This is a genomic window from Alphaproteobacteria bacterium (assembly GCA_037200005.1).
Classification (GTDB): Bacteria; Pseudomonadota; Alphaproteobacteria; order UBA9219; family RFNS01; genus JBBCGY01.
Map to the genome: position 1 here is coordinate 1,406,057 of JBBCGY010000001.1, position 114,139 is coordinate 1,520,195.

Genomic DNA, 114,139 nt, shown 5'->3' on the forward strand with positions numbered 1-114,139 from the left:
CACCAGGATCGGGATTTTGCTTTGCCGCGCCAGCGAAATGGCAGATGTGTCCATCACCTGCAAATCCTGCGCCAGCACGTCGAGATAGCTGAGGCGGTCATAACGCTTGGCATCGGGGAATTTCTTGGGATCGGCGCTGTAGACGCCGTCGACCTTGGTGCCCTTGAGCAGCGCGTCGCACTGCATTTCCGAGGCGCGCAGCGCGGCGGCGGAATCGGTGGTGAAGAACGGGTTGCCGGTTCCGGCGGCGAAAATCACCACGCGGCCTTTTTCCATGTGCCGCTGCGCGCGGCGGCGGATGTATGGCTCGCAGACGGTGGACATCGGAATGGCGGACTGCACCCGCGTCGGCACGTCCATCTTTTCGAGCGCGTTCTGCATCGCCAGCGCGTTCATCACCGTGGCCAGCATGCCCATATAGTCGGCGGTGGCGCGATCCATGCCGCTGGCCGCGCCCGATACGCCGCGAAAGATATTGCCGCCGCCGATGACGACGCAAACCTGCACGCCCATCGCGATGACATCCTTGATCTCGGTGGCGACGCGGTCGACGATCACCTGATCGAGGCCGTAATCGCGGCTGCCCATCAGGGCCTCACCCGACAGCTTGAGCAGCACGCGGCGGTACTTGATCTGGTCGTTATGCGCGGTCGGCTTGGTCATGGCGGGCGTCCGCTTCTCGGCAAGATTGTCGGTCATTTCAATATCCTGATATAAGGCCTTATGCAATCGCGTGCAATTTACGCCGGGAAATATGATTTTTCCAGTCTTAAAGTTAAAAAGGAAAAGCTGCTGTTAACCATCCGTGAAAGTAAATCGTTTCTGGAGGTATCAGTCACTTTTATCGTATCTTGGTGCCATCGAATATTGAGGAACAAAGCTTATGAAACCGGAAATTATCGAAATCGACGCGCGGAAATATACAAAGCTTGAACTTACCCAAGGCATAGAGACCGCCATTCGTGCCCTGCAAAAAGATATCGGCTCCACCGCGCCCCTGGAAACCTTTCAAATGCGTCCAATACATGAAAAGCGTCTCAGCCTATACGGCGCTGGGGCGGAAGATATAGAGATATGTATCCTGAATCCAGACGTTCCGGATCACGTTCCCTTTACATCCCTGCGCGGCATGCACGCCACGAGAACAGGAGCCATGGCCGATTGGCTGAATAGCGCTCTTAAGCCGATCTTTGACAATCCCTCTGAGCCCAACGAGGCAAGTCTTCTCGTTCGCAACGAGCAAGGCCGACCGGCCAGATTCGTCAAAGTACTGCACCGGAACGAGATATAATTCGGAAAGGAAAGATCATGACAGCGCAAAAAGTCATTAACGCCATTCAATACGTCAAAATCGAACTGGCCCAAGGCCCGACGGCCGCTCTCGCAGCCCTTCGGAACGACCTTGGCTCTAAGCAAAGGCTGAAAGTCAGCCGCGTCGAAAAAGGCCTCGGCCATGACGGACAGCTTGTGGCGAATATTCCGGACCTGAATGTCTGGAGGCCCGAGTCCATGCCGCTTTCAGGCACAATGGCCGTCAATGGCTATGGCAAAACCCGCGAAGGCGCGACGACCAGCCTCTTAAGGCAATTGCTGGACCCCGAAGTCGGTAGAAAGAGGAACGGCGTGGAAACGCCCCTGCAGCTATGCGTCGGAGACGAAGACGCGCCGCATAGCTTGGTTACGGTCGTGCCTTTCCGCCCATTCCAGCCGGCCAAGACTTCAACAGCGACGGCGGAATTGAACGCATAAAACCCGGAGCGCGAAGACGGCCTCTTTCCCGATCAGGACGCCATTTTCGCGACTTCGGCGGCGAAATCGCCCTGCTCGGCCTTGTCGACGCCCTCGCCAAGCTGGAAACGGACGAAGCCCTTGATCGCGATCGGCGCGCCTAACGTCTTGGCGGCGTTTTCAACCGCCTTGGCGATTTTGGTCTCGCCGTCGACGACGTACATCTGCTCCATAAGCACGACTTCCTCGTAATATTTCTTCACACGGCCCTCGACCATTTTGGCAATGATTTCATCGGGTTTGCCGGAAGCCTTGGCCTGTTCCGTCAAGATGGCCTTCTCGCGCTCAAGCGCGGCGGGATCGACTTCGGCGATGGTTAGGGCGTCCGGACGGGCGGCAGCGACATGCATCGCAAGCTGCTTGCCGAACTCGGCCAGCTTGGCCTTGTCCGCCGTGGACTCGAGCGCCACCAGAACGCCGATCTTGCCAAGATTAGGCGCCAGCGCGTTATGGACATAAGTGGCGACCACACCATCGCTCACTGCAAGTTTCTTGCTGCGGCGCAGATTCATATTCTCGCCGACGGTGGCGATCAGATTGGTCAGCTCGTCCTGCACATTGCGGCCCGTGTCGGGATAGGCGGCCTGCTTGAGGGCTTCGGCTTCGCCGTTGCCCGCCAGCGCCAATTGCGCCGCCTGCAGCGCGAAAGCCTGGAACTGCTCGTTGCGCGCCACGAAATCGGTCTCGGCATTGACCTCGACCGCGACCGCCGCGGTTCCGCTTGCCGCAACCGCGACCAGACCTTCCGCCGCCGCGCGTCCGGCCTTCTTCGCCGCCGCCGACAGGCCCTTTTTCCGCAGCCAGTCGATAGCCGCTTCCAAAGCGCCCTCGGTTTCGGAAAGCGCCTTTTTGCAGTCCATCATTCCGGCGCCGGTTTTCTCCCGCAGTTCTTTGACAAGTTGCGCGCTAATTTCCGCCATCTTACTATCTCCTGATTATATCCCTTGAATTAAGCCGAAACCGCAATCGCTTCCGGAGGTTCCGGTGGCACTGGCGTGAGGACCGGCGGCTTCTCGGCGGCGCCTGCATCCTTGGAATTGGCCCCCATTTCAGCCTCGATGCCATCCAGCACCGAAAGCGCGGCCAACTCGCAGTAAAGCTCGACGGCGCGCGCGGCGTCGTCATTGCCGGGAATCGGATAGGTGATGTGGCTGGGGTCGGAATTGCTGTCCAGAATGGCGACGACGGGAATGCCGAGCTTCGTCGCTTCTTCGACCGCGATCGATTCCTTGTTGGAGTCGATGACGAAAAGAATATCCGGCAAGCCGCCCATTTCCTTGATGCCGCCCAAAGCCCGCTCCAGCTTGTCGCGCTGGCGTGTGATTTGAAGCTGTTCCTTCTTCGAGAGTTTGAGAGCCTCGTTGACCAGCCGCTCATCGAGTTCGCGCAGCCGCTTGATCGACTGCGAAATGGTCTTCCAGTTGGTCAGCATGCCGCCGAGCCAGCGATGGTTGACGTAATACTGGCCGCAACGCTTCGCCGCTTCGGCGATGCGCTCCTGCGCCTGATGCTTGGTGCCGACGAACAGCACGCGTCCGCCGCGCGCCGTGGTATCGCGCAATGCCTGCAGCGCCCGCTGCAGCATCGGAACGGTCTGCTCCAAATCGATGATATGAACGCCGTTACGCACTCCGAAAAGATACGTTTGCATCTTCGGGTTCCAGCGGCGCGTATTATGGCCGAAATGGATTCCCGCCTCGAACAATTGGCGCATGGTGAAAGTGGGCATAGTCATGCCTTGTCTCCTCAGTCTCCGGTTATGTTCCCCTGGGCTTTTGCCCAAAAGGCCGCCGTAGGGGTAGCCGGGAAACCCGGCACCGGAGCCACATCCGTTCTGGAAATCCAGGTTGGAGAAAGGCTTAGCCTACGTGTGATGTCCGGGCGTCGCAACCGCTATGCCCAGCGGATCTATTGTTAGCGAATTAGGGCCGAGAATGCAACGGGAAAGCCTGAACCTGATTCCTTATATTTATATGGTTGGAATTACCATATTTTCTCCGCACCGCAACAAAGTATTGTTTTAAGCTATTTTTTGTTTGCATTGCTGTGGAAAAAGATGATTATTAGTTATTAAACAAGCCTGGAGGAACAATGACCACACATACACAACCCGCATCTCTCCCCCGCACGTCCTGCCTCTTCAACAAGGCCAAACGCATAACGCTGCACTTCGTGACGCCGGTCGTAGCCTTCATCAGCTTGGCGGAGAATGTTACGGATATAGGAGATCTGGCTTTGAAAGCTCTGCTCGGCCCGACACAGACTTCTCAAACTGCGGCCGGTTCCGACAATGTGGCGCGGCGCGATGCATCCCTCGCACCGGAACGCCAAGCTTCCGATATCTATGCCCTGCGCCTTGCTCCCGACGGCAATCTGTGGGCATGCCCGGGAAATCTCCCTCCCTCCAATAAAGGCTGCCCCGGAGGCATTAAGCTCAACGGCTTCAGTGTCGCCGTCCTGGATGACGGTGTTGCCGGCGCGCCTTTATTCACGCGCATAACCGCCACGGAAAACGGCCAGATCATTCCCTTGCGCCCGCTGCCCTTGGCGGCCAAGCCTTTCACGCTGGCGATTCATTAGGCCTTATGGATTATTGACTTCAGGAAATATTTTGCGCTCTTGATCGGTCAATCAATTCAGCGCGCCATCTATTTCCCATGGCCGCGCGCCTTTGGCGGGCGGATGACACAAGGAGGAAATATAAGGTGATGCTTCAGAACGGCACCAGCGCGTCATAGAGCTGCTGGCCATAACGCGGCTGATGAATATCCTGGATTTGGCCGCCATAGGCAGCGCCTAGCGGCCCCATTCTTATCGAATACCGGCCTGGATTGCAGCCGGAAAGCCGCAAAAAGCGAAGATTCCTATAACCATTTCCAGAAATTATCGCTACATTCCGGGAATTGCCTCATTTGATAAGGACATTTTTATGCAAAGACCGCTCGCCCATAAGGCCAGACAGACCTCGACCATAGCGGCATTCAGAGCCTATGCCCGCCGGGTGGCACAACGCTTGCCAGGCGCCCTTCCCGCCATCGGACAAGCCGCCGCCGAATTCGGCGCGGCGCTGGTTCCGGTCTTGGCCGCGGTCGCTCATATGGAAGGAGGGCTTTCGAAGCCGGTTCTGGTCATCGGAACGACTTTATTCGCCCTCGGCATGAAAGGGCTCATTCTCGATCCGGCTGCACCGCGCCAGGCCGTAAAAACGCGGCGCGATCCTCAGCCTTACTTGCATTAGGCTGCTGGCGTGACTGTATAGCGCATGACACTTTGCCTCGGCGATTGACCCAAGCGAATATTCGTTCCAGCTTGTCGTTGAAACGATCAAGGAAGACATGAATGCGCCTCACCGTGTGGCAAGCGGCCGCTTTACTTTATCTGTTGCTGCCGCTCGCGATTTTTCTGCTGTTTTTCTCGAATGGCTTGATGGCGGCGGCAGGGCTTATCTTTATCGGCTGGTCGGTCTGGCGGCTCATGCGCGATGGCGTCGAGCAATCGCTATCGATGCCGATGGCTTGCGGCCTGCTGCTCGTCTCATGCTTCATGATCGCCCTATCCGGCATCCTGCCGCCGCTGGGCCAAGATTTCGATTATCGCAAGCATTACGGAATCCTCAAACTTCTGATTGATCATCCCTGGCCGGTTGTCATCGACAACGGAGAGGCACCGGTCATGCTTCGCTATTATCTCGGCTGGTATCTGGTGCCGGCTGGCTTGTGCAAACTGTTCGGCCCGGCGCTGCTCGATAGCGTGCTTGCCGTCTGGTCCGCTTTGGGGCTTTGGCTGATTTTCGCGCTTCTGGCGGAGAGCTTAAAAATAAAAAATCGGTGGCTGGCGATATTAGCCGCGCCGATGTTCATGTTTTTCAGCGGCGCGGATCTGGCGGGAACGGCATTGACCAAGTTGTATTCGTCGGTTCCCCTGTATCACGATCATTACGAATACTGGGCGCTATTCTATCAATATCAGGCCGTCATGACGACTTTCATGGGATCGCTGCAACATGGTCTTCCGGCATGGATCGCCATCGGCCTGCTGCTCAGCGCTGGTCCCTCTTCACGCCTGCTTTCCCACGCCGGATTGTTTTTCTTCGCAATATTGTTCTGGTCGCCGCTTTGCGCCCTTGGAACGGCCCCCTTTATTCTTGTCTCTTCAGCAACCGGGACCAAGAGCCTGAAACAATTATTCAGCGCAAGCAATTTTCTGTCGGCCGCCGCGCTTGGATTGCCCATCATGGGTTATCTGTTTTCGGGCACGCAGGAAATCCCGCACGGCTGGATATTCGATACGCCCGGCTGGACCATGAATAATCTCATCATGTTCTGGATTTTGGAATTCGGCCTTTTCGCCGTGCTGGCTATGATGATCGGCACCGAACGCTCCGCCATGCTTTACACGGCGGCTTTAGTCTTGCTCCTTGCGCCTTTCGTCCGCACCGGCATTGCCAACGACTTCCCCATGCGCGTTTCGATTCCCGCCCTGGCGGTTCTGGCATGGATCGTGATTGAAATTATCCTGACCCGGCCTTTGTTAAAAACCCTTCCCCTCATCATGGTATTCATGCTCGGCGTCAATACCGCCTATATGGGGATAGCACGCGGATTCCGTCATGATTTCAGGGCCGATGCGCCGGATCGAATCATGCTGATGACTCCCGAGAACAAATACCGCGCCCAGTATATCGCTCCTTATCCCAGCCCGTTTGTGCGTTAGGCTTTTTTGCCGCCGCGAAACCAGGCCTTAGAATGGCATCAGCACGTCATAGAGCTGCTGGCCATAGCGCGGCTGCTGAATATCCTGGATCTGGCCGCGGCCGCCATAGGTGATGCGGGCTTCGGCAATCTGATCGTAAGACACGGTATTTTCCGAGCTGATATCCTCCGGGCGGATAACGCCGTTGATCTGAAGCTCGCGCATGTCGTAATTGACAACCATCTGCTGCTTGCCGGTGATGACCAGATTGCCGGTCGGCAAGACCTGCGTGATCGTCGCGGCGACTTTCATGCTGATCTGCTCCTGGCGATTGACCGAGCCTTTGCCTTCGCTCTTGCCCGTGGTGTCGATATCGACGAGATCCGTCGAGCCTGGAGGCATCCATTTGGCGATTTGCTGCTCATAGCCGAAGAAGCCGCCCACTTTACCGTTTTCGTTATTGGCGCGCTCGCGCTTGGTTTCGTTCTGCAATTGCGCCTTGTCATTGATGGAAATAACGACGGTCAGAATATCGCCGACGCGGCTGGCGCGCTGATCGCGGAAGAAGGCGCGCGATCCCGCCTGCCACAGAGAATTCGCCCGGATTTCGCCCGGCGTCGCCGCCGGCACCGGCATCCGCACCGGAATATAGCCGGGCTTGCCCGTCGGATCTTCGACGGGAGCCATGACCGGGGCCTGGCCGATTTCGCTGACCCGATCCAGGGCATTGCAGCCGGACAGGCACAGAACCAGCGCGGCGCTACCCAGCAATTGACGCATCGACGATTTCATTAGCGACTCCTTCGCATATCAATTAGTAGCAAGCTGCACCGGCATCTCGATCTTGACGACGCCGGGGGATACGATCTTGGCCTCGATCACGCGGTTGCTCTGCGTATTGGTGACACGAATGACCTCGCCCACCGCGCCGTCCTGAAGCGCCCGCCCCTGAGAGGTAAGCAGCATGGCAGGAGATTCTATTTTCATCGTCACCAGCGAGCCGCGCAGCACCACGCGCGGCGATGCTATGTCGCGAATGCGGATGGGAGACTGGGCGGGCATTTGCCGCTTAAGCTCCATGCCGACGACCGTCTCCGAACCGCGCATGTAATCGCCGGCGCGGTCGGCGGTCATCTTGATCCAGTCAAGATCGGCATCCTCGATCACATCGCCCTGCGCCATCGTCTTGTTCAGCACCGGCACGTCGACCGTGTTGACCGCGCGTCCCGTCACATGCATCTGCTGGAACGCGGGCGTGTCGGCGGCGGCCAGCAATTCGGCGCGGAATCGCTGATTGGTTTTATCGAACGCGAAATCCTGCAGGCTGAAATCCGGATTCACTTCGGTCGGCAGATTGATCTCCAGCGACCGGTTGTCGAAGGCGACGTCGATATCGCCCTGCACGCCCTGCGCCTTCAATTGATCGACGATCGCCGCCTTGATCATCGCCGTGTCGATTTTATGCGAGGCGCGCGTGATGACCGATTTATCGGTGAAGCTGTTCGCCCGCCAATCCAGATTGTAACGCTGCGCCAGTTTGCTGAGAACGCCGTAGTCGTACACCACGCCGCGTCCCGGCTCGGGAGCGGTGGCGATTTCCAGGTCCTGCGTCGGCGCGAGACCGGAAAACACGTCTGCCAGCCGGATCGCGGCGCGGTCGATCTTGACCTGAGCGTTGAGCGCGATCTCTCCGCCCAAAACCGGGTTCGGCATCAGCGCCATCAGCGCCGCCCACAAGCCATAATGCAGCAACCTGGACATCAGCTACCCCTTATCTAAGCTGGTTAAGCGCGGACAGCATATCGTCCGCGGATTTGATCACGCGCGAATTCATCTCATAGGCGCGCTGCGCGGTGATGAGATTGGTCAGTTCCTGAACGATATCCACGTTGGATTTTTCCAGCGATCCCTGCAGCAATTTGCCGAAGCCGGCGGCCAGCGGATTGCCGGTGGTGGCGGTTCCCGAAGCCGGGGTTTCGCGCAGCAGATTGTCGCCAATGGCTTCCAGCCCGGCGGGGTTGGCGAAATTGGCCAGCTGAATCTGTCCGAGGTTGCTCAAGCTCACCTGGCCGTCGATCTTGGCAAAGACCTGGCCCGAGGAATTGACCGTAATGTCAATCGTGTCGGCCGGCACGGTGATGTTGGGAACGATCTGATAGCCGTCGCTGGTAACGATCTGTCCCGTGGAATTCAATTGCAGCGAACCGGCGCGGGTATAGGCCGTGGTGCCGTCGGGAAGCTGGATTTGCAAAAATCCTTTGCCGCTGACGGCGAGATCAAGAGAATTGCCGGTCTGCTCGATGCTGCCCTGCAGGTTGATGCGGTAAACGGAACCCGTCGCGACGCCGTTGCCGATCTGGATGCCGGTCGGCACGACGGTGCCGGTGTCGGAAGACTGCGAGCCGGGGCGGCGGACGTTCTCGTAAAGCAAATCTTTGAATTCCGCCCGCTGGCGCTTAAAGCCCACGGTCGTGATATTGGCGATGTTGTTCGAGATGACTTCCACATTCATCTGCTGCGCCAGCATGCCCGTAGCGCCGATTGCCATTGCTCTCATTGTTCCGCTCCTATCCTACTAAGCCATAACCCTGCCCAAGACGCGGACCGCATTCCGTATCCGGTCATTTTCATTCTGCAGGAGTGTCTGCGTCTGCTGATAAGCCCGCACCACTTCCGTAACCTTCGTCATTTCCACCACGGCGTTTACGTTCGACTGCTCGATCATGCCCTGCGCCACTTTCGTGTCCGTCGCCGGCGTCGCCTTTTCGGAGGCCTGATACAGATTGTGGCCGGTTTCGACCATGTCCTGTTCATGAGCGAAATTGACGACCTGAAGCTGGCCGACCTCGCCTTTATCGGTGGTGATGCGCCCGGTCTGATCGACATGAAGGGCGCTGGCGTCGTTGGGAATATTCAGCGCCTGGCCGCCGGCGCTGAGCACCTGGTTGCCGTCCTGGGTCACGATGTTGCCGTCGTTATCGAGGACGAAGGAACCGGCGCGGGTGTATTGCACGCCCTGAGGCGTCCGGACCGCGAAATAGCCCTTGCCCTGCAAGGCCATATCCAGTTCGTTGCCGGTGTTGACCGTCGATCCCGGAGTCGTGTTGCGCAACGTGGCGCGATTGACGACAAAATTGATTTTATCGCCGAATTTGGGTTCGCTGACATAGGTCTCGAATGAAACCTGCTGGCTCTTATAGGCAGTCGTATTGGCGTTGGCGACGTTATTGGCCAGCACTTCCATCTGCCGCTCTAAAGCGGTTTGCCGTGACAATAAGATCAGACTGGCGCTTTCCATTTTTCTGCCCTGAACCTGATGCATGCCGCCATCGGCCATGCTTCCGCGAATACAGATGCATGGATCGTGCCAATTAAATATTGTTTATATTCAACAAGTTACAATGGATCGTGACCACCGGCGATGGCAGCAATGGCCTGGATTGGGACGTGAAAGCGGAAGATTTTGCCGAATACCGGAGGCGGCTTGATTAAGACGCCTAACCGACTCTCAATCACTTTTTAACCATACCGGCGCTTAATGATGCCAAGACGGAGAGCAACCCGGCCGGTATTGGGGGACGCGCTCTTTATGTCAAAGGAGTTGACAGTGGCGCAAGAAAAAGGCGCGGCCAAAAAGAATGATGGCCCTGAAGAGGATAAGGCTGCGTCCGAAGCGGACGAAGGCACGGACGCGACTGTCGGCGAAGACGGCGAGATCGAGCTTAAAACCGGCAGATTCGGCGGCAAGAAGAAAAAGCTTATCATCATTGGCGCGGTGGCCGGAGTCTTGCTGCTCGGCGGCGGCGCGGGATTGTATTTCTCGGGAGTTTTCTCGTCGAAAAAAGCCGAGCCCGCCGCGGAAACCGGACAGCGGCAAGTCAGGGAAAACAAGGACGGCAAGTTTTATTTCTACGATCTCGGCGATCTGATGGTCAATCTGTCGGGCGAAGGCAAGCGGCCCAGTTTCCTCAAGCTCAAAATCAGCATCGAGCTGGACGACGAAAAAGACAAGGCCATGATGGAACAGATCAAGCCGCGCATTCTGGATAATTTCCAGGTTTATTTGCGCGAGCTCAGGATGGAAGACCTGAAGGGTTCGGCGGGAATCTACCGGCTGCGCGAGGAACTGTTGCTTCGCGTGACCGAAGCGGCGCATCCGGCGCGCGTGCGCGACATTCTCATTACTGAAATGCTGGTGCAGTAATGGCGGACGAACCCAAAGAGATGACCGAAGAAGAACGCATGGCCGCCGAATGGGCGGCGATGGCGGAAGAGCCGGCTCCGGGAGAAGCTCCCGCAGCGGGAGCGGAGGGCGCGGATGGAGCGGCGGCCGGCGAGGATGCCGTACCCACCAGGGTTCTGAGCCAGGAAGAGATCGACAGCCTGCTCGGCTTCGGCGGCGGCGGCGGCGACAAGGACAATTCCGGCATCATGGCGCTCATCAACAGCGCGCTGGTCAATTACGAACGCCTGCCGATGCTGGAGGTGGTGTTCGACCGCCTGGTGCGCATGATGTCCACCAGCCTGCGGAATTTTACCTCGGACAATGTGGAAGTCAGTCTCGACCATATCTCCAGCGTGCGGTTCGGCGATTACCTGAACTCCATCCCCCTGCCCGCCATGCTGGCGGTGTTCAAGGCGGAAGAATGGGACAATTCCGCGCTGATGGTCATCGACAGCGCGATGATCTATTCCATCGTCGACGTGCTGCTGGGCGGAAGGCGCGGCACCTCGGCCATGCGGATCGAAGGGCGGCCCTATACCACCATCGAACGCAACCTCGTCGAACGGCTGGTGCGCGTCGTCCTCGCGGATATCAGCAGCGCGTTCGATCCCTTGTCGCCCGTGACGTTCCGCTTCGACCGGCTCGAAACCAATCCCCGCTTCGCCACGATCGCCCGTCCCGCCAATGCCGCCGTGCTGGCCAAATTGCGGATCGACATGGACGATCGCGGCGGACGCATCGAAGTCATTATTCCCTATGCCACGCTGGAGCCGATCCGCGAACTGCTGCTGCAGATGTTCATGGGCGAAAAGTTTGGGCGCGATTCCATATGGGAAACCCATCTTGGCACCGAGCTCCTGATGACCGACATGGCGATGCACGCCGTGCTGGGCGAGGTAAGCGTCCCGCTCGGCGACGTCATGAACTGGCAGGTCGGGTCGCAGGTCATGCTCAACGTCAAGGCGGACGACATGATCGAGCTGCGCGCCGGAGAGGTTCCTCTGTTCAGCGGCCGCATGGGACGGCGCAACAACCACATCGCGGTGCGCGTCGAGCACGCTAATTTCAATCTCGGCAAATCGGAGGGAGCATAATGGAAATCGCCAAATTCGCGCTTGATATCCTGGTGATCGGTTTGCTGGGCGCGGGCATTTACTTCGCCACGCGGCTCGAAAAGCAGCTGGGCGCGCTTCGGGAAAGCCGCGCCGATATGGAGCGCTTGACCAAAGATTTCGCCAACAACGTGGGACGCGCCGAGGCCGGGATCAAGAGCCTCAAACAAGTTGCGCGCGAGTCCGGAGACGATCTGGAAAAACTTCTCGAACGCGCCGTGACCATGCGCGACGAGCTTCGCTTCGTCGTCGAGCACGCCGATAAATCGGCGGAAAAAGTCAGCGCGCTCAGCTCCCAATTGGCGAGCCAGACGCGCGAGGCGAAAACCGCCGCGCCGCCTCAACTGCAGGCCGTCGCGACCGAGCATTCTTCCGGCGCGGGCGGACCACGGACGCGGGCGGAGAAAGAATTGTTGCATGCGCTGGAGAAAATGCGCGAACAGGGATAGGCCTAAAACATGTTTCGCCTTTTGCAGCCTCGTTATTTCGTCGTCACCGTGATTGTCGCGGCGCTCGCGTTGATGGGCGTCCGCATCGAGTCCCTGCACGACAGCTTGATTTCCGGCACGGCTTTTACGCCTATCGCCGCCGCGACCGCCGAAGATTCGCCTCCCAAAACCGCGGACAAAGCTCCTGCGGATGCCGAACAGAAGGCGGAAACGCCCGCTGCCGCTCCCGCCGTCGAGCCGCCCGCGGTCGCCATGCCGACCGCGATGCCGCCGACAGTCGCCGCGCCTCCCGAAGATTTGAGCGAAGGCGATGTCGAGGTGCTGAAACAGCTATCGGCCCGCCGCGCCCTGCTCGACGAGCGCGAGCAGGAAATGTCCCAGAAAGTCGCCATTCTTCAAGCGACCGAGATGCGCGTCGATCAAAAAGTGAAGCAAATGGAGACGCTGCACACGCAGCTTAAGGCGATGCTGGGCCAGCTGGACGAACAGCAGCAGGCGCAGATCGACAATCTCGTCAAAATATACGAGTCGATGAAGCCCAAGGAAGCGGCCAGGATATTTCAAACGCTCGACATGCCGGTCCTGCTTGGCGTCATGCGGCAGATGAAGCCGGCGCGCAGCGCGCCGATTCTGGCCGAAATGGAGCCGCAAAAAGCCAAGGAAATCACCCTCACCCTCGCCAAGCAGCATGAGCTTCCGGGGTCGGACGACAAGGAAAGCAACCTGCCCAAAGCTCCCTGACGCCTGACGCCCGCTTTCCGTCATCTGACTTAACTTTTTCTTCAGCATATTCAGCGACATTCGTGGTTTAATAATCGTTGCCTTGCCGTCGCGGACCATGCCGGTCGTGTTGCCGCATAAAAGCAGAAAAGGAGCCCAGCCATGGCCGTTGATATGAATATGAATATCCTGATCGTCGACGACTACAAGACGATGCTGCGCATCATCAGCAATCTTCTCAAGCAATTGGGATTCAAGAACATCGACGAGGCCACCGACGGCAGCGAGGCGTTGCGCAAGCTGCGCGACGGAAATTTCGGCCTGGTCATCTCCGACTGGAACATGGTGCCGATGACGGGGCTGCAGCTGCTCAAGGAAGTGCGCGCCGACAGCAAGCTCAAGGCGCTGCCCTTCATCATGGTGACGGCGGAAAGCAAGACCGAGAATGTGGTCGAAGCCAAGACCGCCGGGGTCAGCAATTACATCGTCAAACCGTTCAACGCCGAAACCCTGAAGCAGAAAATAGCTTCGGTATTGGGCGCGTTCTAGGTCCGGGAATTCATGTCACACCAGCACGACAAGCCCTCGCAGGGCGCGCTGCAAAAGCAAATCAATTCCGCTTTGCAGGAAGCTCAGGAGCCGCTCACGCGCGATCAGGTAGCGGGCATCATCCGGCAGGTCATCGGCAGCGCCGAGGGCGACCTGGCGGCCACCGACATAAAATTTTATCGCGAAATCGAAGGGCTTGCCCGTTACATCCATAACGCGAAGCTTGAAATCGCCTCCATACGCCCTACGGATATCACCACTGAATTCATCCCGAGCGCCACCGACCAGCTCGATGCCGTCGTCGGCTCGACGGAGGAAGCGACCAACAAGATCATGGACGAATGCGACGGCATTAGCGCCCTCGCCGGAGAAGTCGGGGGCGAGGCCGGCGAAAAATTGACCGCCTGCGTGACGCGGATTTTCGAGGCCTGCAATTTCCAGGATTTGACCGGCCAGCGCATTTCCAAGGTCGTGAACGCGCTGAAGCATATCGACGAGAAGATCAACGCGCTGATGCAGGCGCTCGGCGATGAAATCGGCAAAGGCGGCGATAGCCTGCCGCCGCCGCCCGCCGAAGACGACGAAGACCCGGAAAAAAAGCTTCTCAACGGCCCGCAAATGCCGGGACAGGGCGTAAGCCAGGACGACATCGACAAATTATTCGGATAATTCTTATCGTCGATTATAAGTCACCCGTCATCCGTTCTCCGTGTAGCTCACTCATGACTCGCAGCCTCGCCTCCCTTCTCCTTGCGTTTTTGATGCTGATGCCGCCGGCGTTCGCGGCATCGGCGCCGATCCATGTTACCGTGCGCGGCGGCGCGCACAGCGATTTCGACCGGATTGTTTTCGACTGGCCGCGAAAGGTCGACTACACGATCAAGCGCGACGGGAAGCAAGTCACGATAACCTTCTCGACTCCCGCGCAATTCGCGGATGGCGCCGTCAAGACCGCCCGCCTCACCCGCGCGGACGGTTTCGCGCAAGCCGCCGACAACGCCAATAGCCGCTACGCTTTTATCGCCGCTACGGCCGCCAAGATCGCGGAATCAAGAAACGGCGCCGCGCTTATTTTCGATATCACCGGCCCGGCCGCCGGCCCCAGCCCGGCGGCGCAACTCGCTTCGCCGAAGCCCCCCGAAGAATCCAAGGCCGCCAATAAAGCGCCTGCCGCCGTCGCGCCGCTGATGCTGGCCCCTCTCGCCGCCCTGCCCCCGCCGCCTTCGTTACCCGTCGAGCCGGAAACGCAGCAAGCGGCCAGTGTCCGTCAGCCGGATGCGCCCGCCCCGGCTCCGGCCCCCGCGCCGCTGACGCCGGTCGAACGCAACGCGCTCATCCAGAGCAATGCCTCCACCACTCCCCTTGCCGCCAGCCAAATCAAGCTGCCCGCTCCCGGCGAGCCGCCGCTGCTGGTGCTGCAGATAACGCCCGGCATGCCGCTCGCGCTCGCCGCTTACGCGCGAGGCGGTTATGCCTATCTGATTTTAGAACGCAAGCTGGCGATAGACCAGAAACAGCTTTTCCCCGGGCAAAATACGCAATTGACGCTGCAGCCTCTGAATCTGCCCACGGCAACCGGGTTTCGCTTTGCGCTGCCGAGCGGCGCCGACCTTCGGGTAGATCGGAGCGGCAATACCTGGCTTATATATTTGGCCGGAGAGAAGCGCCATGTGCCGGTGACATTGAGCCTGCAAGCCGAGCCCAATTACGCTTTGGGGCCGCGCCTGCTGCTGCCGATCGTCAACCCGCCGGAGGTGATTCATTTCTACGATCCGGTCATCGGCGACGAATTGTCGATCCTGCCCCTGATCAATCCGGGCGATGCGATGACCACGGCCCGCGATTTCGCCGATTTGACCGTCCTGTCTTCGACGCAGGGATTGGTCGTCGCCCATAAGAGCGACAAGCTCGCGGTTCGCAAGGTGGCCAACGGCGTCGAAATCGCCGCCGAGGGAGGATTGCGGCTTTCGCCGGTGGAGGATACCGGCGCGGCGCCCCGGCTCGATGTCGGCCGCGCCTCGAACCACGCGCTCATGTTCGATTTCAACGGCTGGCGCGGCCTGGCCGGCGAAGACTTCAACAGAGCCCGCCAGCGCCTGCTGCAAAATATAGCCGACGTGCCGCCCGTGGAACGCGACCGCGCGCGTCTCGAACTGGCGCGGCTGTATTTCGCTTACGGCTTCGGCGCGGAAGCGCTCGCGCTGCTTAATTACGTGGGATTCAAACTTCCCGATCTGTATGGCCGCCCGGAATTCCGCGCCTTGCACGGCGCCTCGCGGATTCTCGCCGGCGACGCCGACGGCGGCATCGCCGATTTTTCCATGAATGAACTGAACGATGTGGCGGATCGCCCGCTATGGGAAGCGTTCGCACTGGCGGCCAAGCGGGATTACGAGAAGGCGGCGCCTAAATTTATCGCCACGATCGGCTTTATCGATGAATTTCCCGCCGCGCTGTTCGCGCGCTTCGCCACGCTGGCGCTGGAAACCATGATCGCGACCGGGCAAATGCAAAAGGCCGACCAATGGCTGGACAACTGGCGCACTTCCAAACGGCATGACGATTTTCTTCATACGCCCGCGGTCTATTATTTGCACGGCGTGACCTTATACGGCGCGGGAGCGCCCGATCTCGCGGTGAAGGAATGGCGCTATGCCGCCGCGAGCACCGACCGCCTCTACCGCACCCGCGCCGAGCTGGCGTTGATCGACTATGACACGTCGAAGGGCAAATTGACGGCGGCCTCCGCCGCGCAGCGCCTGGAAGGCCTGCGGTTCGCATGGCGCGGCGACGCCCTGGAATGGGATATCCTGCGCCGCCTGGGGCAGTATTATTTCGACGCCAAGAAGTTCCGCGAGGGTTTCGCCAATCTCGAGCGCGCGCGCAAGCTCTATCCCGACCTTCCCGGCAATGCCGAACTCGGCAGGAAAATGGGCGACGTTTTCCGCGACATCTTCACCACCGATCTCGGCGCGGCGCTGCCGCCGCTCGAATCCTTGTCGCTGTATCAGGATTACCGCTACCTCATCACCGATGAGACGATGGCGAGGCCGATCATCCGGGCGCTTTCGGAACGGCTGGTGGCGATCGATCTGCTCGATCAGGCCACGCATTTGCTCGACGACCTGCAGCGCGACTCCACCGGCACGGAGCGCGCGCAGACCGGCGCGCGCCTTGCCGGAATTTATCTCCTCGACAAGCAGGCGGAAAAATCCCTGAATGCGCTCGCCGTAAGCGAGGTCGAGGGCACGCCCGGCAACATCGCGCTTGAGCGCCAATTGCTGAAAGCGCGAGCGCTGATGGAACTCGGAAAAACCGGCGAAGCAAGCGCGCTGCTGGCGAACCGCAACGACCAGATGGCGCTGTTGCTGCTGGCCGATATAGCCTGGCGCACCAATGACTGGAACGCCGCGGCCGCTGCGCTGCTTAAAGCGCTTGGTCCGCCTCCGGCAAAAGACACACCGCTCACCGGCGATCAAATTTCGATGGCGGTGCGCGCGGCGACGGCGCTGGCGCTGGCTGACAACCACGCCGGTTTAGCCAAGCTCGCCGCCGATTTCGGCGGCGGGATGTCGAAAACCCCGCAGAACGAAATTTTCACGCTGCTCACCCATCCGCAGGAGAGCCGGAACATTCGCGACATCGCGGCCATGGCGATGAGGACGAACGACGTCGATCCGTTCCGCAAATTCCTCGACCGCTACCGCAAGGCGGAAGAGCCCGGACAGAAAACCGGCGACGGGAAACAGAAAAAGAACTAGCCTAAAATCCATTGACCGCATGCCGGTGCTCGCCAAGCCCGTCGCCGCCCATGGTCACGACATCGCCAATGGCCAGATAGCGCGGCGGATTCATGCCTTTGCCGACTCCCTCCGGCGTGCCGGTGGCGATCACGTCGCCGGGCAATAGAGTCATGAATTCGCTGATATAGCTCACCAGCGCCGCGACGCCGTAAATCATGGCGGCGGTATTGCCGTCCTGCATCCGCTTGCCGTTCACCTCGGTCCATAGCCGGATGGCTTGCGGATCGGCGACGGCATGAGACGGCAGAAGCCACGGCCCGATGGGACAGAAGGTATCGGCGCTCTTGCCCTTGCTGTGCTGCTGCCCGCCGCGCTCCAGCTGAAAGGCCCGCTCCGAGACATCGTTGAGCAGGCAGTAACCGGCGATGAAGGACGGCGCGTTTCCGGGCGCGACATTCGTCGCTTTCCGGCCGATCACGACGCCAAGCTCGACCTCCCAATCCAGCTTGCTGCCGGTCTTTGGCATGATGATGGGATCGCGAGCGCCGCAAAGCGCCGAAGGCGCCTTGAGAAACAGGCTCGGCTCCGCCGGGGTCTTCGCGCCGGTCTCGGCGATATGCGAACGGTAATTGAGCGCGACACCCACGATCTTGCCGACGCCGCCGATGCAAGGGCCTAATCTCGCATAGCCCGCGACCTCAGGCAGCGCCGCAAAATCCTTATCCGCCAGACGGCGCAGATTATCCGGGTGGAGCGCCGCGCCGGCCCAGTCATCGACCCACGGCCTCGCATCGCGCAGCTTGCCTTGCCTATCGATCAAGCCGGGATATTCCTCGCCAGCCGTGCCAAAACGTACCAGACGCATGATTCCAATCTCCCTTTTCTCAGCTTTAGCACAACGATAATTTTTGCCACAATTCCGTCTTTAAGACGCTATATATATCCGCTGAAGGGCTGGAAGCATGTTACGCAATATTCTCATCACCATCGGCGTTTTCGCCGTCATCACCGGCTTGGCGCTGTATCTGATTGCCGCGTCCGGCAAAGGCGTTTCCGAAGACAAAAAGACCGTCCGGCCGGAGGGGCTGGGCGATGTCCGCCTGACTCTGGAACCGGATGGAGATTTTCTGCCGCGCCAGACGCCGCCCGCGATAACGGTACGGGCGCAGGGCGCCAAGACGGCCTATCTGCGCTTTTATCATATCCAGGATAGCGCGCTGCTGCTTCGGCTTTATCGCGGCATCGATCAAGGCTCCTTGAGCCAGATAGCGGTCGCGCGGCTGCTTGCCGAAAATGCCGTGCCCTTCGCGATGAAGCCAATCACGCTCAAGGACGGCGAGACCGCCCCCGTGGCCTGGCCTCCTTCCCAAGGGCCGGGACTGTATGTGGCGACGACCGCCATCGATGCCATGCACGACGCCATGGAGGCCACTTGGTTCATGCATTCCGATTTGCATGTGCTGGTGATCAATGACTCGGACAGCTGGCATATAAAATGCGAAAGCATCGCCACCGGCCAGGAAGCGGCCGATGTGCCTTTGACGCTGTTCGGCTTCACTGGCGAATTGGCGTCGGCAAGCTGCGGCCCGAACGGCATGGCGGTCATGGCGAAGAAACAGCTGCCGGACAAAGACCAGCCGCAGTTGCTCCTCGCGCAAGACAGCCTGGGCAACATGGCTTTCGTGCCGCTGCGCGCGGCCTCGATCAGGGCCGAAAACCGCAACAACGATGACTTCGTCGCGTCCGACCGCGCACATTATCAGGCCGGGCAAAAGATTCATGCGCTCGCTTATGGCCCTCACGTGGCGGAGGGAAAGGCCGTGCTGGCCGTCGTCAGGCCGGACGGGCTGCGCATCATGGAAACCAAGCTGACGCCGGCGGCGGGCAAGCTTGTCTGGCAGGACTGGTCTTTGCCGCCCGATGCGCCGCCGGGCAAGTGGCGGATTTTACTTCTTGTCGACGGCATGATTCAGCATCAGGCAGAGATCGCGGTCGGCGAGGAAGACGCGGGCCTGATCACGAGCGCGAAAGTCATCGAGCGGCGCGACGGAGCCGTCACCCTCGCCGCGAAAATAACGGATGAAGACGACAACGCCCTGAAGAATCAAAGCGGCGAAGTGACCATGCAGTGGGAAAATGCCAGGCAATTTCCCGACATCGCCGCCGACTACGCCTTCGGCGGCTATGACCAGCCCGAGCCGCGGCCGGCGACGCTGGCATCCTTCATTACCGGCGGCGGCAATCATTTGTCGCTGCAATTGCCCGCGCCTCCGGACTTGCCGTATCCGGTTCAGGCGCGCCTCAAGATCGAGCCTTGGCCCAGGAGAAAGGTCGCCGACGCGCAAACCGCGACCGTCGCCTGGCCGACGCGCCCATGGGCGCTGGGGATACGGGCTTTATTCGGCGACGCGGTCGTGCCCGGCGGCAGCAAGGCGAATTTCGCCGTCGCCCTTTTCAAAACCGGAAACGCCGAGGCAATTCCGGATTCACTCGGTTACGAACTGGTGACGGAACGGCGGAGTTTCCGCTGGTTCTTCGCGGACGGCAAATGGGATTATAAAAGCGATGTCGCCGCCGCGCCGATCATCTCCGGAAACATCAAGCTCGACGCGGGCAAGGGGCAGATTTCGGTGCCGGTCCAGAACGGCCAGTACCGGCTTGATGTTTTCACCGCCGACCGCAAGCTGCAAAGCAGCTGGCGCTTTCAGGCGGGCGCGGACAAAAAAGCGGTCCCCACCGCCGACCTGCCGCTGCAAATCGTCCGTCATGCGGACGGCGGCACGAAGATCACGGCGCGCGCATCCGGGCCGATAACGCTGATTGTCGCGGACGACCGGGTGCGTCAGATTCTGACCGACCGCAATACCGAAGACCGCGAAGCCGTCTTCGACATCGACCCCGCTATAAAACAAGGAACCAACATCGTGGCGCTGGCCGTCCATGCCGCGGCCAATAATATCAAGCGTGGCGCCGCATGGCTGCCGCCGCAAAGCGCCATTCCCATGAGCGTCATCAAGCTGCCGGATGTCCTACGCGCCGGAGCACCGGCCAAAATCGCCGTCCAGCTGCCGCAAGCAACGTCCCAGCCGTCTTACGCTCAAATTCTGGCGGTGCCGGTCGCGGGCGAAGCTTCCGACAAGCTGCTGACGGCGGCGCTCGGCGCGGCGCAGGCGCGCCGCATCGGAATCGCCAGCAACGTGACGCCGGAATGGCCGGATAATGCCGTCCCGGTCAATCCTACAACCGATGAAGCCATCAATCCGGCTGACAGCAGCCTGAGCTCCATCGCCACTCTGGCCGCCGACGGCAGCGGCGAGATTACGCTGCCTTTGCCGCGCTATGACGGCAAGGTGCAGCTCCATCTGCTGGTCTGGAACCAGGATGGATTCCGCGAACAAACTCTCGCGATCCGTCCGTCGGCGGCGCTGGAGCAAGTGCCTGCGGCCAAGCCGCCGGCCGAGGCGGCGTGGCGCTGGACGGCAAGCGATAGCTGGCGCTGCCAGGAATTTACCGCCAAGAGCGATCTGACATTCATGCCACCGCATGGCGGCGGCGGCAAAAACAAGCGCGCGCAGAACCCCGCGGAATCATGGATCGCGCTCGCGCCCGTGGCCCTGCCGGATTTTCCCGCCTCGATGGCCAGGATTTTTTCGGCGCATAGCGTGCAAACCGATATTCTGGCGCGGCTTCTGCTCGCCGAAGACGATTATGCCGCCATCATGGCCGCTTACGGCATGCCCGACGCCGCGCGCCTGTCCTGGCGCGAGCGCATCTGGACGACGATCTTATCGCGGCAGCGAGGCGATGGCGGCATCGGCCAATATCCCGACGCGGAAAGCGCGCCGGGCGCCACGGCGCAGATGGTGCTGGCATGGCGTCGCCATCCTCCCGGCGCGGCCGAGGACATGTTCACCGCCGCCGTGAATTTCCTCAAACACAGGCTCAATATCGCGTGGAACGCCGAGAATGAATTGCCGGGCCGCAGCCGGGGCTTTTACGCGCTTAGCGTGATCGACCAGATCGATCCGTCCGGCCTGCGCCATTTCGTCGATAAATTCGGCAATCAGATTCGTGACGCCGCCAATGAAGCGGAACTGGCCGCCGCGCTTAAAAAGATCGGCGACCAGGAGCAAAGCCAAGCCTTCGCGGCAAGAGCGCTGGCGCAAATGCCGTCCTTGCGCGGCGATAATCCCGGACGCGCCTTGCAGGCGCTGGAAATTCTGGCCCGGCACGAACTGGCACCGGGAGAAAAACTGGCGGCAGCGCTGCGCGACGTTGAATTGCCTTCGCCGCAAACTGCCGTGCTGGCGGCCAACGCTCTGGGGGCGCGCGCGGCTATTGCCGGAATGCTGGGCGAGTGGCGCGCGAACCTGAATGGTCAACCCATCACGAAGCGCGGCATCTATGCCGCCGCGCCCGAAGCGAAAACCGTCATTCATTCGCAAGAAAAGCCGGAACGGCCGCTTTATCTTTGCCATGATTATGCGGCGCGCCAGAAAAACGCCGCGCCGTCCCCAAAGCCGAGCCTGGAACGGAATATATGGAGCGCGGCGGGACAAAAATTATCCGCCGCCGCTCTTAATGCGGGCGGAAGCTATGTCGTAACCGTCGCCGGAAAAGATTTTCCCGCGGGCCGTTTCGATATCGACCTCCCGCTGCCGCCGGAACTGCAGTTCCGCGCGGCATTGCCGGGCGGAACGATTGCGGGCGCTTACGGATGGCTGGAGCGTTTGGATCATACCGCGGCGGCGCAAGCGAATAGCGATGGCGTATCGATCGCGGTGGATAGAACGGCGCCTGGCGATCTGCGCGTTGCCATCATCGTCGAGGCGGTCAAGCCCGGCGCTTCCCCATGGCAGCCCGCGTATCTTGCCGCCAACGGGAAAGAACACGCCAGCGCCCCGGCAAAGATCGCCGTTCGCCGCTAGTTCGGATTGCGGAGATTATTAGAGACCGTCTGAAAAGTCATCAGGCCGAGGCGAAAACCGCGCTTTTCGAGATTTGAAATCCACAGGATTTCATGGGGGCGCAGCATATTCAACATATGTGAGCACCGGAAGCGCAGGAAAGCGTGGTTTGCAGCCCGGCATCATGGCTTTTCAGACGGTCTCTTATTCCTGGAGCAGAGCGATCCATGTCGCTTCGCGGCCTTTGGACGCCGATTGCGCCTTGACCTTGACGCGCTGGCCGCTTTCGATTTCCATGATATTCGCGCGGCGCAGAAGGCTCTTGTGAATGAAGATGTCCTTGTCGCCGTCGTCGGCGGCCACGAAACCGAATCCTTTGTCCGGCTTGAACCATTTGACGGTGCCGGTCACTTCGACTTCTTCGCCGCCGCTGAAATTACCGCCGCCGAAATTGCGCTCATAGCCGCCGTCATGGCCGCCGCCGAAGTTGCGCTCGCGCGCGCCGTCATAAGCGTGATTGTCGCGATTGCTTTGACCTTGATAATCGCGGTTGTTCTGGCCCTGATAATCGCCGCCGCCACCGCTACTCCGGCCATCTGCCTGGCCAGGAAGAATTTCGACGATGCGCGTGACTTGGCGTCCCTTTGCGCCGGGCGCGACCATGCATGACAGCAAAGTGCCATCGGCAATCTGCTGTAGACCCGCGCGATTGAGAACTGAGATATGCAGGAAGGCGTCGCCGCCGCCGTCTTCGGGGGCCACGAAACCGAAGCCCTTCGTCACGTTGAACCATTTAACCGAAACCTTGACCTGGATACCTTCATCCGCAGGCATGGCTTGACTGGGCGCGACAAAACGAGACAAGGCAATATTCCCTTACTTAGTTATTGTTCATAGGGCTCCGGGCACTCGCACTGCAACATTATCTCCGTCCATGACGACAATCAAGCCTTGAGTCGCGAAACTCCTGCGATGCCGAAGTTGTAGAACAAAGATCACAATATATAATAACGCATTGATATGATACGATAAACCGGGAGCGAGGCTGTGATCCCGCGCGATGGGCCCGTTCAAGATTTATTAGGAGGTGGCGGCGAAAATGAGCTTGTGACTTCTTAACGTCGCCATGGCTGCCGATGAAGCGTTCGTTATATTTGTGCCTGAATCTTTTGATCTTGGCTTCGCCATGGCCCGCCATGAGCGCGGATGAGCCGCCGCGCCAAGGCGTCGACGACCGTCTGTGGATGCCGCTCGACTCATACCTGCAAACTAAACCCGGACAAGACGCCATAGCGCCCGCCAGGTCTTCCGCCTCCCTATTGCTTCCGTCTTTGAATGGCAGCAAAGGCCCCGCGATCGCCGCCCCGCCGGTGGCGGAGAAAAATACGCTCGACTTCGCGTCCATGCCGCCGCTCTTTGAACGGCGCAAGCAACAGCCGCCGATGGCGGCGGAAAAGAGCGCGCCGCCCGTCGTGGAAAAGAAACCGGATATCGTGGTGTCATCGTCCGACGCCGAGGCCAGGAAAACGCCTCAGGCTTCGGCAATCGAGAGCGATCGCGCGACGCTCGACGCGCTGCGCGCCGCCGTGAAAGATTTGAATCTCGAGAAAGAGCTGGATTTCATGACCGCGCCGAAAACCAAGCCTGCGCAAAATCCGCCTGCCGCCGGGACGCCGTAAATTTTAAGCTGTCATTTGAAAGCTGGAAGAGTCGGGATCTTCCTTGCGGAACCCCTCGCCGGTCAGACCCGCGCGAAGATAAGCGACGGCGGCGAAAGAAGGCGTCTGCGTTTCCACCTCCCCTTGCGGATCGAGAAACTGCAGAATGACTCCCGCAACCGGATCGACTTGGATACGAGGCGAAGCCTGCGCCTGGCTGTCTTCCGAGGCCGGCGTGGCGCTCGCGCTCTGTTCCGCGGGACGCGAAGCAGCCGGGTCGCTCCGGCTAATCGCCGGGCTAGTGGCCGTAATATTTGAAAGTTCGCCTAGCATGGCTTCACAGCCTCCTTAAGACTGTATCGGTGTCCCGGACAGGGGCCTCAATGCTCACACTCAGTCCACGAACACTGCCATTATGCGCTTAAAACACAGCGCTTATATTTATTCCTAGCCTAAGGATCGCAGAAATTAGTTACGATTTGGTTGACGGCCATCGATCCGGGCGGAAACCCGGAAAAACTCCGGTGCTATATCTCTGAAGAATCAGGAAGAATTGCGGAGGCGCGACGACGCCGAAACCATTTGCTTTCGGCATTTCCTCATAGTATTCAGCCTCGGTATTATCAGGATATTACGGGGGCGGATATGAATAAGCGATTGCCGGACAATTATTCATTGAGACTTCTAGGCCCGCAAACGACCGACGCGGCCAAAATACGCTTCCTCAAATCCCTGCAAACGGATTTGCCCGCCGACCCCCATCTTATCGATCTTGAAACGGCGGAAGCCGTGGCAAAGATAGCCATGGGCAGCGACTTCATGCTTCTTCGTTCGGCAGCCCGTCACGCGCTGGGCGCTATTGCCGCCACCGGCCCCCAATATGGGACATATGTCCTGGGCGTCGTGGCGGACGCCATGAAGGAATGCGGAGACGACAGAGCGGATATCCTCGTCAACACCCATCGCGCCATCCAGACGATTGTCAGGCATTGCCCAAGCGCTGCCGATGCCGATCTGAGAGAGTCGGTCAAAACCGCCAGCCAATCCGATGCCCGCATCGAGGTTCGCGTCGCCGCGACCCGGACTCTGGCCGTCATCGATGAAAACTGCTCCGGCCTCGCGCCCCAGCGGCCCGGCACCGGCACTGCGGCGAGCCGTCCTGAAGCAACGCCACGTTGATTTGATTTCCCGTTATTTACTTTCATCAAATCGGGTTAGTATCCGCATGAACTATTGATCGGAATAATATGAGTAAGATTTTTTCATGGTTTTTGCCGAAGCAGGCCACACAACCCTTCAGCCTCGACAACGGCATGGAGATTTCGGTTTCCCCGGAACGCCTCGCGAAGCTTAGCCGGTTAAACAAGCCGTTTTCGTCATTTGCCAAATACGTCAAGCAATGCGATTTGCCCTGCGCCGTCCTCAAGCTGAACGGCGAGCAGCAACAAGCATTCACCTATAATGAAGCGCTGGGCAGATTTCATGAACACTCCTCATTAGACAGAGAGTCCATTGTTGGTCCCGAGGATAACAGTCCCGCCCTTGCCAGCCTAACACAAAGCTATAGGGAGGTTGCCGCCGAACTCGTCGATGGGCTGGAGTACCCCGACTCACATCGAAAGCCGCTGGTTACATTGCATACAGCCTTTTTGACCCCTATCACCAGCGACGTTCTGCAATTCGATCAGCATGTTTTCAAACAGCGGTGGAACTCTGTAAACCTGGCCTTCACTCAAGATCAGCCGGCTCCCCCCGACGACATCCTTTCAAGTATAGTGCATAACGAACATGCCACCGATGCTGAAAATGAAGACATTCGGCGTTACAAGCCGGACAAGATGATGGCGCGCTACTATATCATACGGATAAAGCCGAAGACGGTTTTCTTGAAAGACAGTATTTTCTTAAGCGCTGAGGGCCGGGCATTGCTGAAAGGTTCTGGCTGCCAAGACAGGATGTCCAAGGAAGATCAGAGGGCGTATCGGCAGCGATTGACCGACAGCAAGTGGTCTTTCCAATCCGAGCCTTGCGAGGTGACATTGTCGACGGATTGGACCCTGCATTTCTCCGGCACCCCGCTCGAACCCATGAAATCCTGCCTGCTGCGGATCGGCGTTAAGCCAGCGCCGTAATTTCTCACGCCGCCTGCGCCACGCGGCCGGAATACTCATTCACATAATCGGTGAAAGCGCGCCGCAACTGCCGGAAAACCGGCCCCTCCATCGTCGTCGGCAGAATGTGATCGTCGATCTGCCGCACCGGAACCATTTCCACCGTGCTGCCGGTCTTGAAGCATTCCGTCGCCCTGGCGAGATCGGCGGGAAAAAGGTCGCATTCCCTGGCCGGAATGCCGTGCCGTTCCGCAAGCGACAAAATCACCTTGCGCGTGACGCCGCGAAGCATGCCGCGCGCGGGCGTCATCAGCACGCCGTCGATCACGCAGAAGAAATTGCTGTGGGTCGGTTGCGTCACATAGCCGTCAGGATGGGTGAAGATGACATCGTCGCAATCGCGGACATGTTTTCTGGCCGCATAAAATCCCAGCATGTAATTCGCCGACTTCACCATCGGCAATTCGCGTGCGAAGGGCACCACTTTCAATCTCTGGCCGCGCTGATAGGCTTCGAGCCCGTAGGGCGCTTCCGGATGCCGCGGCTCAAAATCGTCTTCGACGATCAATAAATGCGGCGTGAAGGCGCGGCAGGCGGCAAAGCTCAGAATATCCGGCTGCATGCATTCGCCGCCGGTCAGATACACCTTGACGACGCTATGGGAAAACCCGTTCTTCGCGACCAATTCGGGAATGATCTGCAGCAGAGCTTCCGCATCGTCGGGGGGAACGACCGACACGATCCCCGCCCCCAGCGCCAGGCGGTCCAGATGATCGTCGAGATGGAACGGGGTTCCGTCATAGACCCGTATCACGTCGGAAATCACGATGCCGCGCGAAAAGCCGAAGTCGGCAGGATCGATTCCCACGGCGCTTCGTTCTACGAACCGGCCATCATAATATGCGTACGCCACTTGCTATTCCTATATCGGCAAATTTGATTCAAGATACACGCAAAACTCGACGGGGAAAACAAATTTTAGGACAAGCGATACTCGTCGATATAATCGGTAAATGCCTTCCGCAAAGCGCTGAAAACCGGGCCTTCCATGGCTGTCGGCAAAATATGCTCGTCAATCTGCCGGATCGGCATTAACTCCTGAGTCGTGCCGGTTTTGAACGCTTCCGTGGCCCTCATCAGATCGGCGGGGGAAATATCCCGCTCCTCGGCCCTGATCCCCTGCCGAAGGGCCAGCGCCAGAATAATCTGCCGCGTCACACCGGGAAACATGCCGCGCGCGGGCGTGCAGAGCGCGCCGTCGATGACGCAGAAAAGATTGCTGCGCGCCGCCTCGGTGACATAGCCGCCGGGATGCGTGAACAAAACATCGTCCCAGCCCTGCCGGGCATGTTCCTGCGCCGCCTGGAAGCTGAAGATGTAACTGGTCGATTTGACCTCCGGCAATTCCCGGACGAAGGGAATCGTTTTCAGCTTCTGCCCCCGGCGATAAGCCTCGATTCCCATCGGCGCGTCGGCATGCTGCGGCTGGAATGGCTCTTCGAGCGCCATCAAATGCGGCGTGAATTCCCGGCAATCGGCAAAGCTCAAGACGCTCGGATGCCCGCATTCTCCCGCCGTAAGATAGAGTCTCAAAATGCTTTGCGAGAAGCCGTTCTTTTTCACCAATTCCCGGAGGGCGGCGTTGAAATCCTTCTGATCCATGGGAAATCCGATGCCGAGGATTTCCGCCCCGCGAGCCAGGCGTTTCACATGATCTTCAAGATGAAACGGCGCGCCGCCATAGACGCGGACGCTGCAATGCACCGTCACCCCGCGCGAAAAGCCGAAATCGGCGATATTGATCGTCAAATCTTCGCGCGAAACGAATTGGCCGTTGTGATAGGCGAAGGACATCGCGGCTTCCACTCTGCTCTATGCCGCCAGAAATCCGCCGAGGCTCACATTGCCCACGGATGCGATGCGGACGTCGGCGATCGTCCCGAAAAGATTCGGCGGCGCTTCGGCATGCACGGACTGCATGGCCGGGCTGCGTCCCAGCAACTGCCCTGCCCGCCTGCCCTTGCGGTCGAACAACACCGGCACTGTGCGGCCGACCGTCGCCTCGTTGAAGGATTTCTGCTGCGCCATCAGCAACGCCTGCAATTCGGCGAGGCGGCGATCTTTCTCATCCTCCGGAACCTGGTTCGGCATCGCCGACGCGGGCGTGCCGGGACGGCGGCTGTATTTGAACGAATAGGCCTGAGCATAGCCGACGTCCCGGACCAACTTCATCGTCGCGGCGAAATCCGCCGCCGTCTCGCCCGGAAACCCGACGATGAAATCCGACGACAGGCCGATCTGCGGCACTGCGGCGCGCAATTTATCGATGACGCGCAAATAATCATCGGCGGTATGGCGGCGGTTCATTGCGGCCAAGATATTATCCGAGCCGCTCTGCACCGGCAGATGCAGGAACGGCATCAGCGCGGGCAGATCGCGGTGAGCGGCGATGAGATCGTCGGTCATTTCCAGGGGATGCGAGGTGGTATAGCGCAGCCGCGCGACGCCGGGGATTTCGGCCAACCGCGCGCACAACTGCGCCAGACTCCATGCCGCGCCGTCCGGCCCCGCGCCATGATAGGCGTTGACATTCTGGCCGAGCAGCGTGATTTCGACCGCGCCGTTCGCGGCCATTCTCTCGGCCTCCGCGATGATGCTCTCGACGGGGCGGGAATATTCCGCGCCGCGCGTATAGGGCACGACGCAAAAGCTGCAAAACTTGTCGCAGCCTTCCTGCACCGAAAGAAATGCCGCGGGAGCGGAATTCCTTGCCTCGGGCAGGAAATCGAATTTGCTCTCGACGGGAAAATCCGTGTTCAGCACATGACCCGCGCTGCGTTCGGCGCGGGCGATCATTTCCGGCAGCTGGTGATAAGTCTGCGGGCCGAAGACCATCGAGACATAAGGCGCGCGGCGCTGAATTTCTGCGCCTTCCGCTTGCGCCACGCAGCCCGCGACGGCGATCGTCATGCGCTTGCCCGCCTGCGCCATGTCCTGCTGCGTTTCGTGCAACCGGCCGAGTTCCGAGAACAGCTTCTCGGTCGCCTTCTCGCGAATGTGGCAGGTATTGAGGATCACGAGATCGGCAGCGGATGCATTGTCGGTCGCGGCATAGCCGAGCGGCGCGAGCACGTCCACCATCCGGGCGCTGTCATAGACATTCATCTGGCAGCCCCAGCTTTTGACATGCACCTGCTTCATGACTGCACTGTCTCCGGCCGCGACGCGGCGAGCGCCTTTTTTGGCGACGCGGATTCTATCGCCAGAGAAATCTCACGCCCGGCCAGCGCCCGCTCGACGCCGCTGCGCACCATCCGGGTGCAATGCTCCGCCAATTGCTTGCGGTCCTTGAAATCGGTATTGGCGACCGTCGGATGGAACTCGACAATCACGGCCATGCGCCCAAGCTTCAGCATCGGCCAGCCATGGCCTCCCATCGTCATATTGCCGTACCAGGCGTAAAGCGGACGCAGCGTGCGCCCCATCGGCAGGCCGTCGAGGCCCACGGCGGTGATCGACACCGGCTGGATATAGATAGGCTTGCCGTCCGGCAGCGGCTTCTGAACCGTGGCGAACAGGCTGCTGCGGAACGGCAGCACATGACAGCCGTCGGTCGATGTGCCTTCGGCGAACAGCATCAGATTCTGGCCTTCTTCCAGCCGTGCGCGCATCACGTCGCGCTGGCCCGCGACCTGGGTGACGCTGCGCTGGATGAAGAGCGTCCTCTGCAGCTTGCACAGCGCGCCTAATACCGGCCAGCCTTCGATCTCGGCCTTGGCGATGAACGAGCCGGTGACGATCGATCCGAGCACCGGAATATCGAGATAGGAGGTATGATTGGCGACGAACAAGGTCGGCGCCTTATCCGAAACCTCGCCGCGCTGGATCACCCGGATGCCGAGAATTCTGCGAACGGTGTCATGGAAAAAACGCGCCCCGCGGAAATAAAACCTGTTGCTAAACCAAAGCAGGGGAGTCTGGTATAAAAAAGTCAGGCCGAACCATCCCGCCAGCAGCGCCATCTTGACCGCGCCGCGCAACGTGGAACCGTAGGGCTTTCCGTACCCGGTCATCAGGCTCGAGGCTGCCATGGAACCTAGACCTGAACGCCGCGCGTGCGCTTCTCGTAATGCTTCATATAGCGGTCGGCCATCAGGTCGGTCTTGACGATGATGCAGACATCGGTCGAGTTCCACTGGTAATCGACGACCGCGCCATCGCCGACATAAGCGCCGACGCGCAAATATCCTTTAATCAGCGGCGGCAGATTGTTGCCGCCGAGCCGGGGATCGAATTTCACCTGATCCATGCCTTGCGCCGCGTTCACCGCCTCGGGCGGCAGGAGCCGCATATCCACATAGCGCTCCGGCAGCGCCTTGGGCCGCAGCCCCGGCGGCGCGAGATGATGATAATAAAGATAGGTCAGCGCCTCCTTGTGCGCCGCCGGGTCGCTTCCCGGCAAGCTCGCGCAGCCGAACATCAGCTTGATGTCGTACTGGAACACATAAGCGGCCAGCCCGCTCCACATCAATTGCAGCGTATGCCGGGTACGGTGTTCCGTCGCCACGCAGGAGCGCCCCAATTCCAGCACTTCGCCCGGATAATCGATAAGGCAGGTGATGTCGTATTCGTCGCTCGAATAAAATTTGCCGTTCTTCTTGGCGGCCTCGCGCCGGATCAGGCGATAGGTGCCGACGACCTGATCGTCCTCAGGGCGCGAATGGTCGACTACCAGCAGATGCTCGCAATTATCGTCCATGGGATCGAAATCGCGCTTGGCAGCCGCTATTTCCGGGCTGGCCTGGGCGTTCATTTCTTCGTAAAAGACGCGGTAGCGCAAAGCCTGCACGGCATGAACATCAGCCTGGTTTCGCGCCAGGCGAACTTCCAGCGAGCCAAGACGCAGATCATTCGGCGCATTGCCAGTATCAGGGGTCATGGGAAACCTATCTCCGCCAACTCAAAAACTGAGCCGGATATAGCATGTTTTATTGGCGGCATCCAAGCGGATTGGAAATGAGCGCTTCTGCAGGTTGAGAAGCCCGCTAACCCCGCAATTAGGCAGCTTTTTCCTTAACATTGGCCCGGCGCGGGGTACGCCCTAACCCGATTTGCTTGGCAAGCTTGCTGCGCTGCTTGGCGTAACTGGGCGCGACCATCGGATAATCCGGAGGCAAGCCCCAGCGCTCGCGGTATTGCTCCGGCGTCATGCCATAGGACGTCTTCAAATGCCGCTTGAGCATTTTCAGCTTTTTGCCGTCCTCGAGGCAGATGATATATTCGGCAAACACCGAACGGCGCGGCGATACCGCCGGTTCCGGCTTCTGCTTCTCGGCGGGAGGCATCGTCTGCCCCACCCGCGCCAGACTCTGATACACCGCGTTGATAAGAGGCGGCAAATTATCGGCGCTCACATTGTTATGGCCGACATGGGCCGCGACGATCTGGCTGGTCAGGTGCAGCAATTTATCCTGATACGTTTCGGTCATGACATTCATCCAAGTGCTTATGGAATCAATTTACTTGCCTCTAAAGTAAATCTTTGGGGTTATTTTGCAAGTATTTTCTTGCAGGCAAGTAATTACGGGCGATTGATCTTGAATTCCATCAAGACCGCAGCGATAGAGGCGTCTTCCCGCTCATAATAGCCGGGACGAATGCCCATCTTTTCAAAGCCGAAGCCTGTATAAAGCCGCCGGGCGGCAGTATTGTCGGCGGCGACCTCAAGGACGATGCGGCGGCTGTTCCGGCTTTTGGCGGCATCATAGAGCGCCTGGAGCAGATGGCCCCCATGGCCGCGCCTCTGCCATGGCCCGGCGACGGCGAAGGTCATGATCTCGCATTCGTCTCCAATCTGCTGGCATAAGGCGAAACCGATGGCCTGGCCATCGGATGTAAGCTTCAAGCCCCAGGCGCTTTCATGGGCGATGCTGGCCCCCAGCATGGATTCGCTCCAGGCGTGGGAGCCGAAAGCGGCCTGATGGATCGAAGACAGCGCGACGGTATCCTCGACCGTCACCGGCACGGCGGCGATCATGGCATGGCCGCTTCCTCGGCGGGCGGAACCGGGCCGCAACTGACGTCCGGAGGCCGCAGATAAAGCGGCAAAGCGCGCCAGGCCGGATCGCCGGGGTCGGCTTCCGCGGCCGTCAGCGCGGCATGGACGGCCTCACTCTGTTGAAGCGTCAAACGGCGGGCCAGCCCCAGCCCTGCCGCGCCATCGCCGGTTACGGCCACTGCCTGCCGGTCATAAGAAGCCAGTTGCTCCGGTGTAGCCAGGAACGGCTCGCCTGCTTCTCCAGCCTGCGGAAAAAACCGGCAAAATAATTCGCGGCGTTTGGAATCGACGACGACCAGCAAATCTCCGTCCGGCGCAATCGCGTCGCGGTAGAGGCTGAAACGGTCGACGCCCACGACGGGGATGCCAAGCGCGAGCCCGAGTCCCCGCGCCGCCGCCAGGCCAATGCGAATGCCGGTGAAGCTGCCGGGGCCACGCGTGACGGCGATCCGCTCAAGCGCGGAAAAATCCGCGCCCGCCTCGCGCAAAACATCTTCGATCAGGGGAATGAGCCGCGCATCCTGGCCGCGCGGCATGATTTCCTGCCGCTCGGCCACGACTTTGCCATCACGCACCAGCGCAACGCCGCATCCGGCGGCGGAAGTGTCTATGGAAAGAATGAGCATCGCTTAAGATGCGGCTTGCCGCACTTCGGTCACTTCCGGGATATAATGCCGCAGCATGTTCTCGATGCCGGTCTTGAGCGTCGCCGACGAGCTGGGACAGCCCGCGCATGCGCCTTGCATGTGCAGATAGACGACGCCGTCCTCGAATTTATCGAACACGATATCGCCGCCATCCTGCGCGACCGCCGGGCGGATTTTATAATCCAGGATTTCCTTGATCTGCGTGACGATATCGCTGTCCGCCGCGCCGCCGGGCGCTTCGACCGCCGCGCTGCCTTCGTTCACCACCGGCCTGCCCGACGTGAAATGATCCATGATCGTGCCGAGAACGACGGGCTTCAGCGCGGGCCAGTCCTGACCCTCGCCCTTGGTGACGGTGACGAAATCGCGGCCCAGAAACACCCCTGCCACGCCGCCGACGGCGAACAGGCTTTCGGCCAGCGGCGATACGCCCGCGCCTGACGCGTCGCGGAAATCGCGCGTGCCCGCCGCGCCCATGACCTCCCGCCCCGGCAAAAACTTCAAAGTCGCGGGATTGGGGGTCTCTTCGGTTTGAATAAACATAACAGCCTCTCTTTCGGGGGTATTATCCCGGCTATACTGCGAAAAGGTCAAGCTTGTTGAATAAATGCCGTGATTACTTTCATCATTAGGCATTATAATCCCGTCTATTAGGATAGCAAAATATGAACCGCGCCGAAATTGCAGCAAAGATATTTAGAGTGGCTTTCGACAAGCTGCCCGGCGGCGATCCACGCGCGGATCATGACGCGGTAGCCGCCCTCGGCAACTGCTTCCTCCCTTTGTTCCTCAATGGTGACCAGGACATTCTCGCCCCATCGCGGGATATTTGGGCTAACTGGCTGCAACAGGCGGAAGAAGCGAACGTCGTTCTTCCCTACCAAACTCCTCAAGAGCGTTTTTCGGGCAAATTCCCCTCTTATTTGGAATCCGAAGCCCAGATCATCGAACATATTCTTTTCGCCCCTCTCCAAGGCTTTAAACCGGACGCGCAGCCGGTATTGCTCGACACGATGGGATTGCCGGTGCTTCTCGACACACTTGGCCCGCCGGGCGGCGAAAAAAGCACGCTGCTGCGGCGTATCCAGGCGGCGGAACTGCCCCACTCCATTCTCTCCGATCCCGATGAGGGCGTGCTGGAAAATCTGGGCCCCTATCGGCTGGCGCGCGCCGTCAAGAAACTGGACGAAGGACGCCGCGGGCTTGAAAAGCTCCAGGGCCTGCCTCCCGCGAAATATATCGGGATCAGAAATCTATGGCGCGAGCCGCCCTATAATACGTTCCGCGCCGCTTCCAATGCCACCAATACGCAAGTCACCGGCAAGGCGGTCGCGGAAGGCCAGTCCGTCGCTTTCGGCTGGACGGGGATCAAGGGCTACGGCCTCGATGTCCTGATCAAGCAAGGCTACATCCCCGCCGGATACCGGCAAGATTCCCTCGTGACATTCGCCGACCTGGAAACCTCCCAAACCCTCGAAGGCTATCGCGAGCGGCCCGCGTCGCCGGTCGATTTCGTCAATAAGCGGATCGATTACATCCTGGCGCTTCCCGAAACGCTGCCGATCGCCGACCGGGCGCGGCTCTTCGCGGTTCGCCTCAATCAGGAGCCGCTGCTGGCCGCGACGTTGAATCCGAAACTCGGCATCCGCGATACCGTTCCCGACGGCGTTCAGGCGATACGCAAGATTCTTGAAAAAGAACAGACGCGGCTCGATCAAACGAAAGATGAGCGGGCGGGCAAGTTCGCGTCGATCCGCGCATGGCTGGAGACGGAAGCCTTCGGGCCAAGCCTTCCGGGCCGGTCTTTGTCGCGGCCCGATCCCAAGCCCACGCCCTAAACCGCGCGCACTTCCCCGCCATGGACGTGGAAAAACTGCGCCTTGCCGTCCAGCGGCGCGAACAAATCGCGGTCGGTGCCGCTGATCCAGAACTGGCATCCGGTCGCGAGCAGCCAGTCGTAAAGCGCCGCGCGCCGCATTTCATCCAGATGCGCCGCGATATCGTCCAGCAGCAGAAGCGGCGCGATGCCGCGCCAATGCCGCAGCAGTTGCGCATGGCACAGCATGACGGTCACCAGCAGCGCCTTTTGCTCGCCGGTCGAGCATAATTCGGACGGCAAATTCTTGGGGCGATGCACGACCCGCAGATCGCTGCGATGCGGGCCGATGCTGCTGACGCCGGACTGCCGGTCGGCGCTGCGCGCGGCGGCCAGCCTGGCGCGCATGACTTCCTCGGCGACCAGCGCGGAATTTTGCTCCAGCTCCTGCTCCGCCATGCCCTCGAGCCGCAGGACAGCCGCCGGAAAAGCGCCCGTGACATCCTCCATCTGCCGGTTGAGATTCTCGGTCATCTGCAGGCGCGCGGCGGCGATGGCGATGCCGCTCTTGGCGATCTCATCCTCCAGCGCGTTCAGCCATGCGGGTTCCTGCGGCCCGTCATGCAGCACGCGCAGCCGCTCGCGCACCGCGCGCTCGTAACGGGTGACGCGGCCCGCATGAGCGGGATCGAAGCCGAACACCAGCCGGTCGAGAAATTTCCGCCGCGCGCTTTGCCCCTCGGCCAGAATGCGGTCGAGTTCCGGCGTGATCCACAGCATGCTCAATTGTTCGCTCAGCACCGCCTGGCTCTTGGCGGGCTTGCCGTCGGCGCGCACCAGGCGGCGCGGGATCGATCCCGCCGCTTCGGGATCGAGGCCGGTGGCAAGCGTGGTAAAGCCGAGCGGGCTTTTGATCTCCGCCACGACGGCCCAGGGTTCATCCACGGCGCGGCATTGCAAATCGGCCAGCGCGGCGCGGCGCAAACCGCGCCCCGGCGCGAGCAGGCTGATCGCTTCGAGAATATTGGTCTTGCCGCCGCCATTAGGCCCGGCCAGAACCACCGGCTCCGGCGCGCACTCCATCTTCAGCGCGGGGTAACTCCGGAACGCCGTCAGCACCAAACGGCAAAGATGATAGGCGCTGCTCTCCGTCACGGCAGCGCGGGTGGAGGAACGTAAGTATAAGGTTTCGCTACCGGCATGAAAATGCTGCGATCAGGATCATATTTGGCAATGATGCGATCGATCTCGCCGGAATTCATCAACTCCGTCAAAGCGCTATCGATCGTGCGGGTGAGATTATTCTCGCCTATCGCCATGCCCATGGAATTGGGGAAAACCTGAAACGGCTCCTTCGTCACCTGGCGCAGCGTACCCGGATTCTTGGAGGCATAATCTTTCGCCAGACCCGGCTCGTTGAAAACGCCATCGGCCTTGCCGGTGGCCACGTTCATGAAAAGCTGGGTGATGTCGGCCAATTCGGGTATAGAAAGCTCGGCGGCTTTCGGAAAGAACCGCTTTGCCGTCATCTGCGAAACTTCTCCATCCATCGTGGCCAGCTTGTACTCCGGCGCGTTCAATTTCTGAAGGTTGTCATCAAAACGGGTATCTCCTGCGCGCACATAAAAATGCAAAGCGCTGTATGTCAGCGGGAGAGTGTAATTCAGAAATTCCGCTTTTTCAGCGCTGACCCAGAGCGGCGCGCACATGACGTCGAACCTACCAGTACGGAGGCTTTCGATATAGCTGCTCCAGCCCACCTCCTCCGCCCACTCCAGCTTCAGGTGCAAGCCGTCAGCCACTTTCTCCGCGATCTCAGCGAAGATGCCGCCGACTTTCCCGGTGTTCACGTCCTTGGTGAGCATGTAGGGTGGCCATAGCGCATAACCGCAACGCAGAGTCTTGGTCCGCATCACGCGGTCATAGGCGGATTCTTTGGTCGGCGCGGCAGCAGGCGTGACAGCGGCAGGGCGCTCAAGAAAATATACGGCAGCAAGACTGAGCGCGACGGACAAAATGATCGTGAGAAATTGTTTCATATCATTTCTTCCGTCATCCGCCCTCACACCCTCATCGGCATGATGACATACAGCGCGCTGGCGTCGGTCGTGTCCTGCGCGATGACCGGCGCGGCGGCGTCGGCGAGCATCAGGCGCAGTCCGTCGCCCTCGATCTGCTGCGTGATGTCGAGCAGATAGCGCGCGTTGAAGCCGATATCGATCAGCGGGCCGTCATATTTGGCTTCCAATTCTTCGCTGGCGCTGCCCGCTTCGGGGCTGCTGGCGGTGATCGTCATATGGCCGGGCGAGAGCGACAGTTTCACCGCGCGGGTCTTTTCGCTGGCGATGGTGGCGACGCGGTCGACCGCGGAGGCGAAAGCGCGCGCCTCGACATCCAGCATCTTGTCGTTGCCGCTGGGGATGACTTTTTCATAATCCGGGAACGTGCCGTCGATCAGCTTCGAGGTCAGCACCACCGAGCCGAAGGCGAAGCGGATTTTCGTTTCCGAAATGCCGATCTCCACCGCGCCCGAAACTTCGTCGAGCAGCTTGCGGATTTCCTGGATCGTCTTGCGCGGAATGATGACGCCGGGAATATTCTTCGCGCCCTGCGGCGCGGGAATCTCGATCCGCGCCAGACGATGGCCGTCGGTCGCCACGGCGCGCAGCACGTCGATATTGTTCGCGCGCGTCGCATGCAGATAGATGCCGTTCAGGTAATAGCGCGTCTCTTCGGTCGAAATGGCGAAGCGCGTGCGGTCGATGATGGTGCGCAAATCTTGCGCGCTGAAGGTAAATTTGTGCTTCAGCTCGCCTTCCGACATTTGCGGAAAATCTTCGACCGGCAAACAGCCGAGCTTGAAATGCGAGCGCCCCGCGGCCAGCGTCAACTGATTGCTGTTCGCCGCGTTCAGTTCGACCTGCGCGCCTTCGGGCAATTTGCGCACGATTTCGTAAAGCGTGTGCGCCGGAGCCGTGACGGTGCCGCCGCGTCCGATTTCCGCCGAGGCGCTTTCGATGAATTCCAGATCCATGTCGGTCGCGGCGAAACTCACCGCCTGGCTTTCGGCGCGGATCAGGACATTCGCTAAAATCGGGATGGTGTTGCGCCGCTCAACCACGCTTTGCGCATGGCCAAGGCTCTTCAACAGGGCGGATCGTTCGATGGTGAGTTTCATGGCGGGCCGTGGTTATGAGCGGGACTATTAATATTGCTTCATTATGCCATAGCAAAGATTCGTCTCCCCTGCTATCTTTCAGAAAGTTATCCACAGGCTTTTGCTGACCCCATGACCGACCCCTATCCCACCCAAACCCGCTGGCAACAGAGATTCGAGAATTTCAGCAAAGCCCTAAAGCTTTTGCAAGAGCCGCTGGCCGGAAGGGAAATCGATCAGTTCACCATGCTGGAAAAGCACGGATTGATTAAGCGATTTGATATGGCGTTTGAACTGGCTTGGAAGACCATGAAGGATTATCTGGAATATGCTGGGATCCCAACCGAATACGCGGCTCCCCGCCCCGTCATCAAGCAGGCCTTCGCGGCCAATATCATCGTCAACGGCCAAACCTGGATTGACATGCTGGAAGACCGGAATCTTCTGTCCCATACCTATGATGAACATACCTTCACTGACGCTCTTCACGCCATCAAGGAACAATACCTGGCTCCTATTTGCGAATTTCACGCGCTGCTTCTCGAAAAAACGGCGGAATGATGACAGATCTGCCCTTCGGCCTGACGGAGCATGAACGCGCTCTGATTTCCGGCGTTTTGAGCCGCCATCCGGAAATCGCGCGGGCTGTTATCTTCGGTTCTCGCGCCAAGGGAAATTACCGCCCCAACTCGGACATCGATGTTGCCGTCTGGGGCGATCTGGTAAACGGCACACTGGCACGGCTAGCCGGGGAACTTGAAGAATTGCGGCTGCCTTATCTTTTCGACGTGCAGCGATATGAGGCCATCGCCCATCCCGCGCTCAAGGAGCATATCGATCTGGTAGGCAAAGAAATTTACGCGCGGCGGACGGCTTAAACCTCGACGCCTTCCAGCCGCAGCAGCGCCGCTTTGCGCCCGATGCCGCCACCGGAATAGCCCGTCAAAGCGCCGTTTTTGCCGATCACACGGTGGCAGGGCACGATGATCGCCAGCGGATTGCGGGCGTTCGCCATCGCCACCGCCCGCACCGCCTTGGGATTCTTGCCGCGCGCCGCAAGCTCGCTATAGCTTTGGGTCTTACCGTAGGGAATGCGGCGCATGACGCGCCAGACGCGCTGCTGAAATTCCGTGCCTTCCGGCTTGAGGGGCAGATCGAATTCCTTAAGCTTTCCTGCAAAATAATTCGCTAACTGCTTGCGCACGACTGAAAAAACCGGAAGAGCTTCGTTTTTGGTGCAACCCTTCGCGCCGCGCGGACGCCTGCTATTCGGCAATTCAAGCGCGATCAAATTTTCGCCGTCGCTGAAGAGCGTGATAGGCCCGAATGGCGACGGCGCGGTGGCGCGATAGGTTTTCGATGTTTTCATGACAGCGATTATACCGAATTCCGCAACGCGGAGCAATCAATCGGGATTCTAAGCCTGATGGCCTTGCAGCATCCGCCGCAGCAGCGCCACATCTTCGCAGAAGCTCTGATCCTGGCCGGTCAGCTCTTCGACCTTGCGCACGGCGTGGATGACGGTGGTGTGATCGCGCCCGCCGAATTTGCGCCCGATTTCCGGCAGGCTGCGCGGCGTAAGCTGCTTGGCGAGATACATCGCGACCTGCCGGGGCCGCGCCACGACGCGGGAGCGGCGCGCGGAATGCATGTCGGCGAGCTTGATATTGTAATGCTCGGCGACCCGCTTCTGGATTTCATCGATGGTGATGCGGCGATCGGTGGCGCGCAGCAGATCGGCCAGCACCTCCTGCGTCATTTCCAGAGAGATCTCGCGCCCGACAAGCTGCGCATGGGCGGCGATGCGGTTGAGCGCGCCTTCCAGTTCGCGGACATTGCTGGTGATCTTGTGGGCGAGGAATTCCGTCACCTTCGGCGGCACGGCGCAGGCGAGCGCTTCGGCCTTGCTGTGCAGAATGCCGAGGCGCAATTCATAGGTCGTGGGATGAATGTCGGCGACGAGTCCCCATCCCAAACGCGAGCGAAGCCGTTCCTCGATCTTGTCCAAATCCTGCGGCGACTTGTCGGCGGAAACGATGACCTGGCGGTTTTGATCGACCAGCGCGTTGAAGGTATGGAAAAATTCTTCCTGCGTATGCTCGCGGCCGCTGATGAACTGCACGTCGTCGATCATCAGCACGTCGACCGAGCGGAACTGCTCCTTGAAAGCGACGGTATCCTTGAACCGCAGCGCGCGGACGAACTGATACATGAATTTTTCCGCCGACATATAGATGACGCGGCGGTTGGCGAAGTTCTTGCGGATATGCCACGCGATCGCATGCATCAGATGGGTCTTGCCGAGGCCGACGCCGCCATACAGGAACAGCGGATTGAATCCCGGCGTCGATTGCTCCGCGACGCGGCGCGCCGCCGCGAAGGCTAGTTCATTGGTCTTGCCGACGATGAAATTCTCGAAGGTAAAGCGCGGATCGAGCGCCGCCGTGAAGCTATCCGTGAAGGAAATCGGCGCCGTCGGCGGCGCGGCGGCAGCGGACGTCGATATCGCCGCCGGATTTGCGGCTGAACTTGAAACGGCAGGACGGCTTTCCGGGCGGGTCTCCGAGGCATTGGCGCGGCCGGCATCGGCCTGAAGCGCGCCGACGATCATGCATTCAACCGATCCCTGGCCGCCGGACTGCTGCCACAGCGCCCTGATCTGATCGGCATAGTGCTGCTCGATCCAGTCGCGCATGAAGCGCGTCGGCACGTTGAGCCTGACGCCTATGGATGGAACAGGCGAGAAAACGACGGCCAGCGGCGCGAGCCAGCGGTTAAAAGTGGTTTCGCCAAGGCGCTCGCGCATCAGTTGCGCGACTTTCTGCCATATGGCGGCGTAAGCGGCTGAACCGAACTGATCTTGTGTCGCGGGCGGCATCATATTGCCTTCTATTGTTTGTCTTGCCGCCATTGCCATCCTCAAGAATTCCCAGTTACAAGATCACGCAACACAATAAAAAACCTCAGCCCAGAGAATAATCTCTAAGGCTACAAGTAGTTTCCGACATCTTTTAAGAACTAGGGTGAGGGTATTGAGGATAGGGTCTTGTACTACCACAATAAAATAAGGTTTCTTTTACTTTGCCATCACTAATAAGCATTTCAACCGCCTTAGAATGATTGTTGTAGTTTCACTCATTATTTGGAATTCAGAACCTAGAACGAAAGCAACGCTGAATGCAACAACAAGATTCGCTTGACAGCAAAAAACGCAAAGATCATTCGCCGGTTTGAAAAACGACAAACGGCATGATCATTTTTTGAGGGTTTTGATCCGCTTTGCCAGGCGTGAAACTTTGCGCGAAGCGGTCTTGCGCTTCATGACGCCCTTGCGCGCGGTGCGCGCCAGCGCCGGTTCGGCAAGCTTCAACGCCGCTTCGGCGGCAGCCGCGTCCTTGGCGTCGAGAGCGGCTTCCACCTTTTTGACGGCGGAACGCGTCGCGGACAAGCGGGCGCGGTTACGTTCATTACGGCGCAACGCCTGACGCGCGCGCTTGAGAGCTGATGGATGATCGGCCATAAAAACCTCGTATTCCGGAAAGCGCGGAGTCATACGCCGCCCTCCTTATGGCGTCAAGCCATAAAGCGTATCGTTTTGTTACGCGTTGGCGGGCATGAAACTAAATAAGACCGGAGATTGCTTTGACCGGTCATGGAATAAGACGTAGAATTCGCCGACCGGAACGACCTGTGAAAGGCAAGGATTTCATGTCCCAGTTAGACGCAACAATCTCCACGGACGAGCTTAAGACTTCGCTCGAAGCAGCCAGCGGCCGGACGTTGAATCCCCTCATACAAATACCGGAATTCACATGCAAGCTCGATGCCGATGGCAGGCCCGACAAGCCGGTAGAGCTTGAATTGCGGACAGCGCCGAACGACAAGGCGCTTGCCGAAAAACCCGCCAATGACATGCCGGCGCCGAAATTGGGCAAAGACCTGGACAAAACCGCCGAGGGCATGCTGGTCAATTCCGGCAACGGGGCTTTGGCGCGCTCCCGGCAAGCAGCCCATAGCGCGGCCGCGCTCGATCCCAAAGACAGCCGGCTTCAGAGACTGGCGAATATCTATGACAAGCGCGCGGCTGAAAAATTCGGCATCCAGAGCCTTTCGGAACTCGGCCCCAAAACCCCCGCCGAGCGAGGCCAGATGCAGGCCCGCGCCCTGCAGGCTCAAATCGCGGCGCATCCCGGCCTGAAGCTGGCGGGAAAAAATCCGAAAGACGCCGCGGCGGCCATCAACAAAAAAGAACTGGAAGCGCAAACGAAGCAATTGACGGCAAGCCTCAAGATCGAAGTTCCGACGCCCAGCTTTCCCGCTCATAGGCTCAAGGCCGAGCAAAACCATGACAGCCGACCCGAAAATATCGTCAGGGGCCCCAAGGGAACCATCGCGCCCAAGGATGACAAAAACCGCTCGCTGCAATGGGCGAAAACCCCAGGCGATCCGAAGCATGCCAACGACGCCATGAGAAGCGGTCCGGCATGGGCCTTAAGCAAACCCGCTCCGAAGCCCGCCAACAAATGGGAAAATCTGCCCGGCTACGGCCATATCCCCAATAAATTGACGCCGGATCAAACATCATAGATGCAGCCGTAACGTCTCGCCCTGCGCGTTAGGCAGGAATATAGTCGCTCCCATATTGAATCTGTTTACAGTCCTGCCATACGCTGGTAGCTTCCGCTCGTTTTCTCGCGCTTACAAAAATCCCCGGTGCGCGGCTGTCATTGGGATGGCTGTCGGCAAGCATCGGCCATACTCGCAAAACATTTTACTTTCCGGGCGCGCCATGAAACTCATTTCCGGCAACAGCAATCCCCCTCTGGCGCAAGCTATCGCCAAACAACTGGGCGTTCCGCTGTGCCAATCGACCGCGAAGCGCTTCGCCGATCTCGAAGTCTTCGTCGAAATCCTGGAAAATATCCGCGGCGAAGATGTTTTTATCATTCAGCCGACCTCCTATCCGGCCAATGACAATCTGATGGAATTGCTGATCACCGTCGACGCGCTGCGGCGCAGCTCGGCGCGGCGGATCACCGCGGTTGTACCCTATTACGGCTATGCGCGGCAGGACCGCAAGACGGGCCCGCGCACGCCGATTACCGCGAAGCTGGTGGCGAATTTGCTGACCACCGCCGGAACCGACCGGGTGCTGACGCTCGATCTTCATGCCGGACAGATTCAAGGCTTCTTCGATATTCCGGTCGACAACCTGTTCGTCGCCCCGGTTTTCGCCCAGCACATCAAGGATACGATGGCGGTGCATGGCCGCCTGCCGGAAGGATTAACCATAATTTCTCCCGATGTCGGCGGCGTGGTGCGGGCGCGATCGATGGCGAAAAGGCTTAACGCCGACCTGGCGATCATCGACAAGCGCCGCGAAAAAGCAGGTGAATCCGAGGTCATGAATATCATCGGCGATGTCGAGGGACGCGACTGCATCATGGTCGACGACATCGTGGACAGCGCCGGAACCCTCTGCAACGCCGCCGTGGCCCTCATGGAGGCAGGCGCGAAAACAGTTGCAGCCTATGTCACGCATGGCGTATTGTCCGGCGGCGCGGTGGAACGGGTCGACGCATCGCCGCTCACCACGCTGGTGACGACGGATTCGATCGCGGCGACGCCTGAAGTGACGAACGCCAAGCGCGTCAAGCAGATTTCGATCGGGCCATTGCTGGCGGAAGCCATCATTCGCATCTCGCAAGAGCGGTCGGTATCGAGCTTGTTTAGTTGAGGCGTTCTGATTATTGATTTCTGATTACCGGCACCCTGGAGGCCGGCGATCTTAACGGCCGACGCATCATGCGCCGGTCAAACACATGCAAGGGAGCATACGATGGCACAGCTAGGGACTTTAACGGCGGAATTACGCGAACGCGGCGGCAAGGGCGAGGCCCGCGCCGTCAGAAGGCAGGGACAAGTTCCCGCCGTGATTTACGGCGACAAGCAGCCGCCGGTCATGATCGCCATCCAGCACAATCTTCTGCTCCGCGAAGTCAACAAAGCGGGCTTTCTCGCCCATCTTTACGAGATCGACGTCCAGGGCAAGAAGCATCGCGTGCTGCCCCGCGACGTGCAGTTCGATCCCGTCACCGACCGTCCGCTGCATGTCGATTTCCTGCGCGTGTCCGGCAATACCCGCGTGCGCGTAGCCGTGCCGGTGCATTTCCAGAACCACGACAAGGCCCCCGGCATCAAGCGCGGCGGCATGCTGAACATCGTCAGCCACGAGCTCGAGCTTATCGTTCAGCCGGACAATATCCCGGAATCGATCGATATCGATCTGACCGGCCTCGAAATCGGCGCGAGCATCCATATCGGCGCCATCAAGTTGCCGGCCGGCGTGAAAACGACGATTGCCGATCCCGACTTCACCATCGCCACCATCGCGCCGCCGACCGCCGTCAAGACTGAAGCCGCCGACGCCGCGGCAGCAGCGGCTGCGACCGCGGGAGCTCCGGCAGCCGACGCGGCTGCACCGGCCGCAGGCGCGGCCGCAGCTCCGGCAGCGGGCGCCAAGGCGGCACCAGGCGCCAAGGCAGCGCCCGCCGCGGATGCCAAGGGCGGGAAGAAGTAGTTTTTGCCGCAGAGCGGTCCAGAGTCCCTCCCTCGCAGGTTAAAACCCTGCCGGGGGAGGGTTTTATGGTGGTCCTTCTAACTCCACCGCTTCAATCGCGGGAGTCTTCATGGAATTTCTTCCCGAGTTCTTTTTCAGCGCATGGATGGGCAGGCCGGCCTGGGTATGGGTCGGCTTTCTCGTCATCGTCGCGGCGCTGATGATCCTCGATCTCGGCATCATGCACAAACCGGGCAAAGTCATCGATGTGCGGGAAAGCATCGTCATGTGCGCCTTCTATACGGCGCTCGGACTGGCTTTCGCGGCGGTGATTTACTGGATTTACAGCCAGCCCATGTCCGCCGAGAGCATAGACGGGCAATTCGCCGGACTTTCCGATCATAAGCGGGCCATGATGGCGGCGCAGCTTTATGTGACCGGCTATCTGGTCGAGCTTAGCCTGTCGATGGATAATGTTTTCGTCATCTCCTTGATCTTCGGTTATTTCCACATCCCGCGCCAGCATCAGCACCGCGTGCTGTTCTGGGGCATCATCGGCGTCATTCTTTTCCGGGCGGCCCTGATCGGCGTCGGCGCGGCGCTGATTTCGCAGTTTAGCTGGGTCATGAGCGTGTTCGGCGTTTTCCTGGTTTATGCCGGGGTCAAGATGATGCGCGCGAGCGAAGATCATAATCCCGACATCGCCAATAACCCGGTGCTGAGATATATCCGCGGCCATTTTCCGGTTACCCACGATTTGCATGGCGAAAGTTTTTTCATCCGCCAGACCGACCCGAAGACAGGCCGGATGCTATCCTATATGACTCCGCTGTTCCTGGCGCTCGTCATGGTCGAATTGGCCGATGTCGTGTTCGCGGTCGATAGCGTGCCCGCGATTTTCGCCATCACGCCGGATTCCTACCTGGTCTACACCAGCAATATTTTCGCTATCCTGGGATTGCGCTCGCTCTATTTCACGCTGGCGGCGATGGTGCATCGTTTCCATTATATGAAATACGCCTTGGCGCTCATTCTCGTGCTGATCGGCGCGAAAATCCTTGTCGCCGAGCTTGGCGGACTCCATCTCCCCAACTGGGTCAGCCTGGCCGCGACGGTCGGCCTGCTCGCGGGCGGCATCGGCTATTCGCTGCTGAAAACCCGCGCCGCCGAAAAAGCAGCCTCTTTATGAAGCTCGTCGTCGGCCTCGGCAATCCCGGCGCGGAATATGAGAAAAATCGCCACAATATCGGCTTCATGGCCATCGACCGGCTGCATGAATTCTGGCGCGGCGGCGCATGGAAAAAAAAATTTCATGGCCTGTTCGCCGAAGCCTCCGTCGACGGCGAAAAAATCCTGCTGCTGAAGCCGATGACCTTCATGAACGTCTCCGGCCGCGCCGTGATCGAGGCCGCCTCGTTCTACAAAATCGCGCCGCAGGACATTCTGGTCTTCCATGACGAAATCGAATTGCTCCCCGGCAAGATCAGGATCAAGCAGGGCGGCGGCGCGGCGGGCCATAACGGGCTTAAATCCATCGACGCCGCCATCGGCGCGGATTACTGGCGGGTGCGCATGGGCGTGGGCCGCCCCGCCGAGGGCAAGGACGCGGTTCATGGTTATGTGCTCGGCAATTTTTCCAAAGCCGACCGCGCATGGCTTGACCCGCTGCTCGATGTGCTGGCAAAAGAAGCGGCGCTTCTGCTCGCGGGCGATCATGGCCGCTATATGAACCGCGCGAATTTGGCGCTTAAGCCACAGAAAGAGTCGTAAAATGGGTTTCAATTGCGGGATCGTCGGGCTGCCGAATGTCGGCAAATCCACTCTGTTCAACGCGCTGACCGCCACGGCGGCGGCGCAGGCGGCGAATTATCCGTTCTGCACCATCGAGCCGAATGTCGGACGCGTCGCGGTGCCGGACGACCGGCTGGAAAAACTGGCGGCCATCGCCGGATCGCAGAAAATCATCCCGACGCAGCTTGAGTTCGTCGATATCGCCGGGCTGGTGCGCGGCGCGAGCAAGGGCGAAGGCCTCGGCAACCAGTTCCTCGCCAATATCCGCGAGACCGACGCCGTCATTCACGTGCTGCGCTGCTTCGAAGGCGAAGTGACCCATGTCGAAGGCTCGGTCGACCCCCTCCGCGACGCGGAAATCGTGGAAACGGAATTGATGCTCGCCGATCTCGAAAGCCTGGAAAAGCGCCTCACCGCCGCGCAAAAGAAGGCCAAGGGCGGCGACGCCGAAGCCAAGGCGCAAGTCGCGGCGATGGAACCCGCGCTCGCCGCGCTGCAGGCAGGCAACCCGGCGCGCAGCGTCATCAAATCGCTCCCCGCCGAAACGCTGCCGCATTTCAGGATGCTGCAATTGATGACGGGAAAGCCCGTCCTCTATGTCGCCAATGTGGAAGAAGGCTCCGCGGAAAAAGGCAACGCGCTTTCCGCCAAGGTCGCGGCGAAAGCCAAAACGGAAGGCACGGAATCCGTCATCGTCACGGCGGCGATCGAGGCCGAAGTCGCCATTCTGCCGCCGGAAGAGCAAAAGGAATTTCTCGATAGTCTGGGGCTGACCGAGCCAGGGCTGAACCGCGTGATCCGCGCGGGCTATCACCTGCTCGACCTGATTACCTTCTTCACCGTCGGCCCCAAGGAAGCGCGCGCCTGGACCGTGCGGCGCGGCGCGACCGCGCCCGAAGCGGCGGGCGTCATCCATACCGATTTCCAGCGCGGCTTCATCCGCGCCGAGACCATCGATTACGACAGCTTCATCGCCTGCAAGGGCGAGCAAGGCGCGAAAGACGCGGGCAAAATGCGCCAGGAAGGCAAGGACTACATCGTCCATGACGGCGATGTTTTTCATTTCAGGTTCAACGTCTAAGCGAGGCGTCCATGGCCGGTCATTCTCAATTCAAGAATATCATGCACCGCAAGGGACGGCAGGATGCCGCGCGCGGCAAGATGTTCAACAAGATCGCGCGCGAGATCACCGTGTCATGCAAGACCGGCGCGCCCGATCCCGCCGCCAATCCCCGCCTGCGCGCCGCGATCCAGGAGGCGCGCGCCAACAACATGCCGCGCGAGCGCATCGAGCGCGCCATGAAGGCCGCCATGCCGGGCGCGGACGACGGAAAAATATACGAGGAAGTGCGCTATGAAGGCTACGGCCCCGGCGGCATCGCGCTGATCGTCGAAGCGCTGACCGACAACCGCAGCCGCACCGCGCCGGAATTGCGCACCGCCTTTTCCAAGCATGGCGGGGCTTTAGGCGAAACCAACTCGGTCAGCTTCATGTTCAGCCGGTGCGGCCAGATCGTCTATCCGGCCAAAGCCGCGAGCGCCGACGCGATGCTCGAAGCCGTGATCGAAGCGGGCGGCGAGAATGTCGAATCCTCCGCCGACGAGCATGAGATCACCACCAATGTCGAGGATTTCGCCGCGGTGCGCGATGCGCTGGAAAAAAGCTTCGGCGAGCCGCAAAGCGCCAAGCTGACCTGGAAGCCGATCAATCTCGTGCCCGCCACCGGTGATAACGCCGCGAGCCTGCTCAAGCTGCTCGAAGTTCTGGAAGACAATGACGACGTGCAAAACGTCTTCGGCAATTTTGATATCGCCGCCGAGGAGATGGAAAAGCTGGCGGGATAAGGTCCAGGCTTGTGAGCCTGGACCTCCCGACCGGTCATGACGGCTTGAGATTTTTGACATCCATGTGATGCTTCTTGATGGTTTCCAAAGTCTCTTTCGCAAACGTCTTGAGATTGGAATCGGAGCCGTTCTCCGCGTAATTCTCGAACAGATGTACGGCCTTCTTATGGGCCTTGGTCTGCATCTCGATATAGCGGCGGTCGAAATCGGCGCCTGATAATTTGCCAAGCTCATCAAGCATTTCCTGCTGCTTGTTATCCATCACGCCCGTGACGGTGGAAGACTCGCTGCTTTTCTCCTTCGGCATCACCATCTTCAATTTAGTCTCCGCGGCGGCATGATCGTCGATCATGCGCTGGGCGAATTGCTTGACGGAGTCCGTCTGCGACTTCTCCAGGGCCAGCTTGCTTGACGCCACCTCGAATTGATTGCCCGCCGAAGCGCGCATGATGAAGTTCTGCGTCGAGACGGGCTTTCTCATCCCTTCTTTCTTGTTGGCCCAGGCCGGCGAGCAGATGAAGACCAAGGCCAGCATGATCGTCAGCAATGACGGAAATGATCGTTTCATGAGATTCTCCTCGTGACATTCTGATGAATGATGATGGGGAAATAAAGCCGCGCGGCGTCGAATTCCCCTCTCTCTAGGGAGAGGGGAAAACCGACATCAAGCGGGCCGGACTACGACTAATCTGCGATTAATCGTTATCATCGGTTCCCTGGCTCTCCTCGCTGCGCGAACGAGGAGAATGAGGACGCATTCCGCCTTTCGTCCCCTGACCGCCTTCCGAAGAATGTCCGCGACGCGAAGAGCGCGTGTCGTTGTCGTCATTGCTTGCGAAACGGCCCTCTTCATCCCGCTGCGGGCGCTGCTGCTGTTGTGCATGGGAACGCTTATTCATTGACTCCTCCTGCTTTTCGATCTGGTGATGGTGACAGCCATCCTGCATGGAGGATCGCCGCCACCGACACACTAGGCCCCATGGAAATAAAAACCCCATTTGGTTTGAATTGATTCCGCGCAATGAATCCGCATCGCCGGCGTGACGAAAACGCGTCCGAAAATCCGACCATTCTTTTATAAAAAACGGCATTCTCCGCTTTTTTCCTTTAGGCAAAAGGCCATAGGTTTTCGACCCCGCACGCGCCATGATAGAAAAGGGAGACAGCCATGACATATGATAGCTTGCAGGAATGCATCCTGGCGGGACAAGGCGCCAGACGCCGCGATTATTTCTGCATTTCGTACGGTTTGACAGGACGGTAGAAGCTGCCGGGATAGGTTTCATACTTATCGATCAGGCCGCCTATATAGCCGCTATTGGTCAATTCATCCTGCGCGGCATTAAGCATCGCTTTGAATTTCTCCGCGCCTTGAGGAATCAGGAAAGTCGTCGGAAACACCTTGATCGGATGATCCTTCGTCACGCTGGCGACCGCGCCGGGATTTTTGGAAAGAAATTCAAGCCCGATATAGTTCTGCTCGAAGGTGATGTCGGCCTTCCCGGCCGCGACGGCCATGAAAACCTCCGGGATCGACGAGGTATCGGGAAGGGATAATTTCTGAGCGGCGGGAAATTTCGCGCGGGCGATGATGTCCGAGATATGGCCGTCTATCGTGGCGATCTTGACTGTGCTCCAGTCGATCTCCGACAAACCCTTCTCGAAACGCGCGTCGCCGGGACGCGCCCAGGCATGAACGCCCGCGTAAGAGAGCGGCTTGAGAAAATCAGCCTTCAGGCTTCTGCTCGTCGTCGACCAGATCGCCGAACACAGCATGTCGTAGCGTTGCGTGGAGAGTCCTTCGAGCATCGTCGACCAGCCGGCTTCTTCCGCCCATTCGATTTTCAGGCTGAGATTTTCCGCCATTTTCTCAATGGCGTCATGCGCGATACCGGACAGCGCGCCGGTATTCGCATCCTTGAAGAGAAACGGATGGGTCACGACATAGCCGCATTTGATCGTCCGCGCGCGCATCACACGGTCGAAGACATCGTCTTCCTTTTTCACGATGGGCTGCTGCGGCGGAGGGGCTGAAAACCGCGCGGTCGCATAACTTGCGGCAACTGCGCAGATCAAAATAAGAGCGAACTGCACAGGCTTCATGAGAAGCCCCTTACGCCAGCCCGCCGTAATTGATCATCGAAGTCCAGAAGCGTTCCAGCTTCTTCATGACCTCGTTGCCCTTGGTGATTTCTTCCGCCGTCAGGCCCGCGCCGGCGATGGCGGCGACATGCTTCTCGAAATGCGCGCTCAATTGCTTGTGCAGCGTAAGGCCCTTTTCCGGCAGCTTCACGCGCGACGAGCGACGGTCGTGCGGCGAAGGCTCCTGCACCAGATAGCCGTTCTCGACCATTTTCTTGACGTTGTAGGACACGTTCGATCCCAGATAGAAGCCGCGCGCGGTCAATTCGCCGACCGACATTTCATCGGTGCCGACATTATAGAGAATGAGCGCCTGGATGTTGTTGATGTCCTGCACCCCGAGCCGGTCAAGCTCCAGCTTCACGACTTCGAGGAAATGGCGATGCACACGCTCGACGAGCAACAGGCTTTCATAATAGGGATGGCGCACGGCGAAACCTTTTGGCAGTGGATGTGACGTATTTACGACCTAAGCTGCTGCGCCCGCCGCAACAACTCGAAAAACGGATTGGGGCGTCGGGCGATTTCTATCCTGATTTCCATCGGGTCGCGCTTGGGTATCGTAATTTCGGAAACGGCTTGCGCGCCTTTATTGGCAGAACCAGGTTGAACGTCCTTGGTTTCCGGCTGGCCCATCCTTCTCTCCATGGCGGCAATACATGTCTCCCGGGAATCTATCATGATTTCATTAAGAAAAATCAAGCCATTATTGATTATGCGAATACTTAGTTTGAATTATAGAGTCATTCCCGCAACCTGCCAGGCAGACATTCCGGCACAGGCTGGAATTCAGAACTTTCATGCATGGCAGCGCGGAAATAAAGACTCAGGTCGCCACAGACATGGCTTCAGGCATTGAGTTGCGGCCTATGCCGGAATGATATTTCCTCGTTTCATCAGGATCATTCCGCCCACACAACATTTAGTATCATTTCTGCAACTGCCAGCTAAGTCTAGGAAGCAACACATTTTTTTGTCGTTCGCTGACGCTATTTGCTTGTATCCCATATTATCCCATGGTATCCCATTTATACCCAATTTATGGGCATCAAGCCCATGAATTCCCATTAAGGCCCCGTCAAACGCAGCGTCGCTTCTAATTTATTGAAATACCGGAGATTTTCTAAGTGGCAGTCTTTCTGTCCAGCTTCGTCAACCGCCTCGACAAAAAGGGCCGCGTCTCCGTGCCTGCCTCTTTCCGCACCGCGCTGGGCATAGAGGCGAGCGGGATCATGGTATTCCATGCGCTGCATCATGACGCGCTCGACGCCTGCTCGCCCGCGCATCTGGAGCTTTTGAGCCACAGTCTTGAGACGCTCGATCTTGCGCCGGACGTCTATGAATTGATCGAGACGACGATTTTCGGCGGCGCGCAGCATCTGCCTTTCGACAGCGAGGGACGCATCGGCCTGCCGGACGACCTCGCGGCGAGCGTCGGCATCAAGGATCAGATCGCTTTCGTCGGACGGCGCAAAACCTTTCAGCTTTGGGAGCCAGGCAAATTCACGGCGCATGAAACCGCCATGCGTTCCGCCGCCAAGGCGCGCGATATTTCGCTGAGCAAGATTATCGCGCAAGCAGCGGCCAAAAGCGGAGAGGCGTCATGACGGCGGCGGCGCATCTTCCGGTCATGCGCGACGAGGTGATCCATTATCTCGCGCCCCGCTCCGGCGGCATCTATGTCGACGGCACGTTCGGGCGCGGCGGCTATGCCAAAGCGATCCTGGAGCGCGAACCCGCGCGCCTGTTCGCGTTCGACCGCGACCGTTCGGCCATCGACGCCGGCGCGCCGCTGGCGCGGGAATATCCGGCGCTGACATTAATTCACGGAAAATTCGGCGCGATGGAAGAACTTCTGGCCGCGCGCGGCGTCAGCGAGGTGGACGGCATCGCGCTCGATCTCGGCGTTTCCTCGCCGCAGATCGACGAAGCGGATCGCGGCTTTTCCTTCCGCGAAGACGGGCCGCTCGACATGCGGATGGACCAGGCCGCACCCTTCACCGCCGCCGACCTCGTGAACGGCACCGAAGAAACCGAGCTTGCGCATATCATCTTCACCTATGGCGACGAGCGCTATTCGCGCCGGATCGCCAGAGCCATCGTCGCGGCGCGCGCGGCCGCGCCGATCATGCGCACCTCGCAGCTGGCGGAAATCGTGCGGCGGCTCGTGCCGCGCAGCAAGGACGGCATCGATCCCGCCACGCGCACGTTCCAGGCGCTGCGCATCGCCGTCAATGACGAGTTGGGCGAATTGCGCTCCGGGCTGCAAGCGGCGGAAAACCTGCTGCGCCCGAAAGGCCGTTTGGCCGTCGTCTCTTTCCACGCGCTCGAAGACCGCATCGTCAAGGAATTCATCCGCGGCCGCTCCGGCAGAACCGGCAAAGGCTCGCGCCACCTGCCCGCGAGCGAAGAGCCCGTTGCCGCCTTCAAGGAGCTCACGCGCAAACCGGCCGCGCCAAGCGCCGCCGAAATCGCCGCCAATCCGCGCGCGCGCTCCGCGCGGCTGCGGGCGGCGGAAAAACTGGATGGAGAAGCGGCATGAGGGTGATGCGCTCGACCAACTGGCTATGGATCATGCTGCTGCTCGGCGCCAGCGCGCTGCTCTATCACACCAGCTATCAGGTGCAGGAATTGCAGCACCGGATCAGCAAGATCGAAGTGGAGCGCGCCGCCGAGCTTGAAAATATTCGCGTGCTGGAGGCGGAATGGGCCTATCTCGCCGCGCCCGAACGGCTGCAGCGGCTGGCGGCGAAATACTTGCCGCTTAAACCCGTCACCACGGCTCAAATCATCGGACCGCAGGCAATTGAAGCCGCGCTGCCCCGGCACGAAACCGAAATCGCCGATGCCGCTTCCTCTCCAGCGTCGGCGCTTAGCTCCGGAAAGCGTCTTCTCGCCGCCGCGGGTGATCGCTGATGAACGGCCCGAAAAGGCGGCCTGGCAACCTTTTCGCGCAGCAGCTGCCGCTGCCGGGGATCAATCGCCCCGGCACGCAGCGCCGCGTTCTGGCCACGCCCGCCGAACAAGCCATCGAATGCGCCCGCACGCGGCTCATCTTCATTTCGCTGCTTTTCGTCGCCGCCTTTCTCGTCGTCGGCGTGCGGCTTACGGACCTGGCCCTGTTCAGCGACAATGGCGATACCGTTTCGGAGCATAAGGCCGCGACCGCCATGGGACGCGCCGACATCGTCGACCGCAACGGCGCCATTCTCGCCGTGTCGCTTCCCACCATCAGCGCCTGCGCCCAGGTCGCCGCCATCAAAGACCCGGAAGCGACCGCCGCGGCGATCAATAAAATCCTGCCCGATATCGACCGTAAAAAACTCGCGAATGATTTTCGCGTGCGCAAGGGCTGCGTCGCCGTCCACCGCCATCTGACCCCGAAGCAATATTACGCCCTCAACAAGCTCGGCATCGCCGGCGTGGAATTCACCCGCGACGAGCGCCGGGCCTATCCGCAGGCCGCGCTTACCGCGCATGTCATCGGCACCACCGACATCGATAATATCGGCACGGCGGGAATCGAAAAGAAGCTCGACGCCCGCCTGCGCCAGGACGCCGCGCCGGTGCGCCTCTCCCTCGATATCCGCGTGCAGCATATCCTGCACCGCGAACTCGCCGCCGCCATGCGCGACTTCCAGGCCATCGGCGCCGCCGGACTCATCATGGACGCGGAGTCGGGAGAAGTCGTCTCCATGGTCTCGCTGCCGGATTTCGATCCGCACGAAGCGGGGGAAGCGAGCGACGACGCGAAATTCAACCGCGCGACGCTGGGAGTCTACGAACTCGGCTCCACCTTCAAGATTTTCACGGCGGCCCAGGCGTTGGACACGGGCGAAGTCAAGCTGACGGACACTTTCGACGCCACGAACCCGATCCATATCGGGCACCAGACCATCAGCGATTTCCATCCGGAAAAGCGTCCGCTCACGGTGCCGGAAATCATCATGCTGTCGTCGAATATCGGCGCGGCGAAGATGGCGGAGAAAATCGGCGGCCTGCGGCAAAGATCGTTCCTGGAGCAGCTCGGCATGTTCGCGCCGGTGCCGGTGGAACTGCCGGAGACCGGCAGACCCATCGTGCCGCGCAACTGGGGCGAAGTCACCGTCATGACGGTCGGGTTCGGCCACGGCCTCGCGGTATCTCCCTTGCAGCTGGTGCGGGCCGCGGCGACGATCACCAATAGCGGGCATGCCATTACGCCAACATTGCTGCGCGAGGAATCTGCGCAGAAGAAACCCAAGGCTTCCGGCGTGCAACCCATCGTCACCACCGCGACCGCCGCGAAAGTGCGCGCCCTGATGCGTCTGGTCGTCAGCAAGGGAACGGCGAAAAGCGCCAATATCGACGGATACTTAGTCGGCGGCAAGACCGGCACCGCCGAGAAAATCGGCGTCCATGGCTATGACAAGAATGCGCGGCTGTCGTCTTTTGTCGGAATATTCCCCGCCAACGCGCCGCGCTATGTCATATTCGCCATGCTTGACGAACCCAAGGGCAACAAACAGACTTACGGCTTCTCGACAGGCGGATGGGTCGCGGCGCCCCTGGTCGGGCGGGTGATCACGGCAGCGGCGCCGCTGCTCGGGCTTATGCCCGCCGACGCGGAAAATTTCAGGGTCGCCGAACAGCAAGTCTTGAAACCGCTCGGCCCCAGGATTCTTAATGAATTGGCTTTGAACGATGACAGTGAAGACACCGCGTCTGTCGACGCTACTCAAGAAAATTGATCTTCCGCCCGGCGACGATCCGCTGCGCGGCTATGCCGTCGATGGCGGCGATCCGGAAATCACGGCGCTGACGTCCGACTCGCGCGAGGCCAGCCCCGGAAGCTTGTTCGCGGCATTGTCCGGCAGCAACCTGGACGGACGCAAATTCATCGCCGAGGCCATCGGCGGCGGCGCGTCGATCATCCTGACGGATCGCGATGCCGCCCTGGACAATACCGGCGGAGCCACCATCATTCGCGCCAACGAGCCGCGCTGGCTGCTGTCGCAAATCGCCGCCGCGTTTTTCACGGAGCAACCCCGGCACATCGCCGCCGTCACCGGCACCAGCGGCAAAACTTCGACCGTGCAATTCGTCCGCGAGCTTTGGACGGCCATGGGCGCGCAGGCCGCTTCCATCGGCACGCTGGGCGTCGTCGCGCCGGAATACAGCCATTACGGCAAGCTGACGACGCCGGACCCGATCACGCTGCATAAGACGCTGGCCGATCTTGCGGCGCAGGGCGTGACTCACGCCTCGTTCGAAGCGTCCAGCCACGGTCTCGCCTTATACCGGCTCGACGCCGTTCGCGTCGAAGCGGCGGGCTTCACCAATCTTGCGCGCGATCATCTCGATTTCCACGGCACGCGCGAAAATTACTTTGCCGCCAAGAAAAGATTGTTCGCCGAGGTCATGATCGCGAACGGCACGGCGATCCTGAACGCCGATACCGAAGAAGCCGAAGCCCTCGCCCGGATCGTTTCCGGACGCGGCGGACGGGTTCTGACTTACGGCCTCCAAGGCAAAGACCTCAAGCTGCTGCAAAGCGCGCCGGACGCGCACGGACAGAATCTCAAACTCGAGATTCTCGGAAAGCCCTATGATGCCCATCTGGAACTCGCCGGAAATTTCCAGGCCTGGAACGCGCTATGCGCGCTCGGCCTCGCCATCGGCCAGGGAGCCGATCCGGAAAAAGCCATTGCGGCGCTCGGCAAGCTCACCGGCGTGCATGGCAGGCTCGACCTTGCCGGGACGCATGAAAGCGGCGCGCCGGTTCTCGTCGATTACGCCCACAAGCCGGACGCGCTGGAAGCGGTGCTGACCGCCCTGCGCCCCCATGTCGGCGCGGACGGGCGGCTGATCGTGGTCTTCGGCTGCGGCGGCAATCGCGACGCCGGCAAAAGGCCGATCATGGGCGGCATCGCCTGCCGCCTCGCCGATATGACTATCGTCACCGACGACAATCCGCGCATGGAAGACCCGGCTGCCATCCGCGCCGCCATTCTTGCCGGTTGCGAAACGTCGCCTTCCGTGCATGAGATCGCCGACCGCCGCGACGCGATTCGCTTCGCCGTCGGCCAGTTGCGCACGGGAGACGTTCTGGTGATCGCGGGCAAAGGCCATGAGCCGGGACAAATCGTCCGCGATCAAGTCTTGCCCTTCGATGACGGCGAAGTCGCAAGGGAAGCTTTAGGAAATACGGGGCCGAATCTCCGCCCGCGCGCCGAGGCGCCGATTATGAAAGGCAAGGCACAGCCGCAATGACTGATTTTTTATGGCATGGCGAAGACGCGGCGCGCAGCGTGCGCGGCGAAGGCCGGACGGACTGGCAGGCATCGGGCGTCTCCATCGACAGCCGCACGCTGGAGCGCGGCGACCTGTTCATCGCGCTGCAGGCGGAGCATGACGGCCATGCCTATGTCGGCGACGCGATGCGGCGCGGCGCGGCGGCGGCGATCGTCAGCCGCGTTCCCGAAGGCGTCCCGCCGGATACGAAACTGGTTCTGGTTCCCGATACTTTCGCGGCCTTGCAGGATTTGGGCAGCCGGGGCCGGGCGCGGGCGCGGGGAAAAATCATCGCCGTCACCGGGTCGGTGGGCAAAACGGGAAGCAAGGAGCAGTTGCGTCATATGCTGGCCGGTTGCGGCGCGGTCTATGCCAGCCAGGGAAGCTTCAACAATCACTGGGGCGTGCCGCTGTCTCTGTCCCGGCTGCCTCAGGACGCGGCGTGGGGCGTTTTCGAGCTTGGCATGAATCACGCGGGAGAAATCGCGCCGCTCGCCCGCCAGGTTCAGCCGCATGTCGCCCTTATCACCACCGTCGAGGCCGTGCATCTGGAACATTTCACCGGCGTGGAAGCCATCGCCGACGCTAAGGCGGAAATATTCCTCGGCATGGACGCCAAGGGAACGGCGGCGCTGAACCGCGACAATCCGCATTTCTCGAGACTGGCCGCTCATGCGCGCACGCAGGGCCTGCAAACCATTTTGAGTTTCGGCCATAGCTCCGGCGCGGACGCCAGAATGATCGAATATCGCATCGCCGGAGAAGGCGGTGACATTCGGGCGGAGTTTTTCGGCAAGCCTCTGGCTTACCGCATCAGCGCGCCGGGCCTGCATTACGCGATGAATTCCCTTGGCGCGCTCTTGACGGCGCAAGCGGCAGGCGCGCCGCTGGAAGCCTGCGCCGCCGCCCTCGCCTCCTACACGCCGCCGGAAGGACGCGGCGCGCGGCATGAGATCGCGCTACCGGACGGAGGCAGCATCACGCTAATCGACGAAAGCTATAACGCCAGCCCGGTCGCCATGCGCGCCGCCATCGCGGTTCTGGGGCAAAGCGCGCCGGGCGGCGGCGGACGCCGCATCGCCATCCTCGGCGACATGCGCGAATTAGGACAGACCGCGCCGCGCCTTCATGCCGAACTCGCCGAACCGCTTATTGCCGCCAAAATCGATCAGGTCTATTGCTGCGGCCATATGATCCAGGGCCTGCTGGCCTCGGTTCCTTCTTCGATGCGGGGACGCTACGCCGCCGACAGCAAATCCCTGGCGGCGATGGTCGCGCCGGAACTGCGCGGCGGCGACGTGGTTTTGGTCAAAGGCTCGAAAAGCGTGCATATGGAGGCGGTCATCGAGGCGATCAGGGCGCTGAACGCCGCCCCGGCCGCGCCCGGCAACGGACGCGCCAATCCGACACCTAAAGTATCGTAAGGACGTACAACCCTATGCTTTATTCTCTGCTCTATCCGCTCGCGGAACATTATCACGTCTCGATCGTCTTCAATCTTTTCCGGTACATTACGTTCCGCAGCGGCTGCGCGCTGATCACGTCCCTGTTTATATGCTTCGTCATGGGGCCGCCGCTGATCCGCTGGCTGCGCGCGAAACAAGGCGAGGGCCAGCCGATCCGCGACGACGGCCCCGAAACCCACTTCAAGAAAAAAGGCACGCCGACGATGGGCGGACTGATGATGCTGGTCTCCATCGTGGTCAGCACATTATTATGGATGGATCTGGCGAGCGGCTTTACCTGGCTGGTTCTGGGCGTGACCTCGGGTTTCGGCATGATCGGCTTCGCCGACGATTACCTGAAGCTCACGCGGCGCAATACCAAGGGCGTGTCCGGGAGACTGCGGCTGCTGTGGCAGGTCTTTCTCGCCCTCGTCACGGTCGTCGGGATCACCCGGCTCGAGCCGCCCGGCATGGGAACGGCGCTGGCACTGCCGGTGTTCAAGGATGTCCTGCTGCAGCTCGGCCCGTTCTTCATCCTGTTCGCGGTGCTGGTCATCGTCGGCGCGAGCAATGCCGTCAATCTGACGGACGGCCTCGACGGTCTTGCCGCCGTGCCCGCGATGATCGTGGCGCTGTCCTTCGGCCTTATCGCTTATCTCGTAGGCAATAATATTTTCGCCAATTACCTGCAGCTCCATCATGTGCCGGGAGCCGGAGAGCTGGCAATTTTCTGCAGCGCGATGGCGGGCGCCTGCCTGGGGTTCCTTTGGTTCAACGCGCCTCCGGCTCAAGTCTTCATGGGCGATACGGGGTCCCTGGCTTTGGGAAGCGCGCTCGGCACCGTGGCCGTCATCACCAAGCATGAGATCGTGCTGGCCATCATCGGCGGGCTGTTCGTGGTGGAGACTTTGTCGGTCATCATCCAGGTCGCGTCCTTCAAGCTGACCGGCAAGCGCGTGTTCAAAATGGCGCCGCTGCATCATCATTTCGAGAAACTCGGCTGGAGCGAGCCGACGATCGTCATACGTTTCTGGATCATCGCCTGCATTCTCGCGCTGGTCGGCCTTTCGACGCTGAAGCTGAGGTGACGATGATCGTTCCCCCGCATGTGAAGGGCAAAAGCTATGTCGTGCTCGGCCTCGGCAAATCCGGGATGCAGTCGGCGCGGTCTTTGATCGCGGGCGGCGCGCATGTCCTGGCATGGGACAATGCCGAACCTACCCGCAAGGCCGCCGAAGAAGCCGGAATTTCGCTGATGAATCCCGACGGCCTCGACTGGACGAACATCGCCGCGCTCGTCTTATCGCCCGGCATTCCGCAGACGCATCCGGTCGCCGCGAAAGCCAAAGCGGCGGGCATCGCCGTCATTGGCGACATCGAGCTTCTGTTCCAAAGCCAGCCGGAGGCCCGCTATGTCGGCATCACCGGCACCAACGGCAAATCGACCACCACCGCGCTGATCGGCCATATCCTGAAAACGGCGGGACTGCGAGCGGAAATCGGTGGCAATCTCGGCACCCCGGCTCTGGCGCTTGCGCCGCTCGGCAAGGACGGGATTTACGTCCTGGAACTATCCTCGTATCAGCTGGATTTGATCCGGCGCAATCCGATCGAGATTGCGGTCATGCTCAACCTCACGCCCGACCATCTCGCCCGGCACGGCGACATGGCAGGCTATATCGCGGCCAAGGCGCGGATCATCCGCGACGACGGCCCGCAGACCTTCATCTGCGGCATGGACGACGATCACAGCCGGAAACTGGCCGAACGCGCGAGCGCGAAACCCGGCATTCGCGTGCAAGGCATCAGCCAGGCGGCGCAAGAGGGTTGCGCGGTCTATGCGAAAGATCGCCGCCTGATCGACAATATCGGCGGCAAGCATGAGAGCATTCTCGGCCTCGATACGTTGACGACGCTGGTCGGCGCTCATAACTGGCAAAATATCGCCGCCGCCTATGCGGCCGCCACGGCGCTGGGCGTTCCCCGCGATGCGATCCTCGCCGGCGTAAAAACTTTCCCCGGCCTCGCCCATCGCCAGCAATTGATTGCCGCGATAGATGGCGTAAAATTCATCAATGACAGCAAAGCCACCAATGCCGACGCCACCGGCAAGGCGCTGGCCTGCTACGACCCGATTTATCTGATCCTCGGCGGCCAGCCCAAGGAAGGCGGCCTCGCGGGTCTTGAGATTTTCATGCCGCGCGTCCGGCACGCCTTTCTCATCGGACAGGCGGCGGACGAATTCGCCGCGTGGCTCGAAGGCAAGGCGGCCTATGCCCAATGCGGCACGCTCGACGTCGCGGTCGCGGAAGCCGCGAGCATGGCATGGCGGGAAAAGCTGGACCATGCCGCCGTGCTGCTATCTCCCGCTTGCGCCTCATGGGATCAATTCAGTAGCTTCGAGCATCGCGGCGATATGTTCGCCCGGTATGTTCGCGCGTTGCAATCTCCGGCCCTTGGACAATCCGCATGATCGCTTTGACCCGTTCCGACGAATCCATCTTCAGCCATTGGTGGTGGACCATCGACCGCTGGATGCTGGCCTTCATCGCCGCGCTGATCATCTTCGGCATCATCCTGGTGCAGGCCGCCTCCCCCGCCATCGCCGAGGCGCGCGGATTCGATAAATTCCATTTCGTGCGCAACTATCTTCTGTTTCTCGTGCCGGTGATCGTCGGCATGGCGGTGCTTTCCATGCAGTCGCTGCGCACCATCCGCCTGATCGCCTTCGCCATATTGCCGCTCGGCGTCATCGGCGTCGCGCTGACGCTGGTTTTCGGCGCCGAGGTCAAGGGCGCCACGCGCTGGCTCCATTTGCCCGGCCTGTCGATGCAGCCGTCGGAATTCGTCAAGCCCGCGCTTACCGTCATCGCCGCGTGGCTGTTCGCCCGGCACCGGGAAAAGCGCGGCTTTCCGGCGCTCGGCGCGAATATCATACTCTATGGCTTCGTCACCGGCCTTTTGCTGCTGCAGCCTGATTTCGGCATGAGCATGCTGGTGTCGGTGGTTTGGTTCGGGCAGTTTTTTCTGGCGGGCTTGCCGCTGGCGCTGGTCGGGATCAGCATCATATTGCTTTTGGGCGGCGGCGTGGGAGCCTATTTCATCTTTCCGCACGTCCACCGCCGGATCGACCGCTTTCTCGATCCCGCCAGCGGCGACAATTATCAGGTCGACCGGGCCATGGAAGCCTTCATGAATGGCGGCATGTTCGGCACCGGCCCCGGCCAGGGTACGGTCAAAATGTCCCTGCCCGACGCGCATTGCGATTTCATCTTCGCCGTGGCCGGAGAAGAGCTCGGGCTGATTTCCTGCCTTATCATCGTGCTGCTCTATGCCATGATCGTGCTGCGCGGGCTATGGCGGCTGCGGCGCGAGCAAAACCTGTTCGTCGTGCTGGCGGGAAGCGGCCTGCTGCTGCAATTCGGCTTCCAGGCAATCATTAACATGGCCTCCACGCTGCATTTGATGCCGACGAAGGGGCTGACTTTGCCCTTTATTTCCTATGGCGGTTCGTCGCTCTTTGCCTTATCCCTGCAGATGGGAATGTTGTTGGCCTTGACGCGCAAGCGTTACGGCACGGGAGAGACTTAAGTCATGGCGCATGAGAAGCCGCTGATTGTTCTGGCAGCAGGCGGGACGGGAGGGCATATCTTCCCGGCCGAGGCTCTGGCGCGTGAATTGCTGGCCCAGGGCTGCCGCGTCGCCATGATCACCGACCGCAGAGGCGGCAAGTTCGGCGACGATCTGCAAGTCCCGGTGCATCGCGTTCAGGCCAGCATCCTCGCCGGAAGCCTGTCCGGCAAGCTCAAGAGTCTTGCCCTGATGGGCGCGGGCTATTTGCAGGCGCGCATGCTGCTCGCGCGGCTCAAGCCCGCTGCCGTCGTCGGCTTCGGCGGCTACCCTTCGGTGCCGACCGTCTATGCCGCCTCAGGGGCGGGCATTCCGATTATCCTGCATGAGCAGAACGCCGTGCTGGGCCGCGCCAACCGCGCCTTGATGTCCCAGGCGAAAATCATCGCCACCTCGTTTCCCCAAGTCGCCGGGCTTGGCGGCACGAAACTGCCGCGCCTGGTGCAGACCGGCAATCCCGTCCGTCCGGCCTTCGCCGTTCTGCGCGAACGGCCTTATGCGACCGTGACCCAGGACGGGCCGCTGAACCTTTTCGTGATGGGCGGCAGCCAGGGCGCGAGAATATTCAGCGAAGTCGTCCCGCGCGCGCTCGGACTCCTGCCGGAGCCGCTGCGCCGCCGCATCACCGTCGCGCAGCAATGCCGCCCGGAAGATATCGAACTCGCGCGCACCGGCTTCGCGGCGGCGGGCATCGATGCCGAACTCGCCAGCTTCTTCCGCGACGTGCCGGAGCGGATGGCCCATTGCCATCTGGCCGTTTGCCGCGCCGGAGCCTCGACCGTCGCCGAATTGACCGCCCTCGGCCGCCCGGCGATCCTCGTGCCCTATCCGTTCGGCCATGCCCAGGAACAGGCCGCCAACGCCGAAGCCCTGGCCGAAGCGGGCGGCGCATGGCTCATTCCGCAGAACGCCCTCTCCGCCGAGGCGCTCGCGGTGCGGCTCGAAGCCCTGCTCACGCTTCCGGTGACGCTCGACAAGACGGCGGCGGCGGCGAAAGCCTGGGGAACCGTCAACGCAGCGGAAAATCTCGCGGCGTGCGTTTATGATTTAATCGGCGTTCAGCCGCAAGCCAAAGCCCATATATCCGGAGATCATATGACCCCTTCCAGCCCCCCAGCCCCCGCGACCCCGGCATCGGGCAACTTCTTTTCGCCCGCCAAGACCGGCAAGCTCCATTTCGTCGGCATCGGCGGCATCGGCATGAGCGGGATCGCCGAAATCCTTCATAATCAAGGCTTCCAGGTGCAAGGCAGCGACGTCGCCGAAAACAGCAACGTCAAGCGCCTGCGCGATAAATACGGCATGGATATCGCCATCGGCCACAAGGCGGACAATCTCGGCGGCGCCGCGATCGTGGTGATTTCCTCGGCGGTCAAGCCCGACAATCCCGAAGTCGTGGCGGCGCGCGCCGCGAGCCTGCCCGTGGTGCGGCGAGCCGAAATGCTGGGCGAGCTTATGCGTCTGCAGCCCTCAATTGCCATAGGGGGAACCCACGGCAAGACCACCACGACATCCATGGTCGCCGAGATGTTCGACAGCGCCGGGCTCGACCCCACCGTCATCAATGGCGGCATCATCAACACCTACGGCACCAACGCGCGCCTCGGCAGCGGCAAATGGCTGGTGGCGGAAAGCGACGAATCCGACGGCAGCTTCACGCATCTTCCGGCGACCATCGCCGTCGTGACCAATATCGATCCGGAGCACATGGATCATTACCGCAGCTTCGACGCCCTGCGCGGCGCGTTCGACAATTTCGTGCAGAACGTCCCGTTCTACGGTTTCGCCGTGCTGTGCGTCGATCATCCCGAAGTCAGGGCGATGATGCAGCGCGTGACCGACCGCCGGCTGGTGACCTACGGATTCAGCGCGGACGCCGACATACGCGCCGATAACGTCAAGCTGGGGCCGGACGGCTCGCGTTTCGATGCCGTCATCACCGACCGCAAGACCAGGGAGACCAGAACCATCGAAGGGCTTCATCTGACGGCCATCGGGCAGCATAATGTGCAGAATTCCCTGGCGGCCATCGCCATCGCCACGCAGCTCGGCCCCGATTTCGGCTTCACCGAGCCGAACATCCGCGCCGGGCTCGACCAGTTCCGGGGCGTCAAGCGCCGCTTCGAGCGTACCGGCGAAGCGAACGGCGTGACGATCATCGACGATTACGGCCATCACCCGGTGGAGATCGCCGCGACGCTGAAAGCCGCGCGCCACGCCGCCGGAGCGGGCCGCGTCATCGCCGTGGTTCAGCCGCACCGCTACACGCGCCTCGACAATCTGTTCAACGAGTTCCGCACCTGCTGCGACGACGCCGACAGCGTGATCGTGGCGGATGTCTATGCGGCGGGCGAAACGCCGATCCCCGGAATCGATCGCGACAAACTGGTCGCGGGCATGCGGGAAAGCGGCCACAAGGATGTGCGCCCCCTGCCCTCGCCCGCCGACCTTCCCGCGCTGGTCGCGGAGATCGCGCAGCCGGGGGATTTCGTGATCTGCCTCGGCGCGGGCAGCATCAGCGGCTGGGCCAACGCCCTGCCGCAGCAGCTTCAGGCGCTTGGGCCGCCAGCCGAGCCGCAAGACCGGCGCATGCCCCAATATGTATCCAACGGGCCGAGATAACATGCCAGCATCCAGCATCGGCTTAAAAGATTTTCGCGACGAGGGCATTCTGCATCGTCTGCCGCCCGTGCGCGGCAAGCTGGAAGCCGCCGCGCCGCTGTCGCCGCAGACATGGTTCCGCGTCGGCGGCCCCGCGGAAATATTATTCAAGCCCGCGGACGAAGAAGATCTGGCGGCATTCCTCGCCGCGACGCCTGCCGACATTCCGGTGACCGTCATCGGCGTCGCATCCAACCTGCTGATCCGCGACGGCGGCATTCGCGGCGTGGTGGTCAAGCTCGGCCCGCAATTCGCGCAAATTCGCGCCGATGGCATGGCGATCATGGCCGGAGCCGCGGCCCTCGATCTCAATGTCGCCCGCGCGGCGGCGCAGGCGGGTATCGGCGGCCTTGAATTCATGTCCGGCATTCCCGGCACCGTCGGCGGCGGCTTGCGGATGAACGCGGGCGCGTATGGACGGGAATTCAAGGACGCCGTCGCCGCCGTAACCGCGCTCGACCGCGAAGGCAAGCGGCGGCGCATGGACAATGCCGCCTGCGAATTCTCCTACCGCCATAGCGGCCTTCCCGCCGACTGGATATTCCTTGGCGCGGAATTTCACGGCGTCGCGAACGAGCCCGATCTCATTACGGCGAAAATGCAGGAAATCCAGGCGGCGCGAGGCGCGACACAGCCGATCCGCGAGAAAACCGGCGGCTCGACCTTCGCCAATCCCGCCGGCAACAAAGCCTGGCAGCTTATCGACAGCGCGGGCTGCCGGGGCCTTCGCATAGGAGGAGCGGAAATGTCGCCGCAGCACTGCAATTTCATCGTCAATACCGGCGACGCCACCGCCGCCGACATCGAAAATCTGGGCGAAGAAGTCCGCGCCCGCGTGCGAAGCAAATTCAACGTGGATTTGCATTGGGAAATCGTCCGCATCGGCGTCGAAGCGCAAGGGAGCCAGCCATGCGCCTGATCGTTTTGTGCGGCGGCCCTTCGGCGGAGCGCGGAATTTCGATGAATTCCGCGCGGTCGCTGCTCGACCATCTGACGCCGATGGGATTCAGCATCACGCCGGTCTATTGCGACCAGCAATTGCGGCTGTACCGCCTGACGCCGCAGCAGCTTTACTCCAATACGCCCGCCGATTTCGATTTCAAGCTGGCGCAGGTCGGCGAGCCGCTCGACGAAACGCAATTCGTCGCGCTGTGCCGCCAGCATGATCTGGTATTCCCCGCCATTCACGGCGCGTTCGGCGAGGACGGCAAACTGCAAGCCTTGCTCGAAAAGCACGATATTCCCTTCGCCGGTTCGCCGAGCGCCACATGCCATACGATGTTCAACAAATCGCTGGCCAACCAGCATCTTGCCCGGCATGGCTTCGCGACCCTGCCGCATTGCCTGGTGCAGCAAGACGATGACGAGGCGGCAAGCCTGCGGCAAATCAAGGAATTCTTCGCGCGCCACGATCTCAAGCGCGCCGTCGTCAAGCCCACCGCCGGGGGATCGAGCCTCGGCGTCGCGATGGCGCTCAGCCCCGAAGAAACGCTGGCGAAAGCCCGGCTGATCTTCGCCAAGCAGCACCATCACACCGCCATCATCGAGCCGTTCTGCGAAGGCCGCGAATTCACGGTCCTGATCCTGCAAAATCCCGCCGGAAAGCCCGTCGCGCTTATTCCCTCGGAGATCGACCTGCAAGGCGAAGAGTCGATCTTCGGCTATCGCCATAAATATCTTCCGTCCTGCCAGGTGCGTTACTTCTGCCCGCCGCGCCTCGCGGACGATATCATTCTTTCCATCCAGAAATCCGCCGAGGTTTTGTTCGAGTTTTTCGGCATGCGCGATTTCGCCAGACTGGACGGCTGGTGGCTCGATGACGACCGCGTCATCTTTACCGATTTCAATCCCATTTCCGGCATGGAGCAGAACAGCTTTTTGTTCCAGCAGGCCAGCCGCCTGGGATTCGATCATGCCGAAATCCTCTATTATGTGATCGCCAGCGCCGCGCGGCGGCATAATCTTGCCATGCCCGCGCTGCCCCAGACCGCCAAAGCACCGCACCGGAAAATCAACGTGCTGTTCGGCGGCGAAACCGCCGAGCGGCAGGTTTCGCTGATGAGCGGCACGAATGTGTGGCTGAAACTGCGCCACTCGGCGAAATTTTCTCCGGAACCGTTCCTGCTGGCGCCCGACGGCGAAACCGTATGGCGCCTGCCGTACAGTTATACTTTGCACCACACGACGGAAGAAATCGTCATGCATTGCGAGGAAGCCGCGGCGGATGCCGCACGGCTCGCGGTCATGACTCCGCCGCTGCGCCAGCGGCTCGGCCTTCCCGCGCTGGCTCCGGACGCACAAGGCTCTCCGAAAAAATTCACGCTCGATGAATTTTGCCGCGCTTCGCAGAAATCGCAGGCCTTCGTCTTCATCGCCTTGCATGGCGGCGCGGGCGAAGACGGCACCGTGCAAAAGAAGCTGGAAATCTGGAATCTGCCCTATAACGGCTCGCGTCCCGCCGCCTCGCATCTGTGCATGGATAAATACGAAACCGGCACGGTCATCCGCTCGATGCATGAAGACGGGCTGACGGCGGCGGCCAAAATGCGCTTCGCCCACGCGGCCATCGCCGAACTGCTGCAAAATCCCGGCGAGCATTGGCACTCCGTCGAAACCACGCTCGGCACCGGCGATGTCGCCATCAAGCCGCAAGCCGACGGCTGCTCGGCGGGCGTCGCGCGGCTGCGCGGCGCGGCGGAATTCTCCGCCTATCTCAAGGCCATCGAGAGCGGACAGCTCATCCTGCCGCCGGGCGCGCTGAACGGACAGAGCGAACCCATCGAGCTTCCCAGCCATCCACAAAATTTGCTGATCGAGCCTTATATCGAAACCGACCCCATCCGCATCGAAAACAACGCCCTGCATCACCAGCCGCGCTCCGGCTGGGTCGAATTGACGGTCGGCGTGCTGGAAAGCGAAGGCGCGTATCATGCCTTGACGCCCAGCATCACCATCGCCGAAGGCCAGATCCTGTCGCTCGAGGAAAAATTCCAGGGCGGCACCGGGATCAATCTGACGCCGCCACCTGAATCGATCATGAGCGCGGCGCAGGTCGAGCTGATCCGCGAGAAAATCGAGCTGACCGCCGAGGCGCTGGGCATCGGCGGCTATGCGCGCATCGACATCTTTTTCAATACCCGCACCGGGATGGTGATGGTTATCGAAGCCAACAGCCTGCCCGGCCTGACGGCGTCGACGGTCATCTATCACCAGGCGCTGGCGGAAAAGCCGCCGCTCGAACCCCGCCTGTTTCTCGAAAAAATTATCGAGCTTGGGCTGGCCGCTCACCAGCAACGGCAAAAGACGGAAATGACATGTCCGGCATAAGGCCAAAGGCGAAATTCTATATCACCGGCAAGAAGCCGGGCCGCAGGCGGCGCATCGTCATCGCGGCGGCTGCCGTCATGCTGATCTGCGGCGGCGGCCTTTACTGGCTATGGCATAGCGGCTGGCCGCAGCAGCAGGCCGAGCGGCTGGCGGACGCCGGATTGCAGATGACCGCGCAAGCCGGATTCAGCCTCGAAGAAATTTCGGTCGAGGGACGGCAATATACCGACAAAGCCGCCGTGATGGCGGCGCTGCAGGCCAAACGCGGCATGCCGATCATGGCGATCGATCCGGCCTCGATGCTGGAAAGGCTTCAGGCATTGCCCTGGCTGAGCAGCGCCATGGTGGAGCGGCGGCTGCCGCATACGCTTTATATCCGCCTGATCGAACGGCAGCCTGTCGCGCGCTGGCAATACCGCAACCAGATTCAGGTCATCGACATGGACGGCAAGACGCTGCCCGCGCGCGCCGACGATTTCGCGCGCCTGCCGCTGATTGTCGGCGAAGGCGCGGCGGAAAGAGCCGTCGATCTTCTGGCCGAGCTTGCGGCCTATCCGAATCTGCAAAAGCAACTCCACGCGGCGGTGCATGTCGGCAACCGGCGCTGGGATTTGGCGCTGGAGTCCGGCATTACCATCCGGCTGCCCGAAGCGAACGAAGCCAGCGGCCTGAAGCGCCTCGCGGCGCTGATGGACGATCACGAGATTCTTTCCCGCGATATCGTCGCCATCGACCTGCGCCAGAACGACCGCCAGATCATCGAGCGGTCGCCCGGCTCGGAAAAAGACAAGCCCGCTATCAGCGTGCCGAAGATATGAGGGCGCCATTGATGAAACAGAGCGGTGGAGAATAGCGTGTCCTTCTTCTCCAGTTCCCGCAACGCCCCGAAGAAGGGCCAAATTCTCGCAGCCCTCGATATCGGCTCCAGCAAGATCGTCTGCTTCATCGCCAAGCGCGACGCCGACGATCACCTGCATGTGATCGGCATCGGCCATCAGCTTTCGGCGGGCATGAAAGGCGGCGTCATCGTCGACATGGACGCGACCGAACGCGCCATCCGGGGCGCGATGGACGCGGCGGAGCATATGGCGGGGCTTCGGGTGGAGCGCGTGTCCGTCAATATCTCCGGCAATCACATCTCGTCGCGCACCTGCCAGCTGACCCTGCCCTTGCATGGGCGCGAAATAGGCAGCGCCGATATCGACCGCGTCCTCGGCCAATCTCCCGACATCGCCGCCGAAGGGGAAAATTACCCGCAGGAGATCATCCATACGATTCCCGTCAGCTATAGCCTCGACGGCCAGCGCGGCATCCGCGATCCGCGCGGCATGGTCGGCCATACGCTGGGCGCGCAGCTGCACGTCATCGCGGCGGGCTACGGCCCGGTGCGCACCATCGGCGCGGTGCTGGCGCGGCTCGATCTCGAAGTCGAGCAGATGGCGGTCAGCGCCTATGCCAGCGGCCTCGCCTGCCTGGTCGAGGACGAAATGGACCTCGGCAGCGTCATCATCGACATGGGCGCGGGCACGACCACCTTCGCGGTATTCTTCGACGGGCAGTGCGTCTACACCGACGGCATCCCCCTCGGCGGCCAGCATGTGACGAACGACATCGCGCGCGGCCTCACGACCACCATCAGCCACGCCGAGCGCATGAAGACGCTGTACGGCCACGCGCTGCCAAGCTCGACCGACGACCGCGAGATCATCGACGTGCCGCAAGTGGGGGAAGAAACTCCGGAACTGGCGAACCATGTGCCGAAATCGCATCTCATCAATATCATCCGCCCCCGGCTGGAGGAAATTTTCGAGATGGTGCGGGGCAAATTATCCGACAGCGATTTCGATTCCATCGCCGGGCGGCGCGTGGTCTTGACCGGCGGCGCGAGCCAGATGCCGGGCGTGAGAGAAATGGCGCAGCAGCTTCTGGACAAGCAGGTGCGGCTTGGCCGTCCGGTGCGGATCGGGCGCCCGCTCTCCGCATCTAAGGGCGCGGACGCCGCGCCGCTCAATCAGGGCCTTGCCGAAGCGACGGCGGGGCCGGGCTTCGCGACCGTCTCCGGCCTGCTCGCCATCGCCATGCAGCCCTCGGCCACCGTGCCCAACCTCGCCGCCGAATTCGGCAGCGGCTCATGGATCGAACGGATGCAGCACTGGATTAAGCAGAATATTTAAATTCGTGCCTACCAAAAATTAATTTGTGTCTTTGTCCTCGCTGCCGGACAAATGCAATTCAGGAAGCATGTGAACATGCAGAACCCGCACAACCAAAAGCAGATCGTGCTCGGTCAATCGATAATAAACCATGTGCATATTCTGCCGAATCCGCCAATAGGGCGGCAATTGCGGATAAGGGCGGCCACAATCAGGCTTTTCAGCGAGACGCTGAAAGCAGACATTCAGTTCTCGCAAATAACGGCGTTCCTGCTCGCGCCCCCATTTTTTGCGGGTATAGCGGCCAATGCCGCGCAAATCCGCGGAAGCGGCCTTGGTCGGCCGGAAACGGCGCATCAATCCGGCTCGGCATCAAGCTCGGCGATAAGGCTTTCGATGCTGAAGTCCTCGTCAATGCCGCTTTTTTCGCCTTCCTCAAGCGCGGCGCGCAGCTTGGCGAGCTTGGCGTTGTATCGCCGCACGGCGGCGTCCAGGAGCTCGACGGCCACGGAGTCAGGCTCGCGCCCGGCATCATGGGCAAGAGCCGCAACCTGCCGTTCAAGTTCGGGCGAAGAAATGTGAAGCGTCATGGCAAACTCTTAGCGATTTCGGGAATTATGCCACAAAATGGGGCGTAAAACAATCGGGTTGGACAACGCTTGGCGATCGTTCAACCTCGCCGCCGAATTCGGCAGCGGCTCATGGATCGAGCGGATGCAGCACTGGATTAAGCAGAATATTTAAACGCCCGCCTAGACAGGATCGAGAGACTCGTCGCGCTTTACTCTGAAAAGCTTCGGCTTCAGCGGATCGCCAACCGACAGAAACACTTCGCCCATGGCGACGGGGCCGGCCTGGAATTCACATTTCGCCGCTCTTGTAGGGTCAAGCATCATATGAAGAAGGTCGGCTTTCGCATCTTGCAGCGTATTCGACTCGAGATACAGAGCTTGCCGCGAATAGCCCTGGCGGGTCGCCCATATGCCTACGTCCGCGATCCTGGCCGTGCTCCATTTGCCGTCTTCGGCTGCAGCGCAGAAGCGGCCTTTTCTTTTCATCCTCAGCCGTCCCGTGGAGCCGATATCCTTGCGTAAAGCCTTCAGCGCCGCCTTCACCCCCCGCGACATTTCGATGGCCGCATATTTGGCGGCTTCGATGACAGTCGCTTCGGCAACGGCTTGCTGGAGGTCTTGAGAAACGATGGACCTGATAATAACCTGATCCGCTACCTGCATTGAAACCGGCATAAAAATTCTCCTTATTAAGATATCAATGGCGGGAAATTATCCCGCCACTTGCGGAACGTCAACATTCTGTTGGCGCAACCGCGAGAGCCTGCGGCCTTTCGGATATATTGGTTACGTCCAAAAGACGACCCCTTGGCAGACGACCTTTTTCAGCCCAATGTCCCCTTCAAGCCCCTTGCCAGAATCAAGCAAAAGGATTCTAATCGCCGAATCGTTTTTTCGATTGTCCCTCTTGCTTTCTTACGTTCCAGGAGCGTCCCATGGCCATTAATCTTTCCATCGCCGAAGCCGACAATATTCTGCGGCCGCGCATCACCGTCATGGGCGTCGGCGGCGCGGGCGGCAATGCCGTCAACAACATGATCCGCTCCCAGCTGGAAGGCTGCGATTTCGTCGCCGCCAACACCGACGCCCAGGCGCTCGCCAACTCGCTCGCGCCGCGCAAGCTGCAACTCGGCATCAACCAGACGCGCGGCCTCGGCGCGGGATCGAAGCCGGAAAGCGGCCGCGCCGCCGCCGAAGAGCAAATCGCCGACATCATGGCCTGCCTCGAGCAGACCGACATGGTATTCGTCACCGCCGGCATGGGCGGCGGCACCGGCACCGGGGCGGCCCCCGTCATCGCCCGCGCGGCGCGCGAGATGGGCATCCTGACCGTCGGCGTCGTGACCAGGCCGTTCGATTTCGAAGGCAACCGCCGCCGCCAGATGTCCGATATGGGCCTCGCCGATCTTCAGCAATATGTCGACACGCTGATCATCATCCCGAACCAGAACCTGTTCCGCATGGCGAACGAGAAGACGACGTTCGCCGACGCTTTCCGCATGGCCGACGAAGTCCTGCATTGCGGCGTGCGCGGCATCACCGACCTGATGGTCATGCCGGGCTTCATGAATCTCGATTTCGCCGACGTGAAAACCGTCATGGCGGAAATGGGCAAGGCGATGATGGGCACGGGCGAAGCGGAAGGCGATCACCGCGCGCTGCGCGCCGCCGAAGCCGCGATTTCCAACCCGCTGCTCGAAGACACGTCGATGAAGGGCGCCAAAGGCGTGCTCATCAACATCACCGGCGGCATGGATATGACGCTGTTCGAAGTCGATCAGGCCGCCAACCGCATCCGGGAAGAAGTCGATCCCGACGCCCAGATCAAGGTCGGTTCGACCTTGAGCGAGGGGCTGAACGGCGTGATCCGGGTTTCGGTCATCGCCACCGGCATCGAAGCTCAAGCGATGCAGCAGCAATCGTCGCAGACCGGAGCCGGTCCCGGACTCATGGGCGGCTTGCGCTCGATGAACAGCACCCCCAACCCCGCCCCGGTTCCGCGCACCATCAGCCCGGTGGTTCAGGCCGCTACCGCCGCCAGCCGCCAGCCGGAGCCGGTGACGGCTCCCGCGCCGTTCCTGGCGACGCAGCAGAGAGCTTTCGCGCCGTCGCAAGCCTTCCAGCAGCACACTCAGCAGCCTCAAAACCCGCCGCAGTCCTTCACGGCTGGACGGACGGCCGAAACGCCCGCACCCGCCGCGCCTCAGGCGGCAGCGCAACCCGCCGCGCTGCGCGGCCAGCAGATCGGCAATCAGTTCGTCGCGCCCCGTCCGATGGAAACGCCCCGTTCGGTTACGGCTTCCGCGCCGCAGACGGCTCCGGCAGCAGCCCCGGCCGCCGCGCGGACACAGCCTGCCCTGCATACGATTCCGGTCGAAGCCGACAAGCCCGGCCATTCGCGGAATCCGAACGCCAAGCGCGCCGAAAACCTGTTCACCCGCATTACCGGTTTCGGTATCGCGCGTCCGTCGAACGAAGAGGAAACGACCGCCATGGCCGCGCAGCCGCAACTCAACGTTAACCCCTCCGACCGTCAGGCCATTATTCAGGACGAGGAAGACAATCTGTCAGAAATCCCCGCCTTCCTGCGGCGGCAGACCAATCACTAAGCATCCGTAAGCTTGAAAAAAATTAGAGCCGCTCTCTTCCGAGAGCGGCTTTTTTTATCCCCTCGATGGCGAAACGGGCCACGATTAATTGTGTTATAAAAATCAATGAATTACATGCGTTCTTTGGGTCTGGATGACCTGAACAGATAATATTTACAAAATCTTCTCCTTCCCCGCGACGGTAATCCTGTCCCTGCCGCGTTATACATGCATATAGGGTTTTCGCTCTATTGCTCTCAGACTTTAGAGCGCCGGTTAATCCCGGCGCTCTTTTTTTTGTCAAAATCATTATATATCAATGCGTTGTCTTAATGTAACATCAGGTAATAAAGGTTGATTTTGCATTTGCGGCAATGATTGTTAAAAAGATCAAGCCATTGATTCGCAATTGTTTTCGAGAATGCGGGTTTGCGGCGGTCAAGCGGGTCTTCCCGGCTTGGTCTTCTGAAGCCATAAACCCGGTGATATGACGTGACCCCTCTCGACACTATACCCTTCGTTGCCCGCCGCCAGGATAACTTCCGGCCCCTGCCCCTGGTGATGCAGAACACGCTGCGCGGCACCGCGCAATGCACCGGCGTTGGCGTCCATAGCGGCGAGATCGTCACCCTCAAGCTTCATCCCGCCCCAGCCGACCACGGCATCGTTTTCGTGCGGACGGATTTGCCCGCCGGACAGAACACCATTCCCGCGACGTGGGACAGCGTCATGGACACCAGGCTTTGCACCGTCATCGGCAACGCCACGGGCGCCACCGTCGGCACGGTCGAGCATTTGCTGGCCGCCATGCGCGCCATGGATATCGACAACGCGCTGGTCGAGATCGACGGCGCCGAAGTGCCGATCATGGACGGCAGTTCCGCGCCTTTCGTCTTTTTGATCGAAATGGCCGGCATCATCGAACAGGACGAGCCGCGCCAGTGGATCGAGATTCTCAAGCCGGTTCAGGTCGATCTTGACGGCAAGCGCGCCGCGCTCGTGCCCGGCGACCAGTCCGTCTTCAATGTCGAAATATTATTCAAATCCCCCGTGATCGACCGCCAGAGCTATGATTTCGCCGTATCGCCCGCCGGTTTCAAAGGCGAGATCAGCCGGGCCCGCACCTTCGGCTTCCTGGAAGAAGTCGATCAGTTGCGGAAAATGGGCTTGGCGCGCGGCGGCTCGCTGCATAACGCCATCGTCATCAACGGCGACAAGATCATGAATGAAGACGGCTTGCGCTATCATGACGAGTTCGTCCGCCATAAATTGCTCGACGCGATCGGCGATCTCAGCCTCGCGGGCGCGCCGATTCTCGGCTCGTTCGAGGGCTATTGCACCGGCCACGCGCTGAACAACAAGCTGCTGCGGGCGCTGTTCGCCGACGCAAGCGCCTGGCGCATGGTCACGCGCCCCAACATGGATGCCCAAACCGATCTGGCGGCGACAGGTTGAAAACCTTCTCTTGATGTGCTGTAACCTCCCCTGATGTTTGGGGTATAGGTTTATGGGATCATCACCGGGTTACAGGCTTTCGCGCGCGGGCATGGTGCTTTTGGCGGCCCTCTGCCTCGCTGCGTGCAGCGGCGACAAAGACAAGGACAAAGACGTCGAAAAGCCCGTCGATGAGCTTTACAACGACGCCGCCAAGCAGCTGGAAGACGGCGACTACAAAAAATCCGCCAGTCTCTTTGAAGAAGTCGAACGGCAATATCCCTACTCGCAATGGGCGACGCGGGCGCAGCTTATGGCCGCCTTCGCCCAATATGAGGGGCAGGATTACGACGCCTCGGTCGCCACGCTGGACCGCTTCATCCAGCTTCATCCCGGCAATCCCCAGATCGATTACGCCTATTACCTTCGCGCCCTCGATTACTATGAGCGCGTCGCCGATGTCGCGCGCGACCAGAACTATACCCGCGAGGCGGAAAAAGCCCTGCAAGATATCGTGTCCCGCTTTCCCGACACGGCCTACGCCCGCGACGCCATCGTCAAAATCTCGCTGATCCAGGACCAGCTGGCGGGCGCGGAGATGGAAGTCGGACGCTACTACATCAAACAAAAAATCTATAATGCGGCGCTGTCGCGCTTTCAGAATGTTGTTGAAAAATACCAGACGACAAGCCATGTTCCCGAAGCGTTGCACCGCATGGTGGAATGCTATCTCGGCCTCGGCATCAAGAAAGAGGCTCAGGCGACGGCGGCCGTTCTCGGCTATAACTTCCCCGGAAGCCCGTGGTATCAATACAGCTACGATTTGCTCGACGGAGAAAAGCTCACGCCGCAGCCAAGTCACGAAAGTTGGATCGGGCGCGCATGGCGCCGGGTTCTTTGAAAACAGCTTAAGGAATCATCCGTCATGGGCCCCTGGGATATCGTTTTTCTGGTCATCATTCTCTTCACCCTGGTGTGCCTCAGCTACTTCTATTACGAGCGCAAGACAGGCGTGCCGACATTCCCGACCATGCCCGCCATGCGGAATAAGGTCATCGAGGTCCTGAGAAAGGAAATGGCGGCGCGTCCGGGCCAGCCATTCACCGTCATCGATCTCGGTTCGGGCAGCGGCCAGGCCACCTGGCATATCGCCAAGGCCCTCCCCGAAGCCCAGATCATCGGCATCGAACTGTCATTCGTCCCCTGGCTGCGCTCGGTCATCCGCCAGAAGCTGTTCGGCCCCGCGAATCTCGAATACAAGCGCGTCGATTTCCTGACCTATGACATTTCGCAGGTCGACGCCGTATTCATGTATCTGGTCGGCAAGATCATGGAGCGCGTCAGCGCGAAATTGCGCGCCGAGCTTAAGCCGGGCGCGCTGGCCATTTCCAATAAATTCCCCCTGCCCGGCTGGGAACCCTATGATACCGCCGTTCCGCAGACCCTTTATAAGACGGTCATGCTGCTTTACCGGCAGGGCGGACAGACGAGGCAGGAACCGGAAAGAACCTTGCAGGCGGGGTAAAAAGCGTCTCGTTCCGCGCCTGCCGTTCCGCACAACCGATTTCCTCCCGGGAAAAAATGGTTTAGCATTGATCCCATGCTGAATCGCCTTGCCATCAATGACGTCGTATTGATCGACCGCCTCGCGCTGGAGCTTGGCGATGGGCTGATCGTCTTCACCGGCGAAACAGGCGCGGGAAAATCGATCCTGCTCGACGCGCTCGGCCTCGCGCTCGGGGCGCGGAGCGATGCCGCGCTGGTGCGGCGCGGAAGCGCCAATGCCGCGGTGACGGCGGAATTCTCGCTGCCGCGCGGCCATGCCGCCAACCTCCTGCTCGCCGAACAAGGCATACCGGCGGAAGACGCGCTGATCCTGCGCCGAACCGTGAGCGCCGACGGCAAAAGCCGCGCCAGCATCAACGACCAGCCGGTCAGCATCGGCCTGCTTCGCATAATCGGCCAGCATCTCGTCGAAATTCACGGGCAGTTTGAAAGCCACGGCCTGCTCGACGCCGCGACGCACCGGAAAATTCTCGACGCCTTCGGCGGCCATGGCGCTCTGGCCGATACGGCCGCCGCCGCTCATGCCGCATGGCAGGCCGCGCGGCAAGCGGAAAGCGAGGCCGCCGAAGCCATAGCAGCCGCGCGGCGCGAGGAAGATTATCTGCGCGCCGCCCTGCGCGAACTTGACGATCTTGCGCCGGAAGCGGGCGAAGCCGACGGCCTCGCCGCACGCCGCACGCAGCTTCAGAACCGCGAGAAAATCGTCGGCGCGCTCGACGCGGCGCAGAAACTCCTGACCGAACATCGCGGCGCGGCACGCCTTATCAACGAAGCGGCGCACGGCATCGCCAAGATCGCCACGCAGGCCGGCCCGGAAATTCAGGAAATTCTGGCGACGCTCGACCGGCTGGCCTCGGAAACCGACGAGGCGGGCGACGCCATCGACCGCCTGATGCGCGACGACATGCTCGACCCGGCGCAGCTGAACATCGCCGAAGAAAGATTATTCGCGCTGCGCGCCGCCGCCCGCAAACATCAGACCGCGCCCGACGAATTGCCGCAAATCCGCCGGAACCTTGCCGCGCGGCTTGCCGCGCTCGATCATCAGACCGACCATCTGGCCGCGCTCGCCAAAGCTACGGCGGCCTCGCGCCGCGCCTTCAGCGAGGCCGTGGGCCGGCTTTCGGCGGCGCGGGCAAACGCGGCGAAGAAGCTGGAAAAGGAAGTGAATAACGAGCTTCCGGCGCTCAAGCTCGGCGCGGCGACGCTTACGGCGGGTCTTGTTTCGCTGCCCGAAGAAGAATGGAACGCCCATGGCGGCGAGCGCGTGGCGTTCCTCGGCCAGACCAATCCGGGCGCCGCGCCCGCGCCGCTGCAGAAAATCGCCTCCGGCGGCGAGCTGGCGCGCTTCATGCTGGCGCTCAAAGTCGTGCTCGCGGCGGCGGACCCGGTGCCGACTCTCGTCTTCGACGAAGTGGATGCGGGCATCGGCGGCGCGACCGCCGCCGCGGTCGGCGAAAGATTGGCGAAGCTGGCCCAATCGGTTCAGGTGATGGTCGTGACGCACAGCCCGCAGGTCGCGGCCAAGGCGGCGCAGCATTGGCGCGTCGAGAAATCGAGCGCCGAGGGCATGACGACGACCGCCATCGCGCGGCTTGACGATCATGCGCGGCGCGAGGAAATCGCCCGCATGCTGGCGGGCAGCGCGATCACGGACGCCGCGCGCGCGGCGGCGGCGGATTTGATCGCGGAGAACACGGAGACGCTCGCCGTCCCGGCCAATCTTGCGCCTAAAGCGAAGCGGGCCAAGCGCCAATGAGTCCGCGCAAGAAAAAAGCCGAAACCTTTACCCCCATCGAAGCTGCCGCCGAACTGGCGCGGCTCGCGGACCTGATCGCGCATCACGACCGGCGCTATCACCAGATGGATGCGCCGGAAATTCCGGACGCCGAATATGACAAACTGCGCGCCGACTATCGCGCGCTGCTCGATCAATACCCGCAGCTCGCGCCCGCCAACGACCCGGAAAAGCGCGTCGGCGCGGCGCCCGTCCAGGCTTTCGGCAAAGTCGCGCATCGCGCGCCGATGCTGTCGCTGGGCAACGCGTTCAGCGCCGAAGACATCGACGATTTCATCGCGCGCATCCGCCGCTTCCTGCAATGGCCGGAGGACAAGCCGCTGGAATTCATCGCCGAGCCGAAAATCGACGGCGCATCGTCGAGCCTGCGCTACGAGAACGGCATCTTCATTCAGGGCGCGACGCGCGGCGACGGAACCACCGGCGAGAATGTCACCGCCAATCTGCGCACCATCAAGGCTATTCCGCAAAAACTCCCGCCGCCCTTCCCCGCCGTCTTGGAAATTCGCGGCGAGGTTTTCATGCGCCGCGGCGATTTTCTGCAGCTCAACGCGGCGCGAGAAAAACAAGGCGAGGAGCCGTTCGCCAATCCGCGCAATTCGGCGGCGGGCAGCCTGCGCCAGCTCGATTCCTCGATCACAGCCTCGCGCAAGCTGGAATTTTTCGCCTATGCTCTCGGAGAAATCAGCGAGCCGGTTGCCGCCACTCAATCCGACATGCGGAAAAAACTTAAAAGCTGGGGATTCCATCTCAACGAACCTTCCGAATTATGCGAAACCCCCGAAGCGCTGATGGCCTATTATAGAAAGATCGAAGCCCTGCGCACCGATCTGCCTTTCGATATCGACGGCGTGGTGTATAAGGTCGAGCGTTTCGACCTTCAGGAGCGCCTGGGCTTCGTCAGCCGCGCGCCGCGCTGGGCCATCGCCCATAAATTCGCCGCCGAACAGGCGCAGACCAGGCTTCGCGCCATCACCACGCAGGTCGGGCGCACCGGCGTCTTGACTCCCGTCGCCGATCTCGAGCCGGTCAATGTCGGCGGCGTCATGGTCGCGCGCGCGACGTTGCATAACGCCGATGAAATCGCCCGCAAGGATATCCGCGTCGGCGACCTCGTGACGGTGCAGCGCGCGGGCGACGTGATCCCGCAGATTCTGGGAGCCGATCTTGCCGCCCGGCCCAAGGATTCCGAGCCTTTCCATTTCCCCAGCCGCTGCCCGATCTGCGGCTCGCATGTGGTGCAAGAGGAAGGCTACGCGGCGCGGCGCTGTTCCGGCGGACTGGTCTGCCCGGCGCAGCAGCAGGAAAGGCTTCGCCATTTCACCAGCCGCGACGCCTTCAACATCGAAGGATTGGGCGAGCAGCGCATCGATCTTTTCCTGGCGCGGAAGCTGATCGAGCATCCCGCCGATATTTTCACCCTCAAGAACAAACGCGGCGAAATCCTGGAGATGGAAGGCTGGCAGGAAAAATCCGTCGATAAGCTGCTCGCCGCCATCGAGGCGCGGCGCGCCATGCCGCTCGCCAAATTCATCTATGCGCTCGGCATTCCGCAAATCGGCGACGTGACGGCAAGGCAGCTTGCCGCGCATTACCGCCATTACGAATCCTGGCTATCCGCCATGCTGGCAGCCGCGGCGGGCGACGAAAAAGCCGTGCATGAGCTTGACGATCTTCCCAACATTGCCGAATCCACGATCAAGAGCATCGCACAATTTTTCGCCGAGAAAGGCAATGTGAAGGCGGTCATGGATCTGGCGGCGCAACTGACCGTCGAAGACCATGCCGCGCGCGCGGCCAGCGATCACCCGCTCGCCGGAAAAACCGTCGTCTTCACCGGCACGCTGCAACAAATGAGCCGCAGCGAGGCAAAGGCGAAAGCGGAATCCCTCGGCGCAAAGATCGGCAGCGATGTGTCGAAGAATACCGACTATGTGGTGATCGGCGAAGACGCGGGCAGCAAAGCCAAACGCGCCCATGAACTCGGCCTCAAGACTCTGACCGAGGAAGAATGGCTGGGAATGATGCGGTGACGATTACAGGCTTTCGGTCGCCTGCATCAACCAGTGTTTGGCATCGCCATTGAGCTGGCCCGCGATTTCCGCCCTGACCCTGGCGTGATAATCATTGATCCAGTCGATTTCCGCCACCGTCAGGAAGCCCGGCAACAATAAATTCCGGTCCAGCGGCGCGAGCGTCAAAGTCTCGAAGCCCAGCATCGCCTGCTCGCCGCCTTCCGGCATCGAAGCCTCCGTGACCAGCATCAGATTCTCGAACCGGATGCCATAGGCGCCGGGCTTGTGATAACCCGGCTCGTTCGACAGCACCATGCCGGGCTGCAAGGCGACATCGCCGCGCTGGCCGCGCGAGATGCCCTGCGGCCCTTCATGAACGCTGAGATAGCTGCCGACGCCGTGGCCGGTGCCGTAGCCGTAATCCACGCCCGCCGCCCATAGATATTGCCGCGCCAGAACGTCAAGCTCCCCGCCGCGCGTCCCCGGCGGAAACCGCGCCGATGCCAGGGCAATGTGCCCCTTGAGCACGCGGGTATAACGGTCGCGCATCTCGTCGCTTGGATTCCCTATGGCGACCGTGCGAGTCACGTCGGTCGTGCCGTCGAGATATTGCCCGCCGCTGTCGAGCAGCAATAATTCTCCGGCCTGCAATTTGCGGTCGGTCGCCGCCGTCGCGCAGTAATGAGCGAGAGCGCCGTGCGGGCCGCTTCCGGCGATGGTGGAGAAGCTCGGCCCGCGGAAAAGATTCTGCGCCGCGCGGTATTCCTCTAGAACCTCGTCCACCTGCAATTCGCTGACGCTGCCCGGCGGCTGCGCCGCGAGCCAGCCGAGGAACTTCGTCAAAGCCGCGCCGTCGCGGCGGTGAGCGTTGCGCATGCCCGCCTGCTCCACGGCGTTCTTGCAGGCGCGCGGCAGCAGGCATGGATCGTCGGCATGAACCGGTTTCGCGCCCGCCTGCTCCAGCCGCTGAACGATCCATGCGGCGCACAGCCCGAGATCGACTTCCACCTCGGCCGCCTGCGCGCCAAGCTCGTCCAGCGCGGCGCCGAACGCCGCTATGGGCTTGACGCGCACGGCGTCGCCCAGATGCGCGGCAAGCTCCGGCGTCAGCTTGCGCCCGTCTACGAACCAGTCCGCCGCGGCATCCGCGTGAAGGATGGCGAAGCTGAGCGGCAAGGGGATGTGCGGCACGTCGCCGCCGCGAATATTGAGCAGCCATGCCACGGAGGCCGGGTCGGTGAGCATCGCGGCGGCGCGTTTTCTTCCCTGCAATGCGGCGGCGAGAGCCTGGCGCTTTTCCTCGGCGCTTCGGCCCGCGAATTCGATGCCATGCGGCACGACAGGCGCAAGCGGCGGGGCTGGACGCTCTTTCCAGATCGCATCGACGGGATTGCCATCGAGCGCCACGAGGCCCGCGCCGGCCTTGGCGACGGCCTTCTGCAGCCGTTCCACGGCGCGGGGCGTATGCAGCCATGGATCATAGCCGAATTTGTCTCCGGCCTTCAGATTTTCCGCCAGCCATTCGCCCGGCGATTTCTTCGCCCCGTCGAATTGCGCGAAAAGCTCTGGCGAAACCTCTCCTCCGGCCTGCAAGGTATAGCGGCTGTCGGTGAAAAACGCCGCGCGATCCTGCAGCATGATGGCCGTTCCCGCCGAACCCGTGAAGCCTGTCACGAACTCCACCCGGCGGGCCGAAACGGGCACATATTCATTTTGAAACTCGTCGGCCATGGGCACGATGAATCCATCGACGCCCCGCCGCGCGAGTTCATCCCTCAACAGTCTAAGTTTTGCGTCGTTTGACATCTGACATCTGTCTTTTGATAAGCATCAACGCCGACCATTCACCGCAATGGATTGTCTTGACCAGGTGCAGCCGTTTCATCGCGTGGGCAGATTGCACCATCACCGCCTGGCTTTGCAACAGGCCGGAAAGAATCGCCACCCCGCCGGGGGCGAGATGCTGCCGCAGGTCGGCGGCGAGCAGCATCAGGGGCCGGGCGAAAATATTCGCGACGATGAGATCGTAGGGCGCTCGCGCGCCGACCGCCCGCGCGCCATAGCCCGCCCCGTGAACGGTTTCGACATAATTCTCGAGGCCATTGACCCGCGCATTATGCCGCGTCATGCGGACGCTTTCGGCATCGTTATCGACCGCCAGAACCTTGCAATGCGCCAGACGGGCCAGAGCGAGCGCCAGAATGCCCGATCCGCAGCCGAGATCGAGCGCACGGCGCGGGCGCTTGCGGCGCAGATAATCCTGGATCAGCAAAAGGCACATCTGCGTCGACGGATGCTCGCCGGTGCCGAAGGCCGTCGCTGCTTCGATTTCAAGGCTTGGAACATGATGCGGGATTTTTCCGGCGTCATGACGGCCATGGATGACCAGCCGCCCGATGGCGCGCGGCGGATTCTCCATCGCGACTTTCTTCAGCCAGTCTTCCTGCGGAACCGGCTCGACGGTTAAATCCGGCCTCGCCGCCGCGACAACAGCGCGTAACTTGGCGCGCCATTCTTCCGCGTCGGGCTTCTCGCCGAAAATCGCCTCGACCCGGCAATCGGCATGGCGCGGCGGATTCATCACCGTGACCGCCAGCGCCTCATCCTCGAACAGCGCGCTCAAGGCTTCGGCCTGCGCGGCGGGAGCCGTCACGATGATACGCCATAATCCGGATTCCACTGCACGCACCCATTCCCGACGATGAAACTATTGTTCCGCTTGCCTCAAGGCCATGCGGCGTTTTATCATATTTTCCTTATGAAGAAGCATGAAAATGAGCAAAGTAATATTTAGAGTATCCGATAGAGGGAAAAAATTTCTTGGCCTTAGGCAACTCGATATTGTCTATGAAGGGAATTCCTATATCGAAGTCATGCAAAAGGCTTTAGGGAAAGCTTTATGCAAAAAACTGGCCGATCGAGACGGCCCTTCGCCAAAAGAGCCGGAAAAGCCGGTGCTGCTCAATTATGGCCGTATTATCGGCAATTACAGGATCGGAACGGTCAAATTCGAGCCTTAAGAACGGGAATATCATGAAGAAATTTACCTATATGCCTTCGGCAGAGGCCTGCGCGCTGTTCGCCACCGAGAAAGGCAAATACACCAGACCCACGGCACGGCAAGCCCTTGCCGCCGGTATCGGCGATGCCAATGTTGCATCCCATATAAGCCGGGAAACGCTGGAGCGCATGGAAAGCACCGACGCGCCCGCCGTCTGGCAGGTAACGATACCCGCGCCCGATCCCGCGGCTCAAGGCAAAACCGTGACCTTGGGACGCCTATCGATCGGCTGCCAGCCGGGTTAGAGCGCGATAGGTTCAAATAGAGCCGTCATTCCCGGCGGCTTTGACCGTCCCAAGACGGTCAAAGTCGAACGGGAATCCCGTTTGTTTATTGGAAAAGAAAACGGGATTCCCGCTCGCCCTGTCACTCGCAAGCGAGTGAACACGGCGTCGGGAATGACGCAGACTACGAAAGCCATTCCATATAATCTCATCTTGCTCTAACCCGGCAATCAACCGGCCTGATCCGCCGGAACGACGAAACTCTCGATGACTTTTTTCAGCCCGGCCTTGTCGAAGGCGATTTCGAGCTTGTCGTGATCGGCGCGCTTGACCGTGCCATAGCCGAATTTCTGATGGAAAACACGCGCGCCAGGCTCGAAGCCTCCTTCGCTCGCCGCCTGCGGCTTGATTTCATAGGCCGTACCTTCAATTTCCCTCGGCGCCTGCCTCGCCGCATACCGGCGCCCTCCCTGCCATGACTGGAACGTCGGCGCGGCGCGTTCTCGGGATGGAGAATCTGAAAAATTCGCGGCGGTGAATGCCATCACGCGCTCGACATGTTCTCCGGGCAGCTCGCCGATAAAGCGCGACGGCATCGGATTGACCCATGCGCCATGCAGCAAGCGGCTGGCGGCGAAGGAAATCGCGGCGCGGCGCTTGGCCCGCGTGATGCCGACATAGGCCAGCCGCCGCTCCTCTTCGAGACCGGCATTGCCGTTCTCGTCCAGCGTCCTGCGGCTCGGAAAAATATCCTCTTCCCAGCCGGGCAGGAAAACCTGATCGAATTCCAGTCCCTTCGCGCCATGCAAAGTCATGATGCTGACCTGCTCGCCATCGTCACGGTTGCTTTGCTCTAGAACAAGACTCACATGCTCGAGAAAGACAGGCAGCGCCTCGAATTCCGTGATCGCGCCGATAAGCTCTTTAAGATTGTCGAGCCGTCCCGGCGCTTCCGGCGATTTATCCGCCTGCCACATGGCGGTATAGCCGGATTCATCCAGAATGATCTGCGCCACCTCGGAATGGGGCAACTCGTCGAGCAATTGCCGCCAGCGCAAGAACTGCTCGATCAGGCCGCGCAGCGTCGAACGCACCTTCGGCTTAAGCTCATCGGTTTCCGTAAGCTTCCAGGTCGCCTCGGTCAGCGGAATATTGGCGCTTCGGGCGTACTGATAAAGCTGCTGGATCGTCGCCGGGCCGATGCCGCGCTTGGGGATATTGATGATGCGCTCGAAGGCGACATCGTTCTCCGGCGTGACCAGCAACCGTAAATAAGCAATGGCGTCGCGGATTTCCGCCCGCTCGTAGAACCGCGCGCCGACCAGCACCCGATAGGGAATGCCGAGCGCGATGCAGCGCTCCTCGAAAGCGCGGGTCTGGAATCCCGCGCGCACCATGATGGCGATTTCGCGCAGCGACGTGCCGCGCCGCTGCAGGGTCTCGATCTCGTCGCCGATCCAATAAGCTTCGGCCTCGCCACTCCATAAGCCGCGCACCATCACCTTGTCGCCGCCATCCGCCTCCGTCCACAGATTTTTGCCGAGCCGCGACTGATTGCGCGCGATCAAGCCCGACGCCGCGCCGAGAATATGGCCGGTGGAGCGGTAATTCTGTTCCAGCCGGACGATCTTCGCGCCGGGGAAATCACTCTCGAAACGCAGGATATTGCCGATTTCCGCGCCGCGCCAGCCATAGATCGATTGATCCTCGTCGCCGACGCAGCATATGTTCTGATGGTTCTGCGCCAGAAGCCGCAGCCACAGATATTGCGCGACATTGGTGTCCTGATATTCGTCCACCAGCAGATAGCGGAATTTCTGCTGGTAATGCTCGCGCGCGTCCTGATGCTGCTGCAACAATGTCAATTGATGCAGCATCAAATCGCCGAAATCGCAGGCATTGAGGGTCAGCAGCCGCTCCTGATACGCCGCGTACAGCCGGGGCAGCTTGCCGTCCGCCAGATGCCCGCCTTCATTCGTGACCTGGTCGGGACGCAGCCCGCGATCCTTCCAGCGTTCGATGACGCTCAGCACCAGACGCGCGGGCGATTTCTTGTCGTCGATATTCTCGGCCTCCAGCAATTGCTTGATCAGCCGCAACTGGTCGTCGGTATCGAGAATGGTAAAACTGGGTTTCAGTCCAACCCGCTCGGCATAGGGACGCAGCATCCGCGCCGCCAGCGCATGAAACGTGCCGAGGAACCAGCCCTCGACCGAACGGCCGATCAGCGCGCCGACGCGCTCGCGCAATTCCGCCGCCGCCTTGTTGGTGAAAGTCACGGCCATGATCTGCCCCGGCATCGCGCGTCCGGAATGCAGCAGCCAGGCGAGCCGCATCGTCAGCACCCGCGTCTTGCCGGTGCCCGCGCCCGCCAGCACCAGCACCGGGCCGTCGGCAGCCAGCACCGCCTCGCGCTGCGCGGCGTTCAGCCCGCGCATAAAGCCGGGTTCGGGGACGTCGAGTGGTTGAAGAAGCGCGGTCATGATGCGGCCATTATAGGGCCGTCATTCCCGGCACGCCATGACTGTCTTTGGCGGTCTACTCCCCCTCCCACGCCACGACGCGGTTGCGGCCTTCCTGCTTGGCCTTGTAGAGGTTTCTGTCGGCGCGTTCGATAAGCTGGAGGGCGCTTTCCCCGCTGCGATATTCCGCGACGCCGATCGACATGGTGATGACGCCCAGGCTCTCGCCCGTGCTGCGGCGGGTGATCTGCTTGGTTCCCACCAGATTGCGCAGCTGGTCGCCCACCAGCGTGCCCACGTCGAGCGGCGTCTGCGGCAGCAGAACGGCGAATTCCTCGCCGCCATAGCGCGCGACCATGTCGCGGCCCTTGATGCTTTCGAGCAGGGTTTTTCCCACCAGCTTCAGCACCTGATCGCCTACCAGATGCCCGTGAGTGTCGTTGAACTGCTTGAAATGATCGATATCGATCATCAGCAGCGACAGCGGCATCATCGCCTCCATCGCCTCCGCGATCAGCCGCTCGATCCCGTTCTGGAAGAATTTGCGGTTGCCGACTTCGGTGAGGGGATCGATCAGCGATTCCTGCCGCACCTTGTCGAGATTGTAGCGCAATTCCGACATCTGCTGCGTCGATTGCGAAAGCTGGGTCTGCAGGCGCGTATTCTGCTCGGTGATGACGCGGGTTTCCTGCGTCACGCGGTCGACGATGGTCTTGAGCGAATCCAGCGCGGGCACCTTGTTCAATTGTCCGGCGAAGCTGTCGAGGGTTTTGCCGAACCTGTCCGTGCCCTGGTTCGCCACGCCGAGCAGCTCCAGGATTTTCCTCATCTCGGCTTCCAATGCGGTATTGGCATGTTCCAGCCAATGCTTCTCCGCCTCCACGCCGAGATGCGCGGTGTAGAGATGGTTGCATTGCTCCTGCGTCACCACGCCGAACTGCTTGGTCAGCTCGTCGATCGACATATTGAGATCGGGAATCCGCTGCGCGAAATAGCAGAAGAACAGCGCGTAATTCTCCGGGCTGGGCGGCAACGCGTCCTTTTTCAGGCGCTCGAAAGCGCGCTCGCCCCATTCGCGATGCTGCTCGATGGTGCCGGGCATCTGCATGGCGCCGACCAAGACCTGGGGGATGAGGAAATTGACCACGGGCAATCCTGAAAGAATCCTTACGGCCCGGCAATGTCGAGCGGCCGCTGGAATTTATAGCGATCTATATTGATAGAATAGATTGGTTAATTCTTACGTAACGATTAAGGGGCTGAAGGCCTCAGGCCATAGAGCGGAACGGGTTCAAACAGAGCCGTCATTCCCGACGCCGCGAAGCGGCGAGCGGGAATCCCGTTTTCTTGAATAAAGAAACCAAATGGGATTCCCGCTCAGCTTTGACCGCCTTGGGGCGATCAAAGCTGTCGGGAATGACGGCTGCCCTATCCTCTAAATCACCGCTCGGGTTTCCATCTCCGGCGGCGCGGATTTAAGCCTGCGGATCATGAGCTTATTGACCGCATGGATATAAGCGCGCGCCGAAGCGACCAGCGTGTCGTGATCGGTCCCCTGCCCGCTGACCGTGCGGCCTTCCTCGTCGAGGCGGACGGTCGCCTCGGCCTGGGCGTCGGTGCCTTCGGTGACGGCGCTGACCTGATACAGCGACAGCTTGCCCTGATGCGGCGCCAGTTCCCGGATGGCGTTGAAAATCGCATCCACCGGGCCGGTTCCCTCGGCGGAGGCGGTTTTGGCCTCGCCGTCGATGGATAGCTCGACCGCCGCCTTATGCGAGCCACGCGAATCCGCGGCGAGGGAAAGCGTCACGAACTTGATGCGGTCATGCGCCTTCGCCACTTCGTCATCCACCAGCGCGATGATGTCCTCGTCCCAGATATCCCTTTTCGCGTCGGCCAGTTCCTTGAAGCGGTGGAATGCGTCTTCCAGCGCATTGTCGCCCAGTTCATAGCCGAGTTCCTTCAATTTGGTCTTGAAGGCGGCGCGGCCCGACAATTTGCCGAGCTTGAGCGACGACTTGGTCAGCCCGACGCTTTCCGGCGACATGATCTCGTAGGTCTGCGCGTTCTTGAGCATGCCGTCCTGATGGATGCCGCTTTCATGGGCGAAGGCATTCGCGCCGACGATGGCCTTGTTCGGCTGGACGTTGAAGCCCGTGGTGCTCGACACCAGCCGCGACAGGCGCGTGATATATTCGGTCTTGATATGGTTCGTGAAAGGCATCAGGTCATTGCGCACGCGCATCGCCATGACGACTTCCTCCAGCGCCGCGTTGCCCGCGCGTTCGCCGAGGCCGTTGATCGTGCATTCCACCTGCCGCGCGCCCGCCATGACGCCCGCCAGCGAGTTGGCGACCGCGAGGCCGAGATCGTTATGGCAATGCACCGAGATGACCGCCTTGTCCATGTCCGGCACGCGGTCCAGCAGCATCTTGATGATGTCGGTGTATTCGGTGGGCAGCGTATAGCCGACCGTGTCGGGAATATTGATCGTCTGCGCGCCGGCCTTGATCGCCGTCTCCACGGCGCGGCACAGGAAGTCGCGGTCGCTGCGCGTCGCGTCCATCGCGCTCCATTCCACGTCGTCGCACAGATTGCGCGCCAATTCCACGCTCTGCCGGATTTTTTCCAGAACGTCCTCCGGCTTCGCTTTCAGGATGTGCTCGATATGCTGCGGCGAAGTGCTGATGAAGGTATGGATGCGCCCGCGCGCGGCGGGCTTCACCGCCTCGGCGGCGCGTTCGATGTCGGCGCGGGCGGCGCGCGCCAGCCCGCAGACCGTGGAATCCTTCACGGCCCTGGCGATCGTCTGCACCGCTTCGAAATCGCCGTTGGAAGAAATCGGGAACCCGGCCTCGATGACGTCGACGCCCATTTTTTCGAGCTGCAGCGCGATGGCGAGCTTCTGCTCCATGCTCATCGCCGCGCCGGGCGATTGCTCGCCGTCGCGCAACGTGGTGTCGAAAATGATGACTTGGTTATTGCTCTGAGTCATAGCTTTGCCTTGGTTTTCTAGCTGGATTTTCCATGGCCGGCTAGAATGACATATTTTTTGGATGGGGTAAAATATTATTGCCGATAGGCAGTATGCTTGAAAGTTTAAGCGCCATACTGCCGCCAAACAGGTCGTCATTCCCGCGCAGGCGGGAATCCAGTACCTTTACGCGCGGCAGCGCGGAAAATAATGGCAGATATTTCGACCATCCGGCCCGAAATACGCCCTTGCCGCGTTCCGCCGTCATGCTAGGTTGTTGGCATGACAGGGTCTGAAACTCCTGCAACGACAATACGCGCGAAGTGTTCATAAAGCCGCGCACCCTCGGTCGAGAGGGTGCGGGAATACAACACCGCAAGGGAATACCGCGCACGCTGCGTTGTAGCGTTTCAGCCTCTCGGCATTCCAGCCGCGCCCTGTCCTTACGACTAGGGAGTGGGGCATGGTGGACAAAGACGACGAAATCCTGAACAGGCGCATCGGCGGGCGCATCAGGATAGCGCGGGCCGCGATGGGGTTGACGCAGGACAAGCTCGGCAAGTTCCTCCGCGTATCGTCGCATCAAATCCACAGATATGAACAAGGTGCCGGCATTCCGGCGTCGAGCCTGTTCTTCGCCGCCGCGATTCTGGACGTGCCGGTTTCCTATTTCTTCGCCGACGAAGCGGAATCCGAGGCCGAGGCGATCCTGGAAACGGCGGCCAAAAGATACTCCCTGCTGCTTCGCGCACTGCAAAAAACCGAGCGCGGTCATCCGCCCCTCTTCAACGCCTTGCGCGAAATCATCGTGATCACGGCGCAAGACGCGCCTCTCAAATGACGGGTCAAATGACACGCGGCGGCGCGAAAAAATCCTCGCAAAAACAATGACGTGGGAAATTTCCCTTGACTTCGGCACGAGGTTCTGCTATTGACCATCCCAGGGCGTCATGCGCCCGGAATCCAAAGCCCGCCTGGACAAAATCCGGCGGGTTTTTTGTTGGCTGCTGAATGTTAAGTTAGAACCGTCATTCCCGACGCCGCGCTTCAGCGCGGCGAGCGGGAATGGCGGCGCTGCTTGGCGTTCCGCTCGACGCGCTCCGAAAAACGGCGCTGAACGCAATTTTGAAAACAGGAGGTGAGAGTCGCGATTTTCCGGGGCTGTCCAGGCGCGCCTCGTTTAGCGTCCGTAATATTGGACGCCGATTTCGATATTGCCGCGTCCGGTTTCGCGGCGGTGCTTGTTGGTGTCGCGCAGCGAATAGATGCAGCCGCAATATTCCTGCTGATAGAATTCCTCGCGCTTGGAAATCTGGATCATGCGCTCCGCGCCGCCGCCCTTGCGCCAGTTGTAATCCCAGTACGCGACGCCGTCATAGCGCCCCGCCGCGCGATGGCCGCAGTCATTGATCTGCTGCATGTTCTTCCAGCGCGAAATGCCGAGGCATGACGTGAATAGATTGAAGCCGTTCTCATGGGCGTAAAGCGCCGTGCGCTCGAACCGCATGTCGAAGCATTCGGTGCAGCGCTTGCCGCGCTCCGGCTCCCACTCCATGCCCTTGACGCGCGCGAACCAATTGTCGCTGTCGTAATCGGCGTCGATGAAGGGGATGCCTATCTTCTCGGCGAAGCGGATATTCTCCTGCTTGCGCAGCTCATATTCCTCGCGGGGATGGATGTTTGGATTGTAGAAATAGATCGTGATCGCAAGCCCGCTGGCCTGCATCGCCTCCATCACCTCGCCGGAGCATGGCGCGCAGCAGGAATGCAGCAGCACTTTCTCCGCATAGGGTGGGACGGGAAGTTGGAGTCGGTCTTGCTGGACGTTTGAGGAAGGCATTTTTTCTTTGGCCGTAATTTCAATGGGTTAAGGTGATTTTATAACAGAGTTTCGCGAATATGGGAACCTGGAACAAAAACAGAACTTGCTTTATCGGAAAGACTCAGTTATAGAACAAACCAGAAACAACGAATCCTCGTTTTCATCCCACCTTGACAGAGGAGCCCGCCATGTCCGCCAATGCCCGCCCCAACCTTCAAGTCGTCAAAGATAAAGACCCCATGGACAAAGACAAGCAAAAAGCCCTCGAAGCCGCGCTCGGCCAGATCGAACGCGCTTTCGGCAAAGGCTCGATCATGAAGCTCGGCACCGGCGGCGTCGTGGCGGAAACCGAAGTCATTTCCACCGGCTCGCTCGGTCTCGACATCGCGCTCGGCATCGGCGGCTTGCCGCGCGGGCGGATCGTCGAAATCTACGGGCCGGAAAGTTCCGGCAAGACCACGCTCGCGCTGCATGTCGTGGCGCAAGCACAGAAGAACGGCGGCACCTGCGCCTTCGTCGATGCCGAACACGCGCTCGACCCCGCCTATGCCCGCAAGCTGGGCGTCAATATCGACGAGCTTTTGATCTCGCAGCCCGACGCGGGGGAACAGGCGCTGGAAATCGTCGACACGCTGGTGCGCTCCGGCGCGATCGACGTGCTGGTGGTGGACTCGGTCGCCGCGCTGGTGCCCCGCGCCGAACTGGAAGGCGAGATGGGCGACAGCCATATGGGATTGCAGGCGCGGCTGATGAGCCAGGCGCTGCGCAAGCTCACCGGCACCATCTCCAAATCCAACTGCATGGTGATCTTCATCAACCAGATCCGGATGAAAATCGGCGTGATGTTCGGCAACCCCGAAACCACCACCGGCGGCAACGCGCTGAAATTCTACGCCTCGGTGCGGCTCGATATCCGCCGCATCGGCGCGATCAAGGAGCGCGAGACCGTGGTCGGCAACCAGACCCGCGTCAAGGTGGTCAAGAACAAGATGGCGCCGCCTTTCCGCACCGTCGAATTCGACATCATGTATGGCGAAGGCATTTCCAAGACCGGCGAGCTTATCGATCTCGGCGTCCAGGCCGCCGTCGTCGAGAAATCCGGCGCGTGGTTCTCCCATGACGGCACGCGCATCGGCCAGGGACGCGAGAACGCCAAGCAGTATCTGCGCGATCATCCGGATGTCGCGGACGCCATCGAATCCAAGGTGCGCGGCAATGCGGGCCATGTCGCCGGAGCGATGATGCGCGGCGAAGAAAGCGACGCCGGGGAAGAATAGACATTCACGAATAGCCTCGCAGGCTAACGCGGCGGCTGCAAAGCTGCCGCGTTTTTCAATAACTAGGAATATAGCGTCCAAACCAAAAAAGAAGGAGCATTCCAGTGATTACCCCGACTGAAATCACGGCTGCTTTGACTTCTCTCAAAGCAGCAAAAGATGTAGCACAAGCGATGGTCACGTTGCGTGATCACGAAGCATTTCAGTCCAAGCTTTTTGAATTCCAGTCCAAGATTATTGACGCACAAAATGCCGTTCTTGCGGCGAACGATGAACGAACCGGACTTATCACCCACATTAACGATCTTGAGAAACAATTAGCCGATATGCAGGCGTGGGAAATCGAAAAGGGGAAATACGAACTCAAGAATCTGACTCAAGGAAGCAATGGACAGCCTAGTATTTTTGTTTACTCCTATAAAGAAAGGGCAGAACCACCCGAACCTTCTCATTATATATGTGCAAACTGCTATCAGAACAGGAAAAAATCTATTTTACAGACAGAGCCAAGAAATCCGGGCAGATGTGATGTGTTGATCTGTCACGAATGTCTTGGAGAAATGTATTTGCATGGACAATGGATGCCTGAACACGCTGGAAGAAAAAGAAAGAAAGGCGGCTCATATTAATCTGCGCCCTTGGCAAAACCGCGAGCGGGTATGTATGATAGCGGCCCATACAGCCACCCATACGAGAGAGACAGCAAGAGACGGCATGGCACTCATACCCTTCGACGATCGCGATGGTTTCATTTGGTTCAACGGCAAGCTCGTGCCGTGGCGCGACGCCAAGATTCACGTCATCAATCACGGGCTGCATTACGGCAGCTGCGTGTTCGAAGGCGAGCGCGCCTATAACGGCAAAATCTTCAAATCGCGCGAGCACGCCGAGCGGCTCGAGAACTCCGGAAAACTTCTGGGCTTCAAGCTGCCCTACGGCGTCGATGACATCGTCGCCGCCAAGGACGCCGTCCTGAAAGCCAACAATCTCACCGACGGCTATATCCGTCCCGTCGCCTGGCGCGGCAGCGAGGAAATGGGCGTGTCCGCCCCCCATACCAAAATCCATGTCGCCATCGCCGCCTGGGAATGGCCCGCTTATTTCAAGGAAGAACTGAAGAAAGGCGGCATTCGCCTGATGACCAGCCGGTGGGCGCGTCCCGCGCCCAACACGGCGCCGACGGCGGCGAAAGCCGCGGGCCTGTACATGATCGCCACGATGAGCAAGCATGAGGCGGCGGATCAAGGCTATACCGATGCGCTGATGCTCGACTGGCGCGGCCTTGTCGCCGAAGCGACCGGCGCGAACATCTTCCTGGCCATGGACGGCAAGCTGCATACGCCGACGCCGGATTGTTTTCTCGACGGCATCACGCGGCGCACGGTCATCGACCTCGCCCGCAAGCGCGGCATCGAGGTGATCGTGCGCGCGATCAAGCCGGAAGAACTCGCGCAGACCCAGGAAGTTTTCATCTGCGGCACGGCGGCGGAAGTCACGCCGGTCGGACAGATCGACAGCCACAAATTCCAGGTCGGGCCAATCGCCCAAGCGCTGATCGATGATTACGCGGCGCTGGTGCGGCAGTAGCTAAAGCATATTGCGATAATTCTGCACCGACGCGCTGCCCTTAGGGGCGGATGGCGCGGACGGAGCAGACGGAACGGGCGGCAAACCCTGCGGGGCAGGCGAGGCATCGGCGCTCATTGGCGCGGGCGCCAGCGAAGGCAATCCTTGGCCGGAAGCAGGGCCGGGAACGGGAGATGTAACGGCATCAGCCGGCGGCGGCTCCACCTTTCTAGCGTACCCTTCCCCGACAGACAGATATAGCGGTATCTGGCTGCCATCGGCGGCCTGGCCTTGAATAACGAAGCCATCGTAATTGGGATGCTTGACACCGATGAAAGTATCCTTCCAGGTCAAGCAATGAACCGGCTCTCTGGAGAGCGAGATATGCGCGCTTTCGTTCGCCACCCCATCCAGAACCGTGATCTTGCGCAAAAGCGCCGTATGGGAAACAATCGTATATTGCGTGCCCGCTCCCTCGCTTGCCAGATGAACGCCGCTTTTGCCTTTCAGCGTCTCGCATTGGGCGACGGCATTCGCGAGGTCGTCTTTTGCTCTCTCTTCGGCGCGGCGTTGCTGGATGCCGGTTACGACATCTTCCGCCGCGTTATAAGGAGCGAATCCGCCGTGGAACTTAGGAGCGCACATGTCAAGGAACGCCGCTCCCGCGAAGCCCAATACTATATAATCTTTGCTGTTCATAGGTTCGACCGAGGATTATCCGACGTTACCCGCGGCGCGGCGGGACGCGCGGGCGCGGCGCTGCCGGAAGAAGCAGGCGCAGCAGGCAATCCCTGAGATCCCTCAGGCGCATGGGCGGGCAGCGGCTGGTTAGACATGTCGGCGGCGAGCTTCACGACGTCCGCATTCACATAAAGCGGAATCCTTATATCCCGGCTATACCTCGTGGTGACGCCTTCGACCTTGATGACGGGAATGCCGAACAGGTTTGGCTCGCCCACGGGCTCGCCGTAAATGGCGCTGCCCTGCTCGAGATAGGCAACGGCAGGCCTAAGCTTCATGTTCCTGGCGGTTTCGGTGCCGCTGGGCGCGCGGTGACCTGTGGGAACATCATAAAGAGCGGCTTTTTCGGCCACGACGACATATTCGCGGCCGGTATTGAGCAACGCTATTTTCCCGTTATCGCTGCCGTTTGAAGTTGCATAAGAATCCTGCACGACAGCCGCGATGCCCAGCATGCGCTGCGAATCCCCTTCATCCGCCGGGCTTGGCGTCCCGGCGGCGAGGCGCTGCAAGCCGAGCGCCGCAGCTCCTATCGCGCCCCACGTCAGACCGAATCTTCCCGCGCTGTTCATGAGTTGCCCGTTATCTTCGTCATAGGCGCGATTCTACTCAATTCAGCCCCCATGCGTCAAAGACGGCTTTACTTTCAGGCAAAACTCTTAGGGCATGACCCGTGGAATTCCCCTTAATTTTGCAAGGAATCATGATACAGTCGGAATTATCCTTTTTCGGTAAAGAATAACAAAAATTTTGTCTAAATGTACGAAGTCCATTAAAACAATATTAAGCGCATTTTGGTGAAATGTACCTGTATACAAGTATCGCAACTCAAGAGTCGGCGGGGTGCTTTCTTGATGACACTTCCGGCGCAAAACAAGGCTTCGGAGCGGGATTTCGGGACACGGACGCCAACTCTTGAATTGCGATGGTGCTAATAACCTGGCGAATCCAGCGCCGAAGACTTGTTCGGCGTTTTAATAGGGAAAGCAGATGACCATGGCGCAAAGCTGGCAACGGGATCCTGGGCCGACCAAACCCGGCGGCAAAGATGGGAAAAGGACTCCCGTGCGCAATGCCTTGAAATTCATGTACGCGCCTCACTTTGGCGGCACCCTTAAGGATATGGGGAAGAATAGCGGCATTTTCGTCCGCATCCTTGCCCATATTTTCGTGCAGCAGGGTCTGTTCCCCAAGAACCACCCGGCGCTGTTCAACGAAACCATGCGCCTGCCCCTTCTTACCGTCCTCGGCATCGCCTTCGACAGCCTGCAGTGGAACCGCGGGGGCGTGCCGAAAATCCTGTTCTTCTTCGCCGTCATCGGCACGATCATTTTCTCGGTGATCGGGTTCTTCACGGCGCTGGCCAGCATGTTCATCACCCCCGCTCATGCGGGCATTTTCGACGCGCCGGGCCTTGGCGACGATTACGCCAATAGCTGGCTCGACTATTTGTTCAGCATCAGCGGCAATGCCACCGGGTTCCTCGGGCCGACGATGAGCATCGCCGCCAACGCAAGCACGATGGCCTTGCCGAATATGTTCCGGGACATCGCGGGCTTTTACTCTTCGGCAATGCTGCTCGTCGCCTCGATCATCTTGATCTATCACCTTATTTCCATGGTTGCCGCGACCGCGCATGAAGGCGTGGCGATGGGCAAGAGCGCCCACCAGGTCTGGGCGCCGATCCGGCTGGTCTTCGCGCTCGGCCTCTTGATCCCCCTGGGCGGCGGGTTCAGCAGCGGCCAGTTCCTGGTCATGCAGATCGCCAAGCTTGGCTCAGGCATGGCGTCCAATATCTGGGTAACCGCGATGGACAAATTCCTGACCGGCGCCAGGATGACCGCCACCCCGGACCTCAACGCCACGGATACCATTGAAAAGCTTATGGCCATCGGCTATTGCGGCAAAAATGCGCAGTTCATCCGCTCAGGCTCGGGCCAGGATGTTCTTAATGCCGCCGACGGCACCGGCCCCGACGGCAAACTCGGTACTGCCGACGACGTGGTCGTCCCCGCCATGGCGGGCTCGCCAGCTTCCGGACCGGTCTGGGAGGCCGTCAGGGCGGACAACGCGATGATCATACAAACCGGCGCGATTAACGGCGCCGGCATCGACGGCAGCGGCCCGAACAAAATCTATAAAGCATCCTATGCCGCGGACGGCGGGGCCTGGTGGACCGGCACCCCATGCGGCAGCGTATCCTATAAGGGGCTGGCCCCTAATCCGGATACCATGCCAACAAGCGGTGCTTCGGACTACCCGGCCATAGCAGCAGCCAGCCTGGCGCATGTCGCGGCGTATAAGGCCATCGAGCTTACGGGGATACAGCTTGGCGCGGCCATGGCGCTCGCAACCAAATGCAAGGATTGCAGCGGCAAGATCGCAACCCCGATAGCCGAGCCTACCGGGAACGGCACGGTGCTCTGGGAGCCCGCGCCGGGCGGTAGCGCGCGCCTTAATCTTCATTATTCGATTCAGTCGATGCAAGACGCTTATAAGGTGGCATATCTGGCGGCCTTTGCGGCGGGAGCGGCGGCAGCGGCAGGGACAGCCGCCGTCGTGACTCCGACATTGGACAGCGTATCGCTCGGAAGCAAGCTGACGGGCGGCACCGGCCAGGTATCGCCGAACAGCGCATCAACCACGATCGAGTACCAGACGACATCGGTCAGCAACGCCCTCAAAGAGGATCCGTTGACTAGGAAGCCGAGCGGCTGGATGACCGCCGGCGCGCTTTTCGTGTCGCTGGTGGCGAAGAGCAACGCCTTCGATAAAGCAGCCAACAACAGGCCGGAGGTCGCGGTCGATTTCGGCGGCTGCACCAAGTTTGGCGGTGGGGGCGCCGGCCTGGGCTCCTTCAGCGCGGCCGGCAACGGACTGTATGATTGCGAGAATGAGTTCACAGAGACAAAACTGAAGATGGAGGATCAGGAATCCACCACGAACACGTCGGCTGACGGGGGATCCTGGTCTTTCGGCGGGATGTGGGACACGTTGACGGATGGAGGCGCGGGCGCGATCCGTGCGATTTTGCGCTTTACCGGCCTGATCAACGACAACAACAAATATGTCTGGCAAAACCTGTTTACCAGCCCCTATCCCATGTCCGACATGATGAGTCTCGGCAAAAGTCTCATCCATGCGGGCGAATACAGCCTTATCGTCGGTTTCGCTCTTTCCGCCTTCGCCGACCGTCTCGGAGCCGGGATAGCCGGCAAAACCGACGGCGTCGCGACTGCGGCGGCGGCGAAAGGGGGCAAATACGGAGGAATTCTCAGCATCGGGGCGAAGATTCTGGGCAAGAGCGCGCAGGGAGCGCTGGCGATCGGCGCGATGATCGCGCCGCTGCTGATTACCTGGGGCATGCTGATCCTCGTGCCCGGCATGATGCTGTTTTATCTGCTGCCGATGCTGCCCTTCATTCATTTCTGCCTCGGCGTGCTGACATGGCTGGTGACTTTGCTTCAGGCGGTGATCGCCATCCCGGTCATCGCCATCGCCCACATCACGCCGCACGGCGAGGGACTTCCGTCCGGCTCGGCGCGCGGCGCCTATACCATGATGCTGCAGCTGTTCCTGCGGCCGATCATGATGATCGTCGGACTGGTGGTTACGGCGCTGCTGATCAATACCGGCATTACCTTCCTGACGCGCGTGTTCTTCATACCGCTGCAGACCGGCCTCGTCGGCAGCGACGATCCCATGAGCTCGATCGTCTTCTTCCTGCTTTACGCGAGCACATGCTATGCCCTCATTAACGCGTCGATTCAATGCATCGACGAGTTTCCGATGAGATCCGTCAGCTGGATCGGCGGCAGCACCGTCGATCATGACTTCAGCCGCCATGGCGCCAGCACGGCCGCCACCATCATGGGCGGACAGGCGCTGGGTCAGGTCAGTCAGGGACTTCAGGGCAGCATCGGAAGAATCAGCGGCGGGAACTCCGTCATGAATGCTCAAAATGCCGCTGCCGCCAGGGCTGGCGGCAACCCGATGATGGACAAGCTTGCGGGCGGGGCGGAGAGCGCCGTCAGCGGCATCACGAAAGGCGCCGAAAGCAAGGGAGGCGGCTTGCTCGGCGGCGGGCTCAAAGCCCTGGCCCTGGGCGTCGGGGGCGCTGCTGCCTACGGGTCGGCCAAAAAGGTCGGCGGCGAAATGAGCAACAACGGCTCCCTGCCGGGCATGCCGGGCAGCAACGCCATGACGAAAGACGGCAGCTCCATGAGCGCCCTGGGGGCCACCCCCGCCGCTCTGGCCGCCTATAAAGCCCAAGGCGGCGGCGCCGGTCCCGGCACGATCCATGGAATGGGATCGCCGGGCGTCATGCTCGGCATGACTCCCGGCAGCGATAACAGCCCTACTCAGGCAGGGATGGGGAGGACGCTGACCGGCCAGGCCGTCAATCTTAAAGACATCGCGGGCGCGGGCGGCTACGGCATGAAGGATATCCCGGCTGGCTACCAAGCCCAGGCGCAAAAAACCTTCGATTCCGTGAATGCCGGCGACGCCAAGACCGCGGCAAGCAACATAGGTAAGAATCCAGGAGGTGGGGGCTCAGGCGCCCCCACGACCTTTCGCGCCGGGCGGCAGCAGTAGCGGCGGCACTCCGCAGAAAACCGGCTGGCATAACGGCGTTTCCATCCTCGCCTATGACGCCGACGGAAAGGTTGTCCGTCTTAAGAAAGGCGAAACCCCTCCCGCCGCCGCCGTGGCCCTCGCGGAAAAACTTAAGAATCAGCAGAGAGATGAATGGAAGACCAAGGGCGGCAAGCGGCCCAAAATCGATGGCCTCACGCTGGTTAAAGACGCCAATGCCAACTATACCGGCAAGCCGACGGACACGATCGGCGATGAATATAGTTTAGAAGTCGACGGAAAAAAATACGTCGCGCGCGTCGAGCGGCACCAGCATGATGACGGCTATAATGGGCGAAACTGGAGCGACGGCTATGGCGAGGACGCCAAGGGCGACGGCACGATAGGCCTGACCCCGCCGCCGCTGTTCCCGAATGCCGCCGCCACGGCGAGTGGCGCTACCGTCCTGGCGGGCGCGAAACCCGTAAAATTCGACATAGCGATCGGCGACAGCATCGCGCTGGGCGTGAAAAATATCGGACGGCTTGGCGGCGACGCCGTTGAAGGACGCTCGCCGCAAGAGGTGCAGTCGGCGATCAATAACATGCTGGCGACAAACCCGAACGCGCTGCGCGGCAAGAAAGTCGTTTTGTCCACGGGCGTCAGCAATAGCGCGCTCGCCGATGACAACCTCAATCCCAACAGCGCGCAATACAAGGAAATATTAGGCCAGCAGACTGCCCTGGTCGCCAAGCAGCTCAGAACGCTCAAGGCCGCCGGCGCGGATGTCACCGTCATGGGCGTCTCCGACTCCAAATATGAAGGCGTCAACGAGATGCTCGCCATGCAGGCTGACACTTCGGGATTCAGCTTCGGAGGCGCGCTTACGCATCTCGGCAAGGACAATGTCCACCCCGAATATCATAACGCCCTGGCGCAGCTTCAGACAGCGGCGGGCGGCGGCCAGCCGGGCACGACCGCGGGCGGCGCGCCGGGCACGGCAGAGGATGACGAGCACGGCGACACTCAGCAGGCCAGCTATATCCAGGCCGCTTCCATTCCGCCTGCGAGCCGGGCGGGCTTGACGCCTCCCGGAAGCAATTTATCCGAAGATAACGTCGCGAGTCTGGCGCGGACACAGCAAATCCTCGACCAGCTCGCCGCGGGCGCGGATCCGTCCACCGTCTTCCAAAGCCAGGAAGAAGCCTCGCGATTCGGCATCATCAATATGATCATGGAACGGGACGAAGGCGGCAATGTCATTGCCACGCTGGACGACGGCGCCGGTGCCGGCCGTTGGGGACTCACGGCAAGCAACAACACTAAAATGATTCAAGAATATACCGGCACGCACGACCTCAAGAATCTGACGCGCGCGCAGGTCATGGAAATCACCCGGCGGAATTATTGGGACGCCATTGACGGCGACCACATCCAGGGCGATGACCGGGCGAAATGGATGGCGGCTTCCTATATGTACAACACGGGGAGCGCGGCGGCAGCCTTAAGCCTGGTGAAGCAATCTCATGGCGATAGCTCCAAAATGTATGAAATCCTGGAACATCGCTATGAAGAAAATGCAAAAAAGCCAGGCAAAGAGCAATTCCGTGATGCCTGGATGAATCGCATTGCCGCCCAAAAGACCGCCACCATCGATGCGGCTTACCGCATATCGAACAGCATCAAGAACGACAGCATAGACACATTGCCTCCTCAATATCGCGATGACAAAAACGCCGGAAAAGGCGCGGGAGCCGTCGGCGGCTTCACCAGTCAAGAACAGCTCAACACGCTCGCTTATAATATGGCAGAGCGCAATACGCTGATGGATAAAACGAAGCTGTCTAAGATAGATGACGGTCTTAGCCTGACCGGCCACGACGATCTTGAAGGGCTGAAAAAACAGCGTGACGAGGAAGCGAAGGCCATAAAAGCCGCTCACGGCAAGTCGATAGCCTATGACAAAGAACTCTTGAGCACGACGACCGAGAGCGTCGTCAAGAGCTGGCTCGATTGGAGAAAAGACGCTGGGGACAAAAATCTCGGCGATTCCCAAGCCTATGTCAAAGAGATCAGCACGGCGCTCGACATGAAGCCGACGGAAGCGATCGACCTGCATAATCCTGAAACGCTGGCCGTGGTTCTGGGTTCGCTCGGCCGGAACGCGAACGGGCAGCATCTTTCGAGGGACGAAATCCTCGACGCCGTGCAAAGCGCGACAGGCCGAACAAAAGCAACGCTGATGGAGGATTTCAATACTTTCGCGTCGAAGCACCCCTATCTCGCCACCGCCGGCATCGTCGGCGCCTCCGTAGCCGCCGTCTTCGGCGGCGAGGCGGTCCTGGGAACGGGACTCCTCGGAGGAACTACCGCCGCAGCGGGAGGAACCGCCGCGGCGGGAGGCGCCACGGCGGCAGAAGGAGCCGCCGCAACTGGATTATTGCGCACCGGCATTTCCGCGGTCGGACGGGCCATCGGATGGGCGGACAAGGCGGACACGGCCTATAACCTGGCCGCAGGCGCCGTGGATTATATTTTCGGAAGCAATAGCTCAGGCGGCGGTGGCGGCGGCATTGCCGACGGCCAGGCGGGGCCGTACGACGCGGCCACCTTGATGGCGATCGGAGCGGAAGAGGCCGAAGAGGACGCGGCCGCCGAAGCGGAGATGCAGGAAAGGCTCAAGCCGAAAGTCTCGGGCGAGGAAGAAGTCTATGACGACGATACCGACAAGAACGGTAATCTGATAAGAGGCGGCGGCGTCCTGTCGCGCATAGGCGGCATCATGGAAAAGCCTGGACAATGGTTGGACAACCACGAAGCCAGGATCGACAACTGGTTCGAGAAAAATCCTTCCTGGAAGGCGGACTACGTCGCGCCAGCCGCCAGCGCGCCAAGCCAAGGCGCGGGCGGCGGCGACATCTCCCCCGCTCCCGCAAGCGGCGGCTGGGAACCTGTCGCGGCGAAACCTTCTTACCTGTCGGGAAGAGGGAATGACGGAGGCTCGACGCTCATCGACCCATCGGAGCCTTTTGCCCGCGCCGCTGGCATGCCGGACGACGCGCCGCAGCCACATCATGTATCGGGCACATCGTCCCCCCGCCCATTCGCGCAGGCGATGGCCACGGCGGCAATCGCCGGGGCGGCCATGATGCCTTCCTCGGCACCGCAAAACCGGAATACCGCCTATTCCGGCGATGATACTCACGCATCCGCAACGAGTGCTCAGGCAAGCGCATATGCAGGAGCATACACTCAGGCCGCGGCAGGCTTTGACGAAACACAGCACCCCTTCGGTCAAATTGGCGATGTCAAATGGAAGAGCGTCGGCGACTTTGCAAAATTCTACACACCGGCCTACAACGAAAAACAGGATGCGGAAAATAGGAGTGGCTGGAAAACGCATTTATCCGTGAATGCCGCCGATCTCGACCGCGCGACCGACATCGTCCTGCAGGTTTATGAGCAATATGGCGGAAAACATTTCAAAGTCACTTCGCCGGAAGCCGCCAAAGAGTTCAGCAATCCCAGCCATGACCAAGCCGGGAAAATGTTCACGCTTTATGATTATGGAGAGCAACATTGGCCGGAAATGATTCAAAAAATCGAGCAAGGATTCCGCGCGGCGAACATTGCGCCCGGCCATGCCGTCGCCGGAGACGCCGTGGTTGACGGCAGTCTTTATGCCTATCGCCGCAACGACATGGTTCCCAAGGGAATGGGGGGACGCGACCGGTATGTCGATGCCGAAGCAGCAAAGGCAATCAATCCCGCTAACCCCGCCAATCCGTTCAATGCCCATGATCCGCTTGAAGGATTCAGCGTGAGCGCGCCGCAAACGGGCGCCGTCGAGTCCGCCCAGAATGAGGAAGCCCTGCTAATGGAGGCCCGCCGCGTTCTAGATATAGACTATCTCACCGCCGCTGATCTTGAGAGCTATAAGCATTACAAAAAGACAGTGCTCGACCCGCTAGAAGAAAGAAGCAACGCTCCTCCTTCTCCCGAAGCCGTAGCGCGAGAGACCGAATGGAGAAGGAGCAATCTAGCCGATGGAATCAAGGCTTGGGATAATATATTGGATAGCGGCGCGGCTCATTATCTCAATCCCGCAGAACAGGAAACGTTAAATGTCGCCATGAACACGGCACGCGCAACGGCGACGACCGGCACCATGGCGGAAATCGACGGCAGCATTGCGGGACTCAAGCAAGTGCAAGACATACTCCTTCGCGCTGAGAAAGCCCGCATGGAGGATGCCAAGCGGCAACAAGCCGCTGTCGCTGAAGAATCAGGCGCGCGCGAAAGAGGCGGAAGAGTCCGTGAAAGAGAATTTGACGTGACGCAAGCCCATACTAACATCGACGCCGGTTTCGGCGATCTGCTGGATGCGCCAGTTTAGCGCGGCGTCTTCCCCTCCCCCGGACAGATGGGAAGTCTCGGGGTCTACGCCCTCTTCCCGCCGAACACTTCGCGCTTGCCGACATGGTTGGCGGCGCTGACGACGCCCTCGCGCTCCATGCGCTCGATCAGCACGGCGGCGCGGTTATAGCCGAGCTTGAGATGCCGCTGCAGGAAACTGGTCGAGGCCTTGCCTTCGCGCTGCACCAGATCGACGGCCATGTCGTACATTTCGTTTCCGCCGGATGAATCGCCATCGGAGCCGCCGCCCGCGTCGCCGAAATCGCCATCCTCGCCGCCCTCGGTTACTTCGTCGAGATAATCCGGCTCGCCCTGCGCCTTAAGGAAGGCCACCACCTTTTCCACTTCGCTGTCGCGGACAAAGGGGCCGTGAACGCGGGTGATGCGCCCGCCGCCCGCCATATAGAGCATGTCGCCCTGGCCGAGAAGCTGCTCGGCACCCTGCTCGCCCAGGATCGTCCGGCTGTCGATCTTGCTCGTGACCTGAAAGCTGATCCGGGTCGGGAAATTCGCCTTGATCGTGCCGGTGATGACATCGACCGAGGGACGTTGCGTCGCCATGATGATGTGAATCCCCGCCGCGCGCGCCATCTGCGCCAGTCGCTGCACCGCGATCTCGATCTCCTTGCCCGCGACCAGCATCAAGTCCGCCATTTCGTCGACGATGACGACGATATAGGGCAGATCGGAAAGATCGAGGGGCTGCTCCTCGAAGATCGGTTTGCCGGTGCCGGGATTGAATCCCGTCTGCACCTGCCGCGTAAGCTCCTCGCCGCGATCCCGCGCCTGCTTGAGCCGTATATTGTAGCCGTCGATATTCCGCACGCCGAGTTTCGACATCGCGCGATAGCGTTCCTCCATCTCGCGCACCACCCACTTCATCGCGACGATCGCCTTTTTCGGCTCGGTCACGACAGGGGTCAGCAGATGCGGAATGCCCTCATAGACCGAAAGCTCCAGCATCTTCGGATCGATCATGATGAAGCGGCATCGTTGCGGCGGCAACCGGTACAGTAGCGACAGGATCATCGTGTTGACCGAAACCGATTTGCCCGAACCGGTCGTGCCCGCAATCAGCAAATGCGGCATCCGCGCCAGATCGGCGATGATCGGCGCGCCCGCGATATCCTTGCCGAGAATGAGCGGCAGGGATTGCTGGCCGCTATTATAGGCTTCGCTTTCCAGAAGCTCGCGCATGAGGACGGTCTCGCGGCGCTGGTTGGGCATTTCGATGCCGATGACGTTGCGTCCCGGCACGACCGCGACCCGCACCGACGCCGCGCTCATATTGCGCGCGATGTCGTCGGCGAGCGCGATCACCCTGGCGGCGCGAATGCCGGGCGCGGGCTCGAGCTCATAGAGCGTGACGACAGGCCCCGGCGCGACATCGGTGATCTGGCCGCTGATGCCGAAGTCGCTCAGCACGCTTTCCAGAAGTTCGGCGTTACGGCGCAAGGCTTCCGGCGCGATCTCGCGGTTGGCCTTGGCGGGATCGGGCAACGGCAAAAGATCGAGCGGCGGCAGGGGATTTTCGTTTTCCCCTTCCAGCGCCAGCTTTGCCTGGCGGGCGGAAGCCGCCGTTTTTTTGATCATCGGCGATTTCTGCGGCCGCTTGACCGGCGCGGGCTTGACGGACGCCAATGCCGGCGCCGCATTGTCATTCTGCGCCATGGGCTCGTCGGCTTCATCCTCGGGCTGCGGATCGCGGAATCGCCGCAAGAACCACCGCCCCAGACCCGCCATCGCCGCTAGAAGCCACGCGGTCTTGCTGCGTATATGCGCCCATAGAGCCGACCATTCCGCCAAAGTCAGCGCGCATGCCATATAGACCGCCGCCGCCGTCAGCAGCAGTCCCGCTCCGGTCATGGCATAGCCTCCCCATGCGGCAGGCAGCAGGGAGGCCGCCTTACGCGCCAGCAGCAAGCCGAACGCGCCGCCCGCGGGATGGCCGCCCATGGCGGGGATAGAGGCTTGCAACGCCGTGCCGCATAAAATCAGCGCGAACAAAGTCATCGCCATGCGACCGGCCAGATGATCGAGACTGCGGCCGCTCATGAGCCGCCAGCCCCAGGCCGCCAGCACGACGCACAACAAATAACTGGCAAGACCGAAAAACTGGCGCAGCAGATCCGCGCCATAGCTGCCGAAAGCGCCGAGCCAGTTATGAATGATCATCGCGCCGCCGGCGATTCCGCCTTGGGCGCTGTTCAGGGACGAGTCGGACGGGACATAGCTGACAAGAGCCAGAGCGCAAGCTATCCCCGTCAGCATAAGCGCCGCCCCCGCCAGAAAACGCACACGCCGCGTAATCGCGGCGTGCAAGGTCTCGGGCAGCCACGGAAGCGCCTGTTTTCGGCGCGGCATGCGCGGGCTGTACCCTGCGCGCAACTGGGGACGGATAATGGCCATGAGAAGAGTCTATCTGAATCGGAATCGCGATTCAAATAAAGTTAGAGCGGCGGCGCAACCATGCCCGCGGCAAGGCCCGGCGCGGCGGAAGACGGCTTGTCGCGCTCCCTGGCCAGCGGATGAATCTGCACCAGATCGTCGATATGGCCGTCCGGCAGAACGACCGCGCACAAAATCGGCCCGCGCTCATCCATCGGGTCGAGCGTCAGCGTCGCCCGATCCGCGCGTAATCCGAGGCCCGCCGCATCCCGGCCCCGGATGACGCGAACATAGCCCTGCACCGGGCCGGTAATCCGCCCGAAGCCGCTGATGCCGGACCAGAAAGCGTCTCTCTGTTCCGTCAGCGGTTTCAACGGATCGAAACCAACGGGCACGAACAGCAATTTATGCTGCCCGCGCGTAAAGGCGGCGCGGCGCATGGCCGTCATCAAGGGTTCATGGCCGGGGCGGGCCCGCTGCGCCAGCCGCAAATGATGCACCCAGCGCGTCAGGGCGGGAACGCCGGCCCGCACCGCATGCTGCCCCGTGCGGTAATCGCCGCCGTAAGCCGCGAGATAATGCTCCGCGCCCTCGTCAAGCAGACGCTCCATGAGCTTTTCCGGCTCGCGGGCGAAGGGCAGACGCAGGAGCTTCTGCCAGGATTCCTCGCACAACCCGCGCAAATAGGTGAAATCGCGCGCCTCGACCCCCGGACGCATCAGCAGCATCCGGCGGAACAGCAGCAATTCGTCCAGCGCCTCCAGCCCGTCATGGCCGCCGATATAATCGCCGAGATAGACAACCTGGTCGCCCGGCGTCACGACATCCAGCAGATAATCGTGCAAAAGCCGCAGCCGCGCCGCATCGCCGCCGGTCGCGCCGATGGCGAAAACGCGCCTTGGCGTTCCGAGATCGCGGAATTTATCGTCTGTCTGTTGCAAGAGAAAAGCCTCGCCGATTCGTGAGATCAGCGGAAAACCTTACATACCCATCCACGCCGCGCAATGATTCGCGTGACGCCCGGCTTATAAAATCACGAAGAAGAACAGCAGCGCCACGAGAAGCGCGGCGTTCGCGACGGCCACATACAGCGCCGTCTTGGTGAATTGATTCCAAGTAGCCTTGTGCTTCGGCAGCAGTTCGTCGATCGTCGGCGTAAGATCGGTAGCGTGGTCGGTCATTCTATGCTCCATGTATCAAAGGCATTATATCGTCATCGTTTCTTGCGGGCAATTACCCTGGAATCGTTTCGTCAATAATAGTGCGACTCCCATCCACCCTCACACGCCCCTGCGCGATCAATCGCACCGCCTGGGGATAGGCGCGATGCTCGGCCTCGAGCACCCGCGCCGCCAGCGTATCGGCATCGTCATCCGGCAGAATGGGGACGGCGGCTTGCAAGATGATCGGCCCGGCATCGACATCCTCGCGCACATAATGCACGGTGCAGCCGCTTTGCTCCGCCCCGGCGGCAAGCGCGCGCGCGTGAGTATCGAGTCCCGGAAAATCGGGCAGCAGCGACGGATGGATATTAATCAGCCGGTCGTGCCATTGGCCTATGAACCACGGCGTCAGCACGCGCATGAAGCCCGCGAGGCAGACCAGTTCGACGCTCGCCGCCCGCAACTGTTTGTCCAGTTCCGCCTCGAAAGCCTGGCGGTCGGGATAATCGCGGTGATTGACGACGGCGGTCGGAATCCCCGCCTTCGCCGCGCGCTCCAAGCCCTGCACAGCCGGCTTGTTGCTGATGACGGTCACGATCTTCGCCGGATAGCCCGGCTCCGCCGCCGCGTCGATCAGCGCCTGCAAATTCGATCCCCGGCCCGATATGAGAACGCCGATATTCACCTACCAGACCTTCTCCAGCCCCTGAATCCGCACCCGGCGCTCGGAAAGATTTTTCTCGACCTCGCCGATGCGGAAGACCGTTTCGCCCGCCGCTTCCAGAATCTTCGTCACCGCGATTGCCTGAGCGGAGTCCACCACCGCGACCATGCCGATGCCGCAATTGAACGTGCGGGCCATTTCCTCGGGCGCGATTTTGCCCATCTGCGCCAGCCACGGGAATACCGGCGGCATTTTCCAGCTTCCCGCATCCAGCCATGCGCCGAATCCTTCCGGCAGGGCGCGCGGAATATTTTCCGTAAGCCCGCCGCCGGTGATATGCGCCAACGCCTTGATTCCGCCGGACTTGATCGCCGCCAGCGCCGAAGCGATATAAAGTTTCGTGGGCGTCAGCAGCGCCTGCCCCAGCGTCATGTCGGGTGCGAAGGCAGCCGGAGCTGCATAATCCAGACCGGCGGCCTCGACCAGATGCCGCACCAGGGAGTAACCATTGCTATGCACGCCGCTCGAAGCGAGGCCCAGAAGGACATCTCCCTCTTTCACATCTCCACGCGGCAAAACCTTGTCGCGCTCGACCGCGCCCACCGCGAATCCGGCCAGATCGTAATGGCCCGCCTCATACATGCCGGGCATTTCAGCCGTCTCGCCGCCGACCAGCGCGCAACCGGCCTGGCTGCAACCGGCGGCGATCCCCGCCACCACGCGCGCCGCCACGCCGGTATCCAGCTTGCCGGTAGCGAAATAATCCAGGAAGAACAGCGGCTCGGCACCCTGCACCACCAGATCGTTGACGCACATGGCGACCAGATCGATGCCGATGGTGTCGTGCTGCCCGGTAGCGATGGCGATTTTCAGCTTGGTGCCGACGCCGTCGGTCGTGCTGACCAGCAAAGGATCGTTGTAGCCCGCGGCGCGCAGATCGAACAGCGCTCCGAATCCGCCTAAACCGGCCTCGGCCCCTGCCCGCGCCGTCGCCTTGGCCAGCGGCTTGATGGCTTCCACCAGGGCATTGCCAGCGTCGATATCGACTCCGGCGTCGGCATAACTGGTCTTGGCGGGCTGATTGGGAATCATCGGTCAAAGCCTCTAGAGTTCAAGAGCAAGCTCGCGTATATATGCTGCGAACGCTTCACGTGACAAGATAGCGGAAATGCCGATTTTGACAACCTTAAGCCGGATAGGCGCTTTGGCGCTGCTTTTGCTCTCTGCGCCGCCCGTTTTCGCGCAGAACGGCGTTATGCCCGCGCCGGTGGCGATAGCCGAAAGCGGCGAGGACGCCCTTTACACGGTGCGGGACGTCGCGGTCGATGTCACGGCGGCCAGCGCCGCCGCCGCCCGCGATAAAGCGATTTTCGACGGCCAGCGGGCGGCTCTCGCCCAGCTTCTGGAAAGAATTGGCGCGGACAGCGGCTTCGATCCGGCCAAGATCGACAACGGCAAAATAACCCGCCTGGTACGGAATTTCGAGATCACCAACGAGAAATCGTCGCGCGTCCGCTATATCGCCAAACTCGATGTTTCCTTCAGGCCGCAAGCCGTGCGCAATCTGCTCGACGGCGCGGGCGCGCATTACATGACGACGGCGAGCAGGCCGGTGATCGTCCTTCCGGTCAGCGGCGTCGATAAGCGCGCGGTATTGTGGGAGGAGCGCACGCCATGGCGCAATGCATGCGAAAGCCTGCTGCGCACCGAAAGCCTGACCCCCGTCATCATTCCGTCCGGCGAAATGTCCGATATCAGCGCGATAAGCGCCGACGACGCCTTGGCCGGGAACGCGAAAGCCATCGAGGCCATCGCCGCCAATTACAACGCGGAATTCGTGCTGGTCGCCGCCTTTCCAGGCGGCGAAACCGATCCGGCCAATCCTCTCACCGTCATCGTCAGCCGTTATGACGCGAACGGAGACAATCAAGGCCAGAACGGCCTCGCCATTCCGGCCGCGCCGACGCATGAGGCGCAGCTGGCCGCCGCCGTGGCGCAGCTCGACAAGCTCATCAAGCAATATCGCGCCGGAACCGCCCCTATCGCCGGACATACCGATGGCGGCGCTGCTCCCGTTTTCGACGGGCAGGAAAATACGCTGCCGGTGCATGCTTCGCTTGCCAGCCTGCCGGAACTGACGCGGCTGCGGCAGCGGCTCGGCGCAGTTCCCCTCATTCGGCGCGCCGACGTCACCAGCATCAAGAATGGCGGCGCCAATCTGCAACTCGCCTTTCAGGGCAATATAGAGCAGTTAACCGAAGCCCTCGCGCAACAGGGCTTGACGATCGGCCAGACTCCGGAAGGCGTCTGGCAACTTCAGGAGCGGTAAAAACCATGACGGCAAAGGAACAGCTTCGTTTCTGGCTCATCACGGGAGGGGTTTTCATCCTTCTCGTATGGCTGTTCAGCCCGATCCTGCTGCCTTTCGTCGCGGGGCTGGCGATCGCCTATTTTCTTAACCCGGTCGTCTCGATTTTGCATCGGAACGGGTTGTCGCGCGGCGTAGGAGCCAGTCTCGTCCTGCTGGGCTTCATCATCATCGTGGTGCTGGTCCTGCTGCTGATCGTTCCGCTGGTGCAAAGCCAGGTGGCGGCCCTGATCGAGTCGGTGCCCGGCTATGCCGAGAAGCTCTATCAGGGCTTCATGCCGTGGCTCGAGCAAATGATGGGCAAGATCGCGCCGGCGGATATCGAGAAGCTCCGCACCGCCGCCAGCGCCCAGGCGGGAGAAGCGATCAACTGGATCGCGAAATTCCTGCAGAAAATCCTGACCGGCGGTTTCGCCATTTTCGATATTCTGACGCTGCTCATCATCACGCCGCTGGTCGCCCTTTATGTGATGCGCGACTGGGATTACCTGACAACCTTCATCGACAATGCCCTGCCGCGGCGGCACTACGCCGTCATCAAGGATCAGCTCCACCGGATCGACCGGACGCTGGCCGGATTCGTGCGCGGGCAAGGCATGGTCTGCATCATCCTCGGCTCCTATTACGCGCTGGGCCTGTCGCTGTTCGTCGGCCTGAATTTCGGCGCGTCGATCGGCATTATCGCCGGATTGCTCAGCTTCGTGCCCTTCGTCGGCACGACATTCGGATGGGCGACCAGCCTTTTGATCGGCGCGGGGCAATTCGGCGATCTCGAACATGCCTTCATGATTATCGGCGTCTTCGCGGTCGGGCAATTCGCCGAAAGCTATTTCATCACCCCCAAACTGGTCGGTGACCGCGTGGGACTGCATCCGGTATGGATTCTATTCGGCCTGTTCGCGGGCGGCAGCTTGCTCGGATTTCTCGGCGTCCTGATCGCCGTGCCGGTCACGGCGGTGATCGGGGTTCTTGCGCGCTTCCTTATGCAGCAATACCGCACCAGCCGCTATTACCAGGACGCGGCGCAGGATGTGACTGCGGCATGACGGCGCAGATGGCCTTCGACCTTCCGTTCCGCGTGGCGATGGGCGCGGAGGACTTCATCGTGACGGACAGCAACCGGATCGCCGTCGGCATGATCGACGCCTGGCCCGAATGGCCGTCGCGAATTATCATCCTTCACGGCGCGCCGGGATCGGGCAAGACCCATCTGGCGCGAGTATGGGAAACCGTAAGCGGCGCGCATTATTCCACCGGCGAGGCGATTGGCCGGAAGCTCGAGAGTCTGCTTGGCGCCACGACAGTGATTATCGACGGCATCGACCGCATCGTCGGCAACGAGGAAGGCGAGCATGCGCTGTTCCATCTCTGCAACCATATTCAACAAAGCGGGCAGCAAGGCGGGCATATGCTGCTCACGGCCTTGAATTCCCCCGCGCGCCTGCCGTTCGGATTGCCCGATCTGCGCTCGCGGATTTTATCCTATGGCGAGGTGGAGATTTTGCCGCCCGACGATATTTTGCTGGCGGCCCTGCTCATCAAGCATTTCAACGACCGGCAGTTGCATGTGGACGAAGACGTGATCGGCTTCCTGCTGCCCCGCATCGAGCGCAGCGCCGATGCCGTGCGCCGTATCGTCGCCGCCCTCGACGCGGCGGCTCTCGCCCGTAAAAGCGGCGTGACGGTGCCCTTGGCCCGTCTGGTTCTGGAGCAAAAAATATAGTGGACAAGGGGCTCGGCCCTTGCTATGAAACAGCCAAATTTATGGAACTTATTGCCAATATATGAGGATGCAGATGTCAGAAATTCCTGAAATCCCCGGCCAATGGCCCGGGCTCGACGGCGATAAGCCTGTCACACCAAAGCCGGTTCCTGTTTCCCGTAAGCCTGCTGAAAATGCGGTCACCGGCGATCTGCCGAATGAATGGCCGGGAGCGGAAAGACCCGCACCGCGTGCTGGCGCAAACGCCGCCGCGCCGAAGCTCAGCGCCGGCTAAGCTCTCAGCACCAGCCAGAACCCCAGCGCGATCACGGCGAGAAAGCCGAGCGCTACCCAGGTCAGGTATTTTTCGATGAACGCCTGGATCGGCGCGCCGAACTTCTTGACCAGCAGGGCAACGGCAAAAAACCGGAGACCGCGCGTGGCTATCGACGCCAGGATAAAAGGCACGAGCGGAAATTCCGCCACGCCTGAAGCAATCGTCACCAGCTTATAGGGAATCGGCGTCAAGCCCTTGGCGAGAATGATCCATACGCCCCATTCGTTGAAGCCCTGGTGAAAACGCTCGAACGCCGCTTCGAGATGATAGGTCGTCACGATCCACTGCCCGACCGTATCGTAAAGCAGCGCGCCGATACCATAGCCGACAAGCCCGCCCAGCACCGATCCCGCCGTGCAGATCAGCGCCAGCCGCACCGCGCGATCGCGCCGCGCGATGCACATCGGCAGCAGCAGAATGTCCGGCGGGATGGGAAAGAAAGAACTTTCCGCGAAGGCAATCGCGAACAGGAACCATTCCGCGTGAGGCTTTTCCGCGTGGCGCAGAACCCAGTCATAGAGCGAGCGAATGATCTTCATGAAATCCTAACTACGGCAAAGGGGACAGATGAATATAGAGAACGAGACGATTAGGCATCATTGCCTATTCTTTGTCGTCTGTTTTTTATTCTTTGATTTCCTTATATGTTCCTTCCGACCAGCGATAGACGACGAATTGCGGGTCCTTCACGTCGCCCTTGGCATTGAAGGCAAGCCTGCCCAGCACCGTGGAATATTCGCCGTCGCGCAAGGCGGCGGCGATAGCCGCGCGTCCGGCTTTCCTGCCTTGGCTAGCGCCGCCGTCAAGGCTTCCACCGCCGCATAGGCTTGCAGCGTCGCGCCTTCCGGCTCGAAGCCGGTGGCGCGAATCCGCGCGACGGCGTCCTTGGCTTCGGAATTGTTCCGGGGATCGGGGGGGAAGGTCATCAGCGTCCCTTCGCCCGCCCTTGCCCGCGATCGACCAGAATTCATTGGACACCATGGCCGTCGCCGCCCAGCAATGTGATGTCCAGGCCCTGATCGCGGATTTGCCGCACAGCAGCCCGGCCTCGGTGTAATAGCCGCCATAGAGCAGGATATTGACGTGCGCCTGCTTCAGCCGCGAGATCAGCGCCGAAAAATCGCGCTCGCCGCGCGTGATCGAGTCGAACATGACTTCCTTGACCGACGCGGCGTTGAGCGCCCTTCTTCATCTCGTCGGCGAGCCCGCGGCCATAGGCGGTCTTGTCGTGAATGATGGCGGCGTTCTTTCCCGCGTAATGCGCGGCGACATAATTCCCCGCGAGCGCGCCCTGCTGGTCGTCGCGGCCGCAAACCCGGAAGACATTCGTCAGCCCTTGCTCGGTCAACATGGGATTGGTGGCCGAAGGCGAAAACCATCACGATGTTTTCCTCGGCCAGAATCTTCGACACCGGAATGGCGACGCCGGAGCAGTTCGGGCCGATCACGCCCAGCGCATGCTCGCCCGCCAGCTGGTTAGCCACGGCCACGCCCTGTTTCGGATCGCAACCATCGTCTTTATAGATCGCCCTAAGCTTATGTCGAGCACGCCGCCCGCCGCGTTGGCCGCGTCGATCGCGGCATCGGCGCCGCGCTTCGTCTGCTCGCCGAGCGCCCGCGTCCTGACCCGTCAGCGGCGCGACGACCGCGATCACGATATCGGCGCGGGCCGGAAAGGCCGTGAGTGACAGCGCGAACGCGCCGAAAAGAATCCGTTTCATGATTTACTCCTTAATAGGCTTTTCAATCGAGAGATGAAGCGTGGCCGTGACATCTTTGGATTCATCTGGTTCGCGCGAAAACTCCAACGTTCCTTCGATAGAATCTCCCGTAACAACACCCTGAACCTTAATATCAGCTGTGGTGGTGAAAGAAATTTTATCACCGAGTCGATTTCCTGAAAGAGTCGCCTGCTGCACCATGCTCCCGTTTCGGGATCGGCAAACCATGAGGTTCCGCTCAATGTTCCATGATTATCTTCAATATCGAAACGCAAGCGGCTTTCCTCTTTGCCGAGGCGTATGGTGCCGATCCATCGGCTGGTTTGGACAGCATCTATCTCCGGCATATTTCCCGTCATGCCAGCGATAGAGGACGTAGCCCGCGCCTTCGACATCGCCCTTGGCGTCAAATCCGAGCGTGCCGATGACCGTCTCGGTTTTCCCGGCGCGCAGTTGCGCCGCGACCTTTTCCGTGTCGCCTGGCCCGCGCCGAGCGCCCTTCGCCAGAACCTGGAACGCCGCGTAAGTGTAAAGCGTATAGCCTTCCGGCTCATAGCCGGTTTTTGCGGAAACCATCGACGACAGCCTGCGCGGACGGATTGCCGCGCGGATCGGGGCCGAATGTCATCATCGTCCCCTCGCCCGCCGCTCCCGCAATCGACCAGAATTCATCCGTGACCAGCGCGTCGCCGCCGAAAAGCCGGATTTTCGCCCCCGCCTCCGCCAGCTGCCGCGCGATCAACGCCGCTTCGGTATGATAGCCGCCGATGAACGCTACCTTCACTCCCGCCTGCTTCAGCTTGGCAATCAGCGCGCGGTAATCGCGCTCTCCGGCGGTATAGGATTCGAACATGACCTCCTGCGCGCCGCCCGCATTGATGACGCGCTTCACTTCGTCGGCAAGGCCGCGCCCATAGGCCGATTTATCGTTGAGCAGCGCGATCTTGTCCTGCTTGTGATGGGCGAGAAGATAGTCGCCGATCACTTTGCCCTGCCGATCGTCGCGGCCGCAGACGCGGAACACGTAAGTCTGCGCTTCGTCCGTGAGTTTCGGATTGGTCGCGGCGGGCGAGACCAGCAGCATCCCGTTTTCCATGAAAACTTTCGACGCCGGAATCGCCGAGCCGGAGCAGTAATGCCCCACGACATACTGCACGCCTTCGGACGCCATCTGATTGGCAACCGCCACGGCTTGCTTGGGATCGCAGGCATCGTCGGCAACGCGCAGCTTGATGCCGCCGATATCC

The 114,139-nt window shown here is 60.7% G+C and carries 110 protein-coding genes and 2 pseudogenes (2 of these 112 cut by a window edge); 60 read left to right on the forward strand and 52 right to left on the reverse strand.

The features are described from left to right. On the reverse strand, positions 1-663 hold the 5' portion of the coding sequence (gene pyrH / locus WDO70_07325; protein MEJ0063000.1) for a UMP kinase. 75 nt of this gene lie to the left of the window's left edge; the window shows 663 of its 738 coding nt (coding positions 1-663); the start codon lies at positions 661-663; its stop codon lies off the left edge, out of view. 220 nt (positions 664-883) lie between these two features. Between pyrH and WDO70_07330 the strand changes: the two genes are divergently transcribed. Then, complete coding sequence (locus WDO70_07330) at positions 884-1,291, forward strand: hypothetical protein (GenBank protein ID MEJ0063001.1); 408 nt, start codon at positions 884-886, stop codon at positions 1,289-1,291. A gap of 17 nt (positions 1,292-1,308) precedes the next feature. After that, entirely contained in the window at positions 1,309-1,749 is a 441-nt protein-coding gene (locus WDO70_07335; protein MEJ0063002.1) for a hypothetical protein, read from the forward strand. Between the two features lie 32 nt (positions 1,750-1,781). Here WDO70_07335 and tsf read toward each other — a convergent pair whose 3' ends face one another. Together tsf and rpsB are read right to left on the reverse strand one after the other, a co-directional pair. Beyond that, the gene (gene tsf / locus WDO70_07340) at positions 1,782-2,708 is read right to left on the reverse strand and encodes a translation elongation factor Ts (GenBank protein ID MEJ0063003.1); all 927 of its coding nucleotides are present in this window, start codon (positions 2,706-2,708) and stop codon (positions 1,782-1,784) included. Positions 2,709-2,737: 29 nt separating this feature from the next. After that, positions 2,738-3,523, reverse strand: coding sequence for a 30S ribosomal protein S2 (gene rpsB / locus WDO70_07345; GenBank protein ID MEJ0063004.1), 786 nt, complete (start codon positions 3,521-3,523; stop codon positions 2,738-2,740). 356 nt (positions 3,524-3,879) lie between these two features. Between rpsB and WDO70_07350 the strand changes: the two genes are divergently transcribed. The 3 genes from WDO70_07350 (at position 3,880) to WDO70_07360 (ending at position 6,501) form a co-directional block, all read left to right on the forward strand. After that, complete coding sequence (locus WDO70_07350; GenBank protein ID MEJ0063005.1) at positions 3,880-4,368, forward strand: hypothetical protein; 489 nt, start codon at positions 3,880-3,882, stop codon at positions 4,366-4,368. Positions 4,369-4,717: 349 nt separating this feature from the next. Then, on the forward strand, positions 4,718-5,026 hold the full coding sequence (locus WDO70_07355; GenBank protein ID MEJ0063006.1) for a hypothetical protein: 309 nt from the start codon (positions 4,718-4,720) through the stop codon (positions 5,024-5,026). Between the two features lie 101 nt (positions 5,027-5,127). Continuing rightward, positions 5,128-6,501, forward strand: a complete 1,374-nt coding sequence (locus WDO70_07360; GenBank protein ID MEJ0063007.1) for a hypothetical protein — start codon at positions 5,128-5,130, stop codon at positions 6,499-6,501. A 27-nt stretch (positions 6,502-6,528) separates the two neighbouring features. On the opposite strand, the gene flgH is transcribed toward WDO70_07360, so the two are convergent. From flgH to flgF, 4 genes are read right to left on the reverse strand one after another with little or no spacing between them, the layout of a single operon-like run. Beyond that, complete coding sequence (gene flgH / locus WDO70_07365; GenBank protein MEJ0063008.1) at positions 6,529-7,272, reverse strand: flagellar basal body L-ring protein FlgH; 744 nt, start codon at positions 7,270-7,272, stop codon at positions 6,529-6,531. Positions 7,273-7,290: 18 nt separating this feature from the next. Further along, on the reverse strand, positions 7,291-8,241 hold the full coding sequence (flgA, locus tag WDO70_07370; protein MEJ0063009.1) for a flagellar basal body P-ring formation chaperone FlgA: 951 nt from the start codon (positions 8,239-8,241) through the stop codon (positions 7,291-7,293). Between the two features lie 10 nt (positions 8,242-8,251). Then, positions 8,252-9,037: a flagellar basal-body rod protein FlgG gene (gene flgG / locus WDO70_07375; protein MEJ0063010.1), complete on the reverse strand. Its 786-nt coding sequence runs from the start codon at positions 9,035-9,037 to the stop codon at positions 8,252-8,254. A gap of 18 nt (positions 9,038-9,055) precedes the next feature. Further along, the gene (flgF, locus tag WDO70_07380) at positions 9,056-9,817 is read right to left on the reverse strand and encodes a flagellar basal-body rod protein FlgF (protein ID MEJ0063011.1); all 762 of its coding nucleotides are present in this window, start codon (positions 9,815-9,817) and stop codon (positions 9,056-9,058) included. Between the two features lie 270 nt (positions 9,818-10,087). Between flgF and WDO70_07385 the strand changes: the two genes are divergently transcribed. The 7 genes from WDO70_07385 to WDO70_07415 all read left to right on the forward strand — a co-directional run bounded on the left by WDO70_07385 (position 10,088) and on the right by WDO70_07415 (position 17,296). After that, positions 10,088-10,684: a flagellar basal body-associated FliL family protein gene (locus tag WDO70_07385; GenBank protein MEJ0063012.1), complete on the forward strand. Its 597-nt coding sequence runs from the start codon at positions 10,088-10,090 to the stop codon at positions 10,682-10,684. Then, positions 10,684-11,799, forward strand: a complete 1,116-nt coding sequence (gene fliM / locus WDO70_07390) for a flagellar motor switch protein FliM (GenBank protein ID MEJ0063013.1) — start codon at positions 10,684-10,686, stop codon at positions 11,797-11,799. The genes WDO70_07385 and fliM overlap by 1 nt, the downstream gene beginning before the upstream one ends. Next, the gene (locus WDO70_07395; GenBank protein MEJ0063014.1) at positions 11,799-12,266 is read left to right on the forward strand and encodes a DUF6468 domain-containing protein; all 468 of its coding nucleotides are present in this window, start codon (positions 11,799-11,801) and stop codon (positions 12,264-12,266) included. Before fliM ends, WDO70_07395 begins: the two co-directional genes overlap by 1 nt. 9 nt (positions 12,267-12,275) lie before the next feature. After that, positions 12,276-13,007 carry a hypothetical protein gene (locus tag WDO70_07400; GenBank protein MEJ0063015.1) on the forward strand — a complete coding sequence of 244 codons (732 nt, stop codon included), beginning with the start codon at positions 12,276-12,278 and terminating at the stop codon, positions 13,005-13,007. A gap of 141 nt (positions 13,008-13,148) precedes the next feature. Continuing rightward, positions 13,149-13,535 (forward strand): response regulator, encoded by a 387-nt coding sequence (locus tag WDO70_07405; protein ID MEJ0063016.1) that lies wholly within the window; start codon positions 13,149-13,151, stop codon positions 13,533-13,535. Positions 13,536-13,547: 12 nt separating this feature from the next. Further along, positions 13,548-14,204, forward strand: a complete 657-nt coding sequence (locus WDO70_07410; protein ID MEJ0063017.1) for a protein phosphatase CheZ — start codon at positions 13,548-13,550, stop codon at positions 14,202-14,204. Between the two features lie 92 nt (positions 14,205-14,296). Next, positions 14,297-17,296 carry a hypothetical protein gene (locus tag WDO70_07415; protein ID MEJ0063018.1) on the forward strand — a complete coding sequence of 1,000 codons (3,000 nt, stop codon included), beginning with the start codon at positions 14,297-14,299 and terminating at the stop codon, positions 17,294-17,296. A 1-nt stretch (position 17,297) separates the two neighbouring features. Here WDO70_07415 and WDO70_07420 read toward each other — a convergent pair whose 3' ends face one another. Continuing rightward, positions 17,298-18,143, reverse strand: a complete 846-nt coding sequence (locus WDO70_07420; GenBank protein ID MEJ0063019.1) for a fumarylacetoacetate hydrolase family protein — start codon at positions 18,141-18,143, stop codon at positions 17,298-17,300. A gap of 97 nt (positions 18,144-18,240) precedes the next feature. Between WDO70_07420 and WDO70_07425 the strand changes: the two genes are divergently transcribed. Next, the gene (locus WDO70_07425) at positions 18,241-22,206 is read left to right on the forward strand and encodes a hypothetical protein (protein MEJ0063020.1); all 3,966 of its coding nucleotides are present in this window, start codon (positions 18,241-18,243) and stop codon (positions 22,204-22,206) included. Positions 22,207-22,389: 183 nt separating this feature from the next. Here the strand turns inward: WDO70_07425 and WDO70_07430 are convergent, their stop codons facing one another. After that, positions 22,390-23,049, reverse strand: coding sequence for a cold shock domain-containing protein (locus tag WDO70_07430; GenBank protein ID MEJ0063021.1), 660 nt, complete (start codon positions 23,047-23,049; stop codon positions 22,390-22,392). 272 nt (positions 23,050-23,321) lie between these two features. Here WDO70_07430 and WDO70_07435 point away from each other — a divergent pair, with 272 nt between their 5' ends. After that, the gene (locus WDO70_07435; GenBank protein ID MEJ0063022.1) at positions 23,322-23,864 is read left to right on the forward strand and encodes a hypothetical protein; all 543 of its coding nucleotides are present in this window, start codon (positions 23,322-23,324) and stop codon (positions 23,862-23,864) included. A gap of 3 nt (positions 23,865-23,867) precedes the next feature. On the opposite strand, the gene WDO70_07440 is transcribed toward WDO70_07435, so the two are convergent. Next, a complete protein-coding gene (locus WDO70_07440) occupies positions 23,868-24,176 on the reverse strand; it encodes a hypothetical protein (protein ID MEJ0063023.1) in 309 nt (102 codons plus the stop codon). A 312-nt stretch (positions 24,177-24,488) separates the two neighbouring features. Here WDO70_07440 and WDO70_07445 point away from each other — a divergent pair, with 312 nt between their 5' ends. Both WDO70_07445 and WDO70_07450 read left to right on the forward strand, forming a co-directional pair. Further along, positions 24,489-25,022, forward strand: a complete 534-nt coding sequence (locus WDO70_07445) for a hypothetical protein (GenBank protein ID MEJ0063024.1) — start codon at positions 24,489-24,491, stop codon at positions 25,020-25,022. Between the two features lie 68 nt (positions 25,023-25,090). Continuing rightward, positions 25,091-25,975 (forward strand): hypothetical protein, encoded by an 885-nt coding sequence (locus WDO70_07450; protein ID MEJ0063025.1) that lies wholly within the window; start codon positions 25,091-25,093, stop codon positions 25,973-25,975. A gap of 4 nt (positions 25,976-25,979) precedes the next feature. Here the strand turns inward: WDO70_07450 and WDO70_07455 are convergent, their stop codons facing one another. The 9 genes from WDO70_07455 to WDO70_07495 form a co-directional block, all read right to left on the reverse strand. Next, positions 25,980-26,867: an aminotransferase class IV gene (locus WDO70_07455; GenBank protein ID MEJ0063026.1), complete on the reverse strand. Its 888-nt coding sequence runs from the start codon at positions 26,865-26,867 to the stop codon at positions 25,980-25,982. A 65-nt stretch (positions 26,868-26,932) separates the two neighbouring features. Then, positions 26,933-27,808 carry an aminotransferase class IV gene (locus WDO70_07460; GenBank protein ID MEJ0063027.1) on the reverse strand — a complete coding sequence of 292 codons (876 nt, stop codon included), beginning with the start codon at positions 27,806-27,808 and terminating at the stop codon, positions 26,933-26,935. 18 nt (positions 27,809-27,826) lie between these two features. Next, on the reverse strand, positions 27,827-29,155 hold the full coding sequence (miaB, locus tag WDO70_07465) for a tRNA (N6-isopentenyl adenosine(37)-C2)-methylthiotransferase MiaB (protein ID MEJ0063028.1): 1,329 nt from the start codon (positions 29,153-29,155) through the stop codon (positions 27,827-27,829). After that, complete coding sequence (locus WDO70_07470; GenBank protein MEJ0063029.1) at positions 29,152-30,045, reverse strand: lysophospholipid acyltransferase family protein; 894 nt, start codon at positions 30,043-30,045, stop codon at positions 29,152-29,154. Before WDO70_07470 ends, miaB begins: the two co-directional genes overlap by 4 nt. 5 nt (positions 30,046-30,050) lie before the next feature. Continuing rightward, positions 30,051-30,893, reverse strand: coding sequence for a GNAT family N-acyltransferase (locus WDO70_07475; protein ID MEJ0063030.1), 843 nt, complete (start codon positions 30,891-30,893; stop codon positions 30,051-30,053). A gap of 118 nt (positions 30,894-31,011) precedes the next feature. Then, positions 31,012-31,443: a MucR family transcriptional regulator gene (locus tag WDO70_07480; GenBank protein ID MEJ0063031.1), complete on the reverse strand. Its 432-nt coding sequence runs from the start codon at positions 31,441-31,443 to the stop codon at positions 31,012-31,014. A gap of 92 nt (positions 31,444-31,535) precedes the next feature. Then, positions 31,536-31,991: a ribosomal protein S18-alanine N-acetyltransferase gene (gene rimI, locus WDO70_07485; GenBank protein ID MEJ0063032.1), complete on the reverse strand. Its 456-nt coding sequence runs from the start codon at positions 31,989-31,991 to the stop codon at positions 31,536-31,538. Continuing rightward, positions 31,988-32,638, reverse strand: coding sequence for a tRNA (adenosine(37)-N6)-threonylcarbamoyltransferase complex dimerization subunit type 1 TsaB (gene tsaB / locus WDO70_07490; GenBank protein MEJ0063033.1), 651 nt, complete (start codon positions 32,636-32,638; stop codon positions 31,988-31,990). Before tsaB ends, rimI begins: the two co-directional genes overlap by 4 nt. Before the next feature lie 3 nt (positions 32,639-32,641). Beyond that, positions 32,642-33,202 carry a NifU family protein gene (locus tag WDO70_07495; protein MEJ0063034.1) on the reverse strand — a complete coding sequence of 187 codons (561 nt, stop codon included), beginning with the start codon at positions 33,200-33,202 and terminating at the stop codon, positions 32,642-32,644. A 122-nt stretch (positions 33,203-33,324) separates the two neighbouring features. On the opposite strand from WDO70_07495, the gene WDO70_07500 reads away from it, so the two are divergent. Then, positions 33,325-34,497, forward strand: coding sequence for a hypothetical protein (locus WDO70_07500; GenBank protein ID MEJ0063035.1), 1,173 nt, complete (start codon positions 33,325-33,327; stop codon positions 34,495-34,497). On the opposite strand, the gene recF is transcribed toward WDO70_07500, so the two are convergent. Genes recF through dnaN form a run of 3 tightly spaced genes read right to left on the reverse strand, consistent with a single transcriptional unit; the run spans position 34,494 to position 37,653 of the window. Then, positions 34,494-35,630 carry a DNA replication/repair protein RecF gene (gene recF / locus WDO70_07505; protein ID MEJ0063036.1) on the reverse strand — a complete coding sequence of 379 codons (1,137 nt, stop codon included), beginning with the start codon at positions 35,628-35,630 and terminating at the stop codon, positions 34,494-34,496. The genes WDO70_07500 and recF overlap by 4 nt on opposite strands. Next, positions 35,627-36,514: a transporter substrate-binding domain-containing protein gene (locus tag WDO70_07510; protein ID MEJ0063037.1), complete on the reverse strand. Its 888-nt coding sequence runs from the start codon at positions 36,512-36,514 to the stop codon at positions 35,627-35,629. The genes recF and WDO70_07510 overlap by 4 nt, the downstream gene beginning before the upstream one ends. A gap of 23 nt (positions 36,515-36,537) precedes the next feature. Then, positions 36,538-37,653, reverse strand: a complete 1,116-nt coding sequence (dnaN, locus tag WDO70_07515; protein ID MEJ0063038.1) for a DNA polymerase III subunit beta — start codon at positions 37,651-37,653, stop codon at positions 36,538-36,540. Positions 37,654-37,764: 111 nt separating this feature from the next. Here dnaN and WDO70_07520 point away from each other — a divergent pair, with 111 nt between their 5' ends. Then, positions 37,765-38,193, forward strand: coding sequence for a nucleotidyltransferase substrate binding protein (locus WDO70_07520; protein ID MEJ0063039.1), 429 nt, complete (start codon positions 37,765-37,767; stop codon positions 38,191-38,193). Beyond that, positions 38,190-38,510, forward strand: a complete 321-nt coding sequence (locus WDO70_07525) for a nucleotidyltransferase domain-containing protein (protein MEJ0063040.1) — start codon at positions 38,190-38,192, stop codon at positions 38,508-38,510. The genes WDO70_07520 and WDO70_07525 overlap by 4 nt, the downstream gene beginning before the upstream one ends. On the opposite strand, the gene WDO70_07530 is transcribed toward WDO70_07525, so the two are convergent. The 3 genes from WDO70_07530 to rpsT all read right to left on the reverse strand — a co-directional run bounded on the left by WDO70_07530 (position 38,507) and on the right by rpsT (position 41,152). Continuing rightward, the gene (locus tag WDO70_07530; protein MEJ0063041.1) at positions 38,507-39,001 is read right to left on the reverse strand and encodes a methylated-DNA--[protein]-cysteine S-methyltransferase; all 495 of its coding nucleotides are present in this window, start codon (positions 38,999-39,001) and stop codon (positions 38,507-38,509) included. The genes WDO70_07525 and WDO70_07530 overlap by 4 nt on opposite strands. 48 nt (positions 39,002-39,049) lie before the next feature. After that, complete coding sequence (gene dnaA / locus WDO70_07535; protein ID MEJ0063042.1) at positions 39,050-40,543, reverse strand: chromosomal replication initiator protein DnaA; 1,494 nt, start codon at positions 40,541-40,543, stop codon at positions 39,050-39,052. Between the two features lie 342 nt (positions 40,544-40,885). Further along, entirely contained in the window at positions 40,886-41,152 is a 267-nt protein-coding gene (rpsT, locus tag WDO70_07540) for a 30S ribosomal protein S20 (GenBank protein MEJ0063043.1), read from the reverse strand. Positions 41,153-41,340: 188 nt separating this feature from the next. Here rpsT and WDO70_07545 point away from each other — a divergent pair, with 188 nt between their 5' ends. The 7 genes from WDO70_07545 to WDO70_07575 all read left to right on the forward strand — a co-directional run bounded on the left by WDO70_07545 (position 41,341) and on the right by WDO70_07575 (position 47,827). Next, on the forward strand, positions 41,341-42,219 hold the full coding sequence (locus WDO70_07545) for a hypothetical protein (GenBank protein ID MEJ0063044.1): 879 nt from the start codon (positions 41,341-41,343) through the stop codon (positions 42,217-42,219). Positions 42,220-42,421: 202 nt separating this feature from the next. Further along, a complete protein-coding gene (locus tag WDO70_07550; GenBank protein ID MEJ0063045.1) occupies positions 42,422-43,369 on the forward strand; it encodes a ribose-phosphate pyrophosphokinase in 948 nt (315 codons plus the stop codon). 102 nt (positions 43,370-43,471) lie between these two features. Continuing rightward, entirely contained in the window at positions 43,472-44,212 is a 741-nt protein-coding gene (locus tag WDO70_07555; protein MEJ0063046.1) for a 50S ribosomal protein L25/general stress protein Ctc, read from the forward strand. 109 nt (positions 44,213-44,321) lie between these two features. Then, a complete protein-coding gene (locus WDO70_07560) occupies positions 44,322-45,380 on the forward strand; it encodes a TerC family protein (protein MEJ0063047.1) in 1,059 nt (352 codons plus the stop codon). After that, a complete protein-coding gene (gene pth / locus WDO70_07565; GenBank protein MEJ0063048.1) occupies positions 45,377-45,961 on the forward strand; it encodes an aminoacyl-tRNA hydrolase in 585 nt (194 codons plus the stop codon). The genes WDO70_07560 and pth overlap by 4 nt, the downstream gene beginning before the upstream one ends. Before the next feature lies 1 nt (position 45,962). After that, on the forward strand, positions 45,963-47,063 hold the full coding sequence (gene ychF / locus WDO70_07570; protein ID MEJ0063049.1) for a redox-regulated ATPase YchF: 1,101 nt from the start codon (positions 45,963-45,965) through the stop codon (positions 47,061-47,063). 11 nt (positions 47,064-47,074) lie between these two features. Then, a complete protein-coding gene (locus WDO70_07575; GenBank protein ID MEJ0063050.1) occupies positions 47,075-47,827 on the forward strand; it encodes a YebC/PmpR family DNA-binding transcriptional regulator in 753 nt (250 codons plus the stop codon). 34 nt (positions 47,828-47,861) lie between these two features. Here WDO70_07575 and WDO70_07580 read toward each other — a convergent pair whose 3' ends face one another. From WDO70_07580 to WDO70_07595, 4 genes are all read right to left on the reverse strand, one after another. Beyond that, positions 47,862-48,395, reverse strand: a complete 534-nt coding sequence (locus tag WDO70_07580) for a DUF4142 domain-containing protein (GenBank protein MEJ0063051.1) — start codon at positions 48,393-48,395, stop codon at positions 47,862-47,864. A gap of 127 nt (positions 48,396-48,522) precedes the next feature. Beyond that, positions 48,523-49,002 carry a hypothetical protein gene (locus tag WDO70_07585; GenBank protein MEJ0063052.1) on the reverse strand — a complete coding sequence of 160 codons (480 nt, stop codon included), beginning with the start codon at positions 49,000-49,002 and terminating at the stop codon, positions 48,523-48,525. A gap of 52 nt (positions 49,003-49,054) precedes the next feature. Then, complete coding sequence (locus WDO70_07590) at positions 49,055-49,930, reverse strand: transporter substrate-binding domain-containing protein (protein MEJ0063053.1); 876 nt, start codon at positions 49,928-49,930, stop codon at positions 49,055-49,057. 10 nt (positions 49,931-49,940) lie between these two features. Beyond that, positions 49,941-50,399, reverse strand: a complete 459-nt coding sequence (locus WDO70_07595; protein ID MEJ0063054.1) for a MarR family transcriptional regulator — start codon at positions 50,397-50,399, stop codon at positions 49,941-49,943. An 11-nt stretch (positions 50,400-50,410) separates the two neighbouring features. Between WDO70_07595 and WDO70_07600 the strand changes: the two genes are divergently transcribed. From WDO70_07600 to ftsA, 16 genes and pseudogenes are all read left to right on the forward strand, one after another. Continuing rightward, positions 50,411-50,698: a hypothetical protein gene (locus WDO70_07600; protein MEJ0063055.1), complete on the forward strand. Its 288-nt coding sequence runs from the start codon at positions 50,411-50,413 to the stop codon at positions 50,696-50,698. A gap of 398 nt (positions 50,699-51,096) precedes the next feature. Then, a complete protein-coding gene (locus tag WDO70_07605) occupies positions 51,097-51,576 on the forward strand; it encodes an MraZ family transcriptional regulator (protein MEJ0063056.1) in 480 nt (159 codons plus the stop codon). Beyond that, positions 51,573-52,511, forward strand: coding sequence for a 16S rRNA (cytosine(1402)-N(4))-methyltransferase RsmH (gene rsmH / locus WDO70_07610; protein ID MEJ0063057.1), 939 nt, complete (start codon positions 51,573-51,575; stop codon positions 52,509-52,511). The genes WDO70_07605 and rsmH overlap by 4 nt, the downstream gene beginning before the upstream one ends. Further along, positions 52,508-52,885 (forward strand): hypothetical protein, encoded by a 378-nt coding sequence (locus WDO70_07615; GenBank protein MEJ0063058.1) that lies wholly within the window; start codon positions 52,508-52,510, stop codon positions 52,883-52,885. Before rsmH ends, WDO70_07615 begins: the two co-directional genes overlap by 4 nt. Continuing rightward, positions 52,885-54,699: a penicillin-binding protein 2 gene (locus WDO70_07620; GenBank protein ID MEJ0063059.1), complete on the forward strand. Its 1,815-nt coding sequence runs from the start codon at positions 52,885-52,887 to the stop codon at positions 54,697-54,699. The genes WDO70_07615 and WDO70_07620 overlap by 1 nt, the downstream gene beginning before the upstream one ends. Beyond that, positions 54,653-56,221, forward strand: coding sequence for a UDP-N-acetylmuramoyl-L-alanyl-D-glutamate--2,6-diaminopimelate ligase (locus tag WDO70_07625; GenBank protein ID MEJ0063060.1), 1,569 nt, complete (start codon positions 54,653-54,655; stop codon positions 56,219-56,221). Before WDO70_07620 ends, WDO70_07625 begins: the two co-directional genes overlap by 47 nt. Then, positions 56,218-57,666 carry a UDP-N-acetylmuramoyl-tripeptide--D-alanyl-D-alanine ligase gene (gene murF, locus WDO70_07630; protein MEJ0063061.1) on the forward strand — a complete coding sequence of 483 codons (1,449 nt, stop codon included), beginning with the start codon at positions 56,218-56,220 and terminating at the stop codon, positions 57,664-57,666. Before WDO70_07625 ends, murF begins: the two co-directional genes overlap by 4 nt. Positions 57,667-57,680: 14 nt before the next feature. Then, positions 57,681-58,775 (forward strand): phospho-N-acetylmuramoyl-pentapeptide-transferase, encoded by a 1,095-nt coding sequence (mraY, locus tag WDO70_07635; protein ID MEJ0063062.1) that lies wholly within the window; start codon positions 57,681-57,683, stop codon positions 58,773-58,775. A 2-nt stretch (positions 58,776-58,777) separates the two neighbouring features. Next, positions 58,778-60,160 (forward strand): UDP-N-acetylmuramoyl-L-alanine--D-glutamate ligase, encoded by a 1,383-nt coding sequence (gene murD, locus WDO70_07640; GenBank protein MEJ0063063.1) that lies wholly within the window; start codon positions 58,778-58,780, stop codon positions 60,158-60,160. Then, positions 60,157-61,278 carry a putative peptidoglycan glycosyltransferase FtsW gene (locus WDO70_07645; protein ID MEJ0063064.1) on the forward strand — a complete coding sequence of 374 codons (1,122 nt, stop codon included), beginning with the start codon at positions 60,157-60,159 and terminating at the stop codon, positions 61,276-61,278. The genes murD and WDO70_07645 overlap by 4 nt, the downstream gene beginning before the upstream one ends. Positions 61,279-61,281: 3 nt before the next feature. After that, a pseudogene (murG, locus tag WDO70_07650) lies at positions 61,282-62,340 on the forward strand (undecaprenyldiphospho-muramoylpentapeptide beta-N-acetylglucosaminyltransferase). A gap of 147 nt (positions 62,341-62,487) precedes the next feature. Beyond that, a pseudogene (gene murC / locus WDO70_07655) lies at positions 62,488-63,939 on the forward strand (UDP-N-acetylmuramate--L-alanine ligase). A gap of 1 nt (position 63,940) precedes the next feature. Next, positions 63,941-64,897 (forward strand): UDP-N-acetylmuramate dehydrogenase, encoded by a 957-nt coding sequence (murB, locus tag WDO70_07660; GenBank protein MEJ0063065.1) that lies wholly within the window; start codon positions 63,941-63,943, stop codon positions 64,895-64,897. Further along, positions 64,888-67,305 carry a hypothetical protein gene (locus WDO70_07665; GenBank protein MEJ0063066.1) on the forward strand — a complete coding sequence of 806 codons (2,418 nt, stop codon included), beginning with the start codon at positions 64,888-64,890 and terminating at the stop codon, positions 67,303-67,305. Before murB ends, WDO70_07665 begins: the two co-directional genes overlap by 10 nt. Then, on the forward strand, positions 67,293-68,123 hold the full coding sequence (locus WDO70_07670; GenBank protein ID MEJ0063067.1) for a cell division protein FtsQ/DivIB: 831 nt from the start codon (positions 67,293-67,295) through the stop codon (positions 68,121-68,123). Before WDO70_07665 ends, WDO70_07670 begins: the two co-directional genes overlap by 13 nt. 36 nt (positions 68,124-68,159) lie before the next feature. Continuing rightward, the gene (gene ftsA, locus WDO70_07675; GenBank protein MEJ0063068.1) at positions 68,160-69,479 is read left to right on the forward strand and encodes a cell division protein FtsA; all 1,320 of its coding nucleotides are present in this window, start codon (positions 68,160-68,162) and stop codon (positions 69,477-69,479) included. An 18-nt stretch (positions 69,480-69,497) separates the two neighbouring features. On the opposite strand, the gene WDO70_07680 is transcribed toward ftsA, so the two are convergent. The 3 genes from WDO70_07680 to WDO70_07690 form a co-directional block, all read right to left on the reverse strand. Beyond that, positions 69,498-69,815, reverse strand: a complete 318-nt coding sequence (locus WDO70_07680; protein ID MEJ0063069.1) for a type II toxin-antitoxin system RelE/ParE family toxin — start codon at positions 69,813-69,815, stop codon at positions 69,498-69,500. After that, on the reverse strand, positions 69,815-70,048 hold the full coding sequence (locus tag WDO70_07685) for a type II toxin-antitoxin system ParD family antitoxin (protein ID MEJ0063070.1): 234 nt from the start codon (positions 70,046-70,048) through the stop codon (positions 69,815-69,817). The genes WDO70_07680 and WDO70_07685 overlap by 1 nt, the downstream gene beginning before the upstream one ends. Before the next feature lie 162 nt (positions 70,049-70,210). Then, the gene (locus WDO70_07690) at positions 70,211-70,705 is read right to left on the reverse strand and encodes a hypothetical protein (GenBank protein ID MEJ0063071.1); all 495 of its coding nucleotides are present in this window, start codon (positions 70,703-70,705) and stop codon (positions 70,211-70,213) included. A 260-nt stretch (positions 70,706-70,965) separates the two neighbouring features. Between WDO70_07690 and ftsZ the strand changes: the two genes are divergently transcribed. The 6 genes from ftsZ (at position 70,966) to ligA (ending at position 79,449) form a co-directional block, all read left to right on the forward strand. Further along, positions 70,966-72,639: a cell division protein FtsZ gene (gene ftsZ / locus WDO70_07695; protein ID MEJ0063072.1), complete on the forward strand. Its 1,674-nt coding sequence runs from the start codon at positions 70,966-70,968 to the stop codon at positions 72,637-72,639. A gap of 471 nt (positions 72,640-73,110) precedes the next feature. Beyond that, positions 73,111-74,073: a UDP-3-O-acyl-N-acetylglucosamine deacetylase gene (gene lpxC / locus WDO70_07700; GenBank protein ID MEJ0063073.1), complete on the forward strand. Its 963-nt coding sequence runs from the start codon at positions 73,111-73,113 to the stop codon at positions 74,071-74,073. Between the two features lie 52 nt (positions 74,074-74,125). Next, positions 74,126-74,953, forward strand: a complete 828-nt coding sequence (locus WDO70_07705) for an outer membrane protein assembly factor BamD (protein ID MEJ0063074.1) — start codon at positions 74,126-74,128, stop codon at positions 74,951-74,953. A 24-nt stretch (positions 74,954-74,977) separates the two neighbouring features. Next, positions 74,978-75,577: a class I SAM-dependent methyltransferase gene (locus tag WDO70_07710; GenBank protein MEJ0063075.1), complete on the forward strand. Its 600-nt coding sequence runs from the start codon at positions 74,978-74,980 to the stop codon at positions 75,575-75,577. A 75-nt stretch (positions 75,578-75,652) separates the two neighbouring features. Beyond that, positions 75,653-77,377 (forward strand): DNA repair protein RecN, encoded by a 1,725-nt coding sequence (gene recN, locus WDO70_07715; protein ID MEJ0063076.1) that lies wholly within the window; start codon positions 75,653-75,655, stop codon positions 77,375-77,377. Further along, positions 77,374-79,449, forward strand: coding sequence for an NAD-dependent DNA ligase LigA (ligA, locus tag WDO70_07720; GenBank protein ID MEJ0063077.1), 2,076 nt, complete (start codon positions 77,374-77,376; stop codon positions 79,447-79,449). The genes recN and ligA overlap by 4 nt, the downstream gene beginning before the upstream one ends. A 3-nt stretch (positions 79,450-79,452) precedes the next feature. On the opposite strand, the gene WDO70_07725 is transcribed toward ligA, so the two are convergent. Both WDO70_07725 and WDO70_07730 read right to left on the reverse strand, forming a co-directional pair. After that, positions 79,453-81,237 (reverse strand): aminopeptidase P family protein, encoded by a 1,785-nt coding sequence (locus tag WDO70_07725; GenBank protein MEJ0063078.1) that lies wholly within the window; start codon positions 81,235-81,237, stop codon positions 79,453-79,455. Beyond that, entirely contained in the window at positions 81,215-82,120 is a 906-nt protein-coding gene (locus WDO70_07730; protein ID MEJ0063079.1) for a 50S ribosomal protein L11 methyltransferase, read from the reverse strand. The genes WDO70_07725 and WDO70_07730 overlap by 23 nt, the downstream gene beginning before the upstream one ends. A gap of 85 nt (positions 82,121-82,205) precedes the next feature. On the opposite strand from WDO70_07730, the gene WDO70_07735 reads away from it, so the two are divergent. Together WDO70_07735 and WDO70_07740 are read left to right on the forward strand one after the other, a co-directional pair. Continuing rightward, the gene (locus tag WDO70_07735) at positions 82,206-82,451 is read left to right on the forward strand and encodes a hypothetical protein (GenBank protein MEJ0063080.1); all 246 of its coding nucleotides are present in this window, start codon (positions 82,206-82,208) and stop codon (positions 82,449-82,451) included. Between the two features lie 13 nt (positions 82,452-82,464). Beyond that, positions 82,465-82,737: a hypothetical protein gene (locus tag WDO70_07740; protein MEJ0063081.1), complete on the forward strand. Its 273-nt coding sequence runs from the start codon at positions 82,465-82,467 to the stop codon at positions 82,735-82,737. A gap of 209 nt (positions 82,738-82,946) precedes the next feature. Here WDO70_07740 and WDO70_07745 read toward each other — a convergent pair whose 3' ends face one another. The 4 genes from WDO70_07745 to WDO70_07760 form a co-directional block, all read right to left on the reverse strand. After that, complete coding sequence (locus WDO70_07745; GenBank protein ID MEJ0063082.1) at positions 82,947-85,199, reverse strand: UvrD-helicase domain-containing protein; 2,253 nt, start codon at positions 85,197-85,199, stop codon at positions 82,947-82,949. Between the two features lie 55 nt (positions 85,200-85,254). Beyond that, on the reverse strand, positions 85,255-86,325 hold the full coding sequence (locus WDO70_07750; protein ID MEJ0063083.1) for a GGDEF domain-containing protein: 1,071 nt from the start codon (positions 86,323-86,325) through the stop codon (positions 85,255-85,257). 288 nt (positions 86,326-86,613) lie between these two features. Continuing rightward, positions 86,614-88,173, reverse strand: a complete 1,560-nt coding sequence (locus tag WDO70_07755; protein MEJ0063084.1) for a 2-isopropylmalate synthase — start codon at positions 88,171-88,173, stop codon at positions 86,614-86,616. Between the two features lie 40 nt (positions 88,174-88,213). Next, positions 88,214-88,420 carry a hypothetical protein gene (locus tag WDO70_07760; protein ID MEJ0063085.1) on the reverse strand — a complete coding sequence of 69 codons (207 nt, stop codon included), beginning with the start codon at positions 88,418-88,420 and terminating at the stop codon, positions 88,214-88,216. 195 nt (positions 88,421-88,615) lie between these two features. Here WDO70_07760 and WDO70_07765 point away from each other — a divergent pair, with 195 nt between their 5' ends. Beyond that, the gene (locus WDO70_07765) at positions 88,616-88,993 is read left to right on the forward strand and encodes a helix-turn-helix transcriptional regulator (protein MEJ0063086.1); all 378 of its coding nucleotides are present in this window, start codon (positions 88,616-88,618) and stop codon (positions 88,991-88,993) included. A 339-nt stretch (positions 88,994-89,332) separates the two neighbouring features. Here WDO70_07765 and WDO70_07770 read toward each other — a convergent pair whose 3' ends face one another. Continuing rightward, complete coding sequence (locus tag WDO70_07770) at positions 89,333-89,992, reverse strand: epoxyqueuosine reductase QueH (GenBank protein MEJ0063087.1); 660 nt, start codon at positions 89,990-89,992, stop codon at positions 89,333-89,335. A 170-nt stretch (positions 89,993-90,162) separates the two neighbouring features. On the opposite strand from WDO70_07770, the gene recA reads away from it, so the two are divergent. The 3 genes from recA (at position 90,163) to WDO70_07785 (ending at position 92,838) form a co-directional block, all read left to right on the forward strand. Beyond that, complete coding sequence (recA, locus tag WDO70_07775; protein ID MEJ0063088.1) at positions 90,163-91,251, forward strand: recombinase RecA; 1,089 nt, start codon at positions 90,163-90,165, stop codon at positions 91,249-91,251. A 104-nt stretch (positions 91,252-91,355) separates the two neighbouring features. Beyond that, complete coding sequence (locus WDO70_07780) at positions 91,356-91,880, forward strand: hypothetical protein (GenBank protein MEJ0063089.1); 525 nt, start codon at positions 91,356-91,358, stop codon at positions 91,878-91,880. A gap of 85 nt (positions 91,881-91,965) precedes the next feature. Then, complete coding sequence (locus tag WDO70_07785; GenBank protein MEJ0063090.1) at positions 91,966-92,838, forward strand: branched-chain amino acid aminotransferase; 873 nt, start codon at positions 91,966-91,968, stop codon at positions 92,836-92,838. On the opposite strand, the gene WDO70_07790 is transcribed toward WDO70_07785, so the two are convergent. Both WDO70_07790 and WDO70_07795 read right to left on the reverse strand, forming a co-directional pair. Continuing rightward, positions 92,839-93,462, reverse strand: coding sequence for a hypothetical protein (locus WDO70_07790; GenBank protein ID MEJ0063091.1), 624 nt, complete (start codon positions 93,460-93,462; stop codon positions 92,839-92,841). A gap of 50 nt (positions 93,463-93,512) precedes the next feature. Further along, positions 93,513-94,130 (reverse strand): hypothetical protein, encoded by a 618-nt coding sequence (locus tag WDO70_07795; protein MEJ0063092.1) that lies wholly within the window; start codon positions 94,128-94,130, stop codon positions 93,513-93,515. A 418-nt stretch (positions 94,131-94,548) separates the two neighbouring features. Here WDO70_07795 and WDO70_07800 point away from each other — a divergent pair, with 418 nt between their 5' ends. Then, positions 94,549-98,154: a DotA/TraY family protein gene (locus tag WDO70_07800; protein ID MEJ0063093.1), complete on the forward strand. Its 3,606-nt coding sequence runs from the start codon at positions 94,549-94,551 to the stop codon at positions 98,152-98,154. Further along, on the forward strand, positions 98,105-102,529 hold the full coding sequence (locus WDO70_07805; GenBank protein MEJ0063094.1) for a glycosyl hydrolase 108 family protein: 4,425 nt from the start codon (positions 98,105-98,107) through the stop codon (positions 102,527-102,529). Before WDO70_07800 ends, WDO70_07805 begins: the two co-directional genes overlap by 50 nt. A gap of 44 nt (positions 102,530-102,573) precedes the next feature. Here WDO70_07805 and WDO70_07810 read toward each other — a convergent pair whose 3' ends face one another. From WDO70_07810 to purM, 5 genes are all read right to left on the reverse strand, one after another. Further along, a complete protein-coding gene (locus WDO70_07810; protein MEJ0063095.1) occupies positions 102,574-104,913 on the reverse strand; it encodes a DNA translocase FtsK 4TM domain-containing protein in 2,340 nt (779 codons plus the stop codon). A gap of 86 nt (positions 104,914-104,999) precedes the next feature. Then, the gene (locus tag WDO70_07815) at positions 105,000-105,878 is read right to left on the reverse strand and encodes a hypothetical protein (protein MEJ0063096.1); all 879 of its coding nucleotides are present in this window, start codon (positions 105,876-105,878) and stop codon (positions 105,000-105,002) included. Between the two features lie 84 nt (positions 105,879-105,962). After that, positions 105,963-106,118, reverse strand: a complete 156-nt coding sequence (locus tag WDO70_07820; protein MEJ0063097.1) for an aa3-type cytochrome c oxidase subunit IV — start codon at positions 106,116-106,118, stop codon at positions 105,963-105,965. A 52-nt stretch (positions 106,119-106,170) separates the two neighbouring features. Next, positions 106,171-106,785 (reverse strand): phosphoribosylglycinamide formyltransferase, encoded by a 615-nt coding sequence (purN, locus tag WDO70_07825; GenBank protein ID MEJ0063098.1) that lies wholly within the window; start codon positions 106,783-106,785, stop codon positions 106,171-106,173. Beyond that, entirely contained in the window at positions 106,786-107,856 is a 1,071-nt protein-coding gene (purM, locus tag WDO70_07830) for a phosphoribosylformylglycinamidine cyclo-ligase (protein MEJ0063099.1), read from the reverse strand. It lies immediately after the preceding gene. Positions 107,857-107,932: 76 nt separating this feature from the next. Between purM and WDO70_07835 the strand changes: the two genes are divergently transcribed. The 4 genes from WDO70_07835 to WDO70_07850 all read left to right on the forward strand — a co-directional run bounded on the left by WDO70_07835 (position 107,933) and on the right by WDO70_07850 (position 111,129). Next, the gene (locus WDO70_07835) at positions 107,933-109,093 is read left to right on the forward strand and encodes a DUF2066 domain-containing protein (GenBank protein ID MEJ0063100.1); all 1,161 of its coding nucleotides are present in this window, start codon (positions 107,933-107,935) and stop codon (positions 109,091-109,093) included. Between the two features lie 5 nt (positions 109,094-109,098). Beyond that, a complete protein-coding gene (locus WDO70_07840) occupies positions 109,099-110,178 on the forward strand; it encodes an AI-2E family transporter (protein ID MEJ0063101.1) in 1,080 nt (359 codons plus the stop codon). Next, positions 110,175-110,855, forward strand: coding sequence for a DnaA/Hda family protein (locus tag WDO70_07845; protein ID MEJ0063102.1), 681 nt, complete (start codon positions 110,175-110,177; stop codon positions 110,853-110,855). The genes WDO70_07840 and WDO70_07845 overlap by 4 nt, the downstream gene beginning before the upstream one ends. A gap of 73 nt (positions 110,856-110,928) precedes the next feature. Then, a complete protein-coding gene (locus tag WDO70_07850) occupies positions 110,929-111,129 on the forward strand; it encodes a hypothetical protein (GenBank protein ID MEJ0063103.1) in 201 nt (66 codons plus the stop codon). Here WDO70_07850 and WDO70_07855 read toward each other — a convergent pair. The 6 genes from WDO70_07855 to WDO70_07880 form a co-directional block, all read right to left on the reverse strand. Then, positions 111,126-111,704 (reverse strand): YqaA family protein, encoded by a 579-nt coding sequence (locus WDO70_07855; GenBank protein ID MEJ0063104.1) that lies wholly within the window; start codon positions 111,702-111,704, stop codon positions 111,126-111,128. The genes WDO70_07850 and WDO70_07855 overlap by 4 nt on opposite strands. 91 nt (positions 111,705-111,795) lie before the next feature. Continuing rightward, complete coding sequence (locus tag WDO70_07860) at positions 111,796-112,323, reverse strand: hypothetical protein (GenBank protein ID MEJ0063105.1); 528 nt, start codon at positions 112,321-112,323, stop codon at positions 111,796-111,798. After that, on the reverse strand, positions 112,278-112,892 hold the full coding sequence (locus WDO70_07865; GenBank protein MEJ0063106.1) for an ABC transporter substrate-binding protein: 615 nt from the start codon (positions 112,890-112,892) through the stop codon (positions 112,278-112,280). Before WDO70_07865 ends, WDO70_07860 begins: the two co-directional genes overlap by 46 nt. A gap of 3 nt (positions 112,893-112,895) precedes the next feature. After that, positions 112,896-113,093 carry a hypothetical protein gene (locus tag WDO70_07870; GenBank protein MEJ0063107.1) on the reverse strand — a complete coding sequence of 66 codons (198 nt, stop codon included), beginning with the start codon at positions 113,091-113,093 and terminating at the stop codon, positions 112,896-112,898. 57 nt (positions 113,094-113,150) lie between these two features. Then, a complete protein-coding gene (locus WDO70_07875) occupies positions 113,151-113,468 on the reverse strand; it encodes a hypothetical protein (GenBank protein MEJ0063108.1) in 318 nt (105 codons plus the stop codon). Then, positions 113,443-114,139: the 3' portion of a branched-chain amino acid ABC transporter substrate-binding protein gene (locus WDO70_07880; GenBank protein MEJ0063109.1), read on the reverse strand. Its footprint extends 140 nt past the window's final position; the window shows 697 of its 837 coding nt (coding positions 141-837); its start codon lies beyond the right edge, outside the window; the stop codon is at positions 113,443-113,445. Before WDO70_07880 ends, WDO70_07875 begins: the two co-directional genes overlap by 26 nt.

Excerpts from the sequence above, each read along its gene's own strand:
- WDO70_07330 (MEJ0063001.1), top strand. The coding sequence starts at position 884 with ATGAAACCGGAAATTATCGAAATCGACGCGCGGAAATATACAAAGCTT.
- WDO70_07335 (MEJ0063002.1), top strand. The coding sequence starts at position 1,309 with ATGACAGCGCAAAAAGTCATTAACGCCATTCAATACGTCAAAATCGAA.
- tsf (MEJ0063003.1), bottom strand. The coding sequence starts at position 2,708 with ATGGCGGAAATTAGCGCGCAACTTGTCAAAGAACTGCGGGAGAAAACC.
- rpsB (MEJ0063004.1), bottom strand. The coding sequence starts at position 3,523 with ATGACTATGCCCACTTTCACCATGCGCCAATTGTTCGAGGCGGGAATC.
- WDO70_07350 (MEJ0063005.1), top strand. The coding sequence starts at position 3,880 with ATGACCACACATACACAACCCGCATCTCTCCCCCGCACGTCCTGCCTC.
- WDO70_07355 (MEJ0063006.1), top strand. The coding sequence starts at position 4,718 with ATGCAAAGACCGCTCGCCCATAAGGCCAGACAGACCTCGACCATAGCG.
- WDO70_07360 (MEJ0063007.1), top strand. The coding sequence starts at position 5,128 with ATGCGCCTCACCGTGTGGCAAGCGGCCGCTTTACTTTATCTGTTGCTG.
- flgH (MEJ0063008.1), bottom strand. The coding sequence starts at position 7,272 with ATGAAATCGTCGATGCGTCAATTGCTGGGTAGCGCCGCGCTGGTTCTG.
- flgA (MEJ0063009.1), bottom strand. The coding sequence starts at position 8,241 with ATGTCCAGGTTGCTGCATTATGGCTTGTGGGCGGCGCTGATGGCGCTG.
- flgG (MEJ0063010.1), bottom strand. The coding sequence starts at position 9,037 with ATGAGAGCAATGGCAATCGGCGCTACGGGCATGCTGGCGCAGCAGATG.
- flgF (MEJ0063011.1), bottom strand. The coding sequence starts at position 9,817 with ATGGCCGATGGCGGCATGCATCAGGTTCAGGGCAGAAAAATGGAAAGC.
- fliM (MEJ0063013.1), top strand. The coding sequence starts at position 10,684 with ATGGCGGACGAACCCAAAGAGATGACCGAAGAAGAACGCATGGCCGCC.
- WDO70_07395 (MEJ0063014.1), top strand. The coding sequence starts at position 11,799 with ATGGAAATCGCCAAATTCGCGCTTGATATCCTGGTGATCGGTTTGCTG.
- WDO70_07400 (MEJ0063015.1), top strand. The coding sequence starts at position 12,276 with ATGTTTCGCCTTTTGCAGCCTCGTTATTTCGTCGTCACCGTGATTGTC.
- WDO70_07405 (MEJ0063016.1), top strand. The coding sequence starts at position 13,149 with ATGGCCGTTGATATGAATATGAATATCCTGATCGTCGACGACTACAAG.
- WDO70_07410 (MEJ0063017.1), top strand. The coding sequence starts at position 13,548 with ATGTCACACCAGCACGACAAGCCCTCGCAGGGCGCGCTGCAAAAGCAA.
- WDO70_07415 (MEJ0063018.1), top strand. The coding sequence starts at position 14,297 with ATGCTGATGCCGCCGGCGTTCGCGGCATCGGCGCCGATCCATGTTACC.
- WDO70_07420 (MEJ0063019.1), bottom strand. The coding sequence starts at position 18,143 with ATGCGTCTGGTACGTTTTGGCACGGCTGGCGAGGAATATCCCGGCTTG.
- WDO70_07425 (MEJ0063020.1), top strand. The coding sequence starts at position 18,241 with ATGTTACGCAATATTCTCATCACCATCGGCGTTTTCGCCGTCATCACC.
- WDO70_07435 (MEJ0063022.1), top strand. The coding sequence starts at position 23,322 with ATGAAGCGTTCGTTATATTTGTGCCTGAATCTTTTGATCTTGGCTTCG.
- WDO70_07440 (MEJ0063023.1), bottom strand. The coding sequence starts at position 24,176 with ATGCTAGGCGAACTTTCAAATATTACGGCCACTAGCCCGGCGATTAGC.
- WDO70_07445 (MEJ0063024.1), top strand. The coding sequence starts at position 24,489 with ATGAATAAGCGATTGCCGGACAATTATTCATTGAGACTTCTAGGCCCG.
- WDO70_07450 (MEJ0063025.1), top strand. The coding sequence starts at position 25,091 with ATGAGTAAGATTTTTTCATGGTTTTTGCCGAAGCAGGCCACACAACCC.
- WDO70_07460 (MEJ0063027.1), bottom strand. The coding sequence starts at position 27,808 with ATGTCCTTCGCCTATCACAACGGCCAATTCGTTTCGCGCGAAGATTTG.
- miaB (MEJ0063028.1), bottom strand. The coding sequence starts at position 29,155 with ATGAAGCAGGTGCATGTCAAAAGCTGGGGCTGCCAGATGAATGTCTAT.
- WDO70_07470 (MEJ0063029.1), bottom strand. The coding sequence starts at position 30,045 with ATGGCAGCCTCGAGCCTGATGACCGGGTACGGAAAGCCCTACGGTTCC.
- WDO70_07475 (MEJ0063030.1), bottom strand. The coding sequence starts at position 30,893 with ATGACCCCTGATACTGGCAATGCGCCGAATGATCTGCGTCTTGGCTCG.
- WDO70_07480 (MEJ0063031.1), bottom strand. The coding sequence starts at position 31,443 with ATGACCGAAACGTATCAGGATAAATTGCTGCACCTGACCAGCCAGATC.
- rimI (MEJ0063032.1), bottom strand. The coding sequence starts at position 31,991 with ATGATCGCCGCCGTGCCGGTGACGGTCGAGGATACCGTCGCGCTGTCT.
- tsaB (MEJ0063033.1), bottom strand. The coding sequence starts at position 32,638 with ATGCTCATTCTTTCCATAGACACTTCCGCCGCCGGATGCGGCGTTGCG.
- WDO70_07495 (MEJ0063034.1), bottom strand. The coding sequence starts at position 33,202 with ATGTTTATTCAAACCGAAGAGACCCCCAATCCCGCGACTTTGAAGTTT.
- WDO70_07500 (MEJ0063035.1), top strand. The coding sequence starts at position 33,325 with ATGAACCGCGCCGAAATTGCAGCAAAGATATTTAGAGTGGCTTTCGAC.
- WDO70_07510 (MEJ0063037.1), bottom strand. The coding sequence starts at position 36,514 with ATGAAACAATTTCTCACGATCATTTTGTCCGTCGCGCTCAGTCTTGCT.
- dnaN (MEJ0063038.1), bottom strand. The coding sequence starts at position 37,653 with ATGAAACTCACCATCGAACGATCCGCCCTGTTGAAGAGCCTTGGCCAT.
- WDO70_07520 (MEJ0063039.1), top strand. The coding sequence starts at position 37,765 with ATGACCGACCCCTATCCCACCCAAACCCGCTGGCAACAGAGATTCGAG.
- WDO70_07525 (MEJ0063040.1), top strand. The coding sequence starts at position 38,190 with ATGATGACAGATCTGCCCTTCGGCCTGACGGAGCATGAACGCGCTCTG.
- WDO70_07530 (MEJ0063041.1), bottom strand. The coding sequence starts at position 39,001 with ATGAAAACATCGAAAACCTATCGCGCCACCGCGCCGTCGCCATTCGGG.
- dnaA (MEJ0063042.1), bottom strand. The coding sequence starts at position 40,543 with ATGGCGGCAAGACAAACAATAGAAGGCAATATGATGCCGCCCGCGACA.
- rpsT (MEJ0063043.1), bottom strand. The coding sequence starts at position 41,152 with ATGGCCGATCATCCATCAGCTCTCAAGCGCGCGCGTCAGGCGTTGCGC.
- WDO70_07545 (MEJ0063044.1), top strand. The coding sequence starts at position 41,341 with ATGTCCCAGTTAGACGCAACAATCTCCACGGACGAGCTTAAGACTTCG.
- WDO70_07550 (MEJ0063045.1), top strand. The coding sequence starts at position 42,422 with ATGAAACTCATTTCCGGCAACAGCAATCCCCCTCTGGCGCAAGCTATC.
- WDO70_07555 (MEJ0063046.1), top strand. The coding sequence starts at position 43,472 with ATGGCACAGCTAGGGACTTTAACGGCGGAATTACGCGAACGCGGCGGC.
- WDO70_07560 (MEJ0063047.1), top strand. The coding sequence starts at position 44,322 with ATGGAATTTCTTCCCGAGTTCTTTTTCAGCGCATGGATGGGCAGGCCG.
- pth (MEJ0063048.1), top strand. The coding sequence starts at position 45,377 with ATGAAGCTCGTCGTCGGCCTCGGCAATCCCGGCGCGGAATATGAGAAA.
- ychF (MEJ0063049.1), top strand. The coding sequence starts at position 45,963 with ATGGGTTTCAATTGCGGGATCGTCGGGCTGCCGAATGTCGGCAAATCC.
- WDO70_07575 (MEJ0063050.1), top strand. The coding sequence starts at position 47,075 with ATGGCCGGTCATTCTCAATTCAAGAATATCATGCACCGCAAGGGACGG.
- WDO70_07580 (MEJ0063051.1), bottom strand. The coding sequence starts at position 48,395 with ATGAAACGATCATTTCCGTCATTGCTGACGATCATGCTGGCCTTGGTC.
- WDO70_07585 (MEJ0063052.1), bottom strand. The coding sequence starts at position 49,002 with ATGTCATGGCTGTCTCCCTTTTCTATCATGGCGCGTGCGGGGTCGAAA.
- WDO70_07590 (MEJ0063053.1), bottom strand. The coding sequence starts at position 49,930 with ATGAAGCCTGTGCAGTTCGCTCTTATTTTGATCTGCGCAGTTGCCGCA.
- rsmH (MEJ0063057.1), top strand. The coding sequence starts at position 51,573 with ATGACGGCGGCGGCGCATCTTCCGGTCATGCGCGACGAGGTGATCCAT.
- WDO70_07615 (MEJ0063058.1), top strand. The coding sequence starts at position 52,508 with ATGAGGGTGATGCGCTCGACCAACTGGCTATGGATCATGCTGCTGCTC.
- WDO70_07620 (MEJ0063059.1), top strand. The coding sequence starts at position 52,885 with ATGAACGGCCCGAAAAGGCGGCCTGGCAACCTTTTCGCGCAGCAGCTG.
- WDO70_07625 (MEJ0063060.1), top strand. The coding sequence starts at position 54,653 with ATGACAGTGAAGACACCGCGTCTGTCGACGCTACTCAAGAAAATTGAT.
- murF (MEJ0063061.1), top strand. The coding sequence starts at position 56,218 with ATGACTGATTTTTTATGGCATGGCGAAGACGCGGCGCGCAGCGTGCGC.
- mraY (MEJ0063062.1), top strand. The coding sequence starts at position 57,681 with ATGCTTTATTCTCTGCTCTATCCGCTCGCGGAACATTATCACGTCTCG.
- murD (MEJ0063063.1), top strand. The coding sequence starts at position 58,778 with ATGATCGTTCCCCCGCATGTGAAGGGCAAAAGCTATGTCGTGCTCGGC.
- WDO70_07645 (MEJ0063064.1), top strand. The coding sequence starts at position 60,157 with ATGATCGCTTTGACCCGTTCCGACGAATCCATCTTCAGCCATTGGTGG.
- murB (MEJ0063065.1), top strand. The coding sequence starts at position 63,941 with ATGCCAGCATCCAGCATCGGCTTAAAAGATTTTCGCGACGAGGGCATT.
- WDO70_07665 (MEJ0063066.1), top strand. The coding sequence starts at position 64,888 with ATGCGCCTGATCGTTTTGTGCGGCGGCCCTTCGGCGGAGCGCGGAATT.
- WDO70_07670 (MEJ0063067.1), top strand. The coding sequence starts at position 67,293 with ATGTCCGGCATAAGGCCAAAGGCGAAATTCTATATCACCGGCAAGAAG.
- WDO70_07680 (MEJ0063069.1), bottom strand. The coding sequence starts at position 69,815 with ATGCGCCGTTTCCGGCCGACCAAGGCCGCTTCCGCGGATTTGCGCGGC.
- WDO70_07685 (MEJ0063070.1), bottom strand. The coding sequence starts at position 70,048 with ATGACGCTTCACATTTCTTCGCCCGAACTTGAACGGCAGGTTGCGGCT.
- WDO70_07690 (MEJ0063071.1), bottom strand. The coding sequence starts at position 70,705 with ATGCCGGTTTCAATGCAGGTAGCGGATCAGGTTATTATCAGGTCCATC.
- ftsZ (MEJ0063072.1), top strand. The coding sequence starts at position 70,966 with ATGGCCATTAATCTTTCCATCGCCGAAGCCGACAATATTCTGCGGCCG.
- WDO70_07705 (MEJ0063074.1), top strand. The coding sequence starts at position 74,126 with ATGGGATCATCACCGGGTTACAGGCTTTCGCGCGCGGGCATGGTGCTT.
- WDO70_07710 (MEJ0063075.1), top strand. The coding sequence starts at position 74,978 with ATGGGCCCCTGGGATATCGTTTTTCTGGTCATCATTCTCTTCACCCTG.
- recN (MEJ0063076.1), top strand. The coding sequence starts at position 75,653 with ATGCTGAATCGCCTTGCCATCAATGACGTCGTATTGATCGACCGCCTC.
- ligA (MEJ0063077.1), top strand. The coding sequence starts at position 77,374 with ATGAGTCCGCGCAAGAAAAAAGCCGAAACCTTTACCCCCATCGAAGCT.
- WDO70_07725 (MEJ0063078.1), bottom strand. The coding sequence starts at position 81,237 with ATGTCAAACGACGCAAAACTTAGACTGTTGAGGGATGAACTCGCGCGG.
- WDO70_07735 (MEJ0063080.1), top strand. The coding sequence starts at position 82,206 with ATGAGCAAAGTAATATTTAGAGTATCCGATAGAGGGAAAAAATTTCTT.
- WDO70_07740 (MEJ0063081.1), top strand. The coding sequence starts at position 82,465 with ATGAAGAAATTTACCTATATGCCTTCGGCAGAGGCCTGCGCGCTGTTC.
- WDO70_07745 (MEJ0063082.1), bottom strand. The coding sequence starts at position 85,199 with ATGACCGCGCTTCTTCAACCACTCGACGTCCCCGAACCCGGCTTTATG.
- WDO70_07755 (MEJ0063084.1), bottom strand. The coding sequence starts at position 88,173 with ATGACTCAGAGCAATAACCAAGTCATCATTTTCGACACCACGTTGCGC.
- WDO70_07760 (MEJ0063085.1), bottom strand. The coding sequence starts at position 88,420 with ATGACGGCGGAACGCGGCAAGGGCGTATTTCGGGCCGGATGGTCGAAA.
- WDO70_07765 (MEJ0063086.1), top strand. The coding sequence starts at position 88,616 with ATGGTGGACAAAGACGACGAAATCCTGAACAGGCGCATCGGCGGGCGC.
- WDO70_07770 (MEJ0063087.1), bottom strand. The coding sequence starts at position 89,992 with ATGCCTTCCTCAAACGTCCAGCAAGACCGACTCCAACTTCCCGTCCCA.
- recA (MEJ0063088.1), top strand. The coding sequence starts at position 90,163 with ATGTCCGCCAATGCCCGCCCCAACCTTCAAGTCGTCAAAGATAAAGAC.
- WDO70_07785 (MEJ0063090.1), top strand. The coding sequence starts at position 91,966 with ATGGCACTCATACCCTTCGACGATCGCGATGGTTTCATTTGGTTCAAC.
- WDO70_07790 (MEJ0063091.1), bottom strand. The coding sequence starts at position 93,462 with ATGTGCGCTCCTAAGTTCCACGGCGGATTCGCTCCTTATAACGCGGCG.
- WDO70_07795 (MEJ0063092.1), bottom strand. The coding sequence starts at position 94,130 with ATGAACAGCGCGGGAAGATTCGGTCTGACGTGGGGCGCGATAGGAGCT.
- WDO70_07800 (MEJ0063093.1), top strand. The coding sequence starts at position 94,549 with ATGACCATGGCGCAAAGCTGGCAACGGGATCCTGGGCCGACCAAACCC.
- WDO70_07810 (MEJ0063095.1), bottom strand. The coding sequence starts at position 104,913 with ATGCCGCGCCGAAAACAGGCGCTTCCGTGGCTGCCCGAGACCTTGCAC.
- WDO70_07820 (MEJ0063097.1), bottom strand. The coding sequence starts at position 106,118 with ATGACCGACCACGCTACCGATCTTACGCCGACGATCGACGAACTGCTG.
- purM (MEJ0063099.1), bottom strand. The coding sequence starts at position 107,856 with ATGATTCCCAATCAGCCCGCCAAGACCAGTTATGCCGACGCCGGAGTC.
- WDO70_07835 (MEJ0063100.1), top strand. The coding sequence starts at position 107,933 with ATGCCGATTTTGACAACCTTAAGCCGGATAGGCGCTTTGGCGCTGCTT.
- WDO70_07840 (MEJ0063101.1), top strand. The coding sequence starts at position 109,099 with ATGACGGCAAAGGAACAGCTTCGTTTCTGGCTCATCACGGGAGGGGTT.
- WDO70_07845 (MEJ0063102.1), top strand. The coding sequence starts at position 110,175 with ATGACGGCGCAGATGGCCTTCGACCTTCCGTTCCGCGTGGCGATGGGC.
- WDO70_07850 (MEJ0063103.1), top strand. The coding sequence starts at position 110,929 with ATGTCAGAAATTCCTGAAATCCCCGGCCAATGGCCCGGGCTCGACGGC.
- WDO70_07860 (MEJ0063105.1), bottom strand. The coding sequence starts at position 112,323 with ATGTTCGACTCGATCACGCGCGGCGAGCGCGATTTTTCGGCGCTGATC.
- WDO70_07865 (MEJ0063106.1), bottom strand. The coding sequence starts at position 112,892 with ATGAAACGGATTCTTTTCGGCGCGTTCGCGCTGTCACTCACGGCCTTT.
- WDO70_07870 (MEJ0063107.1), bottom strand. The coding sequence starts at position 113,093 with ATGGTGCAGCAGGCGACTCTTTCAGGAAATCGACTCGGTGATAAAATT.
- WDO70_07875 (MEJ0063108.1), bottom strand. The coding sequence starts at position 113,468 with ATGGTTTCCGCAAAAACCGGCTATGAGCCGGAAGGCTATACGCTTTAC.